The organism is Alteromonas sp. V450, from assembly GCF_001885075.1.
In the GTDB taxonomy this organism is placed as follows: domain Bacteria; phylum Pseudomonadota; class Gammaproteobacteria; order Enterobacterales; family Alteromonadaceae; genus Alteromonas.
The window spans coordinates 2,076,174-2,191,516 of record NZ_MODU01000004.1; the positions used below are offsets into that span (position 1 = coordinate 2,076,174).

At 42.4% G+C, this 115,343-nt stretch carries 93 protein-coding genes, 1 other RNA gene and 1 pseudogene (1 of these 95 only partly in view); 33 read left to right on the forward strand and 62 right to left on the reverse strand.

The window, feature by feature from the left end:
- Positions 1–153: 153 nt before the first annotated feature.
- From BK026_RS09090 to BK026_RS09160, 15 genes are all read right to left on the reverse strand, one after another.
- Positions 154–1,392 (reverse strand): ABC transporter permease, encoded by a 1,239-nt coding sequence (locus BK026_RS09090; RefSeq protein ID WP_071815581.1) that lies wholly within the window; start codon positions 1,390–1,392, stop codon positions 154–156.
- Entirely contained in the window at positions 1,385–2,089 is a 705-nt protein-coding gene (locus tag BK026_RS09095; RefSeq protein WP_071815582.1) for an ABC transporter ATP-binding protein, read from the reverse strand. Before BK026_RS09095 ends, BK026_RS09090 begins: the two co-directional genes overlap by 8 nt.
- Positions 2,086–3,237, reverse strand: coding sequence for an efflux RND transporter periplasmic adaptor subunit (locus BK026_RS09100; protein ID WP_071815583.1), 1,152 nt, complete (start codon positions 3,235–3,237; stop codon positions 2,086–2,088). The genes BK026_RS09095 and BK026_RS09100 overlap by 4 nt, the downstream gene beginning before the upstream one ends.
- A 40-nt stretch (positions 3,238–3,277) precedes the next feature.
- Complete coding sequence (locus BK026_RS09105; protein WP_071815584.1) at positions 3,278–3,970, reverse strand: YIP1 family protein; 693 nt, start codon at positions 3,968–3,970, stop codon at positions 3,278–3,280.
- A gap of 12 nt (positions 3,971–3,982) precedes the next feature.
- Positions 3,983–5,308 (reverse strand): TfuA-like protein, encoded by a 1,326-nt coding sequence (locus BK026_RS09110; protein WP_071815585.1) that lies wholly within the window; start codon positions 5,306–5,308, stop codon positions 3,983–3,985.
- Entirely contained in the window at positions 5,308–6,546 is a 1,239-nt protein-coding gene (locus BK026_RS09115; RefSeq protein ID WP_071815586.1) for a YcaO-like family protein, read from the reverse strand. Before BK026_RS09115 ends, BK026_RS09110 begins: the two co-directional genes overlap by 1 nt.
- A 12-nt stretch (positions 6,547–6,558) precedes the next feature.
- Positions 6,559–7,686 (reverse strand): molybdopterin-synthase adenylyltransferase MoeB, encoded by a 1,128-nt coding sequence (gene moeB / locus BK026_RS09120; RefSeq protein ID WP_071815587.1) that lies wholly within the window; start codon positions 7,684–7,686, stop codon positions 6,559–6,561.
- Between the two features lie 4 nt (positions 7,687–7,690).
- On the reverse strand, positions 7,691–7,966 hold the full coding sequence (locus BK026_RS09125; protein ID WP_071815588.1) for a MoaD/ThiS family protein: 276 nt from the start codon (positions 7,964–7,966) through the stop codon (positions 7,691–7,693).
- 8 nt (positions 7,967–7,974) lie between these two features.
- A complete protein-coding gene (locus BK026_RS09130; RefSeq protein WP_071815589.1) occupies positions 7,975–8,928 on the reverse strand; it encodes an ATP-binding cassette domain-containing protein in 954 nt (317 codons plus the stop codon).
- The gene (locus BK026_RS09135; RefSeq protein ID WP_071815590.1) at positions 8,918–10,297 is read right to left on the reverse strand and encodes a hypothetical protein; all 1,380 of its coding nucleotides are present in this window, start codon (positions 10,295–10,297) and stop codon (positions 8,918–8,920) included. Before BK026_RS09135 ends, BK026_RS09130 begins: the two co-directional genes overlap by 11 nt.
- Before the next feature lie 19 nt (positions 10,298–10,316).
- Entirely contained in the window at positions 10,317–11,153 is an 837-nt protein-coding gene (locus BK026_RS09140; RefSeq protein ID WP_071815591.1) for a SagB/ThcOx family dehydrogenase, read from the reverse strand.
- A 40-nt stretch (positions 11,154–11,193) separates the two neighbouring features.
- A complete protein-coding gene (locus BK026_RS09145; RefSeq protein ID WP_071815592.1) occupies positions 11,194–12,600 on the reverse strand; it encodes a YcaO-like family protein in 1,407 nt (468 codons plus the stop codon).
- On the reverse strand, positions 12,597–13,514 hold the full coding sequence (locus BK026_RS09150) for a TOMM precursor leader peptide-binding protein (protein ID WP_071815593.1): 918 nt from the start codon (positions 13,512–13,514) through the stop codon (positions 12,597–12,599). Before BK026_RS09150 ends, BK026_RS09145 begins: the two co-directional genes overlap by 4 nt.
- A gap of 118 nt (positions 13,515–13,632) precedes the next feature.
- Positions 13,633–13,830, reverse strand: coding sequence for a hypothetical protein (locus BK026_RS09155; RefSeq protein ID WP_071815594.1), 198 nt, complete (start codon positions 13,828–13,830; stop codon positions 13,633–13,635).
- Between the two features lie 91 nt (positions 13,831–13,921).
- Entirely contained in the window at positions 13,922–14,704 is a 783-nt protein-coding gene (locus BK026_RS09160) for an ABC transporter permease (RefSeq protein ID WP_177247900.1), read from the reverse strand.
- 444 nt (positions 14,705–15,148) lie between these two features.
- Between BK026_RS09160 and BK026_RS09165 the strand changes: the two genes are divergently transcribed.
- Both BK026_RS09165 and BK026_RS09170 read left to right on the forward strand, forming a co-directional pair.
- Entirely contained in the window at positions 15,149–16,405 is a 1,257-nt protein-coding gene (locus BK026_RS09165; RefSeq protein WP_071815596.1) for an IscS subfamily cysteine desulfurase, read from the forward strand.
- A gap of 255 nt (positions 16,406–16,660) precedes the next feature.
- Positions 16,661–17,794: an aspartyl/asparaginyl beta-hydroxylase domain-containing protein gene (locus tag BK026_RS09170; RefSeq protein WP_083575059.1), complete on the forward strand. Its 1,134-nt coding sequence runs from the start codon at positions 16,661–16,663 to the stop codon at positions 17,792–17,794.
- A gap of 76 nt (positions 17,795–17,870) precedes the next feature.
- Here the strand turns inward: BK026_RS09170 and BK026_RS09175 are convergent, their stop codons facing one another.
- The 4 genes from BK026_RS09175 to BK026_RS09200 all read right to left on the reverse strand — a co-directional run bounded on the left by BK026_RS09175 (position 17,871) and on the right by BK026_RS09200 (position 21,959).
- Positions 17,871–18,293 carry a DUF3010 family protein gene (locus BK026_RS09175; protein ID WP_071817576.1) on the reverse strand — a complete coding sequence of 141 codons (423 nt, stop codon included), beginning with the start codon at positions 18,291–18,293 and terminating at the stop codon, positions 17,871–17,873.
- A 130-nt stretch (positions 18,294–18,423) separates the two neighbouring features.
- A complete protein-coding gene (locus tag BK026_RS09180) occupies positions 18,424–19,614 on the reverse strand; it encodes a PQQ-dependent sugar dehydrogenase (RefSeq protein ID WP_071815597.1) in 1,191 nt (396 codons plus the stop codon).
- Positions 19,615–20,216: 602 nt separating this feature from the next.
- Positions 20,217–21,421, reverse strand: a protein-coding gene (locus tag BK026_RS09190) for an IS3 family transposase (protein ID WP_143142110.1) whose coding sequence is annotated in 2 segments (ribosomal slippage) — positions 20,217–21,049 and positions 21,049–21,421 — 1,206 coding nt in all. Because the reading frame shifts where the segments join, the coding sequence is not laid out codon by codon here.
- 112 nt (positions 21,422–21,533) lie between these two features.
- Positions 21,534–21,959, reverse strand: coding sequence for a hypothetical protein (locus BK026_RS09200; protein ID WP_071815600.1), 426 nt, complete (start codon positions 21,957–21,959; stop codon positions 21,534–21,536).
- A 264-nt stretch (positions 21,960–22,223) separates the two neighbouring features.
- On the opposite strand from BK026_RS09200, the gene BK026_RS19655 reads away from it, so the two are divergent.
- Positions 22,224–22,361 (forward strand): hypothetical protein, encoded by a 138-nt coding sequence (locus tag BK026_RS19655; protein ID WP_177247901.1) that lies wholly within the window; start codon positions 22,224–22,226, stop codon positions 22,359–22,361.
- Positions 22,362–22,427: 66 nt separating this feature from the next.
- On the opposite strand, the gene BK026_RS09205 is transcribed toward BK026_RS19655, so the two are convergent.
- Entirely contained in the window at positions 22,428–22,799 is a 372-nt protein-coding gene (locus tag BK026_RS09205; RefSeq protein WP_071815601.1) for a VOC family protein, read from the reverse strand.
- A gap of 253 nt (positions 22,800–23,052) precedes the next feature.
- On the opposite strand from BK026_RS09205, the gene BK026_RS09210 reads away from it, so the two are divergent.
- From BK026_RS09210 to BK026_RS09225, 4 genes are all read left to right on the forward strand, one after another.
- Positions 23,053–24,567, forward strand: a complete 1,515-nt coding sequence (locus BK026_RS09210; RefSeq protein WP_071815602.1) for a serine hydrolase — start codon at positions 23,053–23,055, stop codon at positions 24,565–24,567.
- A gap of 180 nt (positions 24,568–24,747) precedes the next feature.
- Entirely contained in the window at positions 24,748–25,911 is a 1,164-nt protein-coding gene (locus tag BK026_RS09215) for a hypothetical protein (RefSeq protein WP_071815603.1), read from the forward strand.
- 767 nt (positions 25,912–26,678) lie between these two features.
- Positions 26,679–27,476, forward strand: coding sequence for a DUF3800 domain-containing protein (locus BK026_RS09220; protein ID WP_014951205.1), 798 nt, complete (start codon positions 26,679–26,681; stop codon positions 27,474–27,476).
- A gap of 14 nt (positions 27,477–27,490) precedes the next feature.
- Positions 27,491–27,874 carry a hypothetical protein gene (locus BK026_RS09225; RefSeq protein WP_071815604.1) on the forward strand — a complete coding sequence of 128 codons (384 nt, stop codon included), beginning with the start codon at positions 27,491–27,493 and terminating at the stop codon, positions 27,872–27,874.
- Positions 27,875–27,886: 12 nt separating this feature from the next.
- Here the strand turns inward: BK026_RS09225 and BK026_RS09230 are convergent.
- A protein-coding gene (locus BK026_RS09230) for an IS3 family transposase (RefSeq protein WP_143142110.1) occupies positions 27,887–29,091 on the reverse strand; the annotation gives its coding sequence in 2 pieces (ribosomal slippage) (positions 27,887–28,719 and positions 28,719–29,091; 1,206 coding nt in all).
- A 132-nt stretch (positions 29,092–29,223) separates the two neighbouring features.
- Here BK026_RS09230 and BK026_RS09240 point away from each other — a divergent pair.
- The 6 genes from BK026_RS09240 (at position 29,224) to BK026_RS19790 (ending at position 31,892) form a co-directional block, all read left to right on the forward strand.
- A complete protein-coding gene (locus BK026_RS09240; protein ID WP_071815605.1) occupies positions 29,224–29,541 on the forward strand; it encodes a hypothetical protein in 318 nt (105 codons plus the stop codon).
- Positions 29,531–30,316 carry a DUF5677 domain-containing protein gene (locus BK026_RS09245; RefSeq protein ID WP_032096157.1) on the forward strand — a complete coding sequence of 262 codons (786 nt, stop codon included), beginning with the start codon at positions 29,531–29,533 and terminating at the stop codon, positions 30,314–30,316. Before BK026_RS09240 ends, BK026_RS09245 begins: the two co-directional genes overlap by 11 nt.
- A gap of 200 nt (positions 30,317–30,516) precedes the next feature.
- Positions 30,517–30,900 carry a MerR family transcriptional regulator gene (locus BK026_RS09250; RefSeq protein WP_014951206.1) on the forward strand — a complete coding sequence of 128 codons (384 nt, stop codon included), beginning with the start codon at positions 30,517–30,519 and terminating at the stop codon, positions 30,898–30,900.
- A gap of 77 nt (positions 30,901–30,977) precedes the next feature.
- On the forward strand, positions 30,978–31,322 hold the full coding sequence (locus BK026_RS09255) for a mercuric transporter MerT family protein (RefSeq protein ID WP_014951207.1): 345 nt from the start codon (positions 30,978–30,980) through the stop codon (positions 31,320–31,322).
- Positions 31,323–31,354: 32 nt separating this feature from the next.
- Positions 31,355–31,630 (forward strand): mercury resistance system periplasmic binding protein MerP, encoded by a 276-nt coding sequence (gene merP / locus BK026_RS09260; RefSeq protein ID WP_014951208.1) that lies wholly within the window; start codon positions 31,355–31,357, stop codon positions 31,628–31,630.
- Between the two features lie 49 nt (positions 31,631–31,679).
- Entirely contained in the window at positions 31,680–31,892 is a 213-nt protein-coding gene (locus BK026_RS19790; RefSeq protein WP_071815606.1) for a GDCCVxC domain-containing (seleno)protein, read from the forward strand.
- A gap of 30 nt (positions 31,893–31,922) precedes the next feature.
- On the opposite strand, the pseudogene BK026_RS19435 reads toward BK026_RS19790, so the two are convergent.
- Positions 31,923–33,442: pseudogene (locus BK026_RS19435) on the reverse strand (ISNCY family transposase).
- A 327-nt stretch (positions 33,443–33,769) separates the two neighbouring features.
- Complete coding sequence (cadR, locus tag BK026_RS09280; protein WP_071815607.1) at positions 33,770–34,192, reverse strand: Cd(II)/Pb(II)-responsive transcriptional regulator; 423 nt, start codon at positions 34,190–34,192, stop codon at positions 33,770–33,772.
- A gap of 79 nt (positions 34,193–34,271) precedes the next feature.
- Between cadR and BK026_RS09285 the strand changes: the two genes are divergently transcribed.
- The 7 genes from BK026_RS09285 to BK026_RS09315 all read left to right on the forward strand — a co-directional run bounded on the left by BK026_RS09285 (position 34,272) and on the right by BK026_RS09315 (position 42,103).
- On the forward strand, positions 34,272–34,898 hold the full coding sequence (locus BK026_RS09285) for a cation transporter (protein WP_014951211.1): 627 nt from the start codon (positions 34,272–34,274) through the stop codon (positions 34,896–34,898).
- A complete protein-coding gene (locus BK026_RS09290) occupies positions 34,895–35,260 on the forward strand; it encodes a DUF3703 domain-containing protein (RefSeq protein WP_014951212.1) in 366 nt (121 codons plus the stop codon). The genes BK026_RS09285 and BK026_RS09290 overlap by 4 nt, the downstream gene beginning before the upstream one ends.
- Positions 35,247–36,146 (forward strand): cation diffusion facilitator family transporter, encoded by a 900-nt coding sequence (locus tag BK026_RS09295; protein WP_014951213.1) that lies wholly within the window; start codon positions 35,247–35,249, stop codon positions 36,144–36,146. The genes BK026_RS09290 and BK026_RS09295 overlap by 14 nt, the downstream gene beginning before the upstream one ends.
- Positions 36,147–36,165: 19 nt before the next feature.
- Positions 36,166–36,543, forward strand: a complete 378-nt coding sequence (locus tag BK026_RS09300; protein ID WP_014951214.1) for a hypothetical protein — start codon at positions 36,166–36,168, stop codon at positions 36,541–36,543.
- Between the two features lie 72 nt (positions 36,544–36,615).
- Positions 36,616–38,013 (forward strand): TolC family protein, encoded by a 1,398-nt coding sequence (locus tag BK026_RS09305; protein ID WP_071815608.1) that lies wholly within the window; start codon positions 36,616–36,618, stop codon positions 38,011–38,013.
- A complete protein-coding gene (locus BK026_RS09310) occupies positions 38,006–38,935 on the forward strand; it encodes an efflux RND transporter periplasmic adaptor subunit (RefSeq protein ID WP_014951216.1) in 930 nt (309 codons plus the stop codon). Before BK026_RS09305 ends, BK026_RS09310 begins: the two co-directional genes overlap by 8 nt.
- Positions 38,936–38,995: 60 nt before the next feature.
- A complete protein-coding gene (locus BK026_RS09315) occupies positions 38,996–42,103 on the forward strand; it encodes an efflux RND transporter permease subunit (protein WP_032096159.1) in 3,108 nt (1,035 codons plus the stop codon).
- Between the two features lie 537 nt (positions 42,104–42,640).
- Here the strand turns inward: BK026_RS09315 and BK026_RS09320 are convergent.
- The 27 genes from BK026_RS09320 to BK026_RS09450 form a co-directional block, all read right to left on the reverse strand.
- A complete protein-coding gene (locus BK026_RS09320; RefSeq protein ID WP_071815609.1) occupies positions 42,641–44,071 on the reverse strand; it encodes a TnsD family Tn7-like transposition protein in 1,431 nt (476 codons plus the stop codon).
- Between the two features lie 10 nt (positions 44,072–44,081).
- Positions 44,082–45,056, reverse strand: a complete 975-nt coding sequence (locus BK026_RS09325) for a hypothetical protein (RefSeq protein ID WP_071815610.1) — start codon at positions 45,054–45,056, stop codon at positions 44,082–44,084.
- On the reverse strand, positions 45,049–46,557 hold the full coding sequence (locus BK026_RS09330; RefSeq protein WP_071815611.1) for an ATP-binding protein: 1,509 nt from the start codon (positions 46,555–46,557) through the stop codon (positions 45,049–45,051). Before BK026_RS09330 ends, BK026_RS09325 begins: the two co-directional genes overlap by 8 nt.
- Complete coding sequence (locus BK026_RS09335; protein WP_071815612.1) at positions 46,557–48,803, reverse strand: hypothetical protein; 2,247 nt, start codon at positions 48,801–48,803, stop codon at positions 46,557–46,559. The genes BK026_RS09330 and BK026_RS09335 overlap by 1 nt, the downstream gene beginning before the upstream one ends.
- Positions 48,804–48,823: 20 nt before the next feature.
- Positions 48,824–49,603: a TnsA endonuclease N-terminal domain-containing protein gene (locus BK026_RS09340; RefSeq protein ID WP_071815613.1), complete on the reverse strand. Its 780-nt coding sequence runs from the start codon at positions 49,601–49,603 to the stop codon at positions 48,824–48,826.
- Positions 49,604–50,594: 991 nt separating this feature from the next.
- Positions 50,595–51,710, reverse strand: coding sequence for a reverse transcriptase family protein (locus tag BK026_RS09345; RefSeq protein WP_071815614.1), 1,116 nt, complete (start codon positions 51,708–51,710; stop codon positions 50,595–50,597).
- Complete coding sequence (locus BK026_RS09350) at positions 51,694–51,969, reverse strand: helix-turn-helix domain-containing protein (protein WP_071815615.1); 276 nt, start codon at positions 51,967–51,969, stop codon at positions 51,694–51,696. Before BK026_RS09350 ends, BK026_RS09345 begins: the two co-directional genes overlap by 17 nt.
- Before the next feature lie 68 nt (positions 51,970–52,037).
- Positions 52,038–52,451 (reverse strand): hypothetical protein, encoded by a 414-nt coding sequence (locus tag BK026_RS09355; protein WP_071815616.1) that lies wholly within the window; start codon positions 52,449–52,451, stop codon positions 52,038–52,040.
- A 761-nt stretch (positions 52,452–53,212) separates the two neighbouring features.
- A complete protein-coding gene (locus BK026_RS09360; RefSeq protein WP_071815617.1) occupies positions 53,213–53,566 on the reverse strand; it encodes a cupredoxin domain-containing protein in 354 nt (117 codons plus the stop codon).
- 8 nt (positions 53,567–53,574) lie between these two features.
- Positions 53,575–55,818 (reverse strand): heavy metal translocating P-type ATPase, encoded by a 2,244-nt coding sequence (locus BK026_RS09365; protein ID WP_071815618.1) that lies wholly within the window; start codon positions 55,816–55,818, stop codon positions 53,575–53,577.
- Complete coding sequence (locus BK026_RS09370) at positions 55,808–56,239, reverse strand: MerR family transcriptional regulator (protein WP_071815619.1); 432 nt, start codon at positions 56,237–56,239, stop codon at positions 55,808–55,810. Before BK026_RS09370 ends, BK026_RS09365 begins: the two co-directional genes overlap by 11 nt.
- Before the next feature lie 90 nt (positions 56,240–56,329).
- Positions 56,330–56,794 (reverse strand): nuclear transport factor 2 family protein, encoded by a 465-nt coding sequence (locus BK026_RS09375; RefSeq protein ID WP_071815620.1) that lies wholly within the window; start codon positions 56,792–56,794, stop codon positions 56,330–56,332.
- Between the two features lie 14 nt (positions 56,795–56,808).
- Positions 56,809–57,726 (reverse strand): copper resistance D family protein, encoded by a 918-nt coding sequence (locus BK026_RS09380; RefSeq protein WP_071815621.1) that lies wholly within the window; start codon positions 57,724–57,726, stop codon positions 56,809–56,811.
- A gap of 18 nt (positions 57,727–57,744) precedes the next feature.
- A complete protein-coding gene (locus tag BK026_RS09385; protein ID WP_071815622.1) occupies positions 57,745–58,092 on the reverse strand; it encodes a copper resistance CopC family protein in 348 nt (115 codons plus the stop codon).
- A gap of 26 nt (positions 58,093–58,118) precedes the next feature.
- The gene (locus tag BK026_RS09390; protein ID WP_071815623.1) at positions 58,119–59,975 is read right to left on the reverse strand and encodes a 2Fe-2S iron-sulfur cluster-binding protein; all 1,857 of its coding nucleotides are present in this window, start codon (positions 59,973–59,975) and stop codon (positions 58,119–58,121) included.
- Entirely contained in the window at positions 59,975–63,838 is a 3,864-nt protein-coding gene (locus BK026_RS09395; protein WP_071815624.1) for an efflux RND transporter permease subunit, read from the reverse strand. Before BK026_RS09395 ends, BK026_RS09390 begins: the two co-directional genes overlap by 1 nt.
- 14 nt (positions 63,839–63,852) lie before the next feature.
- A complete protein-coding gene (locus tag BK026_RS09400; protein ID WP_071815625.1) occupies positions 63,853–65,604 on the reverse strand; it encodes an efflux RND transporter periplasmic adaptor subunit in 1,752 nt (583 codons plus the stop codon).
- Complete coding sequence (locus BK026_RS09405; RefSeq protein WP_083575061.1) at positions 65,604–67,019, reverse strand: TolC family protein; 1,416 nt, start codon at positions 67,017–67,019, stop codon at positions 65,604–65,606. Before BK026_RS09405 ends, BK026_RS09400 begins: the two co-directional genes overlap by 1 nt.
- Complete coding sequence (locus tag BK026_RS09410; protein WP_371264981.1) at positions 67,019–67,468, reverse strand: DUF411 domain-containing protein; 450 nt, start codon at positions 67,466–67,468, stop codon at positions 67,019–67,021. Before BK026_RS09410 ends, BK026_RS09405 begins: the two co-directional genes overlap by 1 nt.
- Before the next feature lie 167 nt (positions 67,469–67,635).
- Positions 67,636–68,028: a hypothetical protein gene (locus BK026_RS09415; RefSeq protein ID WP_071815626.1), complete on the reverse strand. Its 393-nt coding sequence runs from the start codon at positions 68,026–68,028 to the stop codon at positions 67,636–67,638.
- A gap of 116 nt (positions 68,029–68,144) precedes the next feature.
- Positions 68,145–68,360: an antitoxin Xre/MbcA/ParS toxin-binding domain-containing protein gene (locus BK026_RS09420; protein WP_071815627.1), complete on the reverse strand. Its 216-nt coding sequence runs from the start codon at positions 68,358–68,360 to the stop codon at positions 68,145–68,147.
- A 48-nt stretch (positions 68,361–68,408) separates the two neighbouring features.
- Positions 68,409–68,726 carry an MbcA/ParS/Xre antitoxin family protein gene (locus tag BK026_RS09425; RefSeq protein WP_071815628.1) on the reverse strand — a complete coding sequence of 106 codons (318 nt, stop codon included), beginning with the start codon at positions 68,724–68,726 and terminating at the stop codon, positions 68,409–68,411.
- Positions 68,727–69,113: 387 nt separating this feature from the next.
- Entirely contained in the window at positions 69,114–70,493 is a 1,380-nt protein-coding gene (locus BK026_RS09430) for a TnsD family Tn7-like transposition protein (RefSeq protein WP_371264973.1), read from the reverse strand.
- 50 nt (positions 70,494–70,543) lie between these two features.
- A complete protein-coding gene (locus BK026_RS09435; protein ID WP_071815630.1) occupies positions 70,544–71,467 on the reverse strand; it encodes a TniQ family protein in 924 nt (307 codons plus the stop codon).
- A 5-nt stretch (positions 71,468–71,472) separates the two neighbouring features.
- Positions 71,473–72,852, reverse strand: coding sequence for an ATP-binding protein (locus BK026_RS09440; RefSeq protein WP_071815631.1), 1,380 nt, complete (start codon positions 72,850–72,852; stop codon positions 71,473–71,475).
- Positions 72,849–75,119: a hypothetical protein gene (locus BK026_RS09445; RefSeq protein ID WP_071815632.1), complete on the reverse strand. Its 2,271-nt coding sequence runs from the start codon at positions 75,117–75,119 to the stop codon at positions 72,849–72,851. The genes BK026_RS09440 and BK026_RS09445 overlap by 4 nt, the downstream gene beginning before the upstream one ends.
- The gene (locus BK026_RS09450) at positions 75,119–75,973 is read right to left on the reverse strand and encodes a TnsA endonuclease N-terminal domain-containing protein (protein ID WP_071815633.1); all 855 of its coding nucleotides are present in this window, start codon (positions 75,971–75,973) and stop codon (positions 75,119–75,121) included. Before BK026_RS09450 ends, BK026_RS09445 begins: the two co-directional genes overlap by 1 nt.
- Before the next feature lie 419 nt (positions 75,974–76,392).
- Here BK026_RS09450 and BK026_RS09455 point away from each other — a divergent pair, with 419 nt between their 5' ends.
- The 3 genes from BK026_RS09455 to BK026_RS09465 are packed head-to-tail and all read left to right on the forward strand — an operon-like array spanning position 76,393 to position 88,577.
- Positions 76,393–80,349, forward strand: a complete 3,957-nt coding sequence (locus BK026_RS09455; RefSeq protein WP_071815634.1) for a hypothetical protein — start codon at positions 76,393–76,395, stop codon at positions 80,347–80,349.
- A gap of 3 nt (positions 80,350–80,352) precedes the next feature.
- Positions 80,353–82,809, forward strand: coding sequence for a hypothetical protein (locus BK026_RS09460; protein WP_071815636.1), 2,457 nt, complete (start codon positions 80,353–80,355; stop codon positions 82,807–82,809).
- Positions 82,806–88,577, forward strand: coding sequence for an ATP-binding protein (locus BK026_RS09465; RefSeq protein ID WP_071815637.1), 5,772 nt, complete (start codon positions 82,806–82,808; stop codon positions 88,575–88,577). Before BK026_RS09460 ends, BK026_RS09465 begins: the two co-directional genes overlap by 4 nt.
- A gap of 222 nt (positions 88,578–88,799) precedes the next feature.
- Here BK026_RS09465 and gcvP read toward each other — a convergent pair whose 3' ends face one another.
- The 5 genes from gcvP to BK026_RS09490 all read right to left on the reverse strand — a co-directional run bounded on the left by gcvP (position 88,800) and on the right by BK026_RS09490 (position 98,036).
- Positions 88,800–91,709: an aminomethyl-transferring glycine dehydrogenase gene (gene gcvP, locus BK026_RS09470; RefSeq protein WP_071817580.1), complete on the reverse strand. Its 2,910-nt coding sequence runs from the start codon at positions 91,707–91,709 to the stop codon at positions 88,800–88,802.
- A 118-nt stretch (positions 91,710–91,827) separates the two neighbouring features.
- Positions 91,828–92,217 carry a glycine cleavage system protein GcvH gene (gene gcvH, locus BK026_RS09475; RefSeq protein ID WP_071815639.1) on the reverse strand — a complete coding sequence of 130 codons (390 nt, stop codon included), beginning with the start codon at positions 92,215–92,217 and terminating at the stop codon, positions 91,828–91,830.
- Positions 92,218–92,268: 51 nt separating this feature from the next.
- Positions 92,269–93,348, reverse strand: coding sequence for a glycine cleavage system aminomethyltransferase GcvT (gene gcvT / locus BK026_RS09480; protein WP_071815641.1), 1,080 nt, complete (start codon positions 93,346–93,348; stop codon positions 92,269–92,271).
- A 267-nt stretch (positions 93,349–93,615) separates the two neighbouring features.
- Positions 93,616–96,732 (reverse strand): efflux RND transporter permease subunit, encoded by a 3,117-nt coding sequence (locus tag BK026_RS09485; protein ID WP_071815643.1) that lies wholly within the window; start codon positions 96,730–96,732, stop codon positions 93,616–93,618.
- On the reverse strand, positions 96,729–98,036 hold the full coding sequence (locus tag BK026_RS09490; protein ID WP_071815645.1) for an efflux RND transporter periplasmic adaptor subunit: 1,308 nt from the start codon (positions 98,034–98,036) through the stop codon (positions 96,729–96,731). The genes BK026_RS09485 and BK026_RS09490 overlap by 4 nt, the downstream gene beginning before the upstream one ends.
- Before the next feature lie 236 nt (positions 98,037–98,272).
- Between BK026_RS09490 and BK026_RS09495 the strand changes: the two genes are divergently transcribed.
- Positions 98,273–99,127, forward strand: coding sequence for a LysR family transcriptional regulator (locus BK026_RS09495; protein ID WP_071815646.1), 855 nt, complete (start codon positions 98,273–98,275; stop codon positions 99,125–99,127).
- 57 nt (positions 99,128–99,184) lie between these two features.
- On the opposite strand, the gene BK026_RS09500 is transcribed toward BK026_RS09495, so the two are convergent.
- On the reverse strand, positions 99,185–100,117 hold the full coding sequence (locus BK026_RS09500) for an exopolyphosphatase (protein ID WP_071815647.1): 933 nt from the start codon (positions 100,115–100,117) through the stop codon (positions 99,185–99,187).
- Between the two features lie 210 nt (positions 100,118–100,327).
- Between BK026_RS09500 and BK026_RS19795 the strand changes: the two genes are divergently transcribed.
- Positions 100,328–100,459, forward strand: a complete 132-nt coding sequence (locus tag BK026_RS19795) for a hypothetical protein (protein WP_256253745.1) — start codon at positions 100,328–100,330, stop codon at positions 100,457–100,459.
- Between the two features lie 85 nt (positions 100,460–100,544).
- On the opposite strand, the gene BK026_RS09505 is transcribed toward BK026_RS19795, so the two are convergent.
- The 5 genes from BK026_RS09505 to BK026_RS09525 all read right to left on the reverse strand — a co-directional run bounded on the left by BK026_RS09505 (position 100,545) and on the right by BK026_RS09525 (position 106,034).
- Positions 100,545–101,420: a multidrug transporter gene (locus tag BK026_RS09505; RefSeq protein ID WP_071815648.1), complete on the reverse strand. Its 876-nt coding sequence runs from the start codon at positions 101,418–101,420 to the stop codon at positions 100,545–100,547.
- 109 nt (positions 101,421–101,529) lie between these two features.
- Complete coding sequence (locus BK026_RS09510) at positions 101,530–102,702, reverse strand: FAD-dependent monooxygenase (RefSeq protein WP_071815649.1); 1,173 nt, start codon at positions 102,700–102,702, stop codon at positions 101,530–101,532.
- Positions 102,689–104,062, reverse strand: a complete 1,374-nt coding sequence (locus tag BK026_RS09515) for an FAD-dependent monooxygenase (RefSeq protein WP_071815650.1) — start codon at positions 104,060–104,062, stop codon at positions 102,689–102,691. The genes BK026_RS09510 and BK026_RS09515 overlap by 14 nt, the downstream gene beginning before the upstream one ends.
- Positions 104,063–104,108: 46 nt before the next feature.
- Complete coding sequence (gene pepP / locus BK026_RS09520) at positions 104,109–105,422, reverse strand: Xaa-Pro aminopeptidase (RefSeq protein WP_071815651.1); 1,314 nt, start codon at positions 105,420–105,422, stop codon at positions 104,109–104,111.
- Between the two features lie 45 nt (positions 105,423–105,467).
- Positions 105,468–106,034, reverse strand: a complete 567-nt coding sequence (locus BK026_RS09525) for a UPF0149 family protein (protein ID WP_071815652.1) — start codon at positions 106,032–106,034, stop codon at positions 105,468–105,470.
- Between the two features lie 566 nt (positions 106,035–106,600).
- Here BK026_RS09525 and ssrS point away from each other — a divergent pair.
- The 8 genes from ssrS (at position 106,601) to serA (ending at position 114,560) form a co-directional block, all read left to right on the forward strand.
- Positions 106,601–106,783: non-coding RNA, 6S RNA (ssrS, locus tag BK026_RS09530), on the forward strand.
- Positions 106,784–106,804: 21 nt separating this feature from the next.
- Entirely contained in the window at positions 106,805–107,701 is an 897-nt protein-coding gene (locus BK026_RS09535) for a ribokinase (RefSeq protein ID WP_071817581.1), read from the forward strand.
- Between the two features lie 22 nt (positions 107,702–107,723).
- On the forward strand, positions 107,724–108,665 hold the full coding sequence (locus BK026_RS09540) for a nucleoside hydrolase (protein WP_071815653.1): 942 nt from the start codon (positions 107,724–107,726) through the stop codon (positions 108,663–108,665).
- A gap of 73 nt (positions 108,666–108,738) precedes the next feature.
- Positions 108,739–110,361, forward strand: coding sequence for an ATP-binding protein (locus BK026_RS09545; RefSeq protein WP_071815654.1), 1,623 nt, complete (start codon positions 108,739–108,741; stop codon positions 110,359–110,361).
- A 26-nt stretch (positions 110,362–110,387) separates the two neighbouring features.
- Complete coding sequence (locus BK026_RS09550) at positions 110,388–111,032, forward strand: 5-formyltetrahydrofolate cyclo-ligase (protein ID WP_256253747.1); 645 nt, start codon at positions 110,388–110,390, stop codon at positions 111,030–111,032.
- Between the two features lie 259 nt (positions 111,033–111,291).
- Complete coding sequence (locus BK026_RS09555; protein WP_071815655.1) at positions 111,292–112,290, forward strand: hypothetical protein; 999 nt, start codon at positions 111,292–111,294, stop codon at positions 112,288–112,290.
- A gap of 125 nt (positions 112,291–112,415) precedes the next feature.
- On the forward strand, positions 112,416–113,072 hold the full coding sequence (gene rpiA, locus BK026_RS09560; protein ID WP_071815656.1) for a ribose-5-phosphate isomerase RpiA: 657 nt from the start codon (positions 112,416–112,418) through the stop codon (positions 113,070–113,072).
- Between the two features lie 258 nt (positions 113,073–113,330).
- Positions 113,331–114,560: a phosphoglycerate dehydrogenase gene (gene serA, locus BK026_RS09565; RefSeq protein WP_071815657.1), complete on the forward strand. Its 1,230-nt coding sequence runs from the start codon at positions 113,331–113,333 to the stop codon at positions 114,558–114,560.
- 130 nt (positions 114,561–114,690) lie between these two features.
- On the opposite strand, the gene BK026_RS09570 is transcribed toward serA, so the two are convergent.
- Positions 114,691–115,343: the 3' portion of a YdiY family protein gene (locus BK026_RS09570; protein ID WP_071815658.1), read on the reverse strand. Its footprint extends 106 nt past the window's final position; only the last 653 of its 759 coding nucleotides appear in the window; the start codon falls outside the window, past its right edge — the gene reads right to left on this strand; its stop codon occupies positions 114,691–114,693.

Here is a 115,343-nt window from a genome sequence, read left to right on the forward strand (position 1 = left end):
TTGTAGTCGTTTTACAGTCGACAATAGAAAGTATGATTTCCGACCTGCAATTGACACCTTGTCCTAATAAAAAAACTACCACTATAGTATCGAAAGTCAACGTATTATTTGGGAATCTCCTTCTACTTTAGGATAAGAAATCATGTATTTCGATTACTCAAATCGCAATGCATCTATTGGATTTAAAGCACTAGCCTTGAGCGCGGGCGCAATGCCAAAAATAATGCCGATGAAAGTTGTAAAGCCAAACGACAATAGAATAGCCCAAAACGGTACGGCAACATCACCGAATGACGGCACCAAAAGGCTCGCAAATAGTGCACATGCATAACCCAAAGCAACCCCTACTACCCCCCCTAGCAAAGACAGAAGTACTGCTTCTGTAATAAATTGAGACAAAATGTAGTTCGGTGTTGCACCTAATGCCTTTTGTATTCCAATTTCTCTCGTGCGTTCGGTTACTGACACCAGCATAATATTCATAATCCCTATGCCCCCTACCAAAAGACTTACACCCACGACGCAGCCTGCTACCAATGTGACCGAATTGATGATGTTATCAAATTGCGCCTTTGTTTTTTCAGCTGTTGTAAACTCAAAGTTATTTGGCGCGCCGTCCGCTAGGTTATAACGCTGTCTCAAAAGGCGAGTCATTTTTTGTTTAATAACGGCGAGGTCACTGCCTTTTTCGGGGTTAAATTTTATCTCAATATTCGACGTAGCGTTTTCGCCAAAAAGTGACTTCGCAGTGGAGAATGGCGTAACAACATAATTATCTTGATCGAAACCAAATAGGCTTCCTCGCTTCTCCGCAACACCAATCACTTTAAACCAGTCGCCACCAAGGCTGATAAACTTTCCGATGGGTTCATCTTGGATCTGAAGTTGCCGTGCCACGCTAGCACCAATAAACGCAACTCTTCGTCGCCTTTTGTCATCGCTTGGGCTGATAAATCGGCCTGCTTGTGGATATACATTGATCACATTTTGATAGCTACTTTCAGTGCCTATTATTTGAGTGACTGTGCTAAATTGCCCGATAGACACGCTACGATTCAAACTAAAAGGTGTTGTTGACACGGTCATATCTTTAACACCTGAAACCTTCCCTTTAAGTAACGTATAGTCGTTATAAGACAACTTATTGGTCACACCTAGCATAGTATCGTTTGTATTAGTAAACGGTTTAAGCGTCACCATGTCGCTACCTAAATCTGCTAGCTCGCCTTTAATAGATGCGCTTGTTCCCTCCAAAATAGCAATTATTGCTATTACTGCTGCCACACCCACGGCAATACCTATCGTCGTTAGTCCACTGCGTAACCCATGCGAATGTATTGCTTTAACTGCCGCGCTGGATGTTTCAAATAAAAGCTTCATTGGATTAAGCATACTGTTTTTGCTCCTGATAATAGTCGTCTATCAGTAGACCGTCTTTGAGTTTCAAAACGCGTTTACACTGTGCCGAAATCTCATCTTCATGAGTAACAAGCAATAACGTATGGCCTTCTCTGTGAAGCTCGTGAAAAAGCTGCATTATTTCTGCCGTTGTTTCACTGTCTAAATTCCCGGTAGGTTCGTCACCAAGTAAAATAGCGGGCTCTGTTACCAATGCCCTGGCGATAGCGATACGTTGCCTCTGGCCACCAGAAAGTTGGTTTGGCAAATGGCATCGTTTATCTGCCAATCCTACCTTTTCTAAAAAATGATAGGCTTTCTCTAACCTTTTTCTTCTAGCAACCCCCTGATAAACAAGCGGCAGCTGTATGTTGTCAAGAACACTTATTTTCGGTAAAAGATTAAAACTTTGAAAAATAAAGCCTATGGCTTTATTGCGCACCTGAGAAAGGGCTATTTCGTCGCAATCATTTGTATCTATACCATTTAAGGAATAAGTACCCGTAGAGGGTTCGTCCAGGCAGCCTAGCACATTTAGTAATGTAGATTTACCTGATCCGGAGTGCCCTGTAATTGCAACATACTCATTTTTTTTGATGGTAAGGTTCGTCGATTTCAACGCATGAAATTCTTGTTCGCCAACGACGTATCGTTTGGAAACGTCAGTCAGTTTTATGACATCTTCGTTCATGACTGATACCCATCGGCAGTTGCTGATTGTCCATCTTGGAGTTGCGCTGCTAGTCGGCTTGGCCCGATTACAACGGTTTCGCCCGCTTCTAATCCCTTGCTGATCACTTGATGGGTGTCATTTGAAAGCCCGGTTTCAACTGCACGTTTCGTAACTTTTCCATGCGCCAAAACCCATACATAAGCACCATTCTCACTTTGGTGGATGGCAGATATTGGTACCGTCTGCTGCAGATTGCTTTCGGTGACGACTATTTCAGCTCTGCAGCTCATACCAGGAAATAACCGTTTTTTCTGATTAGGGAGCAAGACTTTTACTTGGAAAGAAAGGCCGTTCCCCTCTCCTAATTTTCGCGCTGACGTACCAATGGCAGATATTTCTCCTACTATTGCTTGGCTTGGCTCTGAAGCGGAATAAATTAACGTTTGTTGGCCCAGCTTAACGTTGCCTATATCAGCTTCATCTACACGGAGTTCTGCAAGGATCATACTTGGGTCGCCCAAGGTCATGAGATCGGAACCAATGATATTCGTCGTGCCAGCGATGACAGTTTCGCCTACTTTAATATCCACCGACGCGAGCATCCCGTCCATTGGTGCACGTATCGTCGTTTTGTTTAACTGATCTTTTGCTTGTTGAAGGTTAGCTTTACTTTGTACCAATCGCTCTTTTGCCGTATCAAGCTCAGTTTCTTTAATACTTAACTGACTGCGCAAACTGTAAACGGCATCTTCTTTAATTAGCCCCTTTTGTAACAGTTTTTCGTGGCTACCTAGCTGCCTTGCAAGCTCGTTTCTTTGCTTAACAACCAGTTCGATTTCCATTTTCTGAACATTTAAGGCTGCTTCTTGATTGCGCACTACCGCCTCAAAAGACACAGGATCAAGTTTTAGTAAAACCTGCCCTTTTTTCACATACTGCCCTTCTAAAACCGGCACATCAATAACGCGGCCGGTCAACTCTGAACGGATATTAACTTGCGTATTGAATATTAGGTTTCCTGACGCGAGGACACTGTCTTGAAGTGTTTGCTTGCCTACTTCGGCAACATCAAGCTTAACCTCAATATGTTCGCGCTTTACATATGTCCACCCTATTAGACACCCAACGCAGATTAATATTAAAACTACATTTATCACCTTTTTCATAATCGTCACCTGTTCTTATCCAAATTTATCTTTTCGTTGCCTAGATGCTTAGGCCCCAAATAGCGAAGAAAAGAAGATAAGGAACACTGACAATCAACACTGAGCGACGCATTGTTTTCCCCAATAGCGCATGCAGGCCGTATGCTCCAATAAGTATGCTCCATAGATAAAACACATTGATAGACTCAGCAAACGTGTAATAAGCGTGCCCTGGCTGTAAACCTACAAATAGCTGATTTACTGATGCAAAGTTAAGCAAAGATATGGGCTGCTCTGGGTGACCTGTGGACAATAAGATAAACAAAAAGGCCAACAGATTAATTGCTATGGGAAGTTGCATTTTAACGCTTAACGCAAACCACTCCTTGAACCTTAGGCTTTGTTCTCTGCGACCGATAAACATAAAGTAAGCGCTTGTTACAAGCACACTTATTACTAGCATAACAGTGCTAATTATTGCGCTAATCATGCCGGTATAGCCGGCACTTTCTAGCATATATGTCGCTATTTGCTGGCGTTCGCCATCAGTTAAATCTGTCATTTGCAGCATCTGTTGTTCAACAATCCACTCTGGGGTCATATCTGCAAAGAAAGTGGTGTTTGCTAAAAAAACTAGCCCGATAATAGTCAGCAAGCTTAACCAGGTAGCAGACTTAAGTTTTTCTGTATTCGCAAAACTGGTGCTAGGTGCGATGTAAACATTGAGTAAGTTAATAGATTGAGAAATAGCCATGATAAGCTCCTATTAGTCCACAAGCGTTGAAGTAAGGTAGTGTAAGCAAACATCTTCCAGAAAATTTTCTTGAGACTGAAATCCACATTCAGCGGCTCTTCTGGATAAACTGGTATTAATATTTCCATACCGCTCTTGATACCAACTCAACGCTCGCTCTATCGTCGCTACATCATCTGTGTTGGAGTATTCAAGTCCTAGCTCAGTGGCTGCGTGCAACTTCTTATTAGTTTCTTCCCGTACTGCGGTGAACAAACCGCGTTCTTTTAAGGCAAGTACCATAAAATGATCAAATTTATCCGCCCCAATTTGGCTTATGGCCGGGATATACGACTCAATTTTAGCGAGTTCTAGACACTCGTCTCGACCTACTTCTCGCTCAACCATCCAGTCTTTCAATTGCTCTGGTGAATCTAAATTGCGTCTTTTTCTGAATGCGTCCAAGGCTTCGCGAGGCTCAATAACGTCGAAAGATTTAAGCTTTATTTCCTGTTCAACAAGCATCATTGTTAGCGCTTGTTGTACGACTAGTGACTCACGCGGATTAGTCATGCGGTAATGATCGACGACTTTTTGATTATCAATAGATGACCCATTTACACCTTTCGTGCCGCTGCACTGACGCATCGTTTGTTCCCAAAACTTGGTGCTTTCAAGGTCAAATGACGGCACAAAAGGAGCAATACCCTCTTGCTTAACTTTCGCCACGTACTTTAAGAGCTCAATCGCATCATCACGCTTTTGGTTGGGCTTAACCTCATTGATAAACGCAATGAGCCCGGCCAAACGCTTCGCGTCTAGACCCCTTTCCTTCGCGTCATCGATTAACGACGTCCAGCTGCGATGATGATAGAAGCGACGTTTTTGCAGCGCGACCAATGCGTTGGCTTCTTCAACGGTCACTATTCCAAGGGAAACCGCTGTCTCCATGCCAAAGCGAATATTCACCATTGCATCAGATTGATTAAAATATCCATCCTCAGCAGAGGCGTGTAGCACAGTTACTTCGTCATCGTCTTCAATTTTTCCAGATGTGTAGTGATGGTAGATCTTTCCAATACCTTGCATACCATATACATCCAGTTCGGCTGCTCGCAGTGCGCCCATACTTGAACTTCCAAACACAGGGACCCCCTCAGACAACGCATAGAGTATTTCCTTATGCCACACTGCTGGAGTATGCTCGAAGTAACCATCAATGATACAAATAGCACTGGGCTGCGTGTTGAGCACACGAATAATATCTCCCATCTTTGCTGGCGGATAAAAGTCTGCATCAATGAGTTTTTTAGCATCACTGAGTGCCAAGCTTGGACCTATGAATATAGCGATCGACATTATGCTGCTCCTTGTGAGATGGTTGCAACGCGTGAGCCAGGTCGAATATCACTAGACGTCAGCGACTCGAGCCCAGGCACAATGACCTTTACAACGGGAATTCCAAATTTCTGTTTGGTTAAGTCAACAACAGCCACCGTGTCGAAACCAAACTGTTCTAATTGCGCCAGTAATATTTTTAAATCGCCTTCAAAACTTTCCGTTGCGGCAGTTTTGTGTCGATTGAGGGATAAGCGGGGTGTTAATGCGCGTAGCATTGCTAACGCATCTTTATTCGCTTGTTTGCTGCCTGACTCGGTATAGTCGCTCTGAAACTGATCGTCTCGACTTCCTGAAATCAAAGTTAAACGGCTCTGAATTGCCTCGTTAATTGCCCTAGACAAGCCGATTTCCGCGCTCAAATGTGTTCCACTGCCCGAACAAGACGGTACGGGTCTAAAATCCAGAGAATCGGCATCTTCCATGACGATAGCTTGATATGAAGGTATACCGAGATCACTCGTTATATCCCATGCAAACACCTGCAACCCAGACGCGCGAATGCTAGCAATCGTTTTCTTTAAGTAGGTATTTTCAATTTCATCCAAATTGACCAGCGTTTTCATTTGATTGTCGTGGGATTGCGCCTCCCACAGTGCACATGCGTCACGCTCAATAACCTCATAAAGCCCGTGTAGCGTAGCCTCTATATGTTGATTACCTGACGCCAGCCCATTGCTAGTCATCGCAAAAATGGTCTGATAATGCGGTTGTTGAACAAAGTTCACCGTTACTGTGTCATAAGGCACCCATATATCTTCACCCGACTTAAGATCTGTGCCTTTTGCCCAATGAATGGGCCGAGTAGGAGAAAACTGCGCATTCTTTTTCATGGGTAATTTATAAACGTCGACAGTACGCTCCAGTCTTTTCATTTCATTATATGACTCGAACTTCATAGGACACTCAACGCGCTCTCCATGCCATGTTTCAATCGATTCCATCATCGCTGAAACTTTTGCCGTAATTGCGCTATCGCCCTTTCCTTGTGACGTTGCCAACGTACGAGAGTTGGGCCTTACTGCCACGTAAACGGGTAAACCGATAGTATCTAAGCCGGTGACATTCGCTAAACGCGTAATACCGAACTCTTTCATGTACCTGCCATAATCCGCTAACGTCTCCTCCGGCGCTCTAGACCGATGGGTTCCTGCGAAAAATTGCTTTTTAGTAACACTATTGATATTTATTACTGACATGTTTTTCCCCTTTTACGCTGCGGCATGCCAGGCGAATACACCGCCCGATAAACTGTAAGCATCTTTGAACCCATGCGCTTTTAGCAATTGTGCAGCTTGTTTTGAACGCAGCCCTGACTGGCAGTAAAAAACAATGGCACCGTCAATGTTCAGCAAGCTATCTAATTGCTCATTCACTTCGCTTAATGGCAGCCAATAGTCGTCATCAATATGCAAATATTGACGCTCTTGCTTTGAACGAACGTCAACTAGCGTCACTTTTTTATTGGCTTGCAGTAAGGCGGCTTGTTTAACAGTTAACTCAATATCTTCATCACTTTTGCTTAAACTGCAGGTTTGCTCTTGTTCAGACTGAGCGCTGAACCATTGTTCAAGGTCTTCGTTATTACACGCGTTACAGTCTTCTTCTCGATGAAATTCAAAGCTATCAAAGGACATCTCTAGCGCGTTGAAAGTAAGCATCTTTCCTTTAAGGATTTTTCCAGTACCAAGCAATATTTTGATAACCTCAGTTGCCTGTAGTAACCCGATGACGCCTGGCAAAATACCAAGTACGCCACCTTCAGCACAGGAAGGCGCGACTTCTGCAGGTGGCGCTTCTGGGTATAAACACCGGTAGCAAGGCCCCCCCTCGAAATTAAAAACCGTAACCATGCCTTCAAAACGATAAATGGAACCAAATACACAGGGTTTATTTGCAATTACACATGCATCGTTTATCAAATAACGCGTGGCGAAATTGTCGGTACAATCGACAATCACATCATGCTCACTTACCAACTTCAGCACATTGCTTTTATCTAAACGTTCTTCGACAACATTCACAGCAATATCAGGATTTTGTGCGCGCAACTTCTTCGCTGCTACTTGCGCTTTACTTTGTCCTATCTGATCGGCACTAAACATGATTTGACGATGTAGATTGGTTAACTCGATATGGTCAAAATCTACAATGGTAAGTGTTCCAACACCGGCTGCAGCAAGATACAGTGAAATAGGACCGCCTAGCCCGCCGGCTCCTACGAGTAATACCTTGGCGCCTTTTAGCTTTTTCTGCCCCTCAACACCAACTTCCGGCAGTGAAGTTTGGCGTGCATAACGAACAAGTTCTCGATGTGTTAAGGTTGTATCGTCCATCATTGCCTTATCCTCCTGCAATAGCGGTCATTAAGGCGATTTCATCGCCTTTGGTTAGCTTTACCTGTTCGAAGTCTTTAGCAGCAATAGCTTGCGTATTAACGAACACCCTCACAAAGCTCTTTAATTGACCATCTTTACTCATGGCTTTGTTGGCAAGATTTGGATACGAGGTGGCCAAAACTAGCAAGGCATCGCTTACCGTGTCAGCCTCAACACTTAAGCTGCTTGTATTTTCAGCAAAGCGTCTAAGTCCAGTAGGTATTTTGATTAGGATTGTCATGATATTTCTCACTTGTAAGAGTTGCTATAAGGGTTAGCTTGCTGTAAGCCAATCAGGATACGGAGCACATCACTTGTTGATGTTTTTTGCATATCCATACCCGAGCCCAAACCTGAACTAATGCAATAAACACCTTCATCAAAAATGTCTTCATCACCGAATAGAAGCACTTCGTCCTCTTCATCTTCGATTATGTGCTTTACAACGTTGCGCGCCTTAATCTCATTTGCACTTTGATTATTCAGCCACTGCTCTGTTCTTTTAAGCGTAAGCTTGTTAGTGCCAAACTGGGTTTTGTTTAGCGCTAGCACATCCCCAGACAAATCCTGCTGTATCTGGCCGTTTTGCATACACAAAATGCGATTGCATAATTCAACTTCCATATCAGCGTGGCTACACATTAGTGTGGTTAAGTTTTCGTCAGCCTTTCGGCGGCGCAATACATTAACCAGTGCAGCTTGATAAGACTTATCCAGCCCTGAGCTGGGTTCATCTAAAATAAGAAGCGTTGGAAAGTGGGCCATTGCCATGAACAAATCTACCCGTTGCTTTTGCCCCTTCGACAAGTTTCCGTAAATAAGGCTAATTAATTCCTCAATGCCGAACGCGCTGTACACCATTTCACTGGTAAGTGGGTATAGCGCGTGATGCAAATCAACTAATTCTTGAACACGATAGTTTTCCGGATAAGCGATGCTCTGTAGCTGAACGCCTAAGTTTCTGCGCACGTCGAAGCGATTGTCTGCACAAGGCCACTGTTTCCCCAGCAAGCTGACATTTCCGGCTTTGCGGTGACGCAGATCCAAAATGCTTTCTATGAAAGTACTCTTTCCACTTCCATTTGCGCCGATGATAGACACCATGTCGCCTTTTTTGAGCTGAAAGTCGCCAACCGTTAGCTCAAAGGACTTGTGACCGTCTACTGCTAAATTTTCTATTTCGATGATATATTCAGGCTGCATTTCTTTCTCCTTCCAACTCGTTTAGTTGTTCAATAACTGGTGCCACTGCGTTGCTAAATTCGGGTATGCTGCGCAAGTCTTCATAAAGCCGAATAGCCGGCTGTAAGCTTGCGTCGATGTGTTTTAGTCTGTGATAGCTGAGCTTAGCCATTTGTGCTTTAACAAAAGCTGGCGCCTCTTGCCGTTGAAGGGCCATTTCCAGGTCTGCGTTGGCCTCTTCGAGATAGAAAATCTCTTCTAATCTATTTGTTTGGGTGAATGACTTGATAAGGTTGAATAATCCACGGAACATGAAATAGCCATTTGAGCCGTAATAGTGTTCTTCGTACCATTGAAAACGAGACTGTAGGATGTGAAATTCCAGTCTAGACAAGGTTTTACTTGTCGCTTTTTCTACGCCGATAGAGGTTAAAACAGTAAGCTCAATACCATTTTGTATTTCGCAGAGCGAATCACTTCTAACGTCAGACAAAAGAAACCGCCGGTACGCCTTGTCGATGATTTCTTGGTGACAAGCTACAAAGCTTATCAATACCGATTGATGATCAGAGGTAGAATTTGTTTGCTCAAGTGGCGCACGAAGGCCAACACGCTCTTCTATGTCTTCAATTTTTTCTTCCAACAAGCGCTCTATTTTTCTAACCAGATCGGTTTTTGTTCCTTGAGCGGCAACAACATTGTAGAACGCAACCACACCTGAGATACCGACCTTATTCACTAGTTGTTCTATGAGTACGGCGCCAAAAGCGTGGATAAGAAGACCGCTACCAGGCATTAATTTGTCGAAGAGAGGATCATCTTTTTCATTGTATTCCAGCAATAAGCGCCAATTTAAAAGCGCGCTGCCTTTACTGCTTTTTATTTGGGAAAGTAACGTGCCCCCAATACATTTGTTTTCAAAGTAATAGGCAATGGCTTCGTCGAGAAACAAATGGCCAGACAATACTGATGCATGAACCAGTTCATGAACTAACACTTCGAAAAGGTGAGCTTCACTTGTAGCAGAAATGCGAATATATGCTGCTTTACCTTGGCAAAAAGGGGTCATAGAACCCACATCTTGGTGAGAAATACTTATATCAACAAGCAACAAATCTGGTGGCGTAAGCCCTTCGCTTCGCAAAAAACCAAGTGCTTTTTCGACAACATCAGCATGAGCAAAACTAGGTTCATTACAGTAAAAAACTTTACCCTGGCTTCTCAATACTTGCTCACCGTTGATAATTTTTTTCAAAACATGTTCAGCGGGACCAAGCGTTAACGCAGTCCTAAGCAAGTTAAAACTCTCCTGAGGTGGATTGCCTTCAGGCAGATTTACTGCTTTTAGTAATTGCTGTACGAAACGATTCGCTGTTGATTGTATTTTCATGACCAGGGCTCGCTTAAATTTAGTGTTCTAGTTGTTCATGGCCCATTGCCATGCAATGTAAAATTATTTCGTCTACATTATCGACGTTCATCAAATCGGCGATTTGGTCGTCATAGAACCCGCCCCACGGCAGAGTAGATAAACCATTTCCAACAGCACAGAGTGAAAGGTTTTGCGTGATGTGCCCGGCTTCCAACAACGCAAAGCGATGTCCGCGAGTACCGTATTTCACCGTTACTCTAGGCATGACAGCCGATACCATAAAGACTACCGAGGCCATACCAAGACGGTTATCCATATCGTTGAGTTGGTTAAGTACTTGTTGACGCTCAACACAATCTATAACGCTTAATTCGTGTTTTAGCGGGTTGTAGTGCGTGATTAACGCGTGTGCTTCTTTTTCATCAAGTAAGATTGGATAGACTTCAACGGGATAAAGTCCACCACCGGACGCATAGGGCCGCAGCGACATTGATAATTCGGTTTGTTTATCGACAATAACGGTCTTGGTTGGCGCCATAGAAGCACCGAGTACGTTTGAAAGTAACTGCAAATCTACCTTCACGCCGTTAAATAAGCCTGCTGTACGACGATTTTGCAAGCAGTCGCCTAGGCTAGCTTTAGTGCTCATTGGCTCAGGTAGCACTATCTTTTGTGCATAAACGAAGTGTTTTGTGTTTTGTGACGTCTCTAAAATCGCACGTTGAGATGTTAAGTATTCCACAATTCTAGGCGTGTCTTTGTGCATAGTTGAAGGAAAGTACTTAGTCGACTCGTGTAGCTCTTCAATAAGCGTCATATCAGCAACTTCTATTGATAAATCGCTCAAATAATTATTGATGTTTGCGTTTTTCATTTTCGCTATTCCGTTAAGTTATCTTGTTAGCTCATAAATCCTATGGGAAAGGATGAGGATCTAAATTAAGCGTTTGTGGCATAGGAACGTTGATGTTGCTGGCTACTTGCTCTAGTCGTCTGGTGTCGAGGTGCTCTGAACCTAACCCAACGTGAAGAGGGTGCATGCCTGGAATCACTACGCAAGAGACCACAATGCCAATGGACTCTAAGTCTTCTCCTGTGCGGTCTACTACCAGTGGTTCAAAACCCAACGTTGTGAGCTGGTCAATGGCATCATCAATTTCAATATTTCTTCCTTCGAACTGGGCGAGAAATTCGCTGGTTCCATCGTGTTCGTTATCTTTAAGAATGAAATCAAGTAAATGATGGTTCTTTTCGTTTAGGTAGAAGCGAACGTGTTCGCTGAAATCACTGATCCCCTCAAGCTCAATTTCTTCATACATCCAACGGTCCAAATCAACTGTCCAATTGAGTGTGTGATACGCTTCTAAGATCGCTTTCTCTACTGCTACTTCCCATGAGAGGTTCGTTGATGCACCCATAGCAAAACCTCGTCCGCGTTTCGCATTCAAAAAGCATACGATTGAAGGTAAGTCGACATCTGTTTTCAGCCAGTGAACAGACACCTCAACACCTTGAAAATCGATAAGCTTTTGAAGCTTGGCCGACAATTTAGGCTTCAGTAACTGCATGTCCAAACGGGGAGGCGTATTTTTGGTTAGCCAATAAAACATGAAGGCGTCTCTTTCCACCACTTCACAAAGCCCCGACTTTATTGCCCATTTGTAGTCTGGACCCGCGGCATACCCTGTTGAATAGCAGGCTACAAGTGGCCCTGTTAACTCGGTTGCAGGCGCATACGGCGAGTACAGATCTGCGGGAAGATAATAGGTATTGCCATTTGTTAGACTGATGCCTTTTCCCCATCTCAACGGGCGATCTGCACGGTAAGGGCGAAACATGAAGTTGTCTTTTTCGTATTGCTCGGGTGTAAACAATATGAGTTTTTCTACATCAATGACCGGTTCATCTAGCTCTGCTTCTAAGCACGTTTTTTCGTTACCCTCGATTTCCAACGTCATAGCGTAGCGTTCAAAAGCTTCACCTGTGGTAGCCCACAACGAGCTGATCTCATCAAGTGCGGCGCCGCTTGAATGCACTGCCACTTCTTTCATGTGGTCGAATACATTCCCAGTTGCAACTATATCTTTTGAAACAGACTGCCACTTTTCAGTGTTTATGCGTCTTGGGGGTAATTTAGTGCTTTCAACAAACTCCGCCATGCTTATATAAATAGGTGGCTCATCAGCTTGCAGTGGCACAATATTCATCTTTTTGATGATGCCCGTATTTTTGTCTAATGCTTTTTGTAGCACGGCTGTTAGCTTTTGCTCGTCGCTTTGCGGTACCGATTCAGTAGACCGAGTCATTGATGAGATACTCATAGTAAATCCCTCACTGCGCGTTTAATTTCGCCTTGCTTTCCTCTGCCGCAAGTTCCGCAACGTGGTAATTTCAACACGGGCGATTTTTTCGTTGTTCCGGTTGTTAAGCCAAACTCAAAAACTTCGCCTGGCGCAGCACCTTCAAACAGCTCAAACAATGCAAATACGGCGTGATGGCATATGTAAAACTGCAGCAATCCAGATAAAACCTGACTCTCATCAGTGATCTCTACTTCTGACTTTTGTGAAACTAACGACTCAAACTCGTTGATAAAATAGGTATTTGAGCGCAAACGTTCTGTAAAGCAGTTGAAGCAAGCACTCTCTTTTGGATAAACAATAGGACCGATAACTAATCTAGAATCAACACGGTAAACAAACGTTACGCGCTGTGAATCTTCGATGGCCTTCCTGTTCTCTTCTAACAGCAGATCAAAGTCACTACTGTCACTTGCAACCATGACCAAGTCGGCGGCTTCACGAGAGTCATTTAAGAGATTTATTTTTCTTAATGTAGCGCGAGCTGTATCTGCAATAAGCCCTGTGCCGGTTACAAAGACTGTTTTTCGCTTTAGCGCCGCTTCATCACTTCCCATGCGAACAGCACTTTGTATGTAATAGTCCAGCACATTAAGTAAGTAGTCAGATGAACCAAAGTAATCACTGTTATGTGTGATGTGGCCGCGATCTTGAAGACCACTTATAAGATGCGCTACTTTGTTGCGGTCCTTGACATCAAACATTGATAACGCCTGGTCAAGTGTTGCACCTGTTTTCAGAAGTGAAAACAATGGTTCTAGCGACAAGCCTCGGGTATCAAAACTAAGATGTTCGCCGTCTGGTACTCTAATTTGTATATTGCTACCGCCTAGGTCCAGAATGTTGATTGATGGATGGAGTTTTAAAATATCCATAACTTTTCTCTCTAGTTTGCTTAATTTATAAATGTTCAACTTAAAATGATTTAAAAAGGAGGGGCAGAATGTGCATTGAAACGGCATGCACATTCCCCCACAGCCCTAGAACTCAGTACTAGTTAAGAGCCTTACAGCAGCAGCTTGCTACGTGAGAGCTACAGCTACAGCGACCAACAGAAACTGCAGCACCAGTACTTGAATACAACTGTGTTGGCTCAGAAGAAACGTACATATCAAACAGCTCATCAGCTTTGTTTTCAGTTGCTTCAGTTGCACGGATTTCAGTTGCGATTTGAGTTTGGTTGTTCATCATTTTTAAGATTCCATTTGTATATTTAAATTAAGTAAAATTGTGTTAAGTAGTTAAAATTAATAAGGTTTATTTAAAATTTACTGGTCTTCTGTTACCTCCTATATTGAAAAGATTTGAGTGAAATGAGCATGCAAACTATTGCGATAGCAGCAAGCGTCATGAAAAGATTGAATTGAGATGCTAAGGTCACGTCGTTAATTACTATTTCTCTAAACGAAACCGCGGTTAAACTTAAAGGTGAGACCTGGTTGATCCATGCCAGCTGCTCCATCATCGACTCTTCAGGAATGAACAGGTCTGAAAAAATCATCATTGGATAAAACACTATGTTGAGCACAGCTGTTGCAGTTGCCGTTTTACTCATGAAAGAGACGAGTAAAAAAGTCATCGATATAAAAGCCAGCGCACTGAAACCAACGACAACAGAAAGCTTAAACATTTTATGAACAGTCAAATCCAAGCCCAGCCCATAGATCAGATTATTAGCAGCAACAAATACCAAGCTAAACAACACCACCACGAGGACCCTGGAGAGCACGAAAGACGATATGTACGAAAACTTCCAGACGGGAAAAACATGGTACATTTTGAATGCCCCTCGGTTTCGCGCCTCCATGAATGGGATGCCAAAGCCGAAAAAACCCATCGACATTATGTTTACTGCGAGCATTCCGCATATAAGATAAGAACCGTAAGATAACCCCCCTATTCCGCCATCAACCGTTCCGCCGCCAAACGCAAGCATTAAGAAGAAAACGATTGCCATTGGATATAAGAAAGTCCAGAAAGCGGCTTGTACGTTGCGAAAGTATTCCTTTAACTCAATCAAAATTAAGCGCAGTAAAACGCCTGCATTTGATTGGTTTGAATTCATAGTTGTTTCCATCGCTTGACTCCGTTTTTCACATTGTCTGTGTTGTTTCGATGGATTAAATGTACGTTAAAATTTTCGAAAAAATAGCTGTAAGAACTAACAGCCAGATAAATAAAATAAAATTTAAATTAATAAAATCAACAATTTAAATAAAATCAAAGTTATTCAACATTGTGAGTTCATCGATTTACTGTCACAAATGACAGTGGTGTTGCGGGTTTTAAAAAAATATAAAGACGGGACAGTCTGACACCTACGCTTCGCGTGCAATATTCAACGTTTACGTAAATGGTAAATAAGTCGACTGCATTTAAATCTAGCCTAACAAATAAGTGCTAACTGAAGCATAAGAAACAAGACGTTAATCGTATGTGACTATGAAGTCTTATTGAAAGGTTGATTGAATATTTATGAATTCAGCATTAGATACTTATTGGAGCGAACGTGAAAAACATAAACCTACCTATTTATTTAGACTATTCATCAACTACGCCCGTTGACCCTCGAGTTGCGGAAAAAATGCAGGCGAGCTTAACTAAAGAAGGTAACTTCGGAAATCCAGCATCGAACTCACATGTATACGGTTGGAGGGCTTCAGAGGCGGTAGAATACGCAAGGAGCCAGGTGGCGCGCTTGGTAAACGCCGCCCCAGATGAAATTATTTTTACTTCAGGTGCTACTGAATCAAACAACCTTGCAATTAAGGGTGTGGCCCTTTCGAATCAGAGCAAGGGAAATCATATTATTACGTCGCGTACAGAGCACAAGGCCGTGTTAGATAGTGTGCATGCACTTGAAAATTTAGGCTTCAAAATCACTTATTTAACGCCTTTGGAGAACGGCTTAATTGATATTGAACAGCTTAAAAGTGAAATTCGAAATGACACAATCTTAGTGAGCATTATGCATGTAAACAATGAAATTGGGGTCATTCAAGATATTGAAGCAATTGGACATGTATGCAGAGACAATAACGTGTTATTTCACGTTGATGCGGCACAGAGCACGGGAAAAGTTGCAATCGATTTAACGCAACTTCCCGTAGATTTAATGTCGTTCTCTGCACACAAAACATATGGGCCAAAGGGAATTGGTGCTCTATATGCTTCACGCGCCGCTTGGCATTTAATAACAGCTCAAATGCATGGTGGTGGACACGAACAAGGTTTACGCTCAGGTACGCTACCAACACACCAAATCGTCGGAATGGGCGAAGCATTTCGGCTCGCAAAGAAAGAGATGCAATTTGAGTGCAAAAAAATCGCACAGCTGCGCGACACACTTTACTCGGGGTTGATGTCAATAGGAGGCATTTGCTTAAACGGTGACGAAAAGCAGCGTGTTGCCCATAATATCAACGTAAGATTTGAACATATTGAAAACGAAGATCTTATCGCTGCACTACATGGCTTAGCGGTTTCATCTGGCTCAGCGTGTAACTCATCTAGTTCAAAACCCTCGTACGTACTCACTTCGCTAGGCTTGACGGACAAACAGGCCAGAAACTCAATTAGATTTAGTATTGGTCGATTTACTACAACGAACGAAATACATGAGGCCGTAGACATTATCAAACGTGCTATTTTTAATCTGCGAGAGAAGCGTTGTGTCAGGGATACACCACGTAATGCAACGATTAACAGCACAACTCATTTAGTGAATAAGCAACCAGTAACCCTATATTCAAATTCGCTCTTATAACATAGAAGCCTTGATTGACCTCCCGGTGTTATTTTTGTTTACAGAATATCTAAATAACGTTTTACGGGGCAGTGATTAGGCGAGAATAGAACAAAAACAAAAATTCTCGTTCAAGTACAACGCCATTTGAAAAATAGGCATAATAAATAAAGGGCACTAAAAATCAGCTGGGTAAGTGGTGGCGAGCGCGTTGTGTACTCTTTCCCCTTATTTATATATCATAATTTTTATGTTTAATTGTCTACACCGCCTATCATGTCACGTTCAATACCTACCGAAATTATCCAGATGCTTCAAACTGGGCGCTTTGACGAGGCGCGCAAAACGATAAATGAGCTGTACCAAGGCACTATACCCAGTTTGTCTATTGGCTTAGCGTTGGCTGTTGCCTGTAGGGGAAGTGGCGACGTAGACGCAGCACTATCTGCGATTGATGCAGCATTAACTTTCGCCCCTCATGATATTTCAGCGCTAATTTTGAAAGGAGATATCTATTTTGACGCCAAGCAAAAGCGTATGGCAATGCAGTGTTATGCAAGTGCACTTAAAGCAGCCGCAGTAGCAGCGCAACTGCCGTCAGATATTCAAGCTGCCCTTCCTCGTATAGAGAGCCGCTATCAAAATATTGCCAACGAGATGCACAACCATATAAGCGACGCCATGGTTACATCACCCGAGTCGCAAAAACTACCCCGCTTTCAAGAAGCTATGAGGTTATTGCGTGGTGAGGCTGATATGTTTTACTCAAAGCCTAGGGCGTTTTACTATCCAGGGTTACCCCACCGTCAATTTTATCCCAATCAGATGTTCGATTGGGCAGATAAGGTGATGGCAGGCACGTCTGTCATATTAAACGAATTAGAAAAAATTACTGACAGCGCTGGCTTTGAGCCCTACCTACAGCGCCATCAACAGGGGCCAACAGGACGGGTACATTCACTGCTTGATAGCGATGAATGGCAGGCGTTGTTTTTGATAAAAGACGGTAAACGCGTTAATCAGTATGCCGATGTGTGTACTGAAACCCTTGAAATACTCAACAACGTTCCATTAGCTGAAGTGCCTGGTCGCGGCCCTATGGTACTTTTTTCGCGATTAAACCCAGGCGGTCATATCGCGCCTCACAACGGTTTTTTTAACACGCGATTAATTTGCCATCTGCCCTTGGTTGTGCCGCCAAATTGTAGTTTACGGGTGGGCAACGAAACCCGCGATTGGCGCAAAGGCGAGTTAATGATATTCGACGACAGTATAGAACACGAGGCGTGGAACCGAAGCAACAGCAAGCGCGATATCTTAATTTTCGACGTGTGGCACCCAGACCTTAATGAGGATGAGCGTGAAGCAATCAGTGTGCTTTGTGAGTCTATTGATAATTTTGGCGCTTAAGCGCCTTTATCGTTGATGACTTTTTACATCAACCATAAAGGGCACATTGTAATACACGACTAAAGCGCGACAGCCTTTATTTGCTCATTAACCAAGCATAGGCCGTTGTGAAGGCGGTTTCTTGAAACTGTTTTAATCCCGTTTCAGAAAACGCCACGGCGAGCGGATTTTTACGCAGCGACTCCTTGATATCTGTAGGGCTGAATACAACAACCTCCAGCCCTTCAATAAGCTCGATGGCGGCCTCGAGTTTAAAACCAATGGCACCACCTGCAAATTTACCTTTGCTAGGACGCTGACGAATGACCACTGTGTCAATCTTGTAATCTTCGACCAACTTAGCGAACGTGCTTTGAAAGCTTTTAAGCCCCTTTGCACTTGTATCGGCAAGGGTTAAACGGCGGGTACGGCAGTCGGGCAAATGAAACAACCCGTCAGCTAACGACACCAAACTAACAATTGCCTCATTACCTTTTAAATCTACACCACAAACTTTCATATTCATTCCTAATAACGTTTGCCCATTATTATAACGTGAATTAGTGCAGATATTTACCAACCCGTATTTTTCTTTTCCTGTTTAGATGCGCTTATAGTCAGCAAAAAATGGCACGCAGGTAAATTGTGCACTACTTTGCTGAAACCAGTTTAATCAGTCGCCCACCTTCTTTGTCTTCAAGCACATAAATATTGCCCATACTGTCTTGTTCAACTTCGCGCACGCGCTTGCCCCATTCGTAGCGTTCTGCTTCTTGAACGTTCCACTTCCCTTTATCATTTTTTTGCATTGTTACGCGCACCAGGGCTTTTGACGATAATCCGCCAATAAAGCCATTGCCTGTCCAATCGCTGAACTTATCGCCTTTATAAATGATAAAGCCCGCGGGGCTGATAGCGGGCACCCACGCTAGTTCTGGTGACTTGAAGATAGGAAAGTCCTCGTGATTTGGAATTTTAACGCCGGAGTAATGATCGCCCTGAGACACAGTGGGGTAGCCGTAGTTGCGGCCACGCTCAATAATATTAAGTTCATCGCCATGGCGAGGCCCCATCTCGTGCACCCATAGGTTGCCCTCGTCATCGAAGTCGATACCAAGCGGGTTGCGATGGCCTAATGTCCAAATTTGCTCAGTTACGCTGCCTTGACCATAAAAAGGGTTGTCTTCTGGCACGCTACCATCATCATTCAAGCGCACAATTTTACCTAAATTCATTGCCATGTTTTGAGAAGGTGTGAATTTTTGTCGTTCGCCCGAGGTGATAAACAAATGTCCATCGGGCGAAAACGCCATGCGATGCGAATAATGCCCATTGCCGGTCATCTTTGGTGATTGACGCCAAATTACCTGCCTATCAGAGAGTGTGGCGTCGGTATCAGTAATAGTTAGCGTTGCCCGCTCTATTAGCGCACCACTAAACGCATCGTTTTTGTCGTCTCGTTCAACGTAAGAAATATAAAGGGTATTATTGGACGCAAATTCTGGATGAACAATAACATCACCTAAACCGCCCTGCCCCCGCGCGGTAACACTCGGCACGTTTTTTACTGCAAAACGCTGCTGCTGTTCTTTATCTAGTAACCACAGTGTGCCGCCTTTTTCCGTTACCAAACTGTGCCCATCTGGCAAAAATGCCATTGCCCACGGGTTATTAAAAGAAGTAAGTACGCTGCCTGTTACGACTGTGCCATTGCTACCCGTCATTTCTATTTGTTCAGAAGGGGTTGACTGCGCAAAGGACAAAAAAGAGGTAGCAAGAAGTGTTATCAAAAGTGCGTTTTTCTTAACGTTGCAGGTGCTCTGCTTACTTGTTGTTTGCATCGACGTTATAGCCTTATTGTAGGGTTTGCGTACTTCAAGCTACTCGTTGAGGTGTTAATTACACGTCAACCGGTATCGCAAAGTGTTTGGGTTATTGTTCATTACGCAGGTTTAATTAAACAGGTTTATATTGTCGTACTGGTTGCGTAATTTGTATTTTTAAACGCTGGGCACTCGCCTAAACTTTCTTTAATAAAGCAACGCTTTACTTAAACCGCGCCTATGCTATTTTCAATGTAGTTTTAGCAACGAATGTAAGGAGGTGATCATATGTCGAGAGTTAAGGTATTTGGACAGGCAGCTATGAGTGAGGGTCGTTCTAGCTAACCCCTTTAACGTAATTGCTCTAGAAGGCTGTCTTTTCAGCCCAGCTCGGAAAGCCGCATCACGTTGCTGATTGCGGCTTTTTTCTTTTTGTGGTTTAACTGCTTCCTCTTATCTATTGTTCTTTGGCTTTGGCTTTGGCTTTGGCTTTGCGTTTTCTGACTACGTACATTATGGTCGCAACCATTGTTTTTTGTGCAATTAAAAATGGCGCGCATTAGCTGACGTAAACTGGCGAAACTATGACTAGTCCTGAAATAGGTTGACACTTATTTCGGTTAAAACGCCCGATGTATTTCATCGGGCGTTTTGTATTTAAGGGCCTGATGTGGCCGCCTACCATTATAGATTGCTATTGACTCTGCAACCATCTTTCTCGCTTCTTCTAAATCTCGTGGCTTATGGAGTAAGTATTCATTTTTAAGAATACCGTTTATTCGCTCTGCAAGGGCGTTTTGATAGCAGTCGTAGCCATCTGTCATCGAGCACTGTACATCATGTTTTCTATGGAGTTTTTGATACTCTTCTGAACAATACTGTATACCTCTGTCTGAGTGATGCACGAGCTTTTCTTTTGTACTTTTTTGTTTAAGCGCTCGAGTAAATGCTTGCTTTACTGACTGCGTTCGCATGTTATCGTCAACCTGATAGCCCACAATCTTCCGCGAATAAGCATCTGTAATGAGACTTACATAACTCTCTCCACTTCGCGTCGGTAAGTACGTGATATCCGCTACCCAAAGCTGATTGGGCTTCTCTGCTTTGAAACCCGCTTTAATGAGATTAGGGTGACGACGGAACCGATGATGGCTGTTGGTTGTTTTGTGATACGCGCGCTTTGTCGGCACCAATAGCCGCTTTTCTCTCAGTAAATTAAAGAGATGGTCTCTCCCGATATCCATTTTTTCGAGCGCAAGCAGATACTGTAGTTTCCGAGTGCCGATGCGAGGTTGCATCATTCGCTCCTGACGGACGAACTGAATGACTTGACCTTCAAGCGCTTCGCGCTTGAGTGAGCGAGCGCAGTATTGGTAGTAAGCCTGACGAGAAATCTTCAGGTAACGACAGGCTTTGGCAACGGACACTCCGCCTATCACTTTTTCTTGGATGACTTTCTTTTGCGCTTTTTTACAACGCTTACTCCATAGTCACTTTCAAGGACATTTACAACGGCTTCAAAGAAATCAGCTTTCATTTTTGTATCAGCAAGCTCTTTCTCTAGCGCTTTAATTCGCTGTTCGGGGGTGAGTTCTGCTTTGGGTTTATCCACGACGTGGCCTCGCGTTAGAAACTTCGGTGTTCCATCCGTCCAATCTAAACGACCGTGCTTACGAAGCCAAACTAAAACAGTTGAGCAACCTTGTATTCCGTAGTGATCTTGAGCCTGCCTGTAGGTGAACTCGCCTTTTTCAACTTGGTCTACAACAGCCAATTTAAAAGCGAGGGAATAATCACGTTGAGTTCTTCTGCTATTTGATTTCATTACACTCTCCAAAATAAGTTTGAAAAGTGTCAACGCTATTTAGGATGGGTCACTAAAAACAAAAAAGGTGCCTTAAAGCACCCTTTCTATATCGTTCCATATTGTCGCATGTTTAGCTTTCCTGGCTGACAGTGACACATCCAAGCGGTTTTTCAGACATTGATTTCACCACGCCTTCAGCATTGTAAAGCGCTTCTACTTTGCATGAAACTTTGTCGACTAGTCGAGGCGTGTTAGCAGCATACATGTTGTGACCAACAAGCATACTTTGGCTGTCATTCGGATACGTTTGTATTTGATTGTTCATGCTTCTGAAACCCGAACGAACGGCACCTTTAGATACAAAAAGAAATACGTCTAACTGATGACCGTCTGAAAGCGTTGAAGTACTGTTAGGTTCACCAAACGCCTCTCTGATTTGTTCTACACTATTGCCTTCAAAAGCTGTCAGTTGAGACTCATAGACCGGTTCAGTCATTGAACATGCACCTAAGAGCACCGAAAGAGAGAGTGGAAGTAACAGTAAGCGTGATTTCATGGCCGTTTCCTTGTCTTAATGAACATGCATGAATTTCATAATAGCGTAACAACCACCAACTGTATACTTTTTAACCTGAAATCAAAAATTAAATAGCCCGTAAAGCGTTAACATTTTTGATTATGCAACTAAGAAGCAGCTGTTAAAACTTAACAAATTATATACAAAGGTTAAAAAATATTGTTGTAAAATCAGCCACCTACCACTAAAACCTGTTGTCTATATCAAAGTATAATTATTCAGAGTATTAGCGAGGGTTTAGACATGAGTAAAAATAGAGACAAAGTGAGTAAAGAAACCGCTAAGGTGGTAGCAACAATGATGGTGCCTATGGTGGGGCTTGGCCTGTTATGTTTATCAATTGGCGTTTACTTGATGAATAACGTGTTCACGGGTATTTAAGTAAATTACACAGCTCAGCGCATACGGCAGTATGCGCTGAGAGCGTAAACATTTAGATAGCTCACACTACCCAAAAAAGTTAAAACAAATCTTGTTGCCATCTAAGTCACGTACGTAGGCGCCATAGAACAACTTGGGTACGCGCTGGCCCGGCTCACCGTCGCACGTGGCACCAAGCGATAATGCTTTTTGATACATGGCATCTACTTTCTCTTTGCTACCAGGCGCTATTGCGAACATATTGCCGTTACCCGGGTGTGGATCTTGTTCATCATAAGGAATACACACTGCAACCATCGGTTCTTTCATGTTTTTACCGATGTACTTAATTCTGTCCATGTTAACCAAACGCTTTACGCCAAAATCCTCTAGCAGTTTCTCGTAAAACTGTGCAGCAGCTTCAATATCTTTTGTACCTAATGTGATGTAGTTAATCAATGTGAGCCCTTATTCATTGCTTTTTATTGTTTGTGAAATGACTACGAAAAACAGGAGAAAAAGTTCGCACTATGAAGTGCACGCACTTCGGTACTTGTTTTTAGCTACTGAGGAGGTGCCCGCGGGTAAAGGCACTTCTTTTGTCGCTACTCTTTTTTGTAACTACTCCTTCGCAGAAGACCGATTGACGGGGTAAGCATAGCAACGTAGTCTGACCCTTCCATGGAAAACAATGCGTTACGGAATACGTCTTATGAACTCAACCACGACACTCACAGCCTTAACACTCTCTATTTGCCTTGCATCACTTTTAGGCTGCGCGGAGCCTGAAACCTTAACGGCCTCTCCCTCGCCTGTCGAAGAAACACAAGAAGCCAACCTATTAAAGACGGGGCTAGCAGGTCGGATTCGCATTGAAGGGCAACCGGTTGATTTCCAGTCTTTAGAGCAACGACAGGCACACTACAAAGTGCCAGGGGTGTCTTTGGCATTTATGCGAAATGGACAGGTAGCCTGGACTATGCAAAGCGGCGTTAAAGATGTAACAACCGAGTTGGCTGTTAACGAAGACACAGTATTCCAAGCAGGCAGTATTTCTAAGCCCGCATTTGCAGCAGTTTTGATGAAATATCGCGAAGAGAACCCGCTAGATTTAAACGCAGACGTTAATACTTTACTTACTAGCTGGCAATTACCCAAACACGAATGGACTGGCCAAGAAGCGGTGTCGTTACGCCGATTATTAAGCCACACGGCGGGTACTACAGTGCATGGCTTCCCTGGTTACGCAGCGGGTGAACCAGTGCCAACTTTGCAACAAGTATTAGAAGGCACAGCGCCTGCAAACACCAGCGAAGTAGTTGTTGATATTAAGCCGGGCACGCGCATGCGTTATTCCGGTGGTGGCACTACGCTTGCACAACTTACCTTGCAAGACGTAGCTAACGAACCTTTGCCAACCATGTCGCAACGGCTGTTGTTTAAACCTTTAGGTATGACACGTTCTGGCTTCGAACAACCCATAACGACAAACCTATCCAACAATATGGCAACCCCATACGACAGTGACGGTTCGCCAATTAAAGGTGGTGCGCATACCTACGCTACGCTTGCTGCGGCAGGCATGTGGAGTACACCATCAGATATGTTGAAGTTGGCGAGTAATGTACGCAGTGCATATTTAGGGCAAAAAACGGACTGGATATCGCAAGCTACCGCGCAAGAAATGTTAACCAACAATACGCCAACCAATGATGCACCCAATGTTGGCATCGGCTTTTTCATCAATATGGATGACAACGGAAAAATTTTAGGCTTTGGCCACGGCGGCGCAGATGCAGGGTTTATGTCGCAGCTATACATTGAGCTAGATACGGGCAACGGCTACGCCATTATGACAAACGGCAACAACGGCAGGCAGTTAATCACTGAGCTAGAAATACGCTTGAAAGAAGCATTAGGCGTTGGCTATTCGGAAGCTGAAGTAAAAAACCTAGTACCAATTAGCCAAAAAGAATTAGACCAGTACATTGGCACCTATACGGTAACAAAGCCAGTTATTGTTGATGTGGTGCTAGAAAAAACAACCAATGGCTTTGTGCTTAACGCATTACCTTATGTTGAAAATGAAGAATATTTTCATGAGGGTGGCGGCCAATTCTTTGCTAAGAACGGCAGTAGTGTTCGTTTTGAGATGGATAATGAAAATAGGCTGGTTGAGGCGCTTGTGATGGATGGGAATATTCGGGGTGTTAGGGAAAAAGAATAAGCACAAAAGATTATCTGAAGCGATGTAAATATTTTGAACATATCTAAATTAGCAATTGCTACCTATGCGCTGTTGCAAAAAAAAGACTGATACTTTCATTGAGGTTTGGCGTCATCAGCAATTGTTGCGTCCTGCAATTATTGCGTCAGTTTTTTAAGGATTTTTACACAAGGAATATATATGTATAAGCGTTCAAATAAATACAATATCGTTTTTTCAAGCCTACCTTCAATTCAAACATTAAAAGCATTATTGAGTAGTACTTCCAAATCGTTGACGTGCACACCTATAAAATGGTTTAGCGCTTTTATGCTTTGTTTCCTCAGTTTTTTTACCTATGCAAATGGCAGTAATAACGCGCTAATTTGTTCAACAAAGCTGGGCAGTACAATTCCAAGCTGCCCAATTAACAAACAACAACACGCAGAATCTTTCAGCCACGTACCTGAAATTCAAACAAGTTGCGACAGTGGCGGGTTTGCCTGCCTTGAAGCGCAATATCATGGGACGATAACAGACTACTTCACTTTTTTTGATATTGATGCTGACACCACTGTGAAATACGCTATCGAGATAACGCCCAGATTACTTTATGCAGACGATAGCGTTCTGCAGCAAGGGCATAAGAACATTCGCACAGTTACGCCGACACAAGATGAAGTTGCTGTTACGGAAGGTTTTAATGACGTACTCGTCAAAAAAGAACATATAGATAGAATGCTAACCATGACGCAGCGAGCAGATGGGGCGGTAGTTGATGAAAACGGCAATACAGATTTCTTTCTTGATAAAATTAAAGAACATTGTCAAACGGCTGTTAATTATCAAAGTACGTTATCCTTTTGCGCCGATTATCTAAATCAATCGATAGATCAAGGTGCAGCAGACAATGCGCTGTTTTTCGCCTTCATTGATTCGCTGGAAAAATTGCAAACCGTTGTTAACGTAGTGCTTACTAACGCCTTAGATTTATCAAACATAGATAAACTTTCCACATTTAAGGTAAAAATCTTTCTTAAAGATAGTTCTGTGATTGTCTTGGACATTAAAATTGACCAAGGCGCAGTTGAAATTAGTCTAAATAATAATGCTTCTAGAACCAGCACCGGAAGAACATTCACTCAAGCATTTAGCTTTGGGGTTGCACGTTCCTCGTCATTAGCCGAGGCCAAAATGATGGGCCAGCTCCCCTCAATGCCAATCTTGTGCAAACCTATTAACTTGAGCGAAGATGAATATCGTGTCGTTACTTCTATAGTCATTAGGTTACCGGATGACGGTGAACGCGTGGTAGATATATACGCAAAGGGCACGTTCTTCTATACATACCAAAACTGCGGGTAGCATTTGCTAACGTATTTTGTTTTTCAGTACTGAGGCAGAAATCTTAAGACCAAGGAAGTCTTTTTCTGATGAAAAAGCTAGTTCAAAAGAAATAAAAAAGGCGGGCCTGCTGAAGTGACCCCCAATAGTTGGACAATCCAATTACTGGGGCACTATTTTTACTTTCAAAGTTTACTAAAGTCTCAAACTTGTTTTTGTTATTTGAAACTTCATTCAAAAATCACAACCACTGACACGTAACAATAAAGTTTGGGAAAAGCTGTCTATCTAACCCTCAGTTATTGGTGCATTAATTTCAGTTAAAGTTTGGGAGTTCATGCATCATAAAAGAACCATAAGGATTAGGCGGTTCATTATAGTTTGGGAGCACATCCGGTTAGTCTGTTCAAGGTTCAGACCTGATTGAACCAATCAACTTGATTACAGAACCTCATTTGAATGCACCTCAAAGCCAATAGGAACTCTGCTGTTAAAAATAGTCGCTGTAAGAAAAATAGCGATTTTGCTCAGTAACTTCCGGTTTGTGCTGATTGTTAGGGTTCTATTGTCGACAGGCGGTTATGTGCCAAAAGCAGCCGTTCAAATATTTGTAATTAAACGGCAGAAAAGTACGTACTCCGGTCGTTCAGGAATGTTTGGTGCAATCAGCGCTTAACGGGTCAATAGGTCCAAATTTTCACAACATCGCCTACCTGACTAAAAGTTAAACTTGCTAATACTATATGTTGCATTGTTTAATATGATTATGCATACGGAGGCGTGTATAAATGGCAAAAGGAAAGCTAATTTGGCATATTGCCTGTGACGAATCTGGTATAGATGGGCAGGTATACTACGGTTTTGGTTCCTTGTGGATGAAGTACCAACGTCGCGGCGATTTTGTTCGTATCATCAGAAATCTTAGGGAAAAGTATCGATATACAAACGAAATTAAATGGCAACGTGCTCATCAGAAAAATAACATTGATTTTTACAAAGAGCTTGCCGATGTATTTTTCAAACACGCGTGGCTGGCTTTTCATTGCATAGTTATTAGAAAAGGATTGGTAGATAAATCATTTCATGACGGTGACTACGACCTTGCAATGCGAAAACACTTCACAACTCTTATTTCTTCAAAAATAAAAGCAGTTAAAAAAGCACATCCTAATCAGTTATCAGAATTTCGAGTCGAAGTCGACCCATTACCGTCGCGATACAATAAGGCTGACGAAGCGTTTCATACAATCGCTAACAATATCCTAAAACAAGAATTAGGCGGTGATGCTCTGATTCAAACAGTTGTGACTAAAGACTCAAAAGATTCTCAGCAAATACAGCTGGCTGACTTTCTGTTGGGAGCAGTTATGAGCGCGTTTCAAGGAAAAGTAACCTCTGATAGAAAGCGAGATATGGCGAATCATATTGCATCATATTTAGGCTGGGACTCGCTCAAACACGACACTTGGGACTATGAGCGAAAATTTAATATTTGGTATTTTCATGATATCAGGCGAGATCAACGTGAAATTCATACGAAGAATGTAGAGCTGAGATATCCGCTCCCTGCAAAATCACTTAAGTGAAGTAGAAAAAAAGAATGAAAAAAAGTAACCACCAAGGAAAGGTGTTAAAAGATCATAAAAAAGTGGGCAAAAAGTTCATCCCCCCTTTAATGCAAATCGACAAGATGAGAGAAACATCGTTTGTAAACGACCGGCTTCCGTGCTTAATTTGGATGTCGTCATTATATCTTCGTCTTGGCGATAGGAATGCAACTAAAGTCATTGTTGATTTTATTGATACTGCGTATAACTGCTTTGAGGGTGAAAAAATTGCGCCGCTTCAATACATGGGTAGCTATACAACTCTGTCAGATTCAAAAAAGAATGAATTGTATGAGACATTAAGAACGAAACCATATTTCAACGACGTTTTAAGTAATCTCGAACATCAGTATCTGACTAGTCCTGAAATAGGTTGACACTTATTTCGGTTAAAACGCCCGATGTATTTCATCGGGCGTTTTGTATTTAAGGGCCTGATGTGGCCGCCTACCATTATAGATTGCTATTGACTCTGCAACCATCTTTCTCGCTTCTTCTAAATCTCGTGGCTTATGGAGTAAGTATTCATTTTTAAGAATACCGTTTATTCGCTCTGCAAGGGCGTTTTGATAGCAGTCGTAGCCATCTGTCATCGAGCACTGTACATCATGTTTTCTATGGAGTTTTTGATACTCTTCTGAACAATACTGTATACCTCTGTCTGAGTGATGCACGAGCTTTTCTTTTGTACTTTTTTGTTTAAGCGCTCGAGTAAATGCTTGCTTTACTGACTGCGTTCGCATGTTATCGTCAACCTGATAGCCCACAATCTTCCGCGAATAAGCATCTGTAATGAGACTTACATAACTCTCTCCACTTCGCGTCGGTAAGTACGTGATATCCGCTACCCAAAGCTGATTGGGCTTCTCTGCTTTGAAACCCGCTTTAATGAGATTAGGGTGACGACGGAACCGATGATGGCTGTTGGTTGTTTTGTGATACGCGCGCTTTGTCGGCACCAATAGCCGCTTTTCTCTCAGTAAATTAAAGAGATGGTCTCTCCCGATATCCATTTTTTCGAGCGCAAGCAGATACTGTAGTTTCCGAGTGCCGATGCGAGGTTGCATCATTCGCTCCTGACGGACGAACTGAATGACTTGACCTTCAAGCGCTTCGCGCTTGAGTGAGCGAGCGCAGTATTGGTAGTAAGCCTGACGAGAAATCTTCAGGTAACGACAGGCTTTGGCAACGGACACTCCGCCTATCACTTTTTCTTGGATGACTTTCTTTTGCGCTTTTTTACAACGCTTACTCCATAGTCACTTTCAAGGACATTTACAACGGCTTCAAAGAAATCAGCTTTCATTTTTGTATCAGCAAGCTCTTTCTCTAGCGCTTTAATTCGCTGTTCGGGGGTGAGTTCTGCTTTGGGTTTATCCACGACGTGGCCTCGCGTTAGAAACTTCGGTGTTCCATCCGTCCAATCTAAACGACCGTGCTTACGAAGCCAAACTAAAACAGTTGAGCAACCTTGTATTCCGTAGTGATCTTGAGCCTGCCTGTAGGTGAACTCGCCTTTTTCAACTTGGTCTACAACAGCCAATTTAAAAGCGAGGGAATAATCACGTTGAGTTCTTCTGCTATTTGATTTCATTACACTCTCCAAAATAAGTTTGAAAAGTGTCAACGCTATTTAGGATGGGTCAATCACTTATTAAAGAGCTATCCATTAGCGTTTCTTTTTTCTGAGCACCAGTATGGTATTGACCGTGAAGATGCCATTGAAATGCTGAAAGAGGATGTAGAGGCGCTTTTGGATAGACTGTCATCAAAAGCGACCAAAGTTCAGGTTACTGCGGTTTACGCAGAGATAATATCTGGGCGAATGAAAATTTCTGCTCATATCGACTTGCCTGACTTCAATGCAATATTCAAAGCGCCAGAGTCTGATGATGCAAAGCGTGTTGCAAGTTTTGCTCGCGCTCATATCAACGGATTTGCAGCAGCTTCTTTTTTGAAAGAAATAGGGGTTCCTGAAAACAATTGGCCAGAGACTTTTTGGAATGAGGCTTTTGATTTAGATGGATGCGACAATGGATATTGAAGAATTAGTAAGTGGCTACGTCGATTATCTAGTGGACAGTTTCGATGAAGTTTGGACTAAAGTTAAAATTCCCGCGGATAAACTGGAGGCATTATCTGCCATTGGTGGTCTTTTATCTCGACAAATTACTCTCTCCATCGAGTTGGCTCAAGCTCCCTCAACATGGAACGGACATTCTGCACCATTATTCTTACGCTCTATGACCGATTTATATATCACGCTTGCGTGGATGATGGATGATTTGGAAGAGCGACCCCATAAATACATTATGCATGGTCTGGGTGAAGCAAAGTTACTTATCGAACACTACAAGCTCCTGTTAGAAAAGGAGGAATATCAAGAAGACAAAGAAGATCTTCAACAAATGATAGAGTTTAGAGAGCATTGGATTAATTCACAACGCAATGAATTTTTTGTCGAAGTGGATGTTGGAACGTGGTCGAATTTAAATTGTAGGAAAATGGCGCAAGAGGCAGATTGCGAAGACCTTTATAATTTTGCTTACACGCCCTTTAGCCAAGTGGCGCATAGCATGTGGCCCCATGTTTCAGTTTACAATATGACTCGTTGCAAAAATCCACTACATAAGCACCACTTGATTCCTGCTCTACTAGACGTGCCGCTCGACCCCGACTACTTGTATAGATCCTGCAAATACGTTGACAAGACTTATCGGTTGTTTGAAAAGCACTTTGAAGTATCAATAAAACTAATGCCGCTCGATTGGTGGAACAACTATTGGGAATCTATTCCAATAGAAGAAGATGTAAAGTAGCGCCTTTGAAGAAGTCCGCTAAACTGGATTAGTGTGATTACCAAGGGATTATGTCGGTCTAATTACCGAGCGACTTTGTCGCATTTAAGGTAACAGTTAGTATTATCCACTTCAATAAATATGCAAATATTTCCTTTGAAGCATGAGTTAATTAGACGTTTTGTATATTATTGAATTAACCAGAATATTAAAGGTAGCCAATGTATACAATCAGTAAACTCGCCAAAGAGGCAAATGTTGGTGTAGAGACCGTTCGTTTCTATGAACGCAAAGGCTTACTTGAACAACCCATCAAACCGATACAGGGATACAGGCAATATACAGAACAAGCACTTTCAAGACTATTGTTCATAAAGCGTGCACAGTATTTAGGTTTTACATTGGCGGAAATATCATCATTATTAATATTAAGTGCTAGTAATTGTGAAGATGTTCAGCAACTCGCTGAGCAAAAGCTTGCAGTAATTGAAGATAAGTTAAGAGATTTGCTTAACCTTAAAGACAGCCTTGTCTCGCTCATTTCAGACTGTAAAACTAATCCAAGTGATAAAGATTGCCCAATCATTCAGTCACTTCAACCGTAAAATGACTCATCACTTGACTCCGTACCCATATACGGAGTTTATGCTGTGCTTAAAAGAACAGTGTAATAAACGTAAATATGGCAAAAAGTAGTCAACTATCAATCTTAGGCGGGCTTGCCGCAGCAATCGGTGCAAGTGCCTGCTGTGCCGGGCCTCTTGTTTTACTTTTATTGGGTATAAGTGGTTCATGGATTAGTCATTTAACACTCTTAGACCCTTATCGTCCTATTTTTATATTCGTGGTTGTAGTTTTATTTGGCTTTGCTGGGTGGAAGATACATCAGCCTGTTGAAAACTGTGCGGATGACGAGGCTTGTGCAGTCCCAAAGGTAAGAACACGACGAAAAGCAGTATTTTGGTTTACCACACTGTTGGCGTTTGTTTTTGTTACCAGCAACTACTGGATCATATGGGTCGTGTAGGTGCTACCACTTAACTCTAATTGGAGAGAAAAATGAAGAAGTTATTGATTACAACTTTATTGTTGATAAGCAGCACGGCGACGTTTGCAAAAGATGTAACTGTTACGTTAGAAGTTCCGTCTATGGATTGTGTAACGTGCCCGATAACAGTAGAAAAAGCACTTGAGCGCGTTAAAGGCGTTAAACAAGTGGAAGTGACATTTGAAAATAAACTTGCTGTTGTAACATTTGACGATGAGATAACAAATCCTGATGCACTAACAAAGGCTACAAAGAATGCTGGTTATCCTTCATTAGTGAAGTCGTAAGGCCGTCGCTAGTTGAACGATATTGAAACCCTCAGAGGAACACAAAACTATGGCGAAAATAGAATTCTCATCGACGATTACTTGCCCACATTGCGATTACAGCCAGCAAGAAGAAATGCCAACCACTGCATGCCAATTTTTTTATGAATGCACTAAATGTAAAACACTGCTAAAGCCTTTGAGCGGCGACTGCTGCGTTTATTGCTCATATGGAACAGTGAAGTGCCCTCCAATTCAAGAGGGCAACAGTTGTTGTAATTGAAAAGTAGTCAGTTAAACAACTGGCTATTTATTATGCTGATTCATGCAAAGCTAGTGATCTCTCAATTCTCAGTGCGGTTGTATTCATATCATTTCTCAACCACATACTGCGCACGCCATTTGGGCTAACATCAATGCCTAATGCTTCTGTTAGCTTATGTGCCACCTTCTGCTGACCAAGGTGAGGATGTTCAAGAGAGAACTCGATTACCGCTTTCTCGATTTCCATATCTACACAGTTTTTATGCCGTATGTTAGGCGTTTCTTGCCGTTTTAGCGCATCAGGGCCACCTCGCTTAACCATTCTTAAGTGCCGATGAATAGTGTCTCGTGAGACGCCACTTTGGCGTGATGCAGCACTGACGCTTCCGAGCTTTTCGATTAACGCTAATACTTCAAGTTTCTTCTGTACTGCCAAGTCTTCTGATGCCAGTTTGCTTGGCTCATTAACTTCCGAGATCTTCAGTTTGCGACCAGCGAAGTGAGCGGTAAACCCTTTTTTACTCGTGTTCCTTATCTCGATTTTCTGATTGGCAATGGAGTGCTTGAGCGGTGAATCAATGAGGTAGAATTTGTTGCCATAACTGAAGGTATGGTCGTTACGTATTTTACATGGTCTTTAATGACGCAGATATCATCAAGGTTGATGTGTTTTGACAGAGGCGTAAATTCAGGTGCTTGCTTTGATTTCACTTGGACTTTCGACTGCCAGAACTGCGGAATGAAGACATGCTTAAGGTAAGCATTGGCAGCGGCGATATCGTTGATATTGTTCAACCTAAGTTCGGGCACCAACCTGTCTTGGAAGGTTTCGAACGCTCGTTCAACGCGCCCTTTACCTTGTGGGGAATTGGCAAAGATAATTTCAATGCCCAGCTCCTCACAAGCGCGTTGCATTTGTGAGAAGTTACAACGCTTAGGCCCACCATAGATTCCGGCTCTGTCCACATAAAGTGTTTTAAACACACCTTTCTTTTCAAGGCAGTCACGCATGACTTTCAAACATCCAACGGTGGTCTCTGATGGGAAGAATTCAGCATAAACTTCACTGGTGGCATCATCTATCATCGCAATGAGACAATGCTTTTTGTTACCAAACCAACGGTGCGGACTACCATCCATTTGCATCATTAAGCCCGGTGCGGCCATACGTTCTCTGCGTTTACGAACATGGCTACGACGACGCTTAGCTCGCTTTACATGATGAATATCGTGCGCCCAACCACGTAAGGTCTCACGCTTAACAACAATGTGTTCATTCTCAGCCAACTGCTCGGCTAAGTGCAGTAAATTCAAATCAAAATACTTATCCTTAATTAACGCTTGAACGGCTTTTTTTATCGAAATAGGCGTTTTATTCGGGGGTGATTTACCGCAATTACCATGCACCACAAACTGAATACCGACTTCTTGATAGCGTTTTATATAGCGTTCAATTGAACGTCGGGATTTATTGAGTAACTTGGTAGCATTGGCAATCGATATTTTACCTTCAACCACTTTAGCTATTATATCAACGGTGAGTTGAGCTTTAGAATCCATCACAATCATCCTCAACATGCCTTCTAGTATTCAAAAAACAAAACACTAACAGGCACATAAAAAAATGACCGACAGAATCGCTTGGTAATTAAGATACGACAAAGTCGCTTGGTGTTAACACGCTAAACTGGATTAGTCGTCACTTAACCTGACACTTTCAGAGATAGAGCTAGACCAAAATTGACAGTCTCTTGTGCACGTGAAGCAGACCTTGGCTCATTAAGATTTTAATGACACGAATGAGGTAATCAACGGTCATGCTACTAATAAAAATTGAATGGCTGCTTTAGCCGAATACCTATGACAAAGCTCCAACATAAAACTGATAATTCGAGACTATTTCTCCGTACTAGAAGAACACACTTCTGCAATGCTATCTAATTGATGCAATACCCCGCACTCTTTAACCTTCTTATCATGATCGCAAGCAGAACGAATTGAAATCAGTGTTTCTTGTAGTACTTTTAATTCAGCTATCCGATGTTCGATATCGTCAACATGCTTATCTATTGTAGTATTAACGTTTTCGCAGCTATTCTCTGGGTTTGCTCGGGTTTCCAGTACTAATTTAATTTCCTCGATTGTCATATCTAATGCGCGACATTGCTTTATAAACAATAACTGCTTCAGTGCATCTTCAGAGTAGCTTCGATAATTCGATGCCGTTCGCTCAGGTGCAGCCAATAGTGATTTACGCTCATAAAAACGAATTGTCTGAATACTTAACCCTGTCTTAGCTGCCAGAAGCCCAATTTTCATTTTAACTTGCCTAAAGCTTGACTCTATACCAAGTATAGAGTTTACACTCGCGTTATAGGTGAGTAAAGCGAGTGTTTTTATGAGTGGTTGTGGGTGCGAAATTGAGATAAAAGACCAAGAACAAAAGGCAGTTCTCTACTGGCTATTGGGCATCAATGCTGTGATGTTTATCATTGAAATGAGTGTAGGGTTACTCGCTGACTCAACAGCACTTATTGCAGACTCCCTTGATATGTTGGCTGACGCAGTCGTTTACGGTGTTGGTATATATGCAGTAGGGAAAACAATTGTTCACAAAGCCAATGCTGCAAAGGTAAGTGGATATTTTCAATTGGCATTAGGCCTATTAATTTTGTTTGACATAGCTCGTCGCGCAACCTTTGGAAGTGGGCCTGAATCTATGCTTATGATGGGCATGGGCGGTGTTGCACTTATCGCTAACGTTATATGTTTGGCGATAATCAGAAAACAAAAAAATGGCGAGGTGCATATGCGAGCAAGTTGGATATTCTCGGCAAACGACGTCATTGCAAACATAGGAGTGATATTGGCGGGTGTGATGGTTTATCTATTCGATACTCGTTGGCCTGATTTGGTCATAGGTTTTATTGTGTCTATCGTTGTGTTACGAGGCGCAGTCTTAATTCTAAAAGACGCCAGACAGGAATTCCGTGAAAACAGCTCGACGAATGGAGAGATCGTATGAATTTCACTCAAGCAGCAAAACCTTACATACTTCAAAAACTGAGCGCCGCGCATCAATCCCTTTCGAACAATGACAATAAAGCAGGATTTAAGGCCTTAGAGGATGCTCATGTCATCGGTCAGCACTCAACATACCACCACACACGAGTGCATTATGAAATGCTTAAATTTGGAATAGAACGCCGCGACCTTAAAGAGATATTTGGACAAATTTTTAGAATGCTAGGTGCGCTGACTAAAACTCCAATTGGCTTATTGCCTGAGGGCAATACTGGTGGGGCAAACGTGAGTCCATTCAAGTCAATGTCTATTTCACCCGAAAACAAAGCCATATTGGAAAAAATTAGAAATGCACAGTCATAACCATTCACACTCGCAAGAGAATTCAACCGACGCGTCTAAACGTATTGGATGGGCGTTTTTCTTAAATGTGGTGTTCACTGTTATTGAATTCATTGGTGGATGGCTTACCAACAGCACCGCTATTATGGCTGACGCAGTGCACGATTTGGGTGATAGTCTTTCCATTGGTACAGCGTGGGGATTAAACAAGCTTAGCGATAAAGATTCTAATCAAACATTCTCATACGGCTACAAAAGATTTTCCTTACTCGGTGCATTGATTAACGGTATTGTGCTGACGGTAGGCTCCATTTGGATATTGCTTGAAGCGATACCTCGTTTGGCTGAGCCTGAAATGCCCCAAGTTGAAGGGATGGTTTTATTGTCTATCTTTGGGATGGCAGTAAACGGCTTTGCGGCTTATAAACTGAGTGAGGGAGACTCATTAAATGAGCGAGTCCTCAACTGGCATTTGCTGGAAGATGTGCTTGGTTGGGTAGCAGTATTTATCGTGTCCATCGTCTTAATGTTTAAGCCTTGGCCTATTTTAGATCCAATCTTATCCATTGGCTTTACTTTGTTCATCCTTTTCAATGTGTTCCGCAATCTCAAAGAAACCCTAATGCTGTTTTTGCAAGCAACGCCCGATGAAGAACAGCTTTCAAAGATTCGAAGCGATTTACTGGCAAACGATAAGGTAAGTGATCTTCATCATTTTCATATTTGGTCTCTAGACGGTGAGCGTAACGTAATGACGGTCCATCTTGTTCTTGATGAAGATGTCAGTCTTGAGCACCTCCAATCACTCAAAGAAAACATACACAGTTCGTTAGAAAAGTATAAATTTGAACATACGACAGTTGAGCTGGAGTTTGCTAATGAACAATGTCGTGACGAAGTGAATTAGGCTTGGTAACCTTTCATACATGAAAAATCTAAAACGCATAAGTTACATCGTGATCTCGCTGATACTCTTTCAGTCGTTTTCTGCTGTGGCGAATTCGTTAGATTTTCATGCAATAGACATTCAGCACTTGCAACACGAGCATAAGCATTCTGAGCACGAGCAAGTGCAGTCTGAGCTGTCTGCCAATGAAACCAGTGATAAAGTAAGTACAGAGCACCACAATCCTGCTGATTGTCACCATTGCGGCCACTGCCATGGCACACATGCACAATGGGTCAGTCAGAGTCATATCAACAGTCTGAAAACAGTGGTTTCAGTCCACAATTTCAACTATTTAGATGCGGTAATTGACGCACCTATTAACCGCTTACTTCGCCCCCCCAAAATTACTTCCTAGTACGTTTTTTCGATAGCACCGCGCTGATAACACTCGCGATGCTAAATATTGATAAATTATTAGGATATTCCAATGAAAATGTTTCCTATTTTCGGGCATGCATCTGCCATTGTGTGCAGTTGCATACTGGGCTTATTACTCAGTCCACCGACCGCTCATGCGGCGAAAACCAACAGATTTGTAGACAAAAGTGTCCAAGCGCCCATACGAGAAACGCTGACTCTTGAGGACGCTATTAGACTAACACTTGCCAATAATCCAAGTCTGTATGAGTTTAAATTTAAACAACGTGTTATAGACGGAGAGTCAAAAACGGCGGCGCTTAAACCCGCATTGAATGCAGGGGTTGAATTAGAGAACTTTTTGGGAACTGGCGAGGTATCAGGTCTCAAAGAGCTTGAAGTTACCTTGACATTATCATCAGTGTTACAGCTCAATGATAAGCTAGCAGCAAGGTTGAATGTACTCTCTGAACGAAGAATACAGCAAGATGTTGAAAAGCGAATACTCACCTTAGATATCCTCGGTGAGCTTAATCGTCGTTACATCAAAGTACTCGTATTGCAGGCGAACTTAGACGTCATAAAAGATGCAGAGGCACTTGCACTTTATACATTGAATGCCGTAACGAAACGCGTTGAAGCAGGCGCGTCCCCCTTGTTAGAACAAAAACGTGCCCAAGCTGCGCTGGCCCAAGCAAAGCTCGATGTTAATCTAGCTCAACAGGACCTAACGTTTGCCTTGCGCAGTTTATCCATCATGTGGGGGGAGCAGGTACCGAGCTTTAAGCGTGTGGAAGGCGATCTTTTTGCTTTTAATAAGATTGAGTCGTTTGATGCGCTGGCAGTCGCAATCCAAAATAGCCCTCACATTGACCTATACGCTAAACAAAGCCGTGTGCAAGCGGCGCAGCTTCGTTTAGTGCAAGCGAATAACCGCGCTGATATTGAGTGGTCAGCGGGGCTTCGCAGAATGCAAGGTATTGATGAAACAGCACTGGTTGCCGGAGTAAGCGTTCCATTGTTTCAAAAAGAACGAAACCTTGGTGAATATGAAGCAAACAGGGCACGTCTTGACGCAATAGAGCAGCAAAGACAAAGCAACGTTCGAAGCCTATTACATTCAGTTAATCAAGCGTTAGGCGAACATACACGAGCATTGCTAGAGATTGACACACTTCAGCGCAAGGTGATTCCTCCGTTAAAGGGCGCGTTAGATTTAGTCGAGAACGCCTATTTGGAGGGCCGTTTCAGCTACTTGGAATGGGTAACTACTCGACAAGAATTTCTGACAACCCGGCTGACATTAATAGAGGCAGCGTCTCAAGTTCACTTAAGCAAAACAGAAATTGAAACACTCACAGGTCTCGCGCTGACGAATGAGCACAATGATGACTCATTTCACCCAAGTCACAAAAGCAATTGGCAGCAGTCATCTAACATTTCGATAAGAAGTCATGATTATGAATAAATTCACAATACAAAAAGTACTTATTTCTATCTTCACCCTTAGCCTTTATAGCCTAACCGCAATCGCAGGAGGTAAACACAGTGATGTAAGTTCCAGCGATCAAGACAATCACGCAGGTGAAGTCGTAAGAATGAGCAATGAAACAGCAATTCAGAATGGTATTTCTGCAACTCCCGTGCTCGCACGCGATATTGCGTTAACGAGTACGCTTTATGGGCGAATTAGTGCAGACCCCGCCTCATTAAGTCATATAAGAGCACGGTTTGACGGTGTTATTAAAGATGTAAAAGTCAACATTGGCGATTCCGTTAAGAAAGGTGATATTTTAGCGGTTGTTGAGTCCAATGAGAGTTTAAAAAGTTATTCCATCACGTCACCTTTTGATGGCAATGTGATTGCGCGACATGCGAATAATGGTGAGTTATCAAACGGGCAAGTACTTTTTTCGTTAGCTAACTATAAAAACGTATGGGCACAGCTGACCGTTTTTTCACAAATGCTTAGCAGCATCAAGGTTGGACAGTCAGTTGAACTAAGCCACGCAGGTTTCAACCAAACCTCCAAGATTGCATATATTACGCCTTCAGCTGATGGCAATCCACACTCTCTTGCCAATGTAGCTGTCGATAATAGTACTGGATATTGGCCACTCGGTACGCTGGTCAAAGCACAAGTTACGACGTCAACTAAGTCAGTAAGTCATTCGGTTCCTCTATCTTCTGTGCAAGAGTATGAAGCCAAACAAGTTGTTTTTGTGGTTGAGGGTGATGAGTATGCGCCCAGAGCGGTAGAGCTTGGTGTCTCAGATGGTCACTATATCGAGGTTATCAGTGGCCTTGAAGCAGGCGAACGCGTCGTGGCTTCCAATAGCTACATAATTAAAGCAGATTTGGAAAAATCGGAGGCAGGCCATGATCATTAATGCCTCACTACAACTGATATTTCCCTGTCAAATGGCGTGTAGTTCAAAGGGAGGTTTAAGATGCTAGTTTCCATTATTCGTACCGCAATCGAAAAGCGCGGTATTTTTCTGATGCTTTCCTTTTTGGTGATTGGATTAGGCCTATTCAGTTATCAAAAGCTGCCTATTGATGCCGTACCCGATATCACCAACGTTCAGGTACAAATCAACACACAAGCAGAAGGTTATTCACCGCTTGAAACTGAACAACGTATCACCTTTTTGGTAGAAAACGCTTTGGCAGGATTACCAAACTTGGACTACACACGTTCACTATCGCGCTATGGCTTATCACAAGTGACGGCCGTTTTTGAAGAAGGCACGGATCTCTATTTTGCCAGAAACCTCATAAACGAACGGCTAGGCATTATCAAAAGCCAATTGCCCGATGGTATTGAGCCTAAGATGGGGCCGATTGCCACAGGTTTGGGTGAAATTTACATGTACACGCTTAGCGCGAAGCCCGGCACAGTAACTGTCGATGGCAGAAAATTTGATGCAATGGCGCTTCGAGAGTTACACGATTGGGTGGTGAAACCTCAACTGGCCTTGGTGAAAGGGGTAACAGAGGTTAATGCTATTGGGGGGTTTACCAAACAGTATCATGTGAAGCCTAATCCTCAACTTATGCTTAATTACGGCGTTAGTACTGACGATTTATTGCGGGCATTAAATCGAAATAACGCTAATCAGGGCGCTGGGTACATTGAACGCAACGGCCAGCAAATACTAGTACGTTCACAAGCGAGACTTTCGAGCGTTGAGGACATCGGTAACGTGGTGGTAACGCTTACAAACCGATCTCCCGTCACGGTAAGTGACATTGCAGAGGTCGCCATCGGTAAGGAGCTTAGAACGGGCGCTGCAACACGAGAAGGTCAAGAGACGGTGTTGGGCACAGCTATGATGCTAATAGGCGAAAATAGCCGAGCTGTTGCGCTAGACGTGGCTGATAAAGTGGATGAAATCCAAGCAAGCCTGCCAGAGGGCGTAATTATCCAAAGTGTATACGATCGCACTACGCTCGTGGATAAAGCCATCAATACAGTACAAAAAAACCTTGTTGAAGGCGCACTACTCGTTATTGTTGTCTTATTTTTATTGCTGGGCAATATACGGGCAGCAATTATCACCGCCGCTGTCATCCCACTTGCCATGCTTGCCACAATAATAGGCATGGTACAAACGGGCGTTAGCGCGAACCTAATGAGCTTAGGTGCGTTAGACTTTGGACTGATTGTTGACGGAGCGGTTATTATCGTCGAGAACTGTATTAGGCGATTAAGTGAATCGCAGCGGCGAACGGGTGCAATACTGCCTCTTAAAGAACGGCTGGAAGTCGTATTTGAGGCAACGAATGAGGTGATACGCCCAAGTCTATTTGGCGTGATGATAATCACGATTGTGTACATTCCTATCTTTAGCTTAACAGGTGTCGAAGGGAAGATGTTTCACCCAATGGCGGCTACCGTAATATTGGCATTGCTAGCGGCAATGGTATTTTCAATCACCATTGTGCCCGCAGCTGTTGCTATGTTTATGTCAGGCAAAGTCAGTGAAAAAGCGAGTCCAATAATCACTGGGGCTAAATCAGTTTACCGCCCTGTACTGGAGTGGGCATTAAAATTACGATGGTTGGTAGTAGGTGCAGCAACATTACTCGTAGTTATCAGTGTTTGGTTTGGGATGCGCCTAGGTTCTGAATTTGTGCCGCAACTAGATGAGGGTGACATAGCCCTTCATGCAATGAGAGTGCCCGGCACAGGAATTGAACAAGCTGTCGATATGCAAAAACGGCTTGAACAGGTCATTATGCAATACCCACAGGTAAACACCGTATTTGCTAAAACGGGTACTGCTGAGGTGGCTACTGATGCTATGCCACCCAACGTCACTGACACTTTTGTAATGCTAAAACCAATTGATGAATGGCCAAACCCTGCATTATCGAAAACGGAATTTGTCGAGCAATTGGAGAGGGATCTTCAAAATGTACCCGGCAATAACTATGAGTTTACGCAACCTATACAGATGCGCTTTAACGAATTAATTAGTGGCGTTAGGGCAGATTTAGGGATCAAGATATATGGTGATGATCTGGATAAGCTGCGGGATTCAGCTGGTGATGTTTTATCCGTATTACAAGATATTCCGGGCGCTGCTGATGCACGAGTAGAACAAGTAGATGAGATCCCCATCTTCACGGTGAACCCGAAGCCTTATGCGCTGGCGCGTTACAACTTAGACGTAACTGACTTGCAAACGTGGTTAAGTGCATCAGTTGGCGGCAAAGAAGCTGGTTTGGTATTTGAAGGCGACAGACGCTTTGAGATTGTTGTTCGTTATCCTGAAGAGATTCGCAATGATTTAGAAGCGCTGGGAAATATACCCATCATGACCAATGATGGTGAGTATGTGCCAATCGCCGAGGTGGCTGAGCTTGAATATACCAATATACCCAGTCAAATAAGTCGAGAAAACGCAAAACGCCGTATCGTCGTCACAGCAAATGTGAGAGATCGTGATTTAGGCTCTTTTGTCAATGATGCTAAAGAGCAAATCGCAGCCAATGTGGCACTGCCGAGTGGTTATTGGATAAGTTATGGTGGAACGTTTGAGCAATTGGAAAGTGCAAGTCAACGACTGAGCTTGGTTGTGCCCGCAACGCTTTTCCTGATCCTTGCATTACTTGTGATTGCATTTGGCTCAGTCAAAGACGCCTTGATAATTTTCACAGGCGTCCCTTTGGCATTAACTGGCGGCATCTTTGCTCTTTGGATCAGAGATATGCCTCTTTCAATATCGGCAGGGATTGGTTTTATCGCGCTCTCTGGTATTGCTGTATTGAATGGTCTGGTAATGCTGTCTTTTATCAGGCAGAGGATGGAAGAGACTGGCGAGTTGGTAAACTCGATTATTGATGGTGCAATGACTCGCTTGCGGCCAGTGCTGATGACAGCGTTAGTGGCGAGTCTTGGTTTCGTGCCCATGGCGCTTAACGTAGGTACTGGCGCAGAGGTGCAGCGACCTCTGGCAACGGTGGTCATTGGTGGGATCATATCCTCTACCTTGTTAACTCTGGTTGTACTACCTGTACTCTATAGACTCGTTCACTATAAGGTGAATTAGCAGCACTGGGGCATTTGGGTTTATAAATCAATGCCCCGGATTTACTTACCCCCATGACGATCATTCGACTTCTTTTGACAAAATGGGGAGGTGGCTCGTAAATCGCTTTGTAATAAAAATTTGGAGTTGTAGGGTTGGTTATCAATTGTAATATTCAACATTCGGCTTTTGGAGGCGCATCCTGTGGACTATTGTGGTCTGAATAACTGCTTTATGCCACTGAAGAGTCAGTCAGAATAAAGCATATTAACTTCCGCTTATGGTAAATATCGGAATCAAGAGCAGAGAGCCCTGAACGTCTGCTGTTTGTCTGAAGCGGACCAGCGCATTTGCTGTGGTCAAGGTCCGCTTTACGCTCCTAGCAGCCGTCTGGCTTCGAATATATTAACGGCGGCAACTGGCACTGAGTTGTCTGAAACTAGCACTGACAGGCAACAAAAGGTCTAAAAGAGACTATCGCTATTACTAGTAACGATGGTCTGATATCGCTCATAGCTTCCTGTCAGCTCGGCTTTAAACCTCCGACGAAAAATGTCGTCAGCTCTTGAGATTGCTAAAGCTATGCTGCTTAAGGGTATCAAACAACCATGCCCTGTCGTTTTTATATAACCACATATAATCGCGGTAACACCTATCTTTCAGATGCTTAACGCGCAAATCGCTCAATCCAGCCACCGTCTCAAGCAAACTATCTCTGCTCTCATGACGCTTTCTGTAATGCCGTATTCGTTGTCGAAGAGCCTTTATTTCTGGATGTCCTGATAACACTTGCTCAACATCGGATTTGGAGACACCAAGTCGAGCCGCAATCACTTCGGTCGGCCACCCTACCATCAATTTAATGGTAATCAACCGTTCGACTCCATCATTAATCTTTCGTTTCGACGAGGTTAGGGTTATGCCTTGGCTTCGAGCAATATTTCTCACCGTAGCCGCACTAACATTGGCGTTTTTCACTATCTGTCGAAGAGATAAGTTTTGATTCAAGTAATGGATAACTCTCTTATACCGAGCTTGATCAATCTCTGACTGTTTGAGTGGCTTAACTTTGCTTTGTTGAGTGGTGATAGTTGAAGCATTGCTGTAGTTCACAACAAAATCGCCGAAGTGCTCGAAGAGAAAACAGATAATCAGAACGTGTTTGATCGGATGATGGCTAGACTTATCCGAGTAAAATACATTAGCAGGAAATCCATGCTCACTTTGCTTTGAAAAAAGCTGAGCCACCCTATCATCATGCGCTCTTAATAGGGAAAAATACTCAAACATTTCATTAAACCATCTGCCATGATGAACAGACTTAGTTGTCGCTAGCCCCCTAGCGAAAAGCCTTGCAGCGTACCCTCTCAATAATTTTGCGGTTTCGAAGTGACCGCTGCTTAGCAAACCCGTGCTTATTTCGGCGAGCTTCATCTCAACAACATCGATGTCATAATTACTGGGCTTGTCACTTTCAGGAAACAACAGTTGCTTACGCTTTCGCGAAACCTGAATTAGTTTGCAATGGTGTTCAACGCAAACATTGACCATCGGCAACTGATGCTCTCGACGCCAATAGGTTTCTCCGTAAGCGACTTTTTGTTGAGTCGCACAAACAGGACAGTATTTAAGATAGGCCTCATCTGCTAAACGGCTTGCTAATAAACCCAGCGCTTTGTATGCAACACTGCTTTCCCCATTCAGCAAAGCAGTTAAGGCTCTTCGAATAGCACTACCATTAGCAAACACCGAAAAATATGGAAAAAGTGAATGTTGCTGGACGAGTTCATCGCAACTGCACCCCATTTTCTCGGCAAGTGCGGGGATGAAAGACGGGAAAGCAGAGTCAAGTTGCAGATTTCTGTTATGAAACACATTCTGTAAGCTTCGAGACGTAGAAACCGAAATGTCATTTAAAACCAACCGTGCAGCCATGCTGTAGACGGTCTCACCTTTGTATCGTCGAGGTAAATATTGGAGCAACTCCATATTCATTTCCTTAACACGCGATAGGCATCACGTTGTTCCCAATACTATGTTTTGCGCAACTCCAATCAACCTTTGGGTCAAACGCGATAAGTTTGTCGTCTTCGTTTAAAAAGATGTGTATTAAGATGATGTACCACAGAGGATGCATTTGATTGTTGAAATTAAGCATCTGATAGAGCCCGCTTATTGATGTGAAAGGTGCTTGCTGCGCGATTGCTTTATCAAAAGTAAAATAATGCAGTATTTCTGGTGTGTTAATCGCATCCGTCAGCAGTTCGTGTAATTGAGACAAGCGCCGTCCATTGTAGGAATAACGGCTCGTATCACCGTCGGCAATATTTAATTTCTGCTTAACTGCAAAGATAACGCGTTTTCTTCGCTCTACAGTTGGAACCAGTCTTAAAGACTGCACGATAGTCGCAAGCTTTTTATCCAATTCATGTTCTTCTACAGATGCTCTCTCTGCAACCTCGCCTGAATGTATAGTTGGAAGTGCAAATTTGGCGTTAGGGCTAACTTTGAGCACGGTGCGGTGCTGCGAACATGTTCGTTGATAGAATCGTTGATGTGATGCATGCCAGTACGATGTGCCATACAGCTCCACGTTTTCATTAACGCAGACAGGGCAATATCGCCAGCCTCGATCAGTGCCAATATGGACTGATAACTTCCAATTCGCCCTACCGAGCGATGCCAGTGTATCAAACAGTGAAGCAATATGATTGTCAGAGATAGCTAATAAGCTGTAATCCATCAAATTGCTATGTTGTTTCAACAGCCTGTCTAGCGTTTGATTATTACTGAAATAAGTTACCAAATGCTTAAAAGCGGGAACCCAGCAACGAGAAGGGGTATTAAAGAAAATATGCTTCTGTCTATTTTTGAAGTGACTTTCTATATCGACAAAGTAAGTCAGTATAAAGGCTCTATACATAACACTGGCAAGGTGTTCGTCGGGAAAAGGTGTTGGATAATAATTAAACACGTGTCTGTCCCTTTTCATAAGTCGCGACAATGCTATCAGCATCAATTAACTCTTCACCTTCCTCAATCCGCTCGATAACGTCCGCAGCCCTAGGTTGCCTTTTTGTTGTTTTTGCTCGGGTTCGTTTGGCTTGTTCCACTTCCGTAACTACCACAACGGCCTCGTTGTCCTGACTATTAGCAAATGAATGGTTGTCATTTTGTTGAGTATTGAGTTCTCCGGGGGAAGGTCCAATCTGGTATACCTTAAGAGAATCCTTTAGTGAGCTGTCCCACGTGTCAAATCGTGTTTTGTAGACGTTACTTAGAAACCCAATGAGTGAATCCCCGTCTTTAAACCCCGGACCATTTATTTTTGCGTGCAGGCTTCGCAGAAAAGACACTGCTAAGAAAACCATTGCTTTGATAACACCCGCACACAAAATCAAAAAGTGACGTTTAAATTTTTCATCAATAGCTAAATCATTCTTAAAAACGTTTGCAGGGAAAAACACATCGAAAAACGCATCGACCTGTTTCGCCCTGCGTTGCCATTGATGAAAGGTGATGTGACTGCATGATGATAAACGACTAGCCAACTGTAATGGGGTGGCATCTGCATTAGGGCGCTTCAGGCTGTTCTTAAACTGCTGCAATGCTTCGGAAGTCGTCGAGACAATAATCGGCACCCCCACTTGGTTAAAAAGTGATTCGAGCTCAGGCAATGTCGGCAGGTCATTTTCAGAGTTCTTTTTAGTAGACTTGGGGCGATTTAAAATGTATTGCATTTCATCTATGTGGATCACACCAATATGATACTTAAGACAAGCCAGTTGCATCGCATTCAAATATTGAGATGGCTTTAATTTGTAATTCAGGAAATCCTTGCTGGCATTGAATCCCAGCACTCGGTCTAACTCAGCAAAAAATGCCAGTGAAAGCGCGGTTTTATTTTTTGAATTAGCCATGTCAATGCTGATATAAAAAACTTGCACGGTGATAAATGGCTTTCCCTTGTAGATCTCATGGACAGTTACTTGATCAAACAACAACTTGAAAAGGCGTCGAATGTTACGTGATTTTCCAAGGCCACTTCGGCCTGAGATTAATATTGATTGTGATTCACCTTCACCGTCATCCAACAAGGTTTCAGCTGGCAATTTCCACTCTTTACCTTGCTTTAGGTGATAAGCAAGTTCATGTGTTTTAGCCACCGTATGAGCGTCCAATGGATTTACTCCACCATAATACCGCCGGACTAGCGAATAGAGATTTTCATAAAGCAGGTAACACTGAGGAACTGGGAAGAATGACTTTTCTAAAGTCAGTATGTCGTCCAGCGCATCCACACGTCGAATGGAAAAGAATTCCGCAGGTAACGGTGTCGACTTTCCGATCCGCTCATTGAAAGCCTCCTTGCTTAAAAATTCAGGCATTGATTCAACCAAAGGATTACCAGCATATTTTGTTCTAAGCTCGTCTCGATAGGTAGCGGTATTTTTTGTAACAGTATGGCGTGACATCAGCAGATCAACTCCTCATCATCATTATCATCATCTGGCGTATTGGTTTGGTGTGTAGGATTAGCAGTCGTGTTTTCCGACAGCACTCCCATAAGTCGAAGCTGACGACTCGCCCGCTCAACCTGCTCTAATTCACGCATACTCAGATTTAATTCACTGATCCCATCTGGCATCGAAATACGAGCATTGACTGGTGCATATTTGTAGAACTTTTCTGCTTGTAAGTAGAGCTGCTCTGCTGCGACTTCAAAATTCATGACCGCCTCAGCTTTCTTGAACTCAAGTGTCTGTTTAAGCTCTGCATCTCGGTGTTGTTCAGCTTGAGCCTGTGGCAAGGTCATACCCCGAAATTTTTCATAGCCTTCTAGCAATTCGATCGGGTGTAAAACTCCATTTTCATCTCGGGCATAAATACAATCTACAGAGCCTGCGAATGCAATGACCTCGATTTCAAATGCGCCATGAGATTCAGCTTGATCAAACCACCCCTGTTTAGTGGCCCACTGATTTTTGTAGCCCAATTTGTTCAGGCGAATTTCTGTTGGGCTCACTTTCGCTGTATGCTTGCGCATCAACACCCACACTTTTTGAGAAAGCTGTTGTGGTGACGTCGGCGGTCTGCCGTATGCTTCATGATTTATTAAGAACTGCCACATCGCGGCCGGGACCGGCGCCACGTCGTGGTGAGCCATTTCATGAGTCACCAACCTCGGGCGATAGCTACTAGTGTTATGAATGGTAATCGCGCGGATCACGAGTGCATGAAGTCCATCTATGAATAACATGGGATGATTGGCAGGATGTTGAATGCTAGGATTTCGGCCTTTGGTTACTTTCCCTTTTACATGCTCAAGAAATCCTTGCATGATATCTAACATCTTTTCTGATGTGCCCTTTCCCTTAGGCTCACCGGGAGGATTGACGCTAAAATCATTCAATTCAATCTCATCGCTATTTACTATTCGCTGAATGATGTTCCTCAGGTACTCAACACCATTATCGGCACGTAACCCTTCAGGAACGTGCTGAACGGGCCAGTCCTCATGGTCAATATCAATGCCATATCGCTTCGCGTGCTCCTGTTTATTGAGCATACTATTGATAAACGCTTCGACGATGTTTTCCCACACTGGGGGCGCAAACGAAAGCGAATATCCCATTACCATTTGAGTCGCCACACAAACGATTAGGCATAAATAGACTTTGCCAACCGTTTCTCTTTTGTTTCGATTGAGAGGATTTCCAAGATAAACAGGTAAAATAGTTGTATCAATCTCACAGACTTGCCCGGCTCTAAATACACCTTCGTTAGCTTTACCTTTTGTTTGTCGAGAACGATTAATGGCTTCTTTAAATCCATGCTGAAGCTCTTGTAATTCTGTCGGCTTAATCGCTTTGTGGAATAGACGATAAAACTGGCTCTTGGTTAGTCTTTGTTTCTGATTAAGTATTAGATTAGGGAGTTCCTTCCCATTTTTTTGGATCCAGCCTTTTCTTGACGCATACTCTCTATCAAACAACGTTCGGATCCGTGCAAGTTGAAATTTTCCGTCTTTCTTTTCAACCCCATTCGCCAATGCGATTTGTCTGACTTTTTGAATGTCAGTGGGATGGTACATTCTTGAAACTGAGATAGTGGAATTACCGCACGGCTTTTTCTTGGGGCCGGTCTTAGAACCTTCTTTGTAGGTACGTGGACCTTGTCCGCAGTTGCCGTACTTAATTAAGAGCAAAGCGTTTTTGTGGCAACCTAGCGAGAGATAGCGATTCAGTGGCCGAGTGATTTCTTTTGCGCCACTGTTTGCATTAAACCCCAACACCGCTGCGTGCCCTTTGATTTCCTTATACAGGTTGCCTGACAAATATTTATGTATATGTTCGTTAGTCGTGAAAGGCTTAATTAGCTCAAATGCCTCATCTCGACGCTCTTTCTTTCTGCTGTGTTGCGTTTCTAAATCTTTGTCTGACAACAACCACATGTCGGGCTCGATAAAACTGAGTGCGTAGCCATCCTTATCAGTTTTGTACTTGAATAATGAGAAAAATTTGTTTCGCTTAAAGATTCTAGGTTTGCTAGGTTCACGCTTACTCATGAATTGAGTAAGATTCGTGACAATCAATATTTCTTCTCCATCTTCGTCATACACGATATGGCTTAGCATAAAGTCATCTTTTTTTCCGAATTCAGCGGAGTACAACGCAATACCAGCATCGGACAGATTGAAAAGGTCGTAAGGAATAGCCACTGTAAAAATCCTTTACAACTCTACAGCAGTGGAACCGACTGGTGATATTCCAGCTTGCGACTGAGGTCGAGTTTAATTTTCAACCGCAACACAGAGTTGGCAAAAAGCTTATTGGCACGACGGGTATTATGCCGAAACGTATTACCCGCCTCTCTCAGAACTTCGGTAAGCGCTGAGAGCGGTTTTGCTCTGACGTACTGTAAAAAAAAGGCGACAAATTCATCTAACTCTTGTTCACTCAAGTCACGCTCGTACCAATTCGATAAATTTATCAAGTTGTAAGCCGTCATCTTGCAAATTTGCATACGCTCAACTAACTCGAATTGAACACCCAATCGCGCCCAATACTTCTGCTCAAGCATCAGTTTCTGCTTCGTCCGCCACTCTTTATCTAGCTCGACTTGATATTTAAAACTATACGCTTTACGTGTTCGCCTCCCATTTTTGTCTGACTCAATTACTATCAAGTCGGTGGTGCAAACTTTTAGCTCTCCGGTTTCATGATCTCTCGGATGGATCCAGCCTTCTTCTTCACAGATGTCGATCGTCGTTTGTAAATCCAGCGGATACTGTTCCTTGATCTCAACGACATTGGGTCGGAATATTAAGTTGATGTATCCGTGCTTCTCTGTTTGTGACAACAACAGAATGTCGCGTCCTGTAACGGGGCACTTGAAAATGGAGCGCGTTCCAGCTGACATGAAGCTTGGGCTTAAGAAAGGTCTATATTCACCCTTTTGCTGCGCTTCGTTGAACGCCCTAATTTTTTTGTTATTTGCTTCTGAGTTGAATAGCTTCATCGCTTCTCTGCCTACTGATCAAAACTTGATCGAAATATAGTCGGCAGATCAAAACCCTTCAACCTTAAAAGTTAAAAATGATAATTTTATCTCATTGATAATTATTATCTTTTTGTTGTTTAAATTAAAATTAAGGAGGTTTTATATAAAATAAAAACGAAAAACCCAAATACATCACATTTTTTATAAAAAAATGTTTAAAAAATTGACTTTTTGCCACTTTTTTTGTCGATAAAGCAGAATGAGAACAGCATCCGTACGGAATGATTTTGCGTTGCTAATGCGCGATTAGAGGTTTGAGAAGGATTTGAGTCCGCTGTTTCGCTGGTAAACACTGTTTGCTAAGTACAAAGTGTTTACTGCTGGTAATCAAAAACTGTTTACTGCATCAGCAAGCATCGGTCCGAATTCCACCAAAGAGAACTTATCTCATGAGGAATGATGCAATGTTTTTTTACAGCTTAATTAAATTAATGGACAAACAACTCGAAAGCATAGAAAACAAGAACATAGGCGATGGTAATCCTCCAACTATCTGAGTGCAGGACTGCGCTGATACAAAATGATTATACGCTTATTTAAATGGCTTGCAGCGCCGACATGTCCGAGCAATATGGTCGGTATCCATTATTAGTCCGTCATGTTGATATGCTGCTTTTTAAATTAAGTTACGCAGTTTAATTCGTGATCTGGATAGACCCCGTCTTGAAATGTTTGATACCCCCCGCACGCCATCAACAACTTGACCTTGTGTTGCAAACAATGAAACTCGGTGAAACCCCTTGAACCGAAAAGTCGCTTAACTGTCAGTTCAAGTCGAGACTAATTCAAGTAAAACAAGGAAGTGATTGAATGGACTCAATATTTATTCTATTAATCATAGTGCTCAGGTCGGTAGGGCCTGAGGTCTGTCAAGCCAGAATTTTCAAGTGAACGAAATCTCTTCTTATTTAAGAAGTATTACAGCTCATTTTTCTTACTTCCTTACCATTTAAGCCTTCAATGATTTTTTGGCCAAATCGCATTCTATTTTTACAACCCTCGTGACCTTGACGTTTATTTTTTTTAATACTGATAACTTTGATGAAAGCTTGTTATATTCCTTAATAGTCTTAACTTTTCTGACTTTTCGTACAAATTTTTTAGCTTTAGCCTCGTCAACTTTTCTCATTAGTGAATTAAGTGTTGTAAGATAAGCTTCACTCTTTGTTGAGCCTTGTGCTTTCAAGGTTTGTATTTTGCCTCTGATTGACCTGTAAAGGCTAACTACTGAGTCAATTGTGTAATCTGTTTCAAGCAATCGTTCAAATTTAAAAAGCATCGCTCTAGTGTCTGAGACTTTCTTAGGGTTTGGCTTTATTTTCTCATTGTTTATTACAATGCCATGCACAGACATCCGTCTGCTGCTATTCGCGTAATTGCTTTTTTTAGCAGTTCTATGAGGTTGAAGACCTTGAGAAATAAAAATCCCGTACACTTTTGTTCTAAGTTCCCCAATATCACGACTAAAGTCATCTGTTTTATGACTAATATGAACATCATCGTAATATCGCGTGTAGCGAAAGCCCAATAGTTTAAGTCTGTCTACTAAAAACGGCTCTTTGGCATAAAAAATGATATTGGCTAGCGACCCGCTAACAGGGCTACCCTGAACAAGATAACCATCTTTAGTACACAATAAAGCTGCTACTTCAGCTACTTCTGGCGACATTTTGTATAAATATTTAAAGGCTTCAAAAACACTTTTAAAACTAACCTGAGGAAAAAAGTTTTTGATATCCTCTGACAATAGTCCCTTGCTCCCAGCATGAACTTCGGCATTATCTATGTAGCTTTTACCTTTTTTACCTGCCGATATATATTCCGGAAGTAGAACCTTATCAATAATTCGCTTCCTAAAATTTGATAATACGATCTTTAAAGGAGGTAAGGCGTCATAGGTTATTCTTTTTGAACCATCATCTTTTTCAATCTGTTCTGATTTTCGATATAAATTTGAAGTGTTGTTAGCTAGCGCGACAAGCTCACTTGATGGTATCCGTAAAGCGCTTGCTAGCGAGTCAATTGACGCAATGCCTGCTTGAGGGTACTCAATTTGTGATGACATACTTTCGAGCCAACTCTTTTAACGTAATGTTAAGCTCAAAATATTCGTCTTCTTCGACATCCTCTGAAAGTAAAATGAATATGTTAAGTGGAACTCCCAGCGCTTTACAAACAGCACGTATAGTAGAAATAGAAGCATCGCGCTTTTCATTTTCTATCTTTGAAAGATATGACTTCGTAGTATTTGATTTTTCAGCCAATGCGGCCAATGAAAGGCCTTTGGCACTTCTGATCTCTTTAAGCGTTTTTCCAATCAACATACTATACCTCAAGAATCAATGGATTTAGTTGGCTGGTTGTACGATTGGATAGTAGTCACTTTGTGCATCTACTCAGTATCGAAGCCAGCCAACAACTTAATGAGAAACAGTATTCTCACCGCTACGGCTAGCCATTTATCCTGACTAGATTTACAACATGATTGGCTCTCAAGACTAAAAATTGCCTTATCGAGTTCGTCCAATGTACTTTTGTCTACGGTTCTTGCGCATTTATCTCTAGCATCTTTCAATGCTTTCAACGTTTGATCTTTCATGTGAAACACCTCTTTGCTATCACGGTTACGGGAAAACCCCCGCCCATTAGCTTTACCTGAACCGAAATGAAGTGCCGTAGACAAACCAGACCAATACCACCAGAGAAAATTACTCTGGACTTTCCCGCCCAAATCTAACGTGATTCCACGATGATTGCTTAACCTTGGACACTTAACGATTGAGATGTAACGTTCAACCAATGTCACACGGGCATTGCCTTATGTTGGAAAAGTTAGTTCACATAATAAAAATCAAGCGAACGGCTTCGCAGCCTTTTGCAGTTCTTAGTAATAAGAGATGAATTTTGAAAGAGCACGCAACAGAAGATAACTCCTGCTCAATTTGTAGACTACCAAAGGGTGTCCTAAGAGTCAACTTTTTTTATAAATCAAGATGCTTATCCTATTTGGGATGAAGTTTTCGAAAATAGAATTAATTGAATAAGCTAACCGAAACCTTGTTAGGCACAATTGGTTTTAAATAGGGCCAGCTTGATCACCCCGAAAGAAAATACAAAAAAACCCGCAAAAAAGCGGGTTTTGATTCTATTTTATTTGACTTTCCAGTCGCAGAGTTAATTGTTGTCGCAGACCTAATTATTTCCGGTCGCGGACTTAATTTCGCTGCACAGCAGTTCGCCCCTTTCAATCACTATTTATGATCGGATTTTAACTAGCATGGTCGGGATCAATTACGAATAACCTTTCCCAAACTTTAATAACCCGCTCCCAAACCTTAATGGGATTCCCACACTTTGCGAACTATTCCCAAACCTTAACGTTACCGGTCAAACTGTCAGATTCGAATAAAGTTTGCAACTTAAGAGTATTGTTTTAAAAGGAATTAATACAAAAAGCAAGTTTGAAACTTAACAACTAAAACCCTACTTTTGAACGTTAGAGTTAAAATAAAGTTTGAAACTCCTATTTTTCAAAAAATAAACGCTATTGTTATATTGGTTACAAGTCTAAATTGCTCTTATCAGTCCTTTATACATATTCATTTGACAGTGAAACTTGTACTCCCCACTTGTTAGCGCTGGCAAAACAATTTCAGTTTCCTTATTAACTAATAATTGTTCACTAATTTCGAGCTCAGGGATCAATAACATTTCTGCACAAGGTGATTCATCGAAACGAGTGAACCTTACTTGTATGGGTTTACCAGCCGGCACATTGATCAATGCTGGTGAGTAAACGCCATCTTTAACGATTACCTCTACATCAGTCTTAAGTGCACTTTTAGCCTTAGGTTTATAAAGCCAAAACCACCAGATAATAAGAGCGATTGTCGCCAAACCAACTATATTTGCTATCAACATATCAACTCCTAGCTTTCTCTTGTTTTGAATAAGCGTAATCTGTTTGCGTTGGAAACTACCGTTAATGAAGAGAACGCCATAGCAGCACCAGCAATAACGGGGCTCAGCAAAATGCCGAATACAGGATAAAGCACGCCTGCCGCCACAGGGATCCCTGCGATGTTGTATATAAAAGCTCCAAATAAGTTTTGTTTTATATTTTTTAATGTCGCTTTACTCACTGCAATAGCATCTGCAAGACCATGTAAAGAGCCTCTCATTAAAGTAACATCGGCACTTTCGATGGCCACATCAGTACCTGTACCAATTGCAAAACCAACGTCTGCTAATGCCAAAGCTGGAGCGTCATTGATACCGTCTCCAGTCATACCAACAATTTCACCTAAGTTCTGAAGTTCCTTAACTTTACTAGCTTTATCTTCAGGAAGAACTTCTGCGTAAAATTCAGAGATCCCCACTTTTAACGCAACCGCCGCTGCGGTCTCTCTGTTGTCGCCAGTCAGCATAATCACTTTAATACCGTTTGCTTGCAGTCTCTTAATGGCAGAAATGGAGTCATGTTTAATAGGGTCTGCCACCGCAATAATTGCAGCCAACTCGCCATCAATAGCAAAGTACATTGGAGTTTTAGCTTCTTTCGCTAGGGATTGTGCTCTTCCTGTAAAACCAGTCAGGTCTACATCTTCTTCAGCCATCAATTTAGCGTTGCCGAACAATAGCGACTTTCCTTCACATCTTGCTTTAACACCTTGGCCTGTAATCGCTTTAAATGATTGAATTTTTAACAGTTCGATTTTTTTCAGAGCAGCACTTTCTAAGATTGCTTCTGCAAGAGGATGTTCAGAACCATTTTCTAAACTGGCAGCTAACTGAAGCACTGACTTTTCATCTGTGGCATTTGCTAAGACTATATCAGTAACTTTAGGAGCGCCCTCTGTAATTGTGCCTGTTTTATCCAAAATCATTGCCGTAACTTTTGATGCTGTTTGTAATGCTTCACCGTTACGAATTAATACGCCAGCCTCAGCAGCTTTTCCAACGCCAACCATCACTGACATAGGAGTTGCTAAGCCCAATGCGCATGGACAAGCAATAATCAAAACTGTTGTCGCAGAAACGGTAGCAAATGCAATGGCAGGCTCAGGACCTAAGTTGAGCCACGCTAAAGCACTTAACACAGAAATTATCATCACAGCTGGCACAAAATAGGCTGAAATAGAATCAGCTAAGCGACCAATAGGTGGTTTTGAATTTTGTGCTTTCTTTACCATATTAATAATTTGAGCAAGCGCAGTGTCTTTTCCAACTCGAGTAGCCCTAAAAAGGATTAAGCCTGACTTGTTAAGTGTTCCTGCCACTACTTGATCACTCACATTTTTTTCAACAGGTATTGGTTCACCTGTCAGCATTGACTCATCTATAGCGGTATGACCGTCCACGACTTCACCATCTACAGGAACTTTTTGGCCAGGCTTAACCTTTACAACGTCGTTCTCTAAGACTTGCTCAATACCTATTTCAACCTCTTTATTGTCTCGAATAACAATAGCCGTTTTTGCTTGCAACCCAATCAAACGTTTTATGGCTTGTGATGTCTTGCCCCGTGCTTTTAGTTCAAGTGCTAAACCTAAGTTGATTAACCCAATGATCATTGCTGTAGCTTCGAAATATACATGGCGAGCCATTAAGGGAAGTACGTCAGGTGAAAGCACAACAACCATTGAATAAATCCAAGCTGTGCCTGTGCCTACAGCTATAAGTGTATCCATATTGGCAGAGTGATTTTTGAAACTGTTCCATGCACCAACATAAAAATGCTTACCTGAAAAATACATCACACCCAAAGTGGCAATACCTACAATAAGCCATGATATTCGCTCTGTTGTTGTAACAACGGTCATCTCACCAATGAACAACCCATAGATCATTAGTGGAATACCTAGAGACAGTGCAATAAAAGTATCTCGCAGTAACTTCTTGTAATACTCCCAATCAGCAGCTTCTTTCTCATCCAAAATCTGATCCGCTTTTGCGTTATCCAATAGTTTTGCATTGTAGCCAGCCGACTCGACCGCTCTGATTAGTTCACTTGCGTGCGCTGTACCAGAAACCATCACCGTTCTATCTGCAAAGTTCATTTCAGCTGAAACAACTCCCGCAGTTGATTGAATTGCGGATTCAATTTTACCAACACAACTCGCACAACCTGCGCCTTCGATAATAAGTTGCTGGCTAGGTTCTTTATTTTTCATCACTTGGTTCCTCCTCATTTAGAGGCTCGAAACTATCGATAAGATGACAAACCATCGTAGATGTTGGTGCTTTATCCTCTTTACATTCCCATTGCTCTAGGGCACTGCTCATATTTTCACGTAACTTTAGCATTGCTTGGAATTGTTTTTCTGTTTCAGCTAATCGCTCTTTAATAAGCGTTCGAACCAATGGACATGCAGCTTTGCCATGACTAGCCTCATCAACTATTTGCTGAATATCAGACACCGAAAAGCCAAGTTGCCTTGCACTTAAGATAAACTTGAATCGAGAAACCTCTGTGGGCGGATAATATTTGTAGCCATTTTCCGACTTTATCGGATTAAGCAACTTCAAACGCGTGTAATACCTTACTGTATCAGGCGTTGTGCCATAAGCCTTGGCTAGTTCGGACACTTTCATATGACCTCGCAACTTAAAATATTTGAGTAGTTAAGTTGAGTGTAGACCTGTGTGTAAGACACAGGTCAATACTAATTTTAAGTCATGGGTCTAATGTGACCAATGAATATGTTTGATTTTCCACTCACCACTTTGTTTTTCAAGCACCATGGTTTCCATGCCTTGATAATTGCGGTCTTTGCCCTTGTAGGTGCCTACTGTGTGAGTACGTGAAGCAGATATAGCGGTATCCCCCAAAACAGTCACTTGATGTTCTAATATTTTGCTATCGACAGCTGCTAGGTATTTCATATCTGACAACATGTGGTGATGAGCATATTCATTCGCACTTCTTTCCACACGCCCCCCTTCATATATAGTGACATCATCAGCTAACAGACTTCTCGCTGTTTTTTTGTCGCCGGTTTTTAGTGCTAGATGAAATGCAACTACTACTTTCGCAGCGGGAGTATCAGCCCCTTTAAATAAGCCTTGCTCTTTACTTTTATCACCATGTGCATTAGCAAGTATACTGGTTGTCACTAATAAGCTGAGTATTATCTTTATTATTTTCATTTTTAATTTCTCTTTTAAAGGTAGCTTTCAGGACCAACTAAACTTGTTAGTGCTGATGTAGTTACTAAAATGGCGAGCGCTATCACTATTTCAATGGAAATAGATTTAGATAACATTTCTCGGCCGGTTGAATTGTTAAGTGCAGGAACTAGCTTAAATTTGTGCCTTGCTGCGAGTAATAAAATTAAATTAACTAAAATCAATTTAAAAAGAAGGACTTGTCCATAAGAAGTGGTCACAAGGGCGTCAATACTGCCTACAAGCTGAATAGATAACCAAAGGCCAGCAATAATTATCAGTGTCACCATGGGAACGGCTTGCTTGCCAAATTTTTCCATTAGTATAAAAAGCTCATTATGCGCTAAAACACTACAAGCGTACCTCAACGGTAACAACGCCCCCATCCACCATGCGATTAAAAGGACATGAAAAATTAGCGTTATTCTTTCTAGCCAAGCTAATTCGGAGACATGTCCCAATACTGAAAATGAGTATGCCAGTAGTAGCAAACTGCACAAATAAAGTAAGTGAAGAACATAGCGCTTTATCTTAGTAGGTTTACTATATACAAAAAAAACAAATGCAAATATTGCAATTGAAAAGCCAATGGAACGATAAAACGTTACTTCGCCAATAGAGGAACCCCACATGAGCTCAATCATGTCGCTATCCAGAGCTCCTCTAATACCATCTTCAGCCATTGCACCTGTGCTAGCTATGAACCATATAAAATTGGCAACGAGCCCAACAAAAATCCAACCATTGATTAGCTTTAAAAATGTCGAAGGTGTTGTTGTCGTTTTCTGTTGAGCTTTCTGTTGAATTTGATCAATAACTTGTCCAAGAAATGTATAACTAGCGATACTTACAAAGCCAAGGTAAAACGAAAAATTTGACAGTACAATTAGCGTACTCCAGATATACATTTCCATAGAATTTATCACTCCAAATTAATGAACCATAAAGCCAAAGCTTTCTTTCATTTTATGGCCATCCTTACCTAAAAACGTGGCCTCAACGATGTAATTTGCAGGTGCCAATTTAGGGAGTTTCCATGAGAATTCTCTGTTCGACTCTTTCGTTGGCTTAAAACCAAATTTAATCTTTTCACCTTGTTTATTTTTAAGTGACAACTTTACGATCTTTACATTTTTAGTGAAGCTCAAAGATAAGGTCTCTGGAGACTTCATTAGCATTGCATTATCTGTAGGCATTGACGCTTTTAAACTGACATGAGCTAACGCACTCACGCTAAATGTCATAATTACGACCATAATAGTTTTGATTAATGTATTCATGTTTTTACCTCTTTATACTTTATGAATTAACGAGTAAATTTATCTTTAAATATAAGCTGTGAAGGCACACCAATATCTAGGATCATATTTTCAACTTCCTCCATCATTGCCGCAGGCCCACACAGATAAAACTCAGTAGCGAAAGGCTGCACATTTTCACTGAGTTGCGACAGCAATGATTTTTGTACGTAGCCTCGATTACCTTTCCACTGTGGAGAAGGTGCTGATAATGTTGGTATATAAGTGAAATTGTCATGGCTCTGCTCTAACGCTTCTAACTCACTTTGGTATAACAAGTCTTCTTCCGTTCTAGCACCATAAATCAGTATCATCTCGTCTTGATGGTTGTGCTTTTTCAATTCTTCGAAAATGATGGCTCTCAAAGGAGCTAAGCCTGAACCTGCCCCAATAAATATACGTCGATGTTTGTTAGTGCTACCGGGTTGGGACATCGCAAAGAAATCAGAATATGGACCTCTAGCCGTTACTGTTTCTCCCACTTCAAGTGCCCCTAAATACGAAGATCCAATACCCGCTCTATGACCATCGGCACTGGTTTGCCAACGTATGTTAAACGTTAGTTCATCGGTTTCTTGGTCAAAATTCGCTAAGGAGTAATGACGGCTTGCGCCACTGTGGGTAAACCTTCCATGAGCATATTCGCTCCAGTATTTTTCAAATGCCTGGGGCATATCATTTGGACGCAAATCATTCATACCTGCTGGTATGTCAAATTCCATATACGCACCCGCTTTGTATGTAAGTGGGTTGCCAGACTTAACCTTAAATTTCACTTCCTTGATGAATGGGGTTATGAACTGTGATGCAACGACTATTAATTCGTGGGTTTCAATTTTATTACTGGACATAACCTCCACAGAATCAACTTCTGAAATGGTATGCTGACAGCCTAGTCGATAACCTTGAGCCAATTCTTCTTCAGTTAGCTGTTCTATTTCAGCTGAAGTTGGAGGAAGGTCATTTTCGCTCTTAAAGACACATTTGCCACAGGTTCCACCACCTCCGCAGCTAGAAGGCAAGTAAACATGCGAGTTAGCTAACCCCTCAAGGATTGAATGATTTTCAGAAGCTGACACATCACAGCTTGTTCCCGCCTCAGCAAACGTCACAGCAACTGTTTGATTGCTTTGATGCCACTTCAATTTGAGTAATCCATTCTTGTATAGTTGGACTAACCAAATAACGCCTGTAATTGATAAGAGTAAGGTACAAATGGCAAAAACAATTATCCACCAATGATTAAAGCCACCTGAATTTCCGTAGTCCATAAAGTGCAGCTTCATCATTAGGTCTTTAAGTCTGAAATCGTCATTGGCATGTCGAAGTACTTTACCTGTCGCTGCATCTAGGTAGATGGTTGTATTGTTTTTATCTCGAACGTTAACTTTCCACATCGGATTTTGTTGAGCAACATAGTCGTCAAATGGTGGTTGTGAGAGCTCTGGTTTCAACAATTCTCCTGGACCCGAATATGATTGCTGAGCAATGATTAACACCTGTGACGAAGACAGCTTAAAAGGTTCTCCCGTTACAGCATCGAATAATTCAGAACGGCTTTTCTGGTAACTGTGTTGGCCCGCTTGGTAAACGAAGTGATAGTAGGGGCGTTCCAGAATCCATATCAGTTTTACGCTTATCGGCTGAATGTCCTTTGACACGCGACCTACGACAGAAACAGGTTTAAGTTCAAACGCTGATAACTTGTGGTCACTATGAGAGTGAACACGATATTCATGTCCACCTGCTTTATGATGATCCATCAAATTGAAATAAACGCCGGTTCCCAACCAAATAAGTAATTGAATTCCCACCACTAAAGAAAGCCACTTATGGAGGGTTTTGCTTGATTTAATAAATGACATTAAACCGCCTCACTTTTATTTGGCGCAGCTACACGGTAGTAAGTCAGGACAGCACCAGCCAATGCGGCTAAAAGTCCTAGCGACGCAACTAGCAACAAAAACCAGTTTGAGACATTTTCACCGTCGTCATAGTCCATAATGTGAAAACGCCACATCCAATCAAATAGTCGCCAAAAGTCATGTCTTTTAGCCACTACAGTTCCTGTATTTTGATTTACATATAACGTAGGCGAAGAAAGCCCTTCAAACTTGATCTGCCAAAACGGTAGGTGTCTAGGTGACAATTCCGCCGGCATCTCAGATGCTGAAGTCATTATAGTTAATGCTTCAATCTGCCCCGAACCGGCATAGTGGTAGTTGCCGATTTTTCTGGCCATGGTTTCGTCAATCTGAGGTATAACGTCACCAGTATTTGCGTCTACCGCGACTTTGCCTTCACCCCCATTGGTAAAACGATACACTTGCTTATCCAAAAGCTTACCTAGAGAGATATCTTTAGCCTCTGGAAAATTCTCGATTAAAGAAGCTGTAGTGAAGTTAACCTCGTTCAGCTCAAGTGTTTGATTTTGATTCTTTACTAAGGTTTCGCCATGTATATGGTGAATATCCATGCTCACCATATATAAACCTGTAATAGACCAGAACAGGAACTGCACGCCAATAAACGCCATGATCCATTTGTGATATTTACGGCTGGATTTCAACAAGTTGAACGGCGGTTTTGTTGGCTGTTGAACTGTTCTAACACGCCACAGATAGTAAATTGCAGGTAGTACGATTAAGGTTAAAATCACAGCGCTAGCCATGCCTCCAACCATAGGTGCAGCTATACGACTCATGACTTCTGAGCCGGTGCCTGTTCCATAGAGAATAGGCATTAATCCAATTATAATGGTCGCCACTGTCATCATTACTGGACGGATACGCATACCTGCGCCTTCCATAATCGCTTGCGCTAATTTTTGCTTGGTGAATGGTGTATTAGCTTGTTCACATTCTTCTTTTGCGCTCTGGTATGCTTGATTGAGGTATACAAGCATGATTACCCCAATTTCCACAGCCACCCCAGCTAGTGCAATAAACCCAACACCCACTGCCACTGAGAAATTAAAACCTTCTAAATACATCAACCATAGGCCTCCAATCATGGCCATAGGCAAGGTAGCAATAATAATCGCTACTTCACTAAATGATCGGAAATTTAGATAAAGCAGAATGACAATAATTGCAAAGGTTAGTGGCAATACGTATGTAAGTTTCTCTTTAGCACGTTCCATGTACTCATATTGACCAGCCCATGTAATCGAATAACCAGCTGGAAGCTCTAGATTATTGGCCAAATAAGATTTTGCATTTTCTACATAAGTACCAACATCTACGCCATCAATGTCGATAAACGTCCAGCCATTAATTCGAGCATTCTCACTCTTAATCCCTGGAGGCCCGTTTTCAACTCTAATGTCTGCAACATCACCTAATGCTATTCGTTGACCATTAGGCGTAACAACTGGCAACCTCGCAAGCTGCTCTGGAGAATCACGATAATCCTGAGGATAACGCAAATTGACGGGGTATCTCTCTTGTCCTTCAACGGTTTGGGTAACATTCATTCCGCCTATCGCTGTAGATACAACTTGTTGAACATCTTCAATATTAAGACCAAAGCGACTCGCTTTATCGCGAGATATATCAACTTTAATATATCGACCTCCGGCAACGCGCTCAGAGTACACAGAGGCTGTACCTGCAACCTGCGGCAGCAGTTGTTCTATTTGCTGGCCAATCTCCTGAATAGTATCCAAATCAGGACCTGCAACTTTGATCCCTACAGGCGTCTTAATCCCAGTAGCAAGCATGTCGATACGTGTTTTGATTGGCATTACCCACGCATTGGTTAAGCCCGGAAATTTAACTAACTTATCAAACTCAGCTTTCAATGAGTCGGTTGTCACACCTTCACGCCACTGATCTTTTGGCTTAAGTTGTATAAAGGTTTCAATCATGGTTAATGGTGCAGGATCTGTTGCTGTTTCAGCTCGGCCAACCTTACCAAATACGTTTTCAACTTCAGGTACCGTGCGAATAAGCTTATCCGTTTGCTGTAACAACTCCCTTGCTTTACCTATTGAAATACCAGGATATGTGGTAGGCATATACATTAAATCGCCTTCATCCAACGGAGGGATGAACTCACTACCGATTTTATCAACAGGCCAAAAGCCAACAATTGTCACTAAAATGGCTGCGACAATAGTCGCTTTCGGGAACTTCATCACCAATCTTAAAACCGGCATATACATGGCAATAAGCAACCTGTTTAACGGATTTTTCTTTTCAGAGACTATTTTCCCTCGGATAAAGTAACCCATTAAGACCGGCACTAATGTAATTGCAAGACCCGCTGATGCTGCCATTGCGTAAGTTTTTGTATAAGCGAGCGGTGAAAACATTCTGCCTTCTTGGGCTTCCAAGATAAACACAGGCAAGAATGAGACGGTAATAATGAGCAAACTGAAAAACAGTGCAGGACCAACTTCACTTGCCGCTTTAGCAACGATTTGCCATCTGTTTTCATCTGTCAGAGGTATTCCCTTTTTATTGAGAGCTTCCATGTGCTTGTGCATATTCTCAATCATGACTATGGCACCATCTGTCATAGCACCAATTGCAATAGCAATACCGCCAAGAGACATGATGTTTGCATTAATCCCTTGCATATACATGATGATGAAAGACACCAAGATGCCTAACGGCAGCGTGATTACGGCGACAATTGAAGAACGAAGATGAAACAAAAATGCTGCACAAACTAAGGCTACAACGACTAACTCTTCGAGTAACTTTTTCCAAAGGTTGTCTACAGCGTTGTTTATCAATTTAGATCTATCGTAAACAGGGACAACTTCGACGCCTTCAGGCAGTGAAGATTTAAGTGATGCAAGTTTCTCTTTTACACCATTGATAGTTTGCTGCGCATTTTCACCAAAGCGCATGACTACAACACCACCAACAACTTCACCCTCACCATTAAGTTCGGCTATCCCTCGACGCATTTGAGGGCCTAGATTGACGTTTGCGACATCTCCTATACGAAGGGGTGTGCCTTGCTCGTTAATACCTAATGGTATTTTTTCGATGTCTTGTACAGATTGGATATAACCTGTCGCAGTAACCATATACTCGGCTTCTGCCATTTCGACAACTGATGCACCAGTTTCCTTATTACCTCGTTTAAGCGCCATTTGGATATGACTTAACGGTACGTTGTAGGCTCTCAGTTTGTCAGGATCAACCTGAACTTGGTATTGCTTAACCATTCCGCCCACTGCGGCGACTTCAGACACACCTGGGACAGTTTGGAGTTCATATTTTAGAAACCAATCCTGAATACTTCTTAGTTGGCTTAAATCGTGATTACCAGACTTATCCGTTAAAGCATAAATGTATACCCAACCCACACCTGTTGCGTCAGGTCCCAATTGCGGTTTGGCCGAGTCAGGTAAACTAGAGGCTACTTGGCTTAAGTATTCAAGAACGCGGCTTCTTGCCCAATACAAGTCGGTGTCATCATCAAATATGATGTAAACATATGAATCACCGAAAAACGAGTAACCTCGAACGGTTTGAGCACCTGGAACCGATAACATGGCTGTTGTTAGCGGGAATGTAACCTGATCCTGAACAACCTGTGGTGCTTGACCCGGATAGCTAGTTTTAATGATCACCTGCACATCCGATAGATCAGGGATCGCATCAACAGGCGTATTCTTTAATGAAAATAGTCCACCGAAGGCAATGATTAACGTTATGAGTACAACGAAAAATCGATTGCCTACAGACCATCTAATAATTGATTCAATCATTACTGGTCTCCGTATTAATGGTGCGAGTGATCAACAGCAGAGCTGTTTTGTTCATTCGAATGTGGCATAGCTGCATTACGAGAAATCTCTGTAATGACAAAGTCATCTCTAATTTCAAATGTAAAGCCAATTTCATCGCCAACATTAACGCTAGAAAGGTCAAGGTCATCTGCCAATACAAAGTCCATTGTTGCAGCAGGTCTGTCCCACTTTTCAATCGGGCCTCGACTAATGTTTAGCGTGCGAGATGTGGGTTCGATAGAGTTTATTGTTCCAGTTACTGTTGCTGATGAAACTTCTGGCTGTGACATGATATGAATACCCGTAACTTCATAGCCTCCGTCTTCTGTTTTTGACACTTCGAAATGCAACGTTTGGCCTGCTTTTAATGAATCGATATCAACACTATCAGCTACATTGAAATCCATCGTCATTTCTGGCCAATCCCAAGCCTCAGCTGGACCATGAGTAATGGTGGCCATTCTATGTCCTGCCATAACACTATTTATTTCTCCTTCCATCCAAACTGATTCAGGAACTTCTTCGTGTGTCATTCTTTTAAAGTCAGAGCTTTTGCTAGACTCTGAATCAATTAGGAATTGAGCAGATGTGACAACAACATCGTCTTCATTTAAACCTTCCAGAATCTCGATGTTTTCTTGATCAACCCGCCCAATCGAAACTTCGATAGATTTAAATTGCCCATCCCCTAGAGCGAGTACTACGCGGTCTTGTTTACCCGTTCTTATAACCGCTTCCTTAGGCACCAAAACTGCGTTTTCGCCTTGATTAGCATGAATAGATACTTGCGCAAACATATTGGGTTTTAATTGATGCTCCGGGTTATCAAATTTCAATCTCACTCGAAGCGTTCTTGTTTTACTGTTTAAGGTTGGATAGACATAATCAACAATGCCTGCCCATTCTTGACCAGGCAGATAGTCAAGTGTCATTGAAACAGGCAACCCTTCTTTGATTATTGCTGCGTCTCGCTCGAAGACTTCAGCTTCAACCCAAACTTGTTCCAATTTACCAATACTTAATAATGTATTTCCTGGCTTGACGAAAAATCCTTCACGGATTTTTAATCCATCTACTACGCCTGATTGAGGTGAGTAGAAAGTGATGCTTTGTTGAACTTTACGATCTCGCGATAACTGTTCAATAAAATCGTTAGATAATTGCAGTGCCTTAAGGCGATCTTTAGCAGCAGAAATCAACGACTTATTGTTACGATTTAACGCAATTAGCAGCTCCTCTTGCGCATTAACGAGCTGAGGAGAGTAAAGCGTATATAAGGGCTGACCTTTCTCTACTGGGTTACCAGCTGCTTTAACAAATAGTTTTTCAATCCAACCATCAACTCGAGGATGAATATGTACGAGTTGATCTTCATCATATTGAACGTAGCCCACCGTGTTGATTTCTGAGTGCATTGTTTTCAACTCAACTGGTGACGTCCTAACCCCAAGGTTATTGACGACATGAGGAGAGATAGTAACTGCTCCCGGACCAAAGTCGTCATTCGCAGAGTCTTCCTCATATACCGGAATCAAATCCATCCCCATCGGCGATTTGCCCGGCTGATCTCTTCGATAGTTAGAGTCCATTGGTGCTACCCAATACAAAGGTTTCTTCTCACCAGACTCTTCACCTTGCTCAGATGAGGTGGGCGAACCTTGGAACATATTCAATGCGCCAGCACCTAAAATAGCGCCAATTATGGCTGCGGCAATTAATTTAATTTGAGGTTTATTGTTCGACATTATTTATCTCCAAATTTCGCATTTGAGCCATTTTTAAACCCGTCACCAACCTGATGTGAGGGTACTGCTGCGAAAAAGTAGTTGATTCGTGCAACGGTTTTTAACGTTTCTACATCAATTTTTAATGCAGCTATTCTGGCGTTCAATTCAGCAATTCTGGCCCTAACCACTTCAGCAAAATCACCATCATCGTTGGTATAAGCAGTTAAGGAAGCCTCTGCTTGTTCATGCATTTGCTTCAATAAGTTATCTTTATAGAGTGACTGACGTTCCGACAAACGATTAAGCTGCCTTAGCTCTTTTTCAACGGCACTGATCATTTGCTTTGTCAGCAATAACTTCTCTGTTTTAACTGCTTCTGACTCTGCAATCGATGCTGCAACTTGTTTATCTTGTCGGTTCTCTGTGAAAAGTGGTAAATCGAATGAAACACCTACAGAAAATAAGTCGGCTCGCTCATCACCCGAAGGCATATCGTCTCTATATCCATAACTTGCATTAACGCCCCATTGAGGTTTGTATTGCTGTTTCGCAAGTTCAATCCCTTTTTCTGAAACCTTTCTCTTTATATCTATTGCTAATATTGCAGGGTGGTCTGAAAACTCGATCGCAAGCTTATTTCTCGAGTATCCTGTTGATTTCAACAGAGACGGGTTCTCTAGCCTTATTGTCGGGAGCTGCTCTGATACCCCAAATGCATTAGGTTGCGAATCAAAATCAAATACGTCATCTAAATTGCTGCTGTCATATACGTGCAACCATTCATTCAATAGAGCAATTGTCGTTTCAAGCTTTTGCTTTTGAGCTGTAAGTCTGTCTTCCAACTGAACAATTTCAAGCTGTGCTCTAATGACATCTTGCTGCCTTGTTTTACCTACGGCGTTCGAATAACTAGCCCTTGCTACTTCGGCCATTTGTTCAAAAAGAGTCCAATCCGACTCAATAAGCGCGATAGTTTGTTGCGCTTGATAAGCATCTAACCAAAGCTCAGATACTTTAGTTTTTAATTTTGCTTTTCGGTCTTCACGCATTAAAGGGAACTTAGAAGCTTCTATTTTTAATTGTTTTTCTTTTATCTCTAAGCTGTCTCCGCGGGGGAACATTTGAGATACACCAACTTTAAACTGCGTCATACCCTCTTGGTCAAAATCCCATGAATCAGTAGGTAAATTCATCATGCTTATTGAAACCTTGGGATCTGGTAGAGAGCTTGTTGCGACACTTCGATTTTCCACAGCCGACTGTTTTAGCTTACTACCATGCAGCCAAGGATCATTTTGCTCTGCAAGAGCAAGTGCTTGCTCGAGTGATATCGTCTTTTGTGCATGAGCAGAGAAGACTGACGTGCCTAACATTAAGCTTAAAGCCAATGTTGAAATAGTCGACATCTTGCCGGTTGAGGTGAAAGTCTTCATTAGAATTGTTCCTCGTAAGTATTAACTTCTGCGTAAACCTTACTAGAACCATCTTTAAGAAGGATAAGGATCTTGTAAGGCATAAAGCGATCGTCCACTTCCATTCCGGGTGAGCCCACAGGCATGGCAGGTACAGATAGACCTATAGCATTTGGATGTTCTTCAGTTAGGAATTTTTTGATAAATTTAGCAGGAACGTGGCCTTCAAAGGCAAAGCCACCTCGACTCACGGCAGTATGGCAAGAGCGATAGTTTGGCTTGATACCATATTTATTCTTGATAGAACTTATACTGCGGTAGTCTTTTGAATGGGCAACAATACCCTCATCTTCAATATGACGTATCCACTTTTTACAACAACCACAGGTTGGGGTTTTATAAACCAATAGTTCGAATAATTTTTCGTCTTGTCGTTTCTCTTCAGCTTGCGCAAAAAGAGGTAAAAGCATTGCAAACAATGCTATGTTAAAAAATCTAATCATTTTTGCCCCCAGATTACTCTGGATTATTTCAAACAAAACTTCGTAAAGAGTGTTCGTTTGAGGTTTAACGTTTTATATAGAGAGTGTGCGAGAAAGGACGCTTTAACAAATAAAGCAGACGCACTTATCCTGTGTTAGGCAAAAATCGGTGGACGATATAGAGAAGTGGGGATTGACTTAGTTTGGTTAAGTGGCTGGAAAGATACACCTTCGCTTAAACGAGCCAAATATGCAGTTTTGGGCTCAGAGCCCACAATGCTAATACTCATACACGCACTGGCTGGACATACGCAATCTGAACCACAACATTCTTCATGGTTTTGTTGGCCACTTTGGTCAACAGAAGAATGATTCATCGAGGCATGATCCATACTTGAATGGTCCATAGAATCATGGCTCATATTCATATGAGACTCGTGTGAGCCATCAGACATTTCGCAAGACATAGAAGAATACGCCAATGCCTGCCCGATAAAGGCAATCAGCATAGCCGCAACTACTAAAACTTTTGAAAGTGGCTTTAACATATAAATCTCAATTAGAAATACTTCTACAGATTATTTCATTTGGATAAAAAAGTAAATGATGGAATTAAGTAGAGTAAAGTTCACATGCTTATGCTCGATGAAAAAGCCTGCATTCCTCAAGAGAAATCGCCTCTTTGAATTTGATTTAATAAGTCCAAAACTCGATTCGGCTCTAACTCCAATAACTCAGCTGGGGCAACTCCATTTAATTGCGCTTTAGGAACCAACAACCACTTTGTAGCTCTCTCTGGCTCGAGGTAGAGCTTTAATAAAATCTTTTTAATTTCAGGATTATCCCTTACTAAGTGTTCAAACATAGTTTCATAATTCATTATGATAATTTCCTCTTAGATTTACAACATTTCAGTTAACAGATGGCTTTATTTGATAAAAAGCCCCTCTTTTAAATGGTCCAATACTTTTATTAACTCGTTTAAACCTCCTGAGCTTACGACTTCAAGGGGCGTTTTACCTTTAAAAGTGCCGTTGTGATTTGGCATTCTCATAAAACCATTAATGTTGTCTGGGTTGTTGAACATAATTTTTAACGCTTGATCGATTTGTAAAATCAGTCTGCTCCTTTCTTCAAGCTCTGTTTCATTAACTCCTAACGGCAATATCGAATCAATTTGCACAGAACTTGCTTTCCAATTTTGCAAAATTTTCTGAGCTTTTATAACTGCGTATTCATCTAACATGGTTCACTCCTTTATTTTTACTTGCCCGCTTCGCGGAACTGAAACCAGTTGCACTGTAAGCACCTGAAAATCTGCGTTTAGACCAATTTCATCAAATATGTGTCAAGCGATATATTGGCAAAATCGGTTACTTGTACAGCGTTCGGTCATCCCGAATCAATGACTTAGCAAATTCACTGTTGCAAATTTTTTAATTCTCATTATTCTCTTTTTTGAGGCCAAAATAATTTCTCTTTTGGTGAGAAATTCCTTCCTGCTTACTACTTTTAACTGTTATTCATAACTCTCTGGATTTGTTCACAGCTTGCTGTGGTATATAACGATTAGTTTGAAATCAAACAAACACCGTATACCAATTTAAAAAATTCGAGCTAATCAAACACAGGATTAACCACCACGCTTATAACGTTGACTGCGTGGAATTTCAGCAGGAAGCTGCGAATACAACCAATCTTTGTCGTGCTTAAACAGCCAGGTATAACTAGAGGAAACTGCCTTCTTTACTTCTTGGCGGGAAGTACTGCTTTGAACAGCTGAAATTAACTGGCCACGATGCTTCTTGAGTAGATTGTGAAAACGAATTTTCTTTCTAAGCTGAACAAGTTCAGGGTGACAAGAAAGTATTTGCTCAACTGCTCCCACTGACGTTTCTACCGAAGCAGCTATATTTTGCGTAGACAGACCAACTAAGAGCTTGCGCCATATTTCACGTCTTTTGCGTTCGTCAATAAATTGAGATCGTCTATGAATAGCAATTCCAGATATCTGTGCAATTTTCTTCGTATAACCAATGCTCACTCCACATAGAGAAGAAGTCTGCCTTAAGCTATAACCATTTTCTAAAAAGCTCAGTATCTTTTTGTCAGGCATACTGCGAGCTAAGTTATCACCATTTACTTCAACCTTAGAATCCACACAAGGTTCTTGCCCTTTCTCAAATAAACGATATATCGACATAAATTCATCAAATGTATTAAACATATGACCAATAACTAGCAAATGCTTTAAAGGATGAAATGTCTTACTTTTTCCATATAACAAGTTTGCTGGATACTGCCAGGATTTGGACTTGCTTAAAATCTGTGAAATTTGCGGTTCATCGCAAATAGACTCCCAATAAAGCCTTAGGTGTTTTCGCCATTGACTGACCTTAATGCGAATTGACTGGTTACATGTTGCTAACCCGAGTTCTACTAAACGATGACGATAAACACGATTAATAATTTCTGAATTAAGCCCATAGCCGCCCAACTTAAATATGTTTTGGCTTAGCATTGCGAGTTTCACTGCTTTTTCATTTACTGTGCTAAGACTTGCTTTTTCAGTTGGAGGCAATATTAAGCGTTTTCGGTTTACCTTTATGCCTTCGAGTTTACAGTCATGAATTGCACAAGCTAAAGCGCCTGGGAGTTGATGCTGTAAATGCCAATAGCACCATGCATACTTTTCGATGTCTTGTTTCGTACATAATGGGCAATACTTTAGTTCGCCTGTCATTTTTGAACGATTAGCAACCAACGACATTTTTGATTCTAAATTTAATGTTCCACCGGCTAATAAAAGCTGTTCAACTTTAGTGGACACAGCTTGTGATAAGAATGTTCGATACAAGGGATAAACAGTATGTTTATACAACAACTGCTGAAATGGAATACCTGAAAATAACGAAACTTGGGATATGAAGCTAGGAAAAGAGGCACTCCACTGCTTACTTGAGCTTCCTATTTTGTATTTTAACGCACACGCCAACGTTGGATATCCATCCATTAAACAACAGCGAATAAGGTAACTATAAATGGTCTCGTCTGGCAGGAGTACTAACATAGTACCTCCCGACAATAACGGCTGAATAACAGATGAATTAGTGGCGCATAATCATAACTTTTAAATACATAAGTACTGACATTAAATGCGGGATGCTCTGAGTTACTCCTGCGATTTGGCAAAGGTGATAAATGATTTAATAAGTTGAGTGAGTCAATCCAGTTTCCAAATAAGTCTTGCTGAACACTAATTTGATTTCTCTCAGCTACAGACCACTGCCGCTTAAATTCGCCAAAGCCGTACTGTACTTTTAAGCATTCTTTAACTTTATTTTTATCAAACTTTAAGCTTCCATTTAAAATACCGTTTGCACTTCTTTCAATCCATAAATCGTCGTAACTATCTTCTCTATGACGCTCTGAGAATGTACTTCCACATTTAGGGCAACTCGCTGAGGGGCCAGGCCCTTGCAAAATTGAAGACCAAGCAAAACCGCAGCTCTGACAACCGGATAATAATAATGCCCCATGTTTGGTACATCGTTTTTTGAGCGGAAATTGGTGTTCACAATGCCAATAAGCAACTCCACACTCATCTTCATCATCGAATATACATTCAGGGCACCACTTCCAGCCTTTATGAACCTGTTCCAGATTTGCATGTTTGAGTTGTAACTTGCTGGGATACTTTACTTGCTCCGCCAATACATTGGAAAAGTCACTTTCAATTAAACTGGTATAAACATTTAATAACGTATTGTTAAGCGCTAATTGATGGTGGTATTTGGGTAAGTATTGCTTGAGAATATCGGTATAAACAGATTGCCAATAACTGTTCGAATTAACTTTACTAACATTTGATGACACTCGTTTAGCTACTTTAACGTATTCCTTCCGGCCTTGGGGTAAGACGTAGCGCATTAAACAACCAAGAAGGTGCTCTTTTTCAAAAGGGGCAGGAAAGTGATAGACGCTCATAAGCACTAGCCTTTATGATCATTATTAATGTCTGGAACACTTACCCGCTTTTGGATTTTCTTTCCTTTCTGTTCTTCTAATGCCCAAACAACATTATTAGCATCATCTCGGTTCAATAGATTCTCTAGCATGTCTTCATTGCCCGTTTCGTGCAAACGTCTCAATGCTTCAGCTAACGGACCGAATTGCTCAATAAATATGTCTTCCAGTAGTTCTTCTTCGGGTATATCTGTCACACTCAACGCTATTCGATGATAAAGCTGCGCTAACCTCGTGATAACAGCTAATAAGCCAGCACTTAAAGTTGCTACCTTAAATTTAAAAGATTCACTAAACCCCTTTTGCTTCTGACTGAGGGATGCGGGAAAGAAGGCACTAAATAAATCATCAAATAAATCGGAGTCTATCGGGGCAAGCTCAAACACATATATCTGATCAGAATAGACGCGACGAGTTGTCGTTATTACATCGAGGTTATTCGAAAACTCAGCTGGCACAGGATCAAATAACTTTAAGCCTTCCGGCGTACAACTGGTTAAAGTCGGTACAGACAACTTATTAAAAAGAGCTTCGACGGCTTGCAAAGTAACAGAGTTTCGCCCTGAGCCAAACTTCAGCATAAATTGCATTTCATCAATGTGAATAAACCCGATATTGTACTTTAGTATCAGTAGTTGCATCGCCGCATAATGATGCTCTATTCCCTCTGATTTTCGCCCCTTCCATTCATTGTAGTAATTGCTACCAATTGCCATGTCTATTGCTCTAAAGAACGCTAATGCTAGTGCTTTAGGTGAGTCACTAGCTGGCATATCAAAGCTTAACCATACTATTTGAGTTAGCTTCTCTGGTGTATTATCAAACTCGGGATGAATGATCACCTGTGGAATTGCTAGCAGTGTTCGTCGAATTGTTGTTGTTTTGCCGCTACCCGAAGGGCCGGTGACAACTGCATTACTAGTGGTTGTTAGTGGACTAAGAGGAGATACAAATATTTTTTCATAGATCTCATCACGCTTTTTAAGCATTGATAAACTTGATAATTCTCTTTGAAACCTCCGAATTTCGGGTTTCCTAGGATCTCGGTTAATATATCCAAATAAAATTGCAGACAAAATATCTTCATAAAGTGCCGCAGACCAAGGGTGTACGACATTAATGCAGCTCAGCCGATGTAATGCTGTTTTTTGATAAACACCGTTTAGACTTTGAATATTACTTGGTAATTTAGGAATATATCCTATTTCACTTTCAACAACGTCTGTATCTTTAACCGTGATAGCCCGGATCAATGGATTATCGTTTAACCATTCATCTTGATGATTATGATATACAGCCTCTTCAATGAGCACAGGTTTAGGAAAAGCTGGGTCGAATAATTTCATTTGTCCCCCTTACCATTATTTTTTGAACGCTGTAGTCGAGAGTTTAAGCTTCGTTTCTTTGGCTTCTTAGTTTGAGGCTTTATTTGTACTTCCTCATGATCGCCCTCACTTGCTTCTGTCTTCTCTATTTGCCCAATCGCTTGCTTATTACGTTTATCAATCTGAGCTTTATCAATAATCGCTTGCTCATCTTTTCGTTCTTGAATACCTTTTTGACGGGACTTTACTGTATTTTCAGGTATCCCACTTATCTCTTCTTTATTCCTATCAAGTAAGTCACGCTGTTGCTGCTCTTTGATTAATTCTTGCCTCGCTTTTTCGCGTTTGGCAGCATGCTTTTCTCTAGCGTATTCGTGCTGACGAATGGCCACAGCCTCCCAAGTCTGATGCATAAATCGACGACTTTTATCAGGTTTTATTTTCAAAGCGATGACTTCGTTTTCGGGCGTTTGATACCAAATTAAATCCGCTGAAACTCTACTCCATTTAACCGTAATCGGAAAAACTCCGAACTGCTTGGCTCGAAAATACCACTTTTGCTGCTTAGCATAAGGAGACGTGTAGTAAACTCCTTGAAACTTAATACCCTGAGCTGTAACTGAAGCCTCGTTTTCAGGAAGACACGCTAATCTGATCCTGCCCTCATCTTTTTCAGTTGTTGGGTTACCACCTCCCATTTCTTCACCGATAAAAAAGTCAAAGATCGACTGAGCAGAAAGACCCGCACGTTTTTTTGCCGCTTTAAAATCATGATGTTCTTCTCTTAGGTTTGTATGGTTTTGATAGATTACCTCTAAAATAATCGCTTGATACAAAGACTCTAAATCCCAAACGGCGTTTTGCGATGGGTCCTGCTCTTCTCTGCGTACTTCATATACTGCACCTGGTTGATAATGAAGAAAGCTATCGTTAATAACACCGAATTTTCTTTCGGCTACAGCCTTAGCAACCCCCATATAACTTCGGGTCTTTGTCCACTCCTGAATACCTAAATTTGCTTTTAAAAGTGGCGATATATTCCCCAATGAATACTCTCCACCATTATCACTATTAATCCAGTAACATAGATGGTGGCATGGCCAATCTTTTTTATTTATTTTAAGACCATAGCGTGCAGCAAAAGAGACTTTATCCATAAATGCATTAACTAACGCCTCAGCAGCCCCAACCCAGTCAGGACCATGAAACCCTATATATATTCCAACAATACATGTAGAGAAAACGTCGACAACGACATAAAGCACAGGTCTCCCCATAGATAATCTTTCATTCTCTGAATATGGGTAACGAACGTGGATATCCATGACTGTTGCATCAATCTCATATAAATGCGTTGGCCCGATTAAAAACTCCCATGTAGATCCACTTCTATCAGCATGATCTTTATCAAAAACAATCTGTCCTTTGGCTGCTCTGATTTTATCTTCTTGAGTTATAAACTTTTGAAAATGGTATCTAAATTGCGCATCAGATAAACAATCAGGCTCTTCATCCCATTTTAGTTTTTTATTCGTACCGTAGGGGGTTGCCTCATCAACAAATCGGCATTCATTTTCACGCCGATACAATAACCGGGCTCGAGCAGTAATATTTTTTCGTGCTGAGCTAATAACAGCCGTAACAGTTTTCTTAATTTTTTTTATTTCTTTTTTAGTGATCCCTGGAGCCACTGAAAAAACGGATTGATGCAAATGACCAAGCAGCTTAGGTGAAATAGTTTTACGTCCACGCTTTACATTTTCTACCCCACGTTCTTCAGGGATAAAATAATTACTACCGCAATTCTGATAGTCAAAAGGTAACAAAGCATTGTTGGTGCAACCATAAGTGATATAGCGATTTAGCTGTCTGTAATAATTACTAGATTTTTTCCAAATAGTGTTTTCTATTAGTAGAGCTCCTATTTTTTCTCCAACCCCGCTCCCGTATAAATATTCACGTACAGTGTCCTCGTTAAGTAAAGAACCTACTATGTTGAGCTTTTTATCCCGTTTAGCTACCCAATGCTCTTTGCCAGACTTAATTAATTTTTCATCGTCAAAATTAATCCATGCCGGCAACATTTCAACTGTCCGGTGTAGTTTGTTTTTTTTAATATAATCGGCAAATTTTTCAAAATTATATACCTTAGGTTTACAACAAGGCTTTCCTTCTTCTAAACGAACCAAATCAACCACAGCAATCAGAGCTAGATCTATTGCTACGTGGCAAACTTTAACTTGAATAGATTGCTTGATATCGCTAAAAACTTCATTAACGCTAAACATTACGCGTTCACCGCTACCGGCTCTGAAAGCCTAATTGGATATTCAATATTGAGACTGAGTTCATGATGATATGCAGCAAACTGAAAGATTGCTTGGGCATCTCGAAATGAACTGTTCATAAGCTTACACACATTGCTTAAGTGTTCTTCTAGCCATGCCCGAGGGTTATTCTTGTAACTCTTGATAAAATACGCTTTAAATAGCTCTAGCTCTTGCAGCTCTATATTTAAGTCATGCCGCATCTGAAACCAAGTAATATTTTGAACAGCTACCTTTGAGGTGTCTCTTTCGGTTGCCTGAATAAATTTGACGTTCTTTTCTAGCCAGTAAATTTCTTCTATCTTATTTTTTTGCCAAGTCCGCCAGCTCTTTTGGATGACAAAACCATCTTCAGAATATTGGTAAATGGCATCCCAATATTTAAAGTTATAGGATTGTTGATAAACCTCACCAGTCTCGAAATCAACACGATCAACTAACAAGTCAGTTGTCATGATATACAATTCTTTAGTCTTCCAATTTCTGGGGTGAATAAATTTTAAACTTTTAGCAATTTCCAGTGTTTTTGGGAGGTGCAGTGGAAATTGCTCTCTAATACCGAGAATATCAGGCTCAAAGATCAGTCGCTTATAAGCATTTGCTTCTCCATCGCTAAGAAGATGAATTAATCGTTTCTGTATAGGGCAGGAATATAAATGTCTTCGACTAATAGAATTAACAGCGTCAATATTGATAAACGGACGATAGTATTGAAAATGATGCGCCAATTTTTGCTTACGAGCATCATCACACTTTTCTTTCCACTCTCTAAGTTTGGCTAATTCTTTTATGTTTACTTTATAAATCGGTTTCATTTTCACACCTATATCCAATTAATTTAGATATAGAGCAAAAATAACAAAAGATCAAAATAACCTACAATTTCAACAACTTACATAATATAACGATAAATATAAGAAATGTCATATTAATTTCTATGTCCTTGATTTTAAAAAAATTGCTTTTTGACATTTTTGAGTTCACCAAAGCCAATAGCCAGTGAAAATATATTAGTTTCTTTCTGTGGCTCCTCCTTAAAGTGGCTCTCGCACATATTCAAGTTAAGTTAAAAAATCAAAATTTTTTAACAGTTTTTCCGTTTATTACTTGATGAACACATATATTGGATGTAATTTAAGCACTACTGGTTTAATTTCAACCAGCTACAATTTGGTACAACACTCAATAAGTGTTTCTAATAACCCTCGATAACCTGAACTGAATGAGGTGTAATATGGCAACTAGTGTGTCTGCGCGTTCCTATAACGCAATTATTGAAAGTGCTCTCTCACAAGCGATCCATTTAGGATCACAATCCCCAAAGTCTCGTAAATCTGGAAGGCATGGCATCGCTGGCTTTTGCATGCTGCAAGGTCCTACAGGTGGCGGCAAGAGTAGTGGCCTATACCGCCATGGTAACGACGATGGGCGCCCTCCTGCACTGGAACAAATAAATACAGCAAATCACCAGTCCATTTTTGTCACCCATAGGTGGAACATTCTCCATGACGTTTACGCTAATGTCATAAAGAGTAAGTGTTCTAATGGAGCGTCGCTAACAGCAAGCGTCATTTACGCTCAAGATGAAAATATTATCTCAGCCTTGCTAAAAAAACCTCTCCCCCATGAAGTTGATGTCCAATCTCAAGATTTACCAGATCCCCAAAAGACTCTAGTGCACTTGAATGACAACGGGTTGTTACCTCATGATAAATGGGGGTATTCAGCCATACAGCGAACGGTACGCAAAATAATGCGTGAAGCAACTATATTGGAGAAAAACAGCTTTCAGTCTTCTGCACCGTTAGGTAAGTATTCGCGTCTAATGAAAAATGATTTACAACGTTCTTGTGCCCAGCTTGAGTTTATGTTGTTGAAGAATATGCAGCTTCTTGAAAAAGAAGTTAAGAAAACAAAAGAAAAATATGGTGATGATGCTAATTTAACGAAGGTTGTTAAGAGAAAGCTCCATGCCTTTAGAAGTAACGACTGGGTCCGTCGAATATTTCCAGGCATAGTATGGCATGATGACAAACAACACTTGTTGATCATGACGACACAGAAATTATTTTCTTCCTTTTACGATGGTGTACAAAAAGTACGTATATCGAGTAATGAACTGAAAGACCATGTAATTTTTGTCGATGAATTTGATTACCAGTCTGATGTACTCCAACAATTACTGGCTCAATCTCAACTAGTACATGAGCCTCCCGAGTGCTTAGGCCAACTACTTGATGGTGGCCGAAGATTACTCAAAAGGATGCTGTATGACGAAAATGGCAGAGTACCCGAGATCAGAGAAAGGCTTACCAAGTTATTAGATGATCTCGAACAAGAGCTGAAAGTCAATAACATTAATTTGAAAGAAGACAGGGCTCTAGTTATACCTGCCAGAGACCACTTAGAAGGAAAATCATTTAAGTCACAATATTTATTTAGAGCTGATCACCTAGTTACTAGCAGTCAACTTTCGATGACTCAAGCCTCGCACGGGTTCGCTGTAAAAGAGAGGCAATTCGGCGACAAATTTACTGCTGACGAAATCGATATAGATAAATTCCTTCGATTAATGGAAAAATATATACGCCAGTTTAGTTTAATGCTGTCTGATTTTTCTTCTTCTGATGGTGAGGAGCAAGATTTATTAAGAGAGTTGAGTAGTTTACTGTTTGATGCAGCTAATGACTATCGCCCTTCTCATTACAGTAGTGCTTTACCAAATATGTCTTTGTTCTCATTACCTCAAACTAGTTTGCCAGAACTCAACAGTCTTAGAAAAAGCAATACACTACCCAATACTCATGCAAACATATTCGGGCTTACTAATTGGCAACTTAAGCAAAATGAGCAAAAAAATGATCTAGACCGCTTACGTATCCAGATCCGGCGAGCTTTTTTACCAACTACTCCCGAAGGCTTAATACTTTCACTTGCCAGTAGAAATTTAGTATTTGGGTTATCTGCAACATCGTACATTGAAAGAGCTCTTGGTCACTTCGATATTCGTTGGCTCAATTCAGCATTGCGTTACATTGCGGAATGTAGAACTCCTGATATCCAGAAAAGCTACTTAGGCCATGAATTCAAAAATAAACCAAAGGACTGGAGTAAAAGGCCTGTACCTTACTTCCAATCTGACGCTGATATAAAGCGTCAAAATGATATGATCGCCTACTTAAGTGATAAAAAGGCAACCCTCCGACAAACCAACTTAGACGTGACGGTTTCTGGCTTTGACGAACGATTATCTCAGCAAGACCAAATCGACATTCTTTCTAATTTAGTTCCCGAGTTTTTTCAGGACTCCGATAGCGGTATTTCCGCCAGCGCTAAGGAACATAGAGAAAGAACATTATTAAAACTCATCAATGTAATTGCACTAGCTGGCACGAAAGAAAAGCATAAGGGTCAGCTCGCTTATGTTAATTCAACGAAATATTTTCGAAAATGGTTAATAGAAGACGAAGCGAAAGCCAGTCGCAACAGCATTGAGTGGCTATGCATAAATGAAAAAGCTGCCAAAGAATTCAGTCAAGACAAGCTTTTGGCTTCATTCAAAGATGTTTTCATTCCAATTAGCGTAAACGAACAAGAGATTACTATCTGTCTACTAAACGCTGAATGCCAAAAACGTCCAGGGTTTAAGGAAGCTTATCAAGCCGCATTTGATGCAGAATCCCCTGTCCTTATTATTACCCAAACAGCCTCAGCAACCAATGGTATCAACCTAGACTTTAAACTGAGCAATGATAAAAGTATGGACCTTACTTGTGTGTACATACTTGAGTCTCGCCACTACTATTTTGCAGCTAATGATAACAGCGATGAAAATCTAGACAAAATGGCGCATGCGGGTTATCAAATGCGAAATTTAGATAAACTTCGCAGGTACGGCGAAATTTCTAGAAAAGAACATAGGAAATATATTTCAGCAGTAATGGATGGAACTGGCTATCAAATATCGCAGCTAAATAATTCTGTTTATAAAAAGGGCTCGGATTACATAAAAAATACAGCCGCTGACATACAGCAGCAGATTGGTCGTTTAGAGAGAGTTTGGGATCATATCGGTAATGTTGAAATATACGTTTCGCATCAACTGGCCCAAGACCTAATTAAATTTACAGCCTTACCTGCTTACACCAACCATAAACAGATACTCAGCGACTTAAACCAAAAACTTCTCGATAGGCTAACTTCCATTGATGATGAATCTTCTAACGATTTTTTCGGTGCGATGTTTACGTCGAGTCAGACTGGTGAAAACGCTGTCAGTATTATTGATGATAAGCTAATTCCAGCAATTCGAAAGTCACGCGAGTATCCAGAAATTACGGATGACATAGCCAAACTTTGGACACAGTTGGGGCGTGCCGTGCTGCAACTAGATTATGCTTGGAACCCCAAAAGTTTTGTTTATGGCATTCATACACCATTAAAAGATTGGGCTTGTATTGAAAAGCCAACTCACAGCAGTTCATTCACAGAGATCTGGTACGATCCTGAAACATGGCAGTTTTTCAGTGAACCAGGTAAGGGCCGCATCCCCTATAGACCAGACAGACTATACAGCTACATTCAGTCACACAGCGCCATCATAGATTGGTTCAACAAAAAGGGCTACAGGACATCAATGTATCCTATCGCTTGTGAATTAGAGGAGACATATGTCCTCCACCCTCGCATCACTCAGAGAATATTACAAGGAAGGTTGGGTGAAGAGGCAATACGAGCTTTATTGCATTCGCAAAGCGTGACCACTCACACAACCTTAAATAGCCAAAGTGTACTTGAGCTTTATGATTTTACAGTCTCAAAAACTGATTTTAGAGTAGATGCAAAATTTTGGGGAAGTGACAGCCTCGATAAAACTGATGAGCAATACCAAGAATGGCTAATAAATGGTGCTCAACCTGACAAAGCCCCACTTGGATTAATTAATAAACTACAAGCAATTCGAAATGCGGAAGGCTTTGAAACCAAACTAGCCATACTCAACTTTGTCTGTACTGAGCATGATGCTTCACTTGTAGGATTTAACGAACAATTAAAGCAAGTTCCTGTTACAGAGGCGGACATTATCGTACTTAATGGCTGCATAGGTCATGATGCTAAAGATACTGTAACCACTGGCTTCAACCACTTTGTGGATTTGGTTTCTGAACAACAAAACAAGAAAGAGGACTAAAAGGTGAGCAATAACAATCCAATAGTAAGAGAATTGCCCCTTTCTCACACAATTTACTTAGACAGTGAAATCGACGCTGAAAAAGCTAAGAAACTAGTGGTTTACCATTATCCATTGAACAAATCATATCGATGGAAGGAGTGGCAAGAACACTTAGACACAGAGCTTTCTAATCGCTACTACCCATATTTGATGCGCAGCTACAAAGGACAATTTGGTTTGTTTGTAGCTGTGGACTCTGAAATCACTAAGCCACCGGTTATTCTCAATAAAGATGGAATGGATATTCGCCCCGAGAAAGTCCAATACTCCGCTGAAATGAACCCCATCTGGATACGTTTGATAATGCGCAAAGTATCTGCATTTGGGACTCATTGCAAAGGAAGTCATACATTAGGTAGGCCTCTTCTTAAAATAGATACTTGGAACACTAAAAAAAGTACAGGCGTCAATGCAATCAGTTTAGATTGTAGAACTCAACAACGCAGGGATAGGAATACGACCGAAGTAGTTCTTTTTCATGAAAATGTACCACTTCGTGTACTAGACAGTGCGAAAGCCAACGCAGAACACCGAAGCTCTATGTGGGTATACGATAAGAACAACATTTTAGTGCGCTGGATACCTAAAAAAGGCGAAAAAACTTCCGGGCCTGTGTACTCAGAAATACGTAAAAATAAAAATAAACGAAAGCAACGTGCATTTATTGATCTTTCTAATACAGATGCCTTCAAGGGCAGCTGGCCTTGCTTACTTAAACCTATTCAAGATGAATTGATTGAGAGAGCCCAAGAATATGGCTTTAATCTAAAGCCTAAAACCTTAAATCTCAGACCATTACCTCTCAAGACCAAATATAAGCAAGGTCCAAAAACTCGGAATACAATGCCTAGTGTAGCATTGCTAGAAAAAGTTCTTGTGCTCGACTTACGTTTCTCAAAGAACATATCGGCTGAGCAAATGTTGTTACCACTTAATCAAGCGCTATCTGAAAAAAGTATTAACACGCAACTTCATCTTTTACCTGATTGCGCCCCTCAAGATATTGATAGCCTTGAATTCAATAAGTCTGATTCAATTTTAGTTCTTTTAGATCAATATCCTGGAGTTATTGAAGACCATTACCCTCTCACAACTAAACTTCGCACTAAGGTCGCTTGCCAGCACATCAATGTAAACCCATATGACTTAGACGGTGACTCCATCGAAGCCAAGCTTATTAATGAAATTAGCGACGAAGAGAGTGATGAAACATATTTAGTACCTGAAGACGAATACTATAACTATGCTCTATCTATGTTTGAGACAGATAGCAGGATGGAGGCACTGAAGCGCAATTTAGAAATTGTCATCAAAGAACTAAGTATAAAGCATTTGCTGCATGATGATCAGGTCAAATTAAGCTCAATGCTTCCTGAAGAGCGCGACGTTCTAAATGAAGAGCTTGTTGTTATAACCGACGGTTACCTGTTTACAGTTCTCAATGACAGACCAGTACTCATCCCCTTTAATCCAACCATATCAGAGCATGAAAAAAATTGTGATTTAGTTTTGGGTAAATTTAATACCTCTGTAAAACAGCTGTTTGCATTGTTGAGTAGAGAATGGCCATACAGCTACCAACCACAGGTGGTAATGCAAGGTTTTGGTAGTGATGCAGAAAAGTATGCTAGGTTTGCTCGCAGGCAGACCATTGTTATACATAAAGCGGAATCTGTTTCTATCTACTACCAAGACCCTAAGTACGATACGCCTCATATGCTTCCGAACCACCTTGCAGAAACACTGCAAGAACTCCAATCACAGAATATCTCTATGCCATTAAAAGAGTGGCAGTTACCTGAAAGAGATGTGTTAGAAGAGCATATTAATGAATTGAAGGAAGAAGGTGAGCTATCAGAGAAAAGTGCAAATACCTTACTTATGCAGCTTGATGATATTAAAACATGCTGGCATGAAGCACTAGGTACTTTATGGCAGGAAAACCGATCATCAATTGAATACAAAGAACTAAAGCAACATGCATTTAAAGCACTGTTAAGTGTGATGAACAATAAGTTACCTGAAGGTGAAATGCCCAAAAAAATTGTAAGTTCAAGCCTCAGCGGTTCTTGGGCCAAAGTTGCTTCAAGAGTATTTGGTATTCCATTGCAAGACATTCGAGCCTGGCTAAGAGACATTCCGGGTATTCAAAGGTTATGGCATGATCCAGAGCAAGGGTATTACATTGTAGGAAGCTTAGCTCCGCCTAAATTACAACTAACCAGACAACCAAGTATTCGCCAATGGCACGCACTCCAAGGAGAAATGAATACTGAGCTACTTGCCTCATTAATTGATGTTGACTGGGTTCGCTCCAACCAACTTGCTGGTAACCCATGTGTGGCACTACTTGTTAGACGGTGGAGAGATTGCCAAAACGGCAAGGAAGAAGCTTTAGGTTTAGGGTTGATAAAATGAAAGTAAAAAATTCGGCGATTATTTATACCGGATATGACTACCAAACATTGCAAGGTATTAAGCTACTAGCAAACTGGCTTCACAGTCCTGCATCATATATTCGAGTTGCATTTGAAGCAGACAATGACAGTAATGAAACACCTGAAGGTATAGATGATGTTGTTTGTGAAAGGCCAAATGGTATTAAAGATTTTTGGCAAGTTAAATTTACTCCCTCCCCTGAGAAGGATGAAAACTGCCTTACGTGGGATTGGTTGTTAAAAATCTCAGGTAAAACAGCTAGATCTCGTTCCATTCTTAAAAAACTCTACGATGCTATTAATGCTGTGCCTGCTGAAAAGCTTGGGGATGTAGTTCTATTGACCAACAAGCGGCCGGATAGATCTATGGAGTCTTGCCTGCGTGGTTCAAAAATAGACTTTCATCAGGTTAATGATGACTCACAACAAGAGGTTATCCGACAATTAGGAAACCGCGAAGCTGCTATGTTTCTTTTTTCGAAGTTGACCGTCCAACATAGTGATGGAGACTACCTTACGATAAAGCGTAGTGTTCGAGCCGAGCTTTTGAAGTTTTCCGACGATACAGGCGTTGAGCGGCTTATCGCAAGAGCACGTGAATGGGCAATGTTTCAGAATAATCCTCCAGAAAATGGTTGGATTTATCTTCATCATGTTAGAGAAGTTTTATCACCCAAAAGACCGGAGCCCATACCTGAAATATTCTCTGTGCCTGAGGATTATTGCCTCCCAGATTCAGATTTTCACAATGCTCTACTTGCTCGTATTAGCAGCTCAAACGGCGAAGTCATTACGTTAACGGGTAAGCCTGGTGTTGGAAAAAGTACGTATCTATCGTTTCTGTGTCAAGAATTGGAAGATCAGGAAATTCCGCTATTACGTCATCACTATTTCTTATCATTGGGGGATACAACAGAAGACAGACTAAGCCCAAGAGTCGTCGCTGAATCGCTGCTACATCAAATCAATAGCTTTCACAAAGAAGCAAATGCAAGTACATCCCATCCTGAAAACCTGCGTGATGCGCTGGTAACCTGCGCAAATTATTACAAAGACAGGGGAAAACCCTTTTTAGTATTAATTGATGGACTGGATCATGTTTGGCGAGACAATGCAAAAAATAAAAAGCCATTGGACGAAACCTTCAGACAATTGCTACCTACAACAGTAAACTTAGTGATACTTGTTGGAACGCAACCAGTTGACGATGATTTACTCCCTCACACACTACTTACTCATTCTCCTAAGAATGAATGGCATTGGTTGCCTGAAATGTCTGGAAATTCTATATACGAGTATTTAAAACTTCATATTGAATCTGGTCGATTATTCTCCAACGGTCATGAGGATCATGTAGATGAAGAAATTCAGAAAAGTGCTGGCGCGTTATTAAAGGCTACAAATGGCTATCCACTGCATATGATCTACTCATCTGAGTATCTGTCTCATCATGGATTAGCACTTTCTTACTGGCAAATTGAGAAGCTTCCGCCATGCTCCGATGGCAATATTACTACTTATTATTCCGAGCTCTGGCGTAACCTCAATTATAGACAAAAGGATGTTCTTCACCTTTGCAGTGGATTTCAATTTGCATGGCCCAGACCGGCGATTGGTTGCGTTGTCAAAGATATTCATGAATATGCTCCGAGCGTTGATGCCGTTGCACACATGCTTTCTGAAGGAGTTTGTGGAGTGAGGCCATTTCATGAAAGCTTGGTTGTGTTTGTTAGAAGTCAGGAAGAACACGAAGAACGAATAAGTGCCTTGCTGCCATTTGTGTGTGAATGGCTAAACTTAAGCGCACCTATTCATCTCAAGGATAATTGGCTTTGGTCCTGTTTGGCTCGAATGGGCAGCACATCCGAATTACGAGAAGGCGTTGTAAGGGACTGGATACTTGATAAGCTTATTACTGGCATGCCAGTCAAATCATGCATAAGGCTATTATCTGAAGCTGAAACATATGCATTTGAAGAACTTGAATATGCTGAGGCATATGGCCATAGAGCATTAAAAACCCGGCTTATAAATGGACCTGAATTCCAGACTTGGGATTCCAATAATTTAAGTATTCTCTCCCTTATATTAGCTGATGAAGCATCTATAAATGAATTAATATCAGGACAAAACGAGTATTCACCAACCAAATTATCCATATTGGCAATTGCATTATGGTATAGAGGGGCAGTTGATCAAGCAGAGTTGTTATCGCAGAAGGCTATTGATCGATATCGGGCTAAAACCAAACTTTTGTCTTCTCGACACTCTCAAGATAACGAAGCTGAAGCTGCTGTACTGATAAAAGCAGGTGTATTAACCGACAGCCTTAACTACGATGCGATTATTGAAGGAGGAAACTTCTCTAATTGGCCCGATGGATATGTGGCTAGTTTTAGACGTGCATGCCGTACAAAAAAAGAGCTGGGTCTGCTCTTCAGGGCTTGGCAGTGTTTACCCAGTAATTCAAATCATATCGGTCAAATCGAACTCGATGCAATTAGATTAAGCATTATAGAGGGTGCAGATATTGCCCGTAGGCCAGAATATAGCGCTTTTTCCTCACAGACGTTATCTCAGTTTTTAGATATATTCTCTAAGAAAAAATTTGCCAGTATTAAAACTCACCTTTTTGATGGCCTCTCGGAAACAGTCTTCAAAGTTGAAAAACCTGGCGGTTATCATAGCTGGTTTTTTTCTTCACTTTGTACCAGGTTAAGTGCAGAAGGCGACTTCTCTTGGTTACCAGTTAGTGCAACATCAGATCGAGCGGATGTGTCAGCTCATTATGTATTGCTTAATGAGCTTTCAGATTGGATCGCAAATGAACTTTTAGCAGGGAATACATTAAACTTTGACGTAGTTTGTGCGATGTTTCCGCTGTGGCCAATATTAGATGAGGTTCAATGGGAGGCAAGAAGAGCCGATATAGCTTTAAAGCGCGATTGGATTGAAATTGCAGCCGATTGTCACCTGATAACAACCAAATCTGAAGTTTCGCGTGATGAACTAAAGCAAATTGTTGACTCTGGTGTATTCAGAGTTGACTGGCTTCGGTTATGGTATAAGGAGGTAGGTCTCAAACTGTTAGACGATGATGCTGTTGTACTGCTCATTGAACTCGATGAGGCTCGACAGTTAAATGAGCTAGAAGAAACAATTGAGAATTCTAATGCTTACCTTGAACTCGCTCAAATAGCATTCCAACACGATAACCTAGCCCTTTTTGAAAGGTGTATGAGAAAAACATGGGATTTTGTGCTCGGTTACGGGCATCATAAAGACCCCACCATATTTGATGTTTTAAAAGCTGTGGAATACCTTTCCGAAGCTGATCCAGATTCTGCTCTGGAAATATTAGAGCGGATATCACCGATAGTTTTCAATATATCCAAGTTTACCGATGGGGATGAAACTAGACACTCTAAGCACTCCATATCTTCACTATTAGCAAAGTTAAACCCGCAAACAGCTGCTTCGGTTTATGATCAAGAGCTTAGCGATGGCGAATGGTATTATGCTGAAGAGACAATACTTAGGCTGCTTGAAAAATGTGACTTTTCTTCGCCGATTACAAAGCATTTATTTCTCACTGGCTTGCACTCTAGTTGTTACCAAATGCTAAAAGTAAACGTTGAGAATGGAGATCTACATGCTACTCATATTGCTAATGAAACAAAAACCTGTATTGGAATCGATATTAAAGAAATCACTGAAGATAAATCGACTGCTGATGAATTTGATGAAAAAATCACTTTACAACCAGCTGATTTTCCACCAGAAAAATTCGAAGAACTGTCCCTAGCGCTAAACGGGAAAATTAGCACCAGTAGCTTTTTAAAAAATTGGTACAAGTATTGGTGTGAACATGGTCAAGAAGATGCTCTATTAAAGCAGTTGACACCACTCATTCCAACATTTATTGACCGTTTGAACGACAAACGTCACTTATTAGATCATCTTTTCTACAGTACACAAAAATTCAACGGTAAAGAAAAAGCATTTAACCTTTTAGTTTTTGCTCACAAAGCCATGGGTGGCTGGTCTGATTGGTACGAGCGTTCGGAAAATAGTATCAACCGACTTAGAGTGGTGGCTGAGCAATATCCTAAAAAAACAGACGAGTTTATAAAGCTAACAACATCGGAGTTGGATAATTGGAATGATAAATTCGGTAATTTAATCATTCCAAATGATAAATTAGTCTTTTTACTCTCCCAGAGTGGAAGGAAGGATGAGGCTCTTGAACTGACATTATCGATGGTTGAAAGCTTGGAAGACAGCGTTCGCAATCTTAAGCTGACTAAACCAGACTGGGATTGGCGTCGTGATGACTCTCTCGATGAAGCATTGGTTAAGTCGTTAATTTCAAGGCTTAAACTTCCAATACCCTCTGTTAAATTATGGTCTATAGACCAACTTTCAATACTTTTAATTGCACAGCACCCAAAAGTTGAAGAATTATTGAAAGAAGATTTAGCCAATAGAAAGCAAGAGTCAGAATGTGTAGAAGTGCTATGCGTATTTTTTGCAGCCAAGCATCGGGGCTATGTCTGCCCAAAAGATTTAGGTCATTTAATTACAGCAAGGTCCTCTCTCTCAGATCTATTAATAGAAGAACTGGAACCTACAACAAAAGGTTTAGGTGAGTATACCTATCCATTTTCACCGATTATCAGCTTAACTCATGATAATAATCGATTCGAATACTATCAGGGGAATCATGTACCTTTAATGTACAATTCATGGTTAGAAAAAGAAGAGAAAAGAACGAGTATACCTTTTACCGATTACTTTCAATCTGAATGGAACACTACATTTGAATATCAGCCTTCAAAAGCAACAAATATTGATTATTTTTTTAGTGGCGATCGTCAAAGGTCTACTGGCCAATTTTATACACAGGCAAGTCACCGTGGGCGTTCAGCATATTTAAGAACAATCGAACTAGCCAAAGAGATTTACGGTATGCCGGACTCTTACGCGGGACATTTATCAATTCCAGCATTACCTATCGAGCCTGCGTATCTAGCACTTCGCCCTCAAAAACCCAAATGGTTACCAGTTTGGAATGGCATTAACTCCCCTAATGAAGAGCACTTGAGCAACTATGTTAAAGAAGCATTAGCCAACTTCTCTCACACAGATGGCAGCCATAACCTTTTGGCATTTTCATTACCTATTAAGGTTGATGACAATACCTGGATTGATTTAACTGCTGTAAAGGTGAACTCTGAAGTAAGGCTGACACCGGACATGCATATAAAAGAACGTTCTAACTGCATTGCTGTTGGCAACCTTCTAGATAAGGAGCTGTCATATGAACTTGGTGCGAGTCAGCCACATGAAAATCCTACAATGGCCGGCACTTCGTATCCATTTATGAGGTATGGTCATTGGCACTCTGACCTCGAGTCACGTGGACTCTACATCCCAAAATGCACAATTGATGAAAAAAAAATTACAGGCTCATCCTACAATGGCTTGTTTTACTACACTATTGGCAGCGCCACTATTGGATTTTCATCATTCTGGTACAGCAACTGGCAACCAATTCATCCGAAAGGAGTTCGGTCCCTATGTGGTACTTATACAGCGGTCAGCAAGGAAAAGCTTGGGATATGGTCAAGCTTGGTTGATAAACAGCAAAAACAATGTTACGTCTGCAATGCCACCGTTCTTAGCTCAGAAGCAAGCTATAGAGAATACGACCAGCACGAGTTTAACTTTTTAGTTTACCAAGACTGAAGCTATCTATGAGTATTTCAATGTAAAAAAGGCGAACCATCTCTGGTTCGCCTTTTCTAAATCATGCGTTCACAAGCTTAATTTTTTCGCCCGTCTGTTCTATACCCATAAAAAAGTGAGCTCACAAAAGCTCACTTTTTCTAATTTTTACTTTCAAACTTTATTAAAGTTTCAAACTTGTTTTTGTTGTTTCAAACTTAATTCGAAAGTGACACAAACACCCTATTCCTCAACATAACTCTCGATGCTAGGGCAAGAACAGATCAGGTTGCGGTCGCCGAATACGTCATCAATACGGTTAACCGTTGGCCAGAATTTGTTTCTGTGCACTTCTGGCGCTGGGTACGCCGCTAGCATGCGGTCGTAGCTGCGGTTCCAGTCGCTGTCACAGATGTCTGCTAGCGTGTGCGGTGCATTGTGCAGTGGATTGTCAGTGGCATCCCACTCGCCGCTTTCTACTTTTGCTACTTCTTCACGAATACTGATCATGGCATTAATGAAACGGTCTAGTTCGTACTTCGCTTCCGACTCTGTTGGCTCAATCATAAGCGTACCTGCTACTGGGAAGCTCATGGTTGGCGCGTGGAAGCCGTAGTCGTTTAGGCGCTTCGCAATGTCTACTTCGGTTACACCGCTTGCTTCTTTTAGCGGGCGCAGGTCAACAATACATTCGTGAGCAACACGGTCGTTGTTACCTTTGTAAAGTACCTTGTAGTGCCCTTCTAGCTTCTTGGCTACGTAGTTAGCGTTAAGAATAGCCACTTCGGTTGCACGGCGTAGGCCTGCGCTACCCATCATTTTGATATACATGTAGCTAATAGGCAGAATAGATGCACTGCCCCATGGCGCTGCCGATACTGCACCACAGTCTTTACCTGCGGTTTCTACGTTAACAACCGTGTGGTTTGGTAGAAATGGCGCAAGGTGCGACTTAACACCAATTGGCCCCATACCTGGGCCGCCACCACCGTGTGGAATACAGAAGGTTTTGTGCAAGTTAAGGTGCGACACATCTGAACCAATGAAGCCAGGTGATGTAATGCCCACCTGCGCGTTCATGTTCGCGCCGTCCATATAAACCTGGCCGCCATATTGGTGAACAATGTCGCAAATCTCGCGTACGGTTTCTTCATATACACCGTGGGTAGACGGGTATGTGATCATGGCGCACGATAGATTGTCGCCCACTTCTTCCGCTTTTTTGCGAAGGTCGTCAAGGTCTACGTTACCTTTGCTGTCACAGGCGACTACTACCACTTTAAGGCTAACCATCTGCGCAGACGCAGGGTTAGTACCGTGGGCCGAGCTTGGAATTAAGCACACATTTCTGTGACCTTCGCCGCGGCTTTCATGATAGCGTTGAATGGCCAATAGGCCTGCGTATTCACCTTGCGCACCTGAGTTAGGCTGCATTGAAAGCGCGTCGTAGCCTGTTACGTTAATTAGCCACTCGCTAAGCTCGGCAATCATTTCTTGGTAGCCCGCTGCTTGATCTAGTGGTGCAAACGGGTGAAGCTGACCAAATTCAGCCCATGTTACTGGGATCATTTCAGCCGTCGCGTTTAGCTTCATGGTGCACGAACCCAATGAAATCATTGAGTGGTTAAGCGCCAAGTCTTTGTTTTCAAGGCTCTTAATGTAACGCAGCATCTCTGTTTCAGAGTGATACTTGTTAAACACTTCGTGCGTTAGGAAGTCGCTAGTACGTACTAAATCTTCAGGAATAGATTTCACGTCTTGCGTGGTTACTTCAGCGTCTAGGCCTTCTACTGTTAGGCCGTGATCGTCACCAAGCAATACGTCGAATAGCGCAACAATGTCTTCACGTGTGGTGGTTTCGTCTAGCGACACACCTACCGCACCGTCAAGGTCTGCGCGCAGGTTCATGCCTTTTGCATAGGCTTTCTCTAGTACGTCTTCTTTGTTGCTTACCATCACGGTTAGCGTGTCGAAGTACGTGCTGTGCTTAAGAGCAACACCTTTTTCTGCACCTTTCTGGTTTAAACCAGTAGCAAGAATGTCGGCAAAACGGTGAATGCGCTCAGCAATGGTTTTAAGGCCTTGTGGGCCGTGGTACACCGCGTAGAAGCTAGCCATGTTGGCTAGTAGCACCTGCGCTGTACAAATGTTCGAGTTCGCTTTTTCGCGGCGAATGTGCTGCTCACGGGTTTGTAGCGCCATACGCAGTGCTGGGCGACCACGGGTGTCTTTACTTACACCAATAATACGGCCAGGTAGTGAACGCTTGTAGCTGTCGCGCGTTGCAAAGAATGCCGCATGTGGGCCACCATAGCCCATAGGTACACCAAAGCGCTGTGCACTACCAAGTGCAACGTCTGCACCTAGCTCGCCTGGCGACTTAAGCATTACCAAGCTCATAAGATCAGCGGCTACTGCCACAATGCCTTTTTTCGCTTGTACTGCAGCAATAATGTCGCTGATGTCTTTTACTTCACCTGTAGACGTTGGATATTGAAGTAGTGCGCCGAATACGTCGTGTTCGGCAGCTTCTTCTGCCGCACCTTTGATGATTTCAAAACCAAACATTTCAGCGCGGGTTTGTACCACGTCTAATGTTTGTGGGTGAACGTCGTTAGCAACGAAGAACGCGTTCGCTTTTTTGTTTTTAGATACACGCTTAGCAAGGCCCATGGCTTCTGCCGCCGCTGTACCTTCATCAAGTAACGACGCCGACGCTAGCTCTAAGCCAGTTAGGTCAATGGTCACTTGTTGGAAGTTAAGAATAGCCTCTAAACGACCTTGGGCAATTTCTGGCTGGTAAGGCGTGTACGCTGTGTACCAGCCCGGATTTTCTAGCACGTTGCGCAAAATAACGTTTGGTACGTGCGTATCGTAGTAACCCATACCTATGAAAGAACGGTTAATTTTGTTCTTTTGCGCAACGGCTTTTAATTCACTTAATGCTTCAACTTCTGTCGCCCCTTCGCCACATTTTAGTGGCTCTGGTAGCGCAATACCTGCCGGTACAGTTTGCTCGATCAGATCGTCTAATGAGCTTGCACCAATGGCAGACAGCATTTCTTCAATTTCGCCTTTACCCGGGCCAATGTGACGACGGATAAATGTATCTTTTTGCTCTAGTTGAGCCAATGTAGGGGAAGTATTCGACATAACGTTGTTAAGCACTCGTAATGGTTGCCGCAAGGGCGCGTTAAATCTTTAAGTTAAAAAGGGGCGCTAAACCTAGGCCCCTTTTTTAAACTGTATATCTGTGAAACTGCGTAACGAATTACTCTTCGTCAATGCTGTTTTCGTAGCCTTCAGCGTCTAGTAGGCCTTCTACTTCTGTCGCGTCGTCAGCTTTAATTTTAAATAGCCAACCGTCACCATATGGGTCAGAGTTAACGAGCTCTGGTGAATCTTCTAGATCTTCGTTAATCGCCACTACTTCACCTGAGATTGGCGCGTAAACGTCAGACGCTGCTTTTACAGACTCAGCAACACAAATGTCGTCGCCAGTGCTTACTGCGTCGCCAACATCTGGCAAATCAACAAATACCATGTCGCCAAGTAAACCTTGTGCGTGCTCAGAAATACCTACAGTGAAAACACCGTCACCTTCAGGGCGAACCCATTCGTGTGTAGCGGCATAGCGTAAATCAGTTGGGATGTTGCTCATAATCGTTCCTGTTATTCTCTGTTAACTTTTGGGGCCTAGTAGCTGTTGGCCTTATAAAACACTTTTTCCATTGCGAACAAAGGAGGGCTTAACCACTTTTACTGTAACCCACTTTTTGCGCATTTCCACTTCTACTGTTTCACCAACATCACGTGGTACTCGTGCCATTGCAATTGAGTGACCCAGCGTTGGAGAGAACGTACCGGAAGTGATAACGCCTTCGCCGCTCTCAGTTTTCACTTTAAGGCCATGACGTAGCACGCCTTTTTCAGTCATTACCAAGCCTACTAGCTTGTCAGTACCCGCTTCGCGCTGCGCTTCTAGCGCTTTACGCCCTACGAAGTCACGTTCTGCCGGTTCCCATGCAATTGTCCAGCCCATGTTAGCGGCTAGTGGCGATACGGTTTCATCCATATCTTGGCCGTACAGGTTCATGCCTGCTTCTAGGCGAAGTGTATCGCGAGCACCTAGGCCGCATGGCTTTACGCCCGCGTCTAGTAGGGCTTGCCAGAAGCTTTCCGCTTGCTCTGCAGGCACCATAATTTCGTAGCCTGCTTCACCGGTGTAACCCGTGGTAGCAATGAATAAGTCTTCCGCTTGTACGCCAAAGAATGGCTTCATGCCCGCTACCGCTTCTTTTTGCGCCGCGCTGAACAAGGTGGCAGCTTTTTCTTTAGCGTTAGGGCCTTGCACGGCAATCATGGCAAATTCAGGGCGTTCAGTAATGGTTACGTCAAAGCCTTCTGCTTTACTCATTAACCAATTCATGTCTTTTTCGCGCGTTGCTGAGTTAACCACCAGGCGATAGTTGGTTTCGTCGAAGTGATAAACAATAAGGTCGTCTACCACACCACCTTCTTCATTCAGCATGCCGCTGTATAGCGCCTTGCCTTTTTCTTTTAATTTAGCCACATCGTTGGCTAGAAGGTACTGAAGATACGCTTTGGCTTGTGCGCCTTTAACGTCAACAATAGTCATATGAGACACATCGAACATACCGGCGTCTTGACGCACAGCGTGATGCTCTTCAATTTGTGAACCGTAGTTTATTGGCATATCCCAGCCGAAGAAATCGACCATTTTCGCACCCGCTTCTAGGTGCTTTGCGTGTAGGGCGGTGGTGTTAGACATTCCACTTACTCTTTTTTAATGTATAGGTAGAAAACGCCACTGAGTATAGTGAGCTAACGTTTGTGCAACAAATTGGAAATATTTATCAATACATTTAAAAACCAAATGTATTAGTGGGTACTTATGAGAAACGTAAATATAAAACACGCTGTCTATAGGGCGTGACCGCAGTCATCGCCCTATAGATGAGTATATAGCTTGGCCTGTAACTATGTTTTTATTTAAGCAGGCTTATATGGTCAGCGTCTTAATTTTACACAAATTTAATTAAACACGCCTTTTTAGCGCAGAGCGCATATCTGCTGTGTATTGCCTAAAGTACTGTTTGATATCTTCAAGAATGAGGTAATTTAACGGCACAATAAACAATGTGATAAGCGTTGCGAACAGAATACCAAAACCCAAACTTACCGCCATAGGAATGAGAAACTGTGCCTGCGTAGACTTTTCAAACAGTAAAGGCATTAGGCCCGCGAAGGTGGTAAGGGAAGTAAGCAGCACCGGCCTAAAACGTCTTCCACCCGCTTCATAAACCGCTACGCCAAGATCTTCACCTTGTTTGCGCTTTTGGTTTATATAGTCAACAAGTACTAACGAGTCATTCACTACAACACCAGATAACGCCAGCATTCCCATAAAGCTAAGTAGCGTTAAATCCATTCCCATTATCCAATGCCCCAGCACCGCCCCCACTAGCCCGAAAGGTATTACAGACATTACAACAATGGGCTGCGTGTACGACTTAAACGGAATGGCCAATAAAATGTAGATCAGTATTGCAAGGGCAATACCACCTACAACCAGACCTTGCGATGACTCCTCTTGGTCTCTGGCCTCACCCGCCATTTCAAACGTTACGCCTGGGTATTGTGCAAGCTGAGAAGACAGCCAGTCGCTCAGTTCGCTTTGCACAATAGTAAGGTCACCATTTTGTTTATCAAAGTCAGCTGTTACTGAAAGCGTTCTCTGGCGATCGACACGAAGAATGCTGTTAGGACTGAAGCCTGGCGTTACGCTGGCCACCTGCCATAACGGTACCTCTTGATTCGGTCCAATGCGGATCATCATTTGTTCTAAGGTTTCAATAGACTGCCTTGCTTCTAATGGGTAGCGTACCATCACGCGAACATCTTCTCGGCCCCGCTGAATGCGCTGGATCTCAAAGCCAAATACGGCTTGGCGAACCTGTCTAGCCACCGTGTTGAGATCTAACCCTAGTAATCTGGCTTCTGGCTTCAGAGTTAACTGCAGCTCTTCTTTTCCGTCTGACAACGAATCTTCTATGTCAAAAACGGCGGCATATTCCGCCATTTTAGTTTTAAGCTTTTCACCTAAATCATTGAGTGCTTGCGTGTCTCGCCCTTTAAGCTCTACATCTACGGGGGCACCGCCCCATCCGCCTATCTCAGCACGATAGTTTAATTGCTCTGCACCGGCTATTTGCCCCACCCGAGCTCGCCACTCGTTAACAATGTCACGTGTGGCTACGTCAATAGTTCGCTTTTCTGGGGGAACAAGGTCTATTTGTACCCTACCTGTTGTTGAATTGCGCCCGCCGCTTACCGAGTAAATATTTCTAATTACCGACTCACCGGTTTCTTCATCAAGATATTTAGCCTTCAACATTTGCGCGTGTTCGGTCATTGATTTTACAATTTTATCCGTACTCTCAAACGCGGTTCCTGCTGGCATAACCAGTGTAGCGGTCGCCACTTCGCTTTGTACCCGCGGGAAAAAGATGAACTTAGTTTGACCACTCGCAATAGAGCCCAAAATAACAATCAACATGGCAAGCATAAGCATCCACGTCGCGTAGCGCCATCTCATGGCTACAGCTAGGGCTGGTTGGTACACTCGCTCAATAAGTGTTTCAAGAGACTTCGCTACCTTTCTTTGTATTTTTGATAAACGGGAGTCTTTTTTATCGGCGCGCGCTTTAACGTGCTTTAGGTGCGCAGGCAGAATGAATTTCGACTCAATAAGCGAAAACAAAAGTACCGGAATAATGACGAATGGAATGGCGGAATACCAACTTCCTCTGCCCGTTTGAAACGCTAATGGTAAAAAGGCCGCGGCGGTGGTTAAAATGCCAAATGTTACCGGTACTGCAACCTCTTGCGTTCCTTTTATGGCCGCGTCGAGTGGGCTTTCTCCACGCTCTAGATGTGCGTAAACATTCTCACCGGTTACTATTGCGTCGTCTACCACAATGCCCAGAACCAGGATGAAGGCAAATAGGCTCATTAAGTTTAAAGTAACGTCAAACACCGGCATGAGTAAAAAGGCACCCATAAAGCTCATAGGGATCCCTAAGCAAACCCAGAACGCTACCGATGGTCTTAAGAACAAGGCCAGAAGGGTAATTACCAACAATGCTCCCTGCCAAGCGCTGGTCGACAGCGTTGCCAAACGAGCCTTTATCGGCTCGCTTCTATCTCGCCAGAAATCAAGGCTTAAGCCTTGTGGCATTTGTGTTTGCTTGTAAGCAACATAGTCTTTAACAGCCTGCGTCACTTCAATAATGCTTTCATCGCCACTTCTAAATACTTCTACTTCCACGGCCGGCATACCGTTAAAGCGCGTTTTTAACGGCGTTTCTTCAAATGCGTCCGAAATATTGGCAATATCGCCAAGTTTTATCATGGTACCGTCTTGCGCAGTCAGCACAGGGATATCAGCATACTCGCTAGCGTTGTATGCTTGCCCTCTGCTGCGAATAAAAATATCCCCACCTTCTGTTTTTAAGTTACCTGCAGATACATCCGTCGCATTTTCTCTGATAACCATTGCCACTTGTTCTAGGGTGAGATCATATTTTCGAAGCGTTTTTTCAGGTATCTCAATTGATATTTCAAACGGTAGCGTACCGCTTATCTCCACTTGTGATATATCAGGCAGCACGGCTAGTTCATCACGAATGTTATCGGCAAATCTTCGCAGCGTAACGGCGTCATACTCACCATACACAACTACGCCAATGGCATCTCTTCGCCATTGTGGTACCTGAATAAGTAAATTTTCAGCACCTATTGGGAAATTGTTGATGGCGTCTACTTTAATCTTAACGTCATCGAGCATTTCTCTTACATCGTAGCCTTCTTCTACCTCAATAGTGACCGATGCACCGCCTTCACTGCTTGATGAGTTTATTTCACGAATACCCTCAAGATCTTGTATCGCCTCTTCAATGCGAATTGTTATTCCTTCTTCAACCTCTTCGGGCGACGCGCCGGGCAATGTCATGCTTACACTTACGCTGCGTTGCTCGAATTCAGGAAAAAGGTCGACTGGAATATGATTAGACGCAACATAAATACCCGACAGTAAAATCACCACCAGCAAAATATTCGCGGCAACATCGTTTTTAGCAAACCAAGCGATCATTTCGTTGCCTCCGTGTTCACTGCATTCGCTTTCTCACGAGATTTGACAGTATCAGAAGCCACCGACGCTCCCCCTAAACTATCGGCAAGGGTCTTCACCTTTGTACCGTCAGGTATATTAGCGGTTGGTGTTAGAATGACTTTGTCACCTTGGTTAATACCGTAGCCTAACGCTTTGTCGTCACTTGGCTGCGCAGCGCTTACGACAACACTTTTCGTATCTGTCCAAAGCGGCGTTACTGCGCGTTTTCTCAATACGCCGTTATCCACAACGCTCACTTTATTGTTTTGCGACACGGCCTGACGCGGAACAATAAAAACATCACGTAATAGCTGGCCCTGAATTTTGGCGTTTAAAAATTGCCCTACTCGCAATGCTGGTCGCTGTGCGCTTGTTTTAAAGGGCTCAGTTACCTGCGCTACCAGGAAAAGCGTACGTGTTGTTGGGTCAAACGCGCCTTCACTACGAACAATCTCGCCTTCCCAGGTATAGGAAGTGGCGCCTAAATCGCCAGTAAGATAAACGGATGACCGCGCTTCTTGCGCATTATCATTAAGAAAATTCAAATACTGCAGTTCTGAAGTCTTTACCGGTAATCTCACCTCAATTACGTCTGTACTGTAAATTGATGCAATGGTTTGATTAGGTGATACAACCTGACCAATATCTACAGATTGACTTAACACCATTCCATCAAAGGGTGCGCGTATGGTAGTGCGTTCAAGGTTAAGTTGTGCACCTCTCAGTCTTGCTTTCGCAGCATTAAGTGCCGCTTGTGCAGCAGCAACTTGTGGTTTGCGCAGCGCCAATAGCTTTGCGGCTTCACCTTTGGGCTGTTTGTTCCACTGCTGGGCAGAAAAATCTGCTTCCGCAAGTTCTTGCAGGTAAACCAGTTCGGCTTGTGCCACGTCAGATTTTGCAATTTCTACGTTAATTTCAAAGTCACGAGGATCCAGCTGTACCAGCACATCCCCCTTGTTAAAGGTGCTACCTGCGCGAATATTAGGAGACACCGAAACAACGCGAGCCGATACATCAGCAACCAGCTCAGTTTGCGTCAGCGGTTGTGCTGTTCCGTATGAATCAATCCAAACCTGATAATTGTCCACCTGTAAGTCCATAACATCTACCGCTACGGAAGGCGCTTGTTGTTGACCGCCCCACCTTTTCGCCTCGGGTTTGTTTGAAAACATAGCAACAACAATGAATATAGCGATTACAAAGATAACCACTGATACTACAATGTGGGTTAGCCACGGTACTTTTTTGCTTAATGGTGAGTACTCTTTATTATTATTTACCACAGATTTCTCCAATACGCTTTGCGTGTGTTTTCACGCATTATATTTCGCTTTTCGGAAACTACGAGAAAATACGCTGAAAAGATTAATCGTGAATGAAAGTACTTTTTTGCCAATGTAAGGCTTTATCTACTCTCTGATAGCGTACCTTTCGCGTAATTGAAGTGTGTTTTACTTTTACAGCAGTACATTTATAAATATAATCAAAGCAAGCCTATTCATTAGCATGACTAATAAACATGAAGCAGCTATCACTAGACACATTGCGTACCTTTGTTAGCGTTATCGAGCTTGGCGGATATGCCAAAGCGGGGGATTTTTTGGGGCGTTCTCAACCGGCCATTAGCCTACAAATTAAAAAGCTAGAAACTCAGCTTGATAAAAAGCTTTTTACCAAAGTTGGCCAGCGTCATGTACCTAGTGCAGATGGAAATTGGCTTTACCCTAAAGCGAAAGAAATACTCGAGCTCAATGACAACATTTTTCGCAGCTTAACGCCGGCGCCTTTAAGTGGCCGTTTACGTTTAGGTATTCCAAATGAATTTGCGTCAACGCTGCTGCCGGGGCTTATTGGTGAATTTTCCAAACGTTACCCTGACGTATCATTAGAAGTCACATCTTCGCTTAGTCGCGACCTGCTTCACCCGAGTCAGCGAGACCATTTTGACTTAATTCTGGCCCTGGTTAACCCTACAGAACAAACAGAGGGTGAAATCGTGCTTGAAGATGAGGTTGTGTGGGTAGGTGACAACGCCCACCCATTGGTAGGGCATAGTATTCCACTGGTTTTAGCGCCAGATGGCTGTATGTATCGAAGCCGGGTGATAGAGCAACTAAAACAGCAAACGTTCGCTTGGAAAATTAACTATACCAATGCTGATTTAGGCGGCCTAGTCGCAGCCATACAACAGGGGCTTGGCGTTACGGCCTTAGCAAAATCAAGCCTTCCAGCAAATTTAACTGTGTTAAATCACCCGCACCTGCCAACGCTTGGAAAAGTAAACATTTGTTTGTTTAATCAAGATACTCAACACCCACTGGTAAGTAAAACACTCGCCGAATTTTTTAAAACACGCTTAACGCAACAACATTAGCGCGTTAAAGCAGAGACTCGTTCCTTGCTCTGCTTTAGGCGTATTTGCCAATGGCGCTTAGCCGTCAGCGTTAATTTTCTTTATCAGTTCGTTAAGAACGTCGTCAGACCTACTGGTTTCTACCTGACACGTTCCTGCGTTTAAATGGCCACCGCCACCATAGTTAAGACAAAGCTCACCGACATTGGTATTGGCACTGCGATTAACAATAGACTTACCTATAGCAAACACCACATTTTGCTTTTTTAAGCCCCACATTTTGTGAATTGAAATATTACACTCTGGATACATCGCATATATAACAAATCTATTGGTGGCATATATCGTTTCCTGGTCGGTAAGATCTAATACCACCAAGTTGTTATGTACCGTTGCACATTTACTGATCTGTGCCTTCGCAAGCTCGTTGTGCTCGTGATATAAGTTCACGCGTTCAGCAACATCTTCCATCGCTAAAATTTCTTCTATGGAATGGTCTTTACACGCGTCAATTAACTTCATCATTAACTGATAATTTGAAATGGTGAAGTCTCTAAATCTCCCCAACCCTGTCCGAGCGTCCATTATAAAATTCATTAAAACCCAGCCGCTAGGCTCAAGAATTTCTTCTTCTGTGAACTGCGCCGAGTCTCCTTTATCAACGGCATCCATCATGTCTGTCGAGATATTTGGGAACGACGCACGCCCACCATAGTGGTCATAAACCACGCGCGCCGCAGAAGGCGCTTTAGGATCGATAATATGGTTCTCAATATCACCTGAGTTCCTTACGGTCTCACTCAGGTGGTGATCGAAGGCTAAGTGGCACCCCTGCACATACGGTAGATTTGTTGTGATATCGTTTGCAGTGATCGCTATTTTTCCATCTTGCATGTCTTTTGGATGCACAAACAAGATATCATCAATAAGGTCTAACTCCTTCAGTAAAACCGCACACACTAAGCCGTCGAAGTCGCTTCGCGTTACTAATCTAAACTTTTTCTCAGACATACCAATTCCATAGTCAATAAAGCAATAATGATAAGTGTAGTAGCTAACTCAAAATTTGAGAGATGATGCTCACCATTTGAAATGTAGACGAAATATGCACTTGCGTTTCGGTTAACCATTACAAGAACGTAACGGTATGGGTTATAGATAATTGCTAGAATACTTAATCGATTAAGAAGGGTTCAAGTTCAGGTTTTTTTAGAGGGTGTCATGTCGTTCCTAATCATTGTACTAACACTATTTGTTTGTATTGTTGGTTATGTATTTAAGCAAGAAATCCATAAAGTGGAAGCGCTTCAAAATGCTCGACTCAAGAATAGCGAGTCTGCACATAGTGACTGAGCGCTTGTCGCGTATGTTGGAAATGTTTACTTGTCACATCAACTAAACCTTGTGCCAATTTACATATTTTTAAGCTATGAATGCGCTATGCCCAAATCACCATTATTGCAGCAAGAGCGATGAGGGAAAGACCGAGAATATCATTGCGGGTCGTTTTATTTTTCAGCCAATAACGAGATAAAAGAATGGTTAACAGCAGCTCTACTTGGCCTAACGTTTTTACTAACGCAACGTTTTGCAAGGCCATGGCGGTGAACCAACACACCGAGCCTAAACAACTTATCAGGCTAATTACGAGTACTTGTTGTTTTACGCCCAGCAATTGATTAAACACATACGGTTTTTTTATTAATACGTAGCCGCACAGCGCAACAGTTTGAACACACAATACAAGAAACAATACCCATGCAGCCGCCAGTTCAGAATTAAGGCCAATTAAAAAACATGCCTGCCTAACCAACAGCGAAGATAGCGCAAAGCACGCTCCACACCCTAGCCCAATTAGCATTGTGTTAAAACTTACGTCTTTCAGTCTACTACCACTGCTTATTAGAAAAACCGCAACTCCGCCAATGACAATGCCTGTCCACCCTATAGCTGTTAAATGGCTACCGAAAAAAACAACCCCTACAACAGCCGCCACCAAAGCTTCACTTTTTGCAAGCCCTGCCCCGGTCGCAAAGTTCTTCTGTTTAAACAAGATCACCATCAGTGAGGTGGCGGAAATTTGAAAAAGCGCTGCGAGTAATACAACAAAGACAAAGCGTGTAGAAAAGTCAGGCTCGACGCCGGGCGATTTAAGCGACAGCACGATTAAATAACAAAGCGCAATAGGAGGCGCCAGAACAAAACGTGACAAAGTAACGCCAGAGGTGCTCACCGACATACTTAGTCTGCTTTGAAGCGCATTTCGCACGGTTTGCAATACAACAGCGCTTAACGTCAGTATTATCCAATTCATATAGTAGCAGTGCCAAATGAACTCTTTGAAAGACCAGGATTAATGCATGTCGTTAATAGCCAAAAGCAGCCGTTGACACCACATTTCCTAAAACACACTAAAACCCGTGCTATAAGCCCATTGCATGGCTAACGAAGGCAGACTTCACCGCAGTAATTTTGTCGGTGGCTGATAAGCCTATTCCTCTGACTAACTTCTTGAACGGGTCATCACCATTAAACAAAAATTTAAAGCCGTCCATCGCTGCTATCATTTTTACAGCTTCAGTTTTGCGGCTTCGCTCGTAACTGCGAAGGTGTTTGTGAAGGCCTATGTCTTTGCCCGCGTCACTGAGGTTTCTTAGTGTTTCAGCCAATGACAACGCGTCTTGCATCCCCAAATTTGCGCCTTGGCCCGCAAGCGGATGAATAGTGTGTGCTGCATCGCCTACAAGCGCCACGCCATCTTTCGCCCACTGCCTTGCATAACGCATGGTAAGTGGAAAAGCAGCCCGTTCGGTTTCAAGTGAGATCGTTCCAAGCACGCTATTGCTTGCCGCGGTAAGCGCGTTGCAAAAAGCGACATCGTCTAACGCCATAAGCGAGGCTGCCTGCGTTGGCGTTTGAGACCAAACAATTGAACAAACATTCGGCTTTGCCATGGGGAGTAATGCAAGTGGACCTGTGGGTGTAAATGCCTGACGCGCTACGTTGTTGTGAGGCAAGCTTGTTCTTATATTTGCGACTATAGCCGTATGTTCGTAGTCTTTGAAGGTAATGGGAAGGCCGGCCTGCTTTCTTACAAACGAATGAGCGCCATCAGCTCCCACTAACAATCTACAACTTAATACGTTGTCATTGTCTAACATCAGCATGGTTTGGCTAACGCCAGATAACACCCTATCAATTCCAGCAGTCACAACCTGAACATTAGGCTGTGCCTCAACCGCTTTGGCTAACGCATTTACAAGCGCTTGGTTCTCTACTATCACACCTAACGCATCACTGCCCATTTCATCGCACGAAAAATGTATGTCACCAAAACTATCACGGTCCCACACATGCATAGCGGTATAAGGGTTTGCGCGGTCTTGCTGTAAATGAGGCCAGATATCATAGCGGTGTAACGCTTTAATATTTGCCTGATTAATTGCACTTACACGGGCCGTTGGCTTATCTGAAAGCGCTTGGTAGCAAGGCGTTTTATCGATAATCGCGAGATTTAAATCACTGTTTTTAAGCGCAGCGGCCAAGGTTAACCCTACAATGCCACCACCCACGATCGCTATATCAACATGCTGCATTATTATCTCTGTTTCTATCTGGTGTTATGCCATAACCTGTTGTGTGTTTAACAAAGGTTTTTTTCGCTTCAGGCATCATACTCAACGCAAGCAGCGATATGTTCCTTCCAATCACAGTAGGAAAATAGTGGTTGGAGAATGTTCTTACTAACGTATCGGTAAGTGCAATTGTGTTGGCGCGATCTTTTTTGCGTTCGTGCGCATAGCGCTGTACAACATTAAACGCACCAGCGTCGAAAGCACTATTATGCTTTTTTTGTTCACGGCGTTGCTCGTTATCATTCGATTTTGCATGCTGTGCGCTCAACTCAAGTAACGCATTTTTTAACACAAGCAAAAGCGCGCTGATATCGCGCAGGCCTAAATTAAAGCCTTGCCCAGCAATAGGATGCAGCGATTGCGCTGCATTACCTATTACCACTGTACGGTGCGTGGCTACCTGTTCAGCCTTGGTAAGCGCCAACGGGTAACTCGCTTTACTGCTTACCCTTTTTATTGTGCCTTGGCGGTAACCAAACGCTTGCTGTAGCGCGGTTATAAAGGCGTCATTGTTCATTGCCATCAGCGCATCAGCCGCTTGCGTCTCCACGGTCCACACCACTGAAAAACCATTTCCTTTTGCTTTAACGCCGTTAATTTCACTGTCAAACGGCAGAAAAGCAAGGGGCCCTGAATCAGTAAAACGTTCGTATGCTTTATTATCGTGAGGCATTTGCGTGTGGACGTTAAACACAATAGCGGTCTGATGGTAATCGGTAATTGTTTTTTTGATCCCCACACTCTCGGCCAATCGGGAGCGACCGCCGTCGGCAAGTACCAGAAGTTTAGTCGTTAACGCCTCGCCACTATCAAGTAAGATATCAACGTGATCAAGATGTTGCTTTACACTTACCACTTTAGCCGGGGCTAGGTGCTGATAAGCTGCGCTTGCATGTGCTGCAAGGCGGGTGAATGCACCCAAGCTCACCACTTGACCAAATGCGTCTACGTGATAATCATCGCTGTGAAGATTTAACAGCCCTACATGCCCTTTGTCACTTACTTCGATATGCTTTATATCAGGAGGCAATTCGCCGTTATGTTGCTTAGCTAAGCTGTCGAGGCTTAGACCGACAGCAGCTAATTCATTGACCGTCCGCCTTGACAGCGCGATGACACGCGTATCGGTGAACGGGTTGAAGTCATTAAGGGTCCCCTGAGTTTCCAACGGGTCTGCTGCATCTATTAATACAACACGTAACCCATCATGTTTGGCTTCAATATTGTTATAAGAAACACCTTCTGACAGTGCTTTGGCAAGCACAGTACCTACAATACCACCACCAATAATAACTACATCAACCGCTGCCGAACCCACTATATTTGCCTTCCTATCGCGTTAGCTTTTGCGCTTTTAATTGTTTTATTTACCCTGTTGCCATGAGTGTTTCGATGTCGTCAATGTCTTTGGGTACGTCTGCGGTTAGAATATCAACACCTGATGCCGTAATCACCACATCATCTTCAATGCGCACACCAATCCCTTTGTATTGGGTAGGCACATCACTGTCTTGACTAATATAGATTCCAGGCTCAACCGTAATTACCATACCGGGTTTTAGCGGACGATCCTCGCCGTTCGTTTTATAATTACCTACATCGTGCACATCAAGCCCTAAAAAATGCCCTAGCCCATGCATATAAAATTGCCGCCAGCTCTCATTTTCAATGTTTTCTGCCACACTACCTTTCAAAATTTTGAGGTCAACTAAACCCTGCGTAATAATTTCAACGCTACGGCGCATGGCGTCAGACATAGTGACGCCAGGGGCTAGCATATCTAAAACACTTTTTTGGGCCTGAAGAACAACACTGTAAATCTCACGTTGCGCATGGCTAAACTTGCCATTTGCAGGGAACGTACGGGTAATATCTGCAGCATAACCCTGATATTCAGCACCGGCATCAATTAAGATCAAATCACCATCATTTACCTTTGCGTTGTTTTGCGTGTAGTGCAAAATACATGCGTTTTCGCCGCTTCCCACTATGGTGCTGTAAGCAGGAGAGCGGGCGCCTGCCATCGCAAACTCATGATGAATTTCTGCCTCTAACTGATATTCATAACAGCCTGGCGCCGCAAACTGCATCGCCCGTTTATGTGCACGCGCACTTATCTCACCGGCGGCTTTCATCATGGCGACTTCGCACGCAGACTTGAATAATCGCATTTCATGTAAAATTGGACGTAAATCATGAACCGCAGTGGGTGCAAGTGACTCTTTCGGTGCGTCGCGTAATGTGTTTAAGGCTTCTGCAAATAACGTGTCGTTACCCGTATTGTGGCCTAACGCAAAATACACGTTAACGTGACCTTGAAGTGATGATAGCAGTGCTTCGTCAAGTTCGTGTAGCTCAAATGCCTCATCTAAACTAAACCGGGCCAGCGCCGCTTCTGCACCAAGGCGCTTGCCGTGCCAAATTTCTGCACTCTTGTCTTTTTCCTGCACCACCATAGCGCGATAGCGCTCGCCATAGCGCGGATGATTAGACAATATTAGCCACGCGTTAGGCTCTTCAAAACCCGTCAGGTACCAAAAGTCGCTATCTTGTCTGAATGTGTATTCGGTATCTCGGCTTCGTGTGACCATTCCTGCAGCGGGAATAATACACACACTATTAGGCTCGCACTGAGCAAGTAATCGGTCTTGCCTTGCGATAAACTCTTGCGCACTAATCATAGAAGAGAAAACCCTAAATCTTATTAAAACGAAAGACTATTGTTATCAATGTACGGATGGACTGTCAGGTTGATCATCAAGAAGAGATTGACCGAGCTCACTAAAGCATAAAATGGCTGAAATTTTTACGTACTCCTCAACTTCAAACAATGCTTTTTCTGACTCTTCATCTGCATCCATTGGCTCTTCCATACGAGATATGTCGGAAAAATCCTCAAGCGCTTCTTTTACGTCGTCAGAACATTGCATAAGATCTTGCTGGTGAAGGCCGAAACCTAGCATGAAACCTTGCACCCAATTGATTAAAGCTGCACCACGGTCATTTATTGGCGCTTGATCGTCAGGAAGCATTAAGCTCAATGCGAATTCTGGCTCAAGAAGCTGCTGGCAGGTTTGGTTGAAAAGCGTGTTTAAAAGATGCTGTGCGGGGTCGCTGAAGCCATCTCCTTGATTAATTGTTTCACTTAACGCCTCAAGCCACTTGGGGTCGGTAAGTGACATACCACCGCAAAGCATACCGCACATAATGCCATGAACTTCTGCAGCATCGACAATCACGCCTTGCTGAGACAATTTATTACTTACGCTGTCGTAATCGAGCTGTTTTTCCACAATTCGTTCTCTTTATATTTGTGAGTGAGATGTCATTGCTGTAAATCGCTATCGATTAATTACAGCCTTGCCATCTGTTAATGATGTTAATACTAGCAAATATCAATATGTAACGCCTACCTTTGCAAACCCTATGCATTAACGCTGACATATGTGGTGATAGCATTTAGCGAGCCGATGTTGCTATGCCGTATATTCGATGTGTAGAAGTCGTTAACAGCTGTTTATTCACTATTCAAAAAAACTGAAATTGGAAGACTTCCTGAAATTCGTTGCTCAATTGCTAGCAACACAGATAGATTTAATCTAAGATCGCAATTGTTGGATAGGGAATTCCATTCGCAACAGTCATCAATAGTCGCGAGCTTGCGGCACAGCAAATTAGCTGTTTGGTTATTATTGAGCTTATTCCATATGCGTGTATAATTGCTGACCAACTGGTCAAGAAAGATATATTTTTCTACCGCTATTATAATTACCACGCAAAATAGTTATAAAGCGCGTTAGGTGATCCTCTTCACTGGATCCCGCGTTTGTTATACCCTGTTGCGTTCATACAACAACAATGTTTCCTGGGATGTTTGCTAGTTCATTCATGTCCCTGGCCGATGCTTTAAACCAAGGAAGTTGAAACAGCTGCTATTGTGCAAGCTCGACGCGTATCGAGAAGCCTACGGCAATTGTGATACTTCCGCCCTGAACTTTTCGGTTCACGGGCGAAACATGGACAGCGGCATTCTGGGAAGCGCCCTCTTTCGACGGAAGAAGAAATGGCAATAATAAATTTTGGCTCTATTAATATTGACCACGTTTATCAGGTTGGTCATTTTGTACAACCTGGCGAGACGCTGGCCTCTACCCATTATCAAACCTTGTTGGGTGGTAAGGGTGCAAACCAGTCTATTGCTTTAGCGCAGGCAGGTGCAGACGTACGTCATGTGGGCAGCATCCACGAAAACGACGCTTCATTCAAACAAGCCCTTATCAAGAAAGGTGTTGATTGCCGTGGCGTAAAATGCTCAGAAGTTCCTTCAGGCCATGCAATTATCCAAGTTACGCCAAGCGGTGAGAACGCCATTGTATTATTTGGTGGTGCAAATCAGACCATCACTGCGAAAACCGTAACGCAGGCACTAGACGACACGCGCCCTTCAGACTGGGTACTCACCCAAAATGAAACAAGCAGTATCGAAGACGTGCTTCGCCAAGCGAAAGAGAAGCAGCTTAAAGTAGCTTTTAACCCCGCGCCCATGAGCGACTCAGTTAAACAACTTCCACTGGACTGCGTGGATTTATTGATTGTGAACGAAACAGAGGCCGCAGCGATCACGGGTGAAGAAGAACTTGAAGATATTGTGACAGTGTTCAAAGAGCAGTGGTCACATAGCGAAGTTATTATTACACTAGGTAAAGCGGGTGTAATGATGTTGCGCAAAAATGAAGTTATTGAAGTAAACGCATTCTCTGTAGAGGCGGTAGATACTACCGCAGCCGGTGACACCTTTATCGGTTATTTCCTGTCTGCATATAGCAACCACACCGACGCGAAACAAGCATTGCGTCGCGGGTGCGCAGCTTCAGCTATTGCGGTAACTCGCGAAGGCGCAGCACAGAGTATTCCAACACAAAAAGAAGTGGATCGTTTCTTAGCGAAACACGCCAACTAGCAAGACGCACTGAGAAAATTTGATGGCACATAAGATCATTTTAGATACGGATCCGGGGATTGATGATGCAATGGCGATTTTTTTCGCTTTTCAGTCTCCAGACATTGAAGTACTTGGTTTAACGACTGTTTACGGAAACGTACCGGTAACAATGGCCGCGCAAAATGCCCTTACACTTTGCGAGATTGCAGGGAAAGATATTCCTGTAACCAAAGGTGTTGGCATGCCGTGGGTTGGCCCAGAATCTACGTACGCACACTTTGTACACGGTGAGCATGGCTTTGGTCATATCAAACCTGAAGCACCGAAAACCGAACTTGACCCTCGTAGCTCTGCACAGTTTATCGTTGATATGGCGCGTAAGTATCCAGGCGAAATCACTATTGTGGCTATTGGCCCTCTAGGTAACCTGGCACTTGCACTTCGTCTTGAGCCAGAGCTGCCGAAGCTAGTCAAAGGTGTTAGCATTATGGGTGGTGCAGCGTTTGTACCCGGTAACGTTACCCCTGTTGCTGAAGCAAATATTTGGAACGATGCGCACGCAGCAGAAATCGTTTTTGCAGCTGATTGGGATCTCACCATGTTCGGCTTGGACGTAACAAACTTCACGCCATTCTCTCCTGCATTTGTTGAAAAGCTAGAAGAGAAAAACAATACGCTTGGCGGATTTGTAAAAGAGAGCGCCCAGTTCTACATGGATTTCTACTCGCAAAACCGTGAAGATCGCGTGTGCTTTTTCCACGATGCGTTCCCTATCGCTCACCTTCGTCACCCCGAGCTATTTGAGCTTACTGAAGGTCATGTGCGCGTTGGAACAGGTGCACTAGATAGAGGGCAAACGGTTGTTGCACCAAAAGGCACAACACCGAGTCCGCTATGGAACGAAGCTAACACCATCAAGGTTGCGACAAAAGTTGACCATGCAAAACTAGAACAACTTTTTATTGATACTTATGCTATCTAACCTGTTGTGGTAATGTTGAGGGGTTGTAGTTCTACTACAGCCCCTTTTTTATTTAAACGAAATTTTTATATAGATGAAATCAGCGCAAATTCCACATAATGAAGACGAAAGGCTGGCAGAGCTACTGAGCTACGATGTGCTAGACACAGAAGCAGAACAACTGTTTGACGACCTTACCGCCCTTGCTTCACAAATATGTGATACACCAATTGCTCTGATAAGCCTAATTGATCCTGACCGCCAATGGTTCAAATCTAGGGTGGGTTTAGATGCCCAAGAAACACCACGGGAAATTGCGTTTTGCACACATGCAATCCTCCAAGAAGAAGTGTTCGAAGTTCCCAATGCTACCAAAGATCCGCGCTTTCACGACAACCCCTTGGTCACGGGCTCTCCCGACATTCGATTTTACGCAGGTGCGCCACTTATAACACCGTCGGGTCACGCAATAGGGACACTTTGCGCCATTGACAATAAACCTCGTACGCTTTCACAAGAGCAACGGGCATCACTACAAACACTGAGTAAATCAGTTGTCGCCCATTTAGAATTACGAAGAAAGAATCGCGAACTAGAGCGCACAAGTCAGTTTAAGTCAGATTTCCTGTCTTATATTAGTCATGAGATAAGGACACCACTTAACGCTATTAACACCTTTAGTCATTTATTAGAAGCTGAGGCCAAAAAGCTCTCTTTGCCGCATGCTTTCACTACCCCGCTGTCTCACGTCAGTAAAAGTGGTGAACGTCTGCTTGAAATCGTTAATTCCGTGTTGGACATAAGGCAAATTGAAGCCGGAAAAATGCGTGTAATGGCAAGACCGGTAAATAGCTACGACTTTTTCACTCATTTGTTTTCTTTAACAAAAATAAGAGCTCAAGACGCCAACATTTGTTTTACATCGCTTATTGACGATAGCGTACCACCCACTCTTTTTTTTGACGATACGAAATTTGGGCAAGTAGCGCTAAACATACTCTCTAACGCTATTAAGTTTACGAACAAAGGAAAAGCCGTTAAAGCGCAGGTAAAATTTAGAAAAGGGCGTATTGTTTTTTCAGTTGTAGATGAAGGAATAGGCATCAGCGATGTTGATCTTAAGCGTCTTTTTACCCCTTTTGAAAGAATGGACAACGCGCAACAAATAGAAGGTACAGGGTTAGGCCTCAATATTTCACAGCGACTGCTTAAACTTATGGATGGAACAATTAAAGTAAGCAGTAAACTAAACACAGGTACGCGTATTAGTGTGACATTACCTGCTGATGAATTAAACGATGAACAGTTTGTCGAAAGTCAGTCACGCAGCTTTATCGCTCAAGTAAAAGTAAAACCAAATGTGAATGTGCTGGCGGTTGAAGACCACTATATAAATCAGGTTGTCATACAAACACTATTCGAAAAACTAGGGCTTCCGCTTGCTGTGGTAGGTAGTGGTGAGGAAGGCGTTGAATACGTAAAATCTAATCCTGTAGATTTAGTACTCATGGACTTAAATTTGCCGGGTATTCAGGGCGATGAAGCAACAGAACAGATAAAGCAATTACACCCTGAGCTTCCTGTTGTTGCACTTACTGCTGACGTTATCACACATAAGCGAAAGCTATTAGATAAAGGGATGGATGACGTGCTTACCAAACCAATTGATAGTCAACAGCTTGTTAGCGTTTTAAATTCGCTATTAGGTGACGCTTAAAACTCAGCCTATGTAGGACAGCAATCGTGGATAAACAGTTAAACGGCCATAAGGCTATCACACAAGCCACGCTCACCTCTCGCGCTGCGCTTCGCAAGTCACTGAGACAAGCACGTAAGCGTTTATCCCCGGCATGTCAAACCACTGCAAGTAAAGCGATAACACACCATCTCTCCACCTATTTTTCTAACGCTTTTAACACGCCTACACTTAACGTTGCCGCTTACTTGGCAAACGACGGTGAGGTGGATGTTTTGCATTTTATACAACATAGTCACAAATTCTGTGACATTGAATTTGCACTTCCCGTGTTACATCCTATTTGCAAAGGCCACCTGTTGTTTTTACATTTCACGAAAAGTACGCCACTAGTAACCAATCAATATGGTATCAAAGAGCCGGAACTCGCCTGTCATAATGTAATACCCGTACGGCAGCTAGATGCGTTGCTTATGCCGTTAGTTGGCTTCGACAAATCAGGAAACAGACTGGGCATGGGTGGTGGTTATTACGATCGCACTTTGGCGTTTACAAAAGGTCAAACAGTTAAACCTAAACTCATTGGTATTGCCCATGATATCCAACAGGTCTCTAGCCTGCCTATCGCCCCATGGGACGTTCCCTTAGACGCAATCGTCACACCTACCGGGATATTATATCAATCCGCATAGTATCGAATTTTTAGTTGGTAGAATTAGCGATAACTTCGTCATATTACTCAATACTCGCAGTAAAAAACAAAATAATATTACTTAAGGCATTGAAATTTAAATAAATTTCAATTGGCGTTAATATTGCTCTTACCTTTCAAAAACACCACGAGCGCGACGTAGTAGCAGGTGGCGTAGAGCATTGCTCGCTGAGCCAATAATTATCTACGCAAACTGATATGAAACACGTTTAGCTCCACTTTAAGAAAAGGACAAAGGTATGTACTCCGATGAAGATTTAACGCTTGCCGTTGAGCATAATGTTATTACCAATGCTGACGCAGAAAATTTTCGACATTTTATATACGAAACACGAAATAGCGTTGCTGTTGATGAAGAAAACTTCCGTTTAATCAGCGGTTTTAACGATATTTTTGTTGTTATTGCGAGCACTCTGTTACTAAGCTCACTTGCGTGGTTCAGTTTTCACCTTTACGCGCCACTAGCAGGCATAAGTGTCGCTGTCGCATCATGGGTGTTGTCTGAATATTTCGTAAACAAACGTCGAATGGCACTACCTGCTATTACACTTTTGTTGTCTTTCCTGGCTGGTTTATTCGCCATACCAATTCTATTTCAGGCAGAGCCTAAATCTCTTGCGTTACTGGCATGCGGCTTATTAACCTCTGTTGGTGCGCTAGCGCATTGGGCAAGGTTTCACGTACCGATTACTGTTGCAGCCGGCGCTGCCACACTAGCGGCATCACTGCTTGCGGCTGTTGCCTACTTTGTTCCAATGTCGGTCGCGTACATAAACCAACTTATTTTACTATTAGGGCTTAGCATTTTTGGCCTGGCTATGTTCTGGGATAGCAGAGACACCGCAAGACAAACACGCGCTACCGACGTCGCTTTTTGGCTGCACCTAATATCCGCACCTATGATTGTGCATCCAATTTTTCACAGTTTAGGCGTGCTCGACGGTAATGGTGGTGTATTTATTACGTTTGCTGTATTGACACTTTATTTACTCCTCGCCTGCATTTCTATCGCTGTAGACCGCCGCGCTATTATGGTTTCTGCACTCGTTTATGTTATTTACACATTTTCGTCACTCATCGAAAATGTGGGCATGGTAACGTCAAGCCTTGCTGTTACTGGAATTTGTATAGGCTCAACGCTCTTGTTACTTAGCGCGTTTTGGCATTCTTGTCGTCGCGCTGTACTTAAACTGGTACCACACTCTATACAAAATAAGCTGCCACAAGCCAATGTGTAGGGCTATACCAGCCTCGGCTTTTTACGGTTTGTATATTTTTACTGTATAGAGAATATGCACACCTTTCGGTAGGCGCTTTAATGCAATTAAGTTACACTTTGCCTAACGTTATTCGGAGTGTGACCATGGATCAAAATGCAAAAAAACAGGCGGTTGCCAAAGCTGCCATTTCTTATGTTGAAAACGACAGTATTGTTGGGGTTGGTACTGGCTCAACAGTAAATTTCTTCATTGAAGAATTGGGTAAAATTAAGCATAAGATTGAGGGTGCTGTGTCAAGCTCTGAAGCCTCTACCGAACGGTTAAAGGCATTGGGAATTGAAGTTTTTGAGCTCAACGAAGTCAGCAACCTCTCAGTCTATATTGATGGTGCAGATGAAGTAACAGAGCACAAGCATATGATCAAGGGCGGCGGTGCAGCACTTACTCGTGAGAAAATTGTCGCAGGCGCTGCAAGTACCTTCGTATGTATTGTGGATGAGAGCAAACGCGTGCCTGTATTGGGCAATTTTCCGCTTCCTGTGGAAGTTATTCCAATGGCGCGCTCTTTTGTCGCGAGGGAACTGGTAAAACTAGGTGGCGATCCTGAATATCGTCAAGGTGTTGTGACGGATAACGGCAATGTCATTATTGATGTACACAACCTTGAAATTATAAACCCTCGCGAACTGGAACAAACTATCAACAATATACCAGGCGTTGTGACCAACGGCATTTTTGCACTTCGCGGCGCCGATATTGTGCTTAGTGCAACCGACAACGGCGTTGAAACTTTCAAGTAGCCGTACGATAAAACATCATAGTGACACATGCAGAAAATACTTCTTTCAACTTAGCGTATTTTCTGCTAATTTCCGTTTAGACGTCTAGATGGCTTTAATTTCTAGACATTATTTCGCGTTAAATGCGTCAATAATTAATGTGTAGGGCCACTCGAACACAGTTTTTATAATTAACGGTAATGAGCTTACGTAGAAGAACGCTATGGTTAGATACCTCTTCTAGTACATTACATCACATCAGCGAGAGATAACGAGTTCATGAGCAAAGTTTCATTAGAGAAGGATAAAATCCGGATATTGTTGTTAGAAGGTGTTCACCAAAGCGCTTTGGAAACCCTTAAAAACAATGGGTATAGCAACATAGAGTTTCTTAAAACATCCCTTCCAGAAGATGAGCTAATTGAAAAAATTAAAGATGCTCATTTTGTCGGGATCCGCTCGCGCACGCAAATTACAGAGAAGGTTGTTGACGCTGCCCAAAAACTTGTCGCCATCGGCTGTTTTTGTATTGGTACGAATCAGGTCGACCTTGAAGCTACTCAGCGACGCGGTATTCCCGTATTCAACGCTCCATTTTCTAACACCCGCTCCGTAGCCGAATTAGTACTAGGTCAAATCATTCTGCTGCTGCGCCAAGTGCCGTCAAAAAATGCCAAAGCACACCGTGGGGAATGGGAAAAAACAGCGGTAGGTTCATATGAGGCGCGTGGGAAAACCCTCGGTATTATCGGTTACGGTCATATCGGAACGCAGCTGAGTATTCTTGCTGAACACCTAGGTATGCGCGTTCAGTTCTTTGATATAGAAGATAAGCTTGTATTGGGGAACTCGGCGCAGGTCAAATCATTAGAGAAGCTGCTTAATACTTCTGATGTGGTATCACTACACGTGCCTGAAACGCCGCAAACACAGGATATGATTGGCGAAAAAGAGCTGTCACAAATGAAAAAAGGCAGCATACTTATCAACGCGTCTCGCGGTACCGTGGTCGACATTGAAGCGCTTGCCAACGCATTGGAAAGCGGCCACCTTAACGGCGCAGCAATTGATGTGTTCCCTGTAGAGCCCAAGTCAAACACGGAAGAGTTTGAATCACCACTTCGCGCGTTTGACAACGTTATTCTTACGCCACACGTAGGCGGTAGCACACAAGAAGCGCAAGAAAACATTGGTATTGAAGTTGCGGGTAAACTAGCGAAGTACAGTGACAATGGTTCAACGCTGTCAGCCGTGAATTTCCCAGAAGTATCGCTTCCTGAACACACCGGCCGCTCGCGTTTACTACATGTGCATAAGAACCAGCCAGGCATACTTACTCAAATTAACCAAGCGTTTGCAGAAAAAGGCATTAACATTGAAGCTCAGTACCTACAGACAAATTCGGAAATTGGTTACGTGGTCGTGGATGTGAAAGAAGACCGTGGCTATGAAGCATTGGCAGAGCTTCAACAGATTGACGGTACGATCAAAACTCGTATTCTTCACTAAAATCGGCTTTAAACAAGCAAAAAAAACGCTGCAAAATACGCAGCGTTTTTTGTATGTGTACCTCTGTTTTCACGGCATGCCATTCCAGCTATTAGGCTACCTTGTCGCTGGCCCAGGCATTCAGAAAAACTTAGAAGAAGTTGTAAACTAAGCTAACCGCAGTTTCGGTATCAAGTTTCTCTACGTTTTCGTCAACGTTGGTGTTGTGGTCCAACTTAAAAGAAAGACGCATAGAAAGGTTTCCGCTAATCGTAGCTGTAAGCGCCGACTCAGCGCGCGACTTGGTGTTGTCAGCACCCACTTCCGTACTCACCGTTTGAGTAAATTTAGCTGTGTCTGAGATTTTCCACGAATATGCGCTTGATGCACGAAGTATTACACTATCTAAATCTTCACCTTCTTGCGTTTCAATAAATGAATAACCAGGACCAACTGAATACTCTAACGTGTGGCGTTTATTTTGTATTACCTTTTGGTTCCAACCAGCAGCAATGGTAGCTTGGTAGTTAAAGTTGCTGAATCGATCATCTTCGTATGACGCGAAGCCGAACAGTCGGTTGTTTGGGTTTTCTAGCTTATAGTTACCCTGCGCTGACCCGAAGAACTTCTGCGCTGAAGTAAATTCAAAATCTTCTTGCTCGCCTGCTTCATTTTCACGTTGAACTGTCTCTTGCTTGTAAAGACCTTTTAAAACATAGTCATTACTCCAGTTCTCTAATTCCTGGTGCGCTTGAATGCCTGCACTAATAGACGTTGTTTCAGTGTTACCAGACGTTGAGATAA

Coding starts and splice junctions, on each gene's coding strand:
- rpiA (WP_071815656.1), top strand. CDS start 112,416: ATGGATCAAAATGCAAAAAAACAGGCGGTTGCCAAAGCTGCCATTTCT.
- BK026_RS19790 (WP_071815606.1), top strand. CDS start 31,680: ATGGCGAAAATAGAATTCTCATCGACGATTACTTGCCCACATTGCGAT.
- BK026_RS09310 (WP_014951216.1), top strand. CDS start 38,006: ATGAATAAATTCACAATACAAAAAGTACTTATTTCTATCTTCACCCTT.
- BK026_RS09445 (WP_071815632.1), bottom strand. CDS start 75,119: ATGTTTAGCGTTAATGAAGTTTTTAGCGATATCAAGCAATCTATTCAA.
- BK026_RS09345 (WP_071815614.1), bottom strand. CDS start 51,710: ATGTCATCACAAATTGAGTACCCTCAAGCAGGCATTGCGTCAATTGAC.
- BK026_RS09130 (WP_071815589.1), bottom strand. CDS start 8,928: ATGCAGCCTGAATATATCATCGAAATAGAAAATTTAGCAGTAGACGGT.
- BK026_RS09370 (WP_071815619.1), bottom strand. CDS start 56,239: ATGAAAGTGTCCGAACTAGCCAAGGCTTATGGCACAACGCCTGATACA.
- BK026_RS09505 (WP_071815648.1), bottom strand. CDS start 101,420: ATGAATTGGATAATACTGACGTTAAGCGCTGTTGTATTGCAAACCGTG.
- gcvP (WP_071817580.1), bottom strand. CDS start 91,709: ATGTCGAATACTTCCCCTACATTGGCTCAACTAGAGCAAAAAGATACA.
- BK026_RS09555 (WP_071815655.1), top strand. CDS start 111,292: ATGTACTCCGATGAAGATTTAACGCTTGCCGTTGAGCATAATGTTATT.
- BK026_RS09435 (WP_071815630.1), bottom strand. CDS start 71,467: ATGAGCGTCTATCACTTTCCTGCCCCTTTTGAAAAAGAGCACCTTCTT.
- BK026_RS09090 (WP_071815581.1), bottom strand. CDS start 1,392: ATGCTTAATCCAATGAAGCTTTTATTTGAAACATCCAGCGCGGCAGTT.
- BK026_RS09305 (WP_071815608.1), top strand. CDS start 36,616: ATGAAAATGTTTCCTATTTTCGGGCATGCATCTGCCATTGTGTGCAGT.
- BK026_RS09400 (WP_071815625.1), bottom strand. CDS start 65,604: ATGTCGAACAATAAACCTCAAATTAAATTAATTGCCGCAGCCATAATT.
- BK026_RS09465 (WP_071815637.1), top strand. CDS start 82,806: ATGAAAGTAAAAAATTCGGCGATTATTTATACCGGATATGACTACCAA.
- BK026_RS09330 (WP_071815611.1), bottom strand. CDS start 46,557: ATGTCACGCCATACTGTTACAAAAAATACCGCTACCTATCGAGACGAG.
- BK026_RS09240 (WP_071815605.1), top strand. CDS start 29,224: ATGCTGAAAGAGGATGTAGAGGCGCTTTTGGATAGACTGTCATCAAAA.
- serA (WP_071815657.1), top strand. CDS start 113,331: ATGAGCAAAGTTTCATTAGAGAAGGATAAAATCCGGATATTGTTGTTA.
- BK026_RS09360 (WP_071815617.1), bottom strand. CDS start 53,566: ATGTTGATAGCAAATATAGTTGGTTTGGCGACAATCGCTCTTATTATC.
- BK026_RS09225 (WP_071815604.1), top strand. CDS start 27,491: ATGAAAAAAAGTAACCACCAAGGAAAGGTGTTAAAAGATCATAAAAAA.
- gcvT (WP_071815641.1), bottom strand. CDS start 93,348: ATGTCTAACACCACCGCCCTACACGCAAAGCACCTAGAAGCGGGTGCG.
- BK026_RS09420 (WP_071815627.1), bottom strand. CDS start 68,360: ATGAATTATGAAACTATGTTTGAACACTTAGTAAGGGATAATCCTGAA.
- BK026_RS09365 (WP_071815618.1), bottom strand. CDS start 55,818: ATGAAAAATAAAGAACCTAGCCAGCAACTTATTATCGAAGGCGCAGGT.
- BK026_RS09430 (WP_371264973.1), bottom strand. CDS start 70,493: ATGGATGGATATCCAACGTTGGCGTGTGCGTTAAAATACAAAATAGGA.
- BK026_RS09395 (WP_071815624.1), bottom strand. CDS start 63,838: ATGATTGAATCAATTATTAGATGGTCTGTAGGCAATCGATTTTTCGTT.
- BK026_RS09495 (WP_071815646.1), top strand. CDS start 98,273: ATGAAGCAGCTATCACTAGACACATTGCGTACCTTTGTTAGCGTTATC.
- BK026_RS09245 (WP_032096157.1), top strand. CDS start 29,531: ATGGATATTGAAGAATTAGTAAGTGGCTACGTCGATTATCTAGTGGAC.
- BK026_RS09180 (WP_071815597.1), bottom strand. CDS start 19,614: ATGCAAACAACAAGTAAGCAGAGCACCTGCAACGTTAAGAAAAACGCA.
- cadR (WP_071815607.1), bottom strand. CDS start 34,192: ATGAAAATTGGGCTTCTGGCAGCTAAGACAGGGTTAAGTATTCAGACA.
- BK026_RS09105 (WP_071815584.1), bottom strand. CDS start 3,970: ATGGCTATTTCTCAATCTATTAACTTACTCAATGTTTACATCGCACCT.
- BK026_RS09200 (WP_071815600.1), bottom strand. CDS start 21,959: ATGAAATCACGCTTACTGTTACTTCCACTCTCTCTTTCGGTGCTCTTA.
- BK026_RS09455 (WP_071815634.1), top strand. CDS start 76,393: ATGGCAACTAGTGTGTCTGCGCGTTCCTATAACGCAATTATTGAAAGT.
- BK026_RS09485 (WP_071815643.1), bottom strand. CDS start 96,732: ATGATCGCTTGGTTTGCTAAAAACGATGTTGCCGCGAATATTTTGCTG.
- BK026_RS09150 (WP_071815593.1), bottom strand. CDS start 13,514: ATGGATATTTTAAAACTCCATCCATCAATCAACATTCTGGACCTAGGC.
- BK026_RS09255 (WP_014951207.1), top strand. CDS start 30,978: ATGGCAAAAAGTAGTCAACTATCAATCTTAGGCGGGCTTGCCGCAGCA.
- BK026_RS09145 (WP_071815592.1), bottom strand. CDS start 12,600: ATGAGTATCTCATCAATGACTCGGTCTACTGAATCGGTACCGCAAAGC.
- BK026_RS09100 (WP_071815583.1), bottom strand. CDS start 3,237: ATGAAAAAGGTGATAAATGTAGTTTTAATATTAATCTGCGTTGGGTGT.
- BK026_RS09290 (WP_014951212.1), top strand. CDS start 34,895: ATGAATTTCACTCAAGCAGCAAAACCTTACATACTTCAAAAACTGAGC.
- BK026_RS09440 (WP_071815631.1), bottom strand. CDS start 72,852: ATGAAATTATTCGACCCAGCTTTTCCTAAACCTGTGCTCATTGAAGAG.
- BK026_RS09250 (WP_014951206.1), top strand. CDS start 30,517: ATGTATACAATCAGTAAACTCGCCAAAGAGGCAAATGTTGGTGTAGAG.
- BK026_RS09220 (WP_014951205.1), top strand. CDS start 26,679: ATGGCAAAAGGAAAGCTAATTTGGCATATTGCCTGTGACGAATCTGGT.
- BK026_RS09450 (WP_071815633.1), bottom strand. CDS start 75,973: ATGAAACCGATTTATAAAGTAAACATAAAAGAATTAGCCAAACTTAGA.
- BK026_RS09545 (WP_071815654.1), top strand. CDS start 108,739: ATGAAATCAGCGCAAATTCCACATAATGAAGACGAAAGGCTGGCAGAG.
- BK026_RS09155 (WP_071815594.1), bottom strand. CDS start 13,830: ATGATGAACAACCAAACTCAAATCGCAACTGAAATCCGTGCAACTGAA.
- BK026_RS19655 (WP_177247901.1), top strand. CDS start 22,224: ATGAGTAAAAATAGAGACAAAGTGAGTAAAGAAACCGCTAAGGTGGTA.
- BK026_RS09415 (WP_071815626.1), bottom strand. CDS start 68,028: ATGTTAAAGCCACTTTCAAAAGTTTTAGTAGTTGCGGCTATGCTGATT.
- BK026_RS09295 (WP_014951213.1), top strand. CDS start 35,247: ATGCACAGTCATAACCATTCACACTCGCAAGAGAATTCAACCGACGCG.
- pepP (WP_071815651.1), bottom strand. CDS start 105,422: ATGATTAGTGCGCAAGAGTTTATCGCAAGGCAAGACCGATTACTTGCT.
- BK026_RS09500 (WP_071815647.1), bottom strand. CDS start 100,117: ATGTCTGAGAAAAAGTTTAGATTAGTAACGCGAAGCGACTTCGACGGC.
- BK026_RS09215 (WP_071815603.1), top strand. CDS start 24,748: ATGTATAAGCGTTCAAATAAATACAATATCGTTTTTTCAAGCCTACCT.
- BK026_RS09540 (WP_071815653.1), top strand. CDS start 107,724: ATGGCACATAAGATCATTTTAGATACGGATCCGGGGATTGATGATGCA.
- BK026_RS09410 (WP_371264981.1), bottom strand. CDS start 67,468: ATGCTTTTACCTCTTTTTGCGCAAGCTGAAGAGAAACGACAAGACGAA.
- gcvH (WP_071815639.1), bottom strand. CDS start 92,217: ATGAGCAACATCCCAACTGATTTACGCTATGCCGCTACACACGAATGG.
- moeB (WP_071815587.1), bottom strand. CDS start 7,686: ATGATGGACGATACAACCTTAACACATCGAGAACTTGTTCGTTATGCA.
- BK026_RS09175 (WP_071817576.1), bottom strand. CDS start 18,293: ATGAAAGTTTGTGGTGTAGATTTAAAAGGTAATGAGGCAATTGTTAGT.
- BK026_RS09210 (WP_071815602.1), top strand. CDS start 23,053: ATGAACTCAACCACGACACTCACAGCCTTAACACTCTCTATTTGCCTT.
- BK026_RS09110 (WP_071815585.1), bottom strand. CDS start 5,308: ATGTCGATCGCTATATTCATAGGTCCAAGCTTGGCACTCAGTGATGCT.
- BK026_RS09425 (WP_071815628.1), bottom strand. CDS start 68,726: ATGTTAGATGAATACGCAGTTATAAAAGCTCAGAAAATTTTGCAAAAT.
- BK026_RS09510 (WP_071815649.1), bottom strand. CDS start 102,702: ATGCAGCATGTTGATATAGCGATCGTGGGTGGTGGCATTGTAGGGTTA.
- BK026_RS09135 (WP_071815590.1), bottom strand. CDS start 10,297: ATGAAAATACAATCAACAGCGAATCGTTTCGTACAGCAATTACTAAAA.
- BK026_RS09375 (WP_071815620.1), bottom strand. CDS start 56,794: ATGAAAATAATAAAGATAATACTCAGCTTATTAGTGACAACCAGTATA.
- BK026_RS09160 (WP_177247900.1), bottom strand. CDS start 14,704: ATGAATTCAAACCAATCAAATGCAGGCGTTTTACTGCGCTTAATTTTG.
- BK026_RS09535 (WP_071817581.1), top strand. CDS start 106,805: ATGGCAATAATAAATTTTGGCTCTATTAATATTGACCACGTTTATCAG.
- BK026_RS09350 (WP_071815615.1), bottom strand. CDS start 51,969: ATGTTGATTGGAAAAACGCTTAAAGAGATCAGAAGTGCCAAAGGCCTT.
- BK026_RS09315 (WP_032096159.1), top strand. CDS start 38,996: ATGCTAGTTTCCATTATTCGTACCGCAATCGAAAAGCGCGGTATTTTT.
- merP (WP_014951208.1), top strand. CDS start 31,355: ATGAAGAAGTTATTGATTACAACTTTATTGTTGATAAGCAGCACGGCG.
- BK026_RS19795 (WP_256253745.1), top strand. CDS start 100,328: ATGTCGTTCCTAATCATTGTACTAACACTATTTGTTTGTATTGTTGGT.
- BK026_RS09285 (WP_014951211.1), top strand. CDS start 34,272: ATGAGTGGTTGTGGGTGCGAAATTGAGATAAAAGACCAAGAACAAAAG.
- BK026_RS09125 (WP_071815588.1), bottom strand. CDS start 7,966: ATGACAATCCTAATCAAAATACCTACTGGACTTAGACGCTTTGCTGAA.
- BK026_RS09170 (WP_083575059.1), top strand. CDS start 16,661: ATGTCACGTTCAATACCTACCGAAATTATCCAGATGCTTCAAACTGGG.
- BK026_RS09095 (WP_071815582.1), bottom strand. CDS start 2,089: ATGAACGAAGATGTCATAAAACTGACTGACGTTTCCAAACGATACGTC.
- BK026_RS09405 (WP_083575061.1), bottom strand. CDS start 67,019: ATGAAGACTTTCACCTCAACCGGCAAGATGTCGACTATTTCAACATTG.
- BK026_RS09320 (WP_071815609.1), bottom strand. CDS start 44,071: ATGGAGTTGCTCCAATATTTACCTCGACGATACAAAGGTGAGACCGTC.
- BK026_RS09140 (WP_071815591.1), bottom strand. CDS start 11,153: ATGAAAAACGCAAACATCAATAATTATTTGAGCGATTTATCAATAGAA.
- BK026_RS09390 (WP_071815623.1), bottom strand. CDS start 59,975: ATGTCATTTATTAAATCAAGCAAAACCCTCCATAAGTGGCTTTCTTTA.
- BK026_RS09340 (WP_071815613.1), bottom strand. CDS start 49,603: ATGAAGCTATTCAACTCAGAAGCAAATAACAAAAAAATTAGGGCGTTC.
- BK026_RS09380 (WP_071815621.1), bottom strand. CDS start 57,726: ATGGAAATGTATATCTGGAGTACGCTAATTGTACTGTCAAATTTTTCG.
- BK026_RS09115 (WP_071815586.1), bottom strand. CDS start 6,546: ATGTCAGTAATAAATATCAATAGTGTTACTAAAAAGCAATTTTTCGCA.
- BK026_RS09300 (WP_014951214.1), top strand. CDS start 36,166: ATGAAAAATCTAAAACGCATAAGTTACATCGTGATCTCGCTGATACTC.
- BK026_RS09385 (WP_071815622.1), bottom strand. CDS start 58,092: ATGAATACATTAATCAAAACTATTATGGTCGTAATTATGACATTTAGC.